This window comes from Micrococcus sp. iso_239 (genome assembly GCF_056173395.1).
In genome coordinates this window covers 1,074,200-1,188,116 of sequence record NZ_CM149672.1, presented here as the reverse complement: position 1 = coordinate 1,188,116, position 113,917 = coordinate 1,074,200, and the positions used below count along the sequence as shown (strand labels likewise).

Sequence of the window (113,917 nt, the reverse complement as noted above, 5' to 3'; positions counted from 1 at the left end):
TCGGCCTCCACCTCGGGCAACCTCGCGTCTCGGCGGCGTATTCCGTCCGTCTCCATTGTGATCGGGGGCGGAGCGCCGGGGCCAGATCCCGTCGACGGTGATCCCGCGCTCAGCCTTCGGAGGCCGCGTCCGTCCCGGGGATGCCCCGCTCGGCGGCCCGCTTGTCCGCCATGGCCAGTAGCCGGCGGATGCGCCCGGCGACGGCGTCCTTGGTCATCGGCGGGTCCGCGAGGCGGCCGAGCTCGTCGAGGGAGGCCTGCTTGTGCTCGAGGCGCAGCCGTCCCGCGTAGCGAAGGTGGTCGGGCACCTCGTCCCCGAGGATCTCGAGGGCCCGCTCCACCTTCGCCCCGGCCGTGACAGCGGCCTGGGCGGAACGGCGCAGGTTGGCGTCGTCGAAGTTCGCCAGGCGGTTGGCGGTGGCCCGGACCTCTTTGCGCTCGCGCCGCTCGCGCCAGAGGGTCGCGGTCTGCTCCGCGCCGACGGCGGCGAGCAGCGTGGCGATCGCCTCGCCGTCGCGGACCACGACGCGGTCCGACTGACGCACCTCGCGCGCCTTCGCCGCCACGCGGAGCCGACGCGCGGCCCCCACCAGCGCGAGCGCGGCCTCCGGGCCCGGCGTGGTCACCTCGAGGGCCGCCGAGCGGCCGGGCTCGGTGAGGGAGCCGTGGGCCAGCAGGGCCCCGCGCCACACGGCGGCGGTGGCCGCCGTCGTCCCGCTGACGAGGACCGGCGCGAGGCCACGCACGGGCCGTCCCCGCTGGTCGATGAGCCCGGTCTGCCGGGCGAGGTCCTCTCCCCCGCGCACGACCCGGAGCACGTACCGCTGACCACGGCGCAGGTTGCCGCCGGAGACCACCACGATCTCCGGGGCCAGGCCGTACAGCTCGGTGATGGCGGCGCGCAGGCGGCGCGCACTGGCGCCGTGGTCCAGTTCAACCTCCACGACGACGCGGCCGGCCACGAGGTGCAACCCCCCGGCGAACCGCAGCATCGCCGCGGTCTCCGCCCGCCGCTCCGGGGTCGCGGCGACCGGCACACGGGCCAGCTCCTCCTTGAGGGTCATGGTCAGCGCCATGCTCGTGCTCCTTCTCGGCGAGGTGCGCGCGTCAGTGGGTCATCGCCTCGTCGATCGCGACGGCCAGGCGCAGCGGGTCGTGGACCTGGGGATCCTGGGCACTGCTCACTCTACTGAACGCCACGCGCGCGCCCATCCGGGCCGCCTCGGCCTCCACCGCCGCCCGGTCGGTGACCGCGTCCACGTCGGCGATCACCACGTCCAGCCGGAGGTCCGGCGCATAGGAGCGCAGCACCTTGAGGTGGTCGGCGTGGGTGAGGCCGGTGGTCTCCTGGTCTCCCGTGCGCAGGTTCAGCACCATGAGGCGCCGGGCGGTGGTGGCGGCGAGGGCCGCGCGCACGTCCGGCATCAGCAGGTGCGGCAGCACCGACGTGTACAGCGAGCCGGGTCCGAGCACCACCCAGTCGGCCAGCTCGATCGCCGAGAGCGCCTCCGGGGTGGCGGGGGCGTCGGACGGGCTCAGGCGGACGTCGGTGACGCGCCCCTCGAACGCGGCGACCGCGAGGGCCACCTGGCCCTCCACGCATCGGGTGCGCAGGCGGCCGTCCGGGCCGGCGCTGAGCACGTCCCCGCCGATGGTCAGCGGCACCCGCGAGACCGGCAGGACCTCACCGTGCGCCCGCAGCAGGGCGCCGGCCCAGCGCAGCCCGTCCACCGGGTCGCCCAGCAGCTCCCAGAGGGCGACGATCAGGAGGTTCCCGAGCGCGTGGTTGTCCAGGGTGGCCTGGTCGGCGGGCACCTCGGTGGAGCGGAAGCGGTGCTGCATGACGTGGGCCCAGGTCCGACCCCAGTCGGTGTCGTCGCACAGGGCGGCCAGCGCCATGCGGAGGTCGCCGGGCGGCAGCACCGCCATCTCCCGGCGGATGGTGCCGGAGGAGCCACCGTCGTCCGCCACCGTGACGATGGCCGTGAGGTGCCCGGCCACGTGCCGCAGGGCCGCGAGGGACGCGGAGAGGCCGTGGCCGCCGCCGAGGGCGGTGACGCGGGCCGTGGGGCGGGACATGCCCGCACCCACCCCGCGCCCTTCCGAACCCATCCCGGGCGGCAGGGGCAGTTGGCCGGTGAGCGGGGACGTCATTCGCGCCCCATGTCCCGGTGCTGGACGTGCACCGTGACGTGGGGCACCTGGGCCAGGCGCCGGGCCAGCTCCTCGGCGACGGCCACGGAGCGGTGCTTGCCGCCCGTGCAGCCGATGGCGAGCGTAGCGTAGTGCTTGTTCTCCCGCCGGTAGCCCTCGAACACCGGCCCCAGCATGGCGACGTACGCGCGCAGGAAGTCCTCGACACCGGGGCGGGAGAGCACGTAGTCCGCGACCGCGGCCTCCGTGCCCGTGTGCGGACGCAGCGCCGGCACCCAGTGGGGGTTGGGGATGAAGCGCATGTCCGCCACGAAGTTCGCGTCCGCCGGGACGCCGTACTTGAACCCGAAGCTCATGATGGTCAGGCGCAGCGTGACGGGGCCGGACTCCGAGAACAGCTCGGTGATCTCCGTGGCCAGGCCGTGCACGTTCAGCTCGGTGGTGTCCACCACGACGTCGGCACGCGCCTTGAGCGGCTCGACGACGTCCCGCTCCGCGCGGATGCCGTCCAGCAGCCGGGCGTTGCCCTGCATCGGGTGGGGGCGGCGGCCGGCCTCGAAGCGTTGCAGGAGGACGTGGTCCTCCGCATCGAGGAACACGGTGCGATACTCCACTCCGCTGTTGGCCAGGTGCTGCAGGGCGGCGTACAGCTCCTCGAAGTAGGAGCGCGAGCGCACGTCCACCACGATCGCCAGGCGCGGGAACGCCTCCGGCGAGCGGGCGATGAGCTCGGCCAGCGTGCCGAACAGGGCCGGCGGCATGTTCTCCACCACGTCCCAGCCGTGGTCCTCGAGCGCGTGCGCGGCGGTGGTCCGTCCGGCGCCGGACATCCCGGCGATCACGAGCACCTCGGATGTCGGCGGCTTCTCCGGCTGGAGGGTCTCCTCGATCATGACTCCACTGTATCCGCGGGCGTGTCGGCCGTGAGCGCCGTGTGGACGGCCTCGGCCAGCCGCGGCCCGATGCCGGCGACCTCGGTCAGCCGGTCCACGCCGGCGGCCCGGATCTCGGCGACGGAGCCGAAGTGGTTCAGCAGCGCGGTGCGCTTGGCCGGGCCCAGGCCCGGGATCCCATCCAGGGCGGAGACGGTCATCGCCTTGGACCGCCGGCTGCGGTGGCCCGCGATCGCGAACCGGTGCGACTCGTCACGGATGCGCTGGAGCAGGTACAGGCCCTCCGAGGTGCGCGGCAGGACCACCGGGAACTCGTCGCCCGGCAGCCACACCTCCTCGAGCCGCTTGGCCAGCCCGACCACGGGCAGGTCGTCCAGGCCCAGCTCCTCGAGGACCGCCGCGGCCGCGGCCACCTGGGGCGGGCCGCCGTCGACCACCACGAGCGAGGGCGGGTACGCGAAGCGGCGCCCCGCCTCCTGATCGTCCCCCTCGACCTGACCGGAGAGCGGGGCGCCCTCCGCGCGCTCCTTGGCCAGGCGGGCGAAACGACGCCGCAGGACGTCGCGCAGGGACGCCGTGTCGTCCCGGGCGGCCTCCCCCGTGACGTTGAAGCGGCGGTAGTCCTTCTTCTTCGGCAGCCCGTCCTCCATGACGACCATCGAGCCGACCACGTTGGTGCCCTGGGAGTGGGAGATGTCGTAGCACTCGATGCGCAACAGGGGCTCGGTGACCTCCAGGGCCTCCTGCAGCTCCCGCAGGGCGGCGGAGCGGGTGGTGAGGTCCCCGGACCGCCGCGACTTGTGCAGCTTGAGGGCCATCTCCGCGTTCTCCCGGACGGTCTCCATGAGGTCCGCCTTCGAGCCCCGCCGGGGCACGCGCACGGCGACCCGGGACCCGCGCAGGCCCGAGAGCCACTCGGTGAGCTGCGCGGCGTCGTCGGGCTCGACCGGGACGAGGATCTCGTGCGGGATGCGCTCCGGCCCCTCGAGGTCGCCGTAGACCTGCTGGAGCAGGTGCGCGACCATCTCCGGCTCGGCGACGTCCTCCACGCGCTCCATGACCCAGCCGCGCTGGCCGCGGATGCGACCCTGCCGGACGTGGAACACCTGCACCGCGACCTCCAGCTCGTCCGCGTGCAGGGCGAAGATGTCCGCCTCCGTGTTCTCCGGCAGCACCACGGCGTTGCGCTCGAACACGCGGCGCAGCGCGGCGATGTCGTCCCGCAGCCGGGCCGCGTCCTCGTAGCGCAGCTCCTCGACGGCGCGGGCCATGGCCTTCTCCAGCTCGCGGATGAACCGGTTCGCATCCCCGGCCATGAAGTCGCAGAAGTCCTGGGCCAGCGCGCGATGGTCCGCCGGGCTGATCCGGCCCACGCAGGGCGCCGAGCACTTGCCGATGTAGCCGAGCAGGCACGGCCGGTCCTGGGCGCGGGCCCGCTTGAACACGCCGGCCGAGCACGTGCGGACCGGGAAGACGCGCAGCATCAGGTCCACGGTCTCCCGGATCGCCTTGGCCGGGTGGAACGGGCCGAAGTACTTCACGCCGGGCTTCCGGTCGCCGCGCATCACCTGGACGCGCGGGAACTGCTCGTTCATGGTCACGGCCAGGTAGGGGTACGACTTGTCGTCCCGGTACATGATGTTGAACCGGGGGCGATACTCCTTGATCCACGTGTACTCGAGCTGGAGCGCCTCCAGCTCGGAGCCGACGACGGTCCACTCGACCGCGGCCGCCGTGAACACCATGGCCCGGGTCTTGGTGGCCAGCCGGGCGGGGTCCTGGAAATAGGAGCTCAGGCGGGCGCGCAGGTTCTTCGCCTTGCCGACGTAGACGACGCGTCCGTCCGCGTCGCGGAAGCGGTAGACGCCGGGCGACGTGGAGATCTCGCCCGGAGCCGGGCGGTAGGAGGCCGGATCAGCCACGGGCACCCGGGGCGGCGTTGTAGGCGTCCACGCGCTCCTGCCCCGAGAGCGCGCCGATGGCGTCCATGATCGCCGCCGTCGCGTCGCGGCGCTGCGGCAGGGTGTGTCGACGCCCGGGGTGGCCGAAGTCCAGGGGCGCGCCCACGCGCACGGAGAACCGGTGGGGACGGAAGCCGTTCGTGTCCGGCGGCTGGAGGTGCTGCGTGCCGACGAGGCCCACGGGCACCACGGGTGCGCCGGTGGCTAGGGTCAGCCAGGCCGCACCGGTGCGGCCGCGGTAGAGGCGGCCGTCGCGGCTGCGGGTGCCCTCCGGGTAGATGCCGACGCCCTGGCCGGACTCGAGCAGGCCCACGAGGGACTCGAGCGCGGCCACGGAGGCGGCCTGCTCGCCCCGGCGGACGGGGACGGAGCCCACGGACTCGAAGAACCGCCGCCGGACGCGGCCCCGCAGGCCCGTGCCCGTGAAGTACTCCTCCTTGGCGAAGAAGTGGACCGGGCGGGGGGCGAGGGCCTGGAGGATCACCGAGTCGACGAAGGACAGGTGGTTGGAGGCCATGACGAAGGGGCCCCGCGCAGGGACGTGCTCCATGCCGACGACCTCGGGGCGGCAGGTGAGCCGCAGGAGCGCGGCGGCGCTCCTGCGCACGGGCTCCGACGTCGCCATGGCTCTCCTTCGTCCGCGTCCTGCGTGGGCGGGGTCCATGCTACGCGAGCAGTTCCGCGAGGAACCGGCCCGTGTGGCTCTCGGCGGCGCGCGCGACCTCCTCCGGCGTGCCCGTGGCCACGATCGTGCCGCCGCCGGAGCCGCCCTCGGGGCCGAGGTCGATCACGTGGTCGGCACTCTTGATCACGTCGAGGTTGTGCTCGATGGTGAGCACCGTGTTGCCCTTGTCCACGAGGGACTGGAGCACGTGCAGGAGCTTGCGGATGTCGTCGAAGTGCAGCCCCGTGGTCGGCTCGTCCAGCACGTAGATGGTGCGGCCGTTGGAGCGCTTCTGGAGCTCGGCCGCCAGCTTCACGCGCTGGGCCTCGCCGCCCGAGAGCGTGGTGGCGGGCTGGCCCAGGCGGACGTAGCCCAGACCGACGTCGACGAGCGTGTCCAGGTACCGCGAGATGCGGGTGTACGCGCTGAAGAAGTCCGCGGCCTCCTCGATCGGCATGTCGAGGACCTCGGCGATGTTCTTGCCCTTGTAGGTGACCTCGAGCGTCTCCCGGTTGTACCGGGCCCCGTGGCACACCTCGCACGGCACGTAGACGTCCGGCAGGAAGTTCATCTCGATCTTCAGCGTGCCGTCGCCCGCGCACGCCTCGCAGCGCCCGCCCTTGATGTTGAAGGAGAACCGGCCCTGCTGGTAGCCCCGGACCTTCGCCTCGGGGGTCTCCGCGAAGAGCTTGCGGATCGCGTCGAACACGCCCGTGTAGGTGGCGGGGTTGGAGCGTGGCGTGCGCCCGATGGGGCTCTGGTCCACGTGGACCACCTTGTCCAGGTGCTCGAGTCCCTCCACGGACCGGTGCCGGCCGGGCACGAGCTTGGCGCCGTTGAGCCGGTTGGCCAGGACCTTGTAGAGGATCTCGTTGATCAGCGTGGACTTGCCAGAGCCGGACACGCCCGTCACGGCCGTGAGGACCCCGAGCGGGACCTCCACCGAGACGTCCTTCAGGTTGTTCTCCTGGGCGCCGCGGACCGTCAGCACGCGCCCCTTCTCCGGGACGCGACGCCGCTCCGGCACCGCGATGGAGCGGCGGCCGGAGAGGTAGTCGCCGGTGACGGACCGCGTGTTCGCCTTGAGATCCGCCAGGGAGCCCGAGTGCACGACCTCGCCGCCGTGCTCGCCCGCGCGAGGGCCGATGTCCACGATCCAGTCCGCCTCGGCGATCGTGTCCTCGTCGTGCTCGACGACGATGAGGGTGTTGCCGAGGTCCCGCAAGCGCAGGAGGGTCTCGATGAGGCGGCGGTTGTCCCGCTGGTGCAGGCCGATGGACGGCTCGTCGAGGACGTAGAGGACGCCGACCAGCCCGGAGCCGATCTGTGTGGCCAGGCGGATGCGCTGGGCCTCGCCGCCGGAGAGGGTGCCGGCCGGCCGCTCGAGGTTGAGGTACTCGAGGCCGACGTCCAGCAGGAACGCCAGCCGGGCCAGGATCTCCTTGAGCACCTGGTCCGCGATCTGCCGCTCCCGGTCCGTCAGCCGCAGCCCCGAGAAGAACTCCATGGCCTCGCGCATGGGCAGGCGGGTGGCGTCCGCGATGGACAGGCCGCCCACGAGCACGTTCAGGACCGTGGGGTTGAGGCGGGCCCCGTGGCACGCCGGGCACGGGATCTCCCGCATGAACGACTCGTAGCGCTCGCGGGCGCCGTCCGACTCGGTCTCCCCGTGCTTGCGCATCACGTAGGGGATGACGCCCTCGAAGCCCGTGGTGTAGCGGCGCTCGCGGCCGAACCGGTTGCGGAACGTCACCTCCACCTTGAAGTCCTTGCCGTTCAGGACGGCGTCGCGCTCCGCCTCCGTCAGGTCCTTCCACGGGGTGTCCAGGGAGAAGCCCATCTCCTTGCCCAGCCCGCCGAGCACGCGCAGCCAGTAGTCCGAGGTGGACTTGCCCAGCGACCACGGCACGACGGCGCCCTCGCGCAGGGACAGCTCGTCGTTGGCGACGACGAGGTCCGGGTCCACCTGCAGGCGGGAGCCGATGCCGGTGCACTCGGGGCACGCGCCGAACGGGTTGTTGAAGGAGAACGAGCGCGGCTCGATCTCGTCCACGGTCTGCTCGTGCCCGTTGGGGCAGGAGAGCTTCTCGGAGAACGAGCGGTACCGGGGGTTGCCCTCGGCGTCCCGCCCGCCGAACTCCGCGGTGTTCTTCCTGCCCTTCTCGGCGACCGGCTCCACGTCCACGAACTCGGCGACGACGAGGCCGTCCGCCAGCTTCAGGGCGGTCTCCACCGAGTCGGTGAGGCGCTGGCGGATGCCCTCCTTCATGGCCAGGCGGTCCACGACGACGGCGATGGTGTGCTTGACCTGCTTCTTCAGCACGGGCGGGTCCGAGAGCTGGACGGTCTCCCCGTCCACGACGGCGCGGGCGAAGCCCTGCGTGGACAGGTCCTGGAACAGGTCCACGAACTCGCCCTTGCGGCCGCGGACCACGGGCGCGAGCACCTGGAAGCGGGTGCGCTCGGGCAGCTCCTCGAGCTGGTCCACGATCTGCTGCGGGGTCTGCCGGCTCACCGGCTCGCCGCACTGCGGGCAGTGCGGCACCCCGACGCGCGCCCAGAGCAGGCGCATGTAGTCGTAGATCTCGGTGATGGTCCCCACCGTGGAGCGCGGGTTGCGGTTGGTGGACTTCTGGTCGATGGACACGGCCGGGGACAGGCCCTCGATGAAGTCCACGTCCGGCTTGTCCACCCGGCCCAGGAACATGCGGGCGTAGGAGGAGAGCGACTCGACGTAGCGTCGCTGGCCCTCGGCGAAGATCGTGTCGAAGGCCAGGGAGGACTTGCCCGAGCCGGACAGGCCCGTGAACACGACCATGGCGTCCCGCGGGAAGCTGACGTCCACGTCCTTCAGGTTGTGCTCGCGGGCGCCCTGGACGACGATGCGGTCCCGCTCGCCCGAGCGCGCGCCGCCGGGGCCGGAGGCGAGGCCGCCGGGGTGGGCCTCGACGGCGGAGGAGACGGTGGTGGAGGAGTTCTTGGGCACGCGGCCAGCATAGGGGCGGGTACGGACACGACACCGGGGTCTCGCCTGTGGGCGAACCCACCGCGGGCCGGGCCCGCCCTGGCGCCTCACCGCCCCGTCCGTACACTGTTGCGCATGCCCGAGACCGCCCGGAACCGCCTCCTGCACGATCTGCCCGCCGTCACGGTGCGCACCTGCTCCGTGTCGGAGATGGACAACAACGTGTACCTGCTCACCTCCAAGACCACGGGGGCGCAGGTGCTGATCGACGCCGCCGCCGAGGCCGAGGCCATCCGCGACCTCATCGCCTCGGCCGCGGACGACACCCCGTGCGAGCCGCGCCTCGAGATGATCGTCACCACGCATCGACACTGGGACCACGTGCGCGCGTTGCCGGCGCTGGCCTCCCTGACCGGGGCCCGCACGGCGGCCGGCGAGGACGACGCCGACGCGATCGCCGAGGCCACGGGGGTCGCCCCCGACGTGCGCCTGCGCCACGGGGACACCGTGGGGGCGGACGGGCTCCGGCTCGAGGTGGTGGCCCTGCGCGGCCACACGCCCGGGTCCATCGCGCTGGTGTGCCGCCCCGAGGCGGACGAGCCGGCCGTGCTCTTCACCGGCGACTCCCTCTTCCCGGGCGGGGTGGGCAACACCGAGGGCGACGACGGCCGGTTCCGTCAGCTGTTCACGGACGTGAGCGATCGGATCTTCGACGCGTTCGACGACGACGTGGTGGTCCACCCCGGCCACGGCGCCTCCACGACCCTGGGCGCCGAGCGCCCCCACCTGCCGGAGTGGGCCGAGCGCGGCTGGTGACGGTGCGCCCGGGCGGTCCCGGGCCCAGCGTCAGGCCGGCTTCTGCCCCGCCATGAACAGGCGCCGGGCCGGGAAGATCGTGACCGGGCCGCCGTCGTCGGCCGTGACACCGGGCACCGGCGGGTACGCCTCGCTCATGGCGGCGCGGTACCGGTCCACGAACGCCTCGAGCAGCCCGGCGCCCTCGGCGGCGCCCTCCTCGGCGTCCCAGCGGGCCAGGGCCTGCAGGCTCGGTCGCAGGGCCGCGCCGGAGGTCCACCGGAACACCGGGTCCTCGCCCGTCAGCACCTGCTGGTACTCCGTCTCCCAGACGACCGGGGACCACCCCGCCTCGAGGAATAGCCGCGTGTACTCCTCGGGCGGCGCCACGGTGCGGGTCGTCGCCACCCCGTGCAGCGGCTCGGAGAAGGCCGGGTCCTCCGCCAGCGCCACGATCGCCGCGTGGGAGGGCTGCTCGTAGGGCCGCGGGATCTGCGCCGCGAACCACGCCCCCGGCGTGAGGTCCCCGAGCCAGCGCCGGATCAGGCGACGGTGCGTCGGGATCCACTGGAGCATCGCGTTGGACACCACGACGTCCGTCGCCCCCGACGGGCGCCACTGCGAGGCGTCGACCGCCTCGAAGCGCAGGTTGGCGGGGGCGCCCGTGCGGGCCGCCTGCTCCCGGGCCCGCTCCAGCATGGCGGGCGAGTCGTCCAGACCGATCACCTCGGCGTCCGGCCAGCGCTCGGCCAGCGTCCGGGTCAGGGTCCCCGGGCCGCAGCCCAGGTCCACCACGACGCGCGGGGCCTCGGCGCGCACGCGCCCCACCAGGTCGTGGAAGGGGCGGGCGCGGTGTTCGGCGAAGCCCTCGTACTGCGCGGGATCCCAGGTGAACCCCCCGCCCTGTCGGCCGGTCACGTCCCCCACGACGGCGTCGGTGTCCGGGTGCGGGCTCTCGGGCGCGATCTGACTCATGGCGGCACCGTATCGCGCGGAGCGGCCGATACCCTGGGGGCGATGACTTCTGCCGCCACGAACCCGCCCTCGCTGACCGACCGCATCGACGCGCTCCCGCCGGCCCCGGACGCCGACGACGTCTTCGGGGCCTTCGCGGCCTGGACCGAGGACCGCGGGATCTCGCTCTACCCCGCCCAGGAGGAGGCCGCCCTCGAGCTGGTCCAGGGCCGGCACGTGATCCTGGCGACGCCCACCGGCTCCGGCAAGTCCCTGGTGGCGCTGGCCGCGCACGCCGACGCGCTCGCCCACGACGCCGTCTCCTACTACACGGCGCCGATCAAGGCGCTCGTCTCGGAGAAGTTCTTCGCGCTGGTGGACGTGTTCGGCGCGGAGAACGTGGGCATGGTCACGGGTGACTCCACCGTCAACGGTGACGCGCCGATCATCTGCTGCACGGCCGAGATCCTCGCCAACCGCGCGCTGCGCGAGGGCTCGGGCATGGAGATCGGCACCGTGGTGATGGACGAGTTCCACTACTACGCGGACCCCTCCCGCGGCTGGGCCTGGCAGGTGCCCCTCCTCGAGCTGCCGCAGGCCCGGTTCCTGCTGATGTCGGCCACCCTCGGCGACACGACCCGCCTCGAGGCGGACCTGACCGAGCGCACCGGGCGCGAGGTCGCCGTCGTCGCCCACGCGCAGCGCCCCATCCCGCTGACGTTCGAGTGGTCCGAGGTGCCGCTGCAGGAGAAGGTCGAGGAGCTCGTGGGCACCCACCAGGCACCGGTGTACATCGTGCACTTCTCGCAGCTGGACGCCGTGGAGACGGCCCAGGGTCTGTCCTCGATCTCGGTGACGTCCAGGGAGGAGAAGGAGGCGATCGCCGCGCGGATCGCCGGCTTCCGCTTCTCCGCGGGCTTCGGGCACACCCTGAACCGCCTCGTCCGGGCGGGCATCGGCGTGCACCACGCGGGCATGCTGCCCAAGTACCGCCGCCTCGTGGAGAAGCTGGCCCAGGACGGGCTGCTCAAGGTCATCTGCGGCACGGACACGCTGGGCGTCGGGATCAACGTGCCGATCCGCACCGTGCTGCTCACCGCGCTCTCCAAGTTCGACGGCGAGAAGACCCGCCTGCTCCAGGCCCGCGAGTTCCACCAGATCGCCGGCCGGGCGGGCCGGGCCGGCTTCGACACCTCCGGCACCGTGGTGGTCCAGGCCCCCGAGCACGTGATCGAGAACAAGGCGGCCGAGCGCAAGGCCGCGGCGAAGTTCGCGAACGTCAAGGACGAGGCCGAGCGGGCCAAGCGCATGAAGCAGTCCGTGAAGTCCGGCAAGCGCAAGACCCCGCCGGCCGGCTTCGTCTCGTGGGGGCCGGCGACGTTCGAGCGCCTCGTCTCCGCCGAGCCGGAGCCGCTGGTCTCCCGCATGCGGATCACGCACTCCATGCTGCTGAACATCCTCGACCGGCCCGGCGACCCGGTCATCGCGGTCCGGCGCCTGCTGCGCGGCACCCACGAGACCCCGGCCCGCCAGGCGGTGCTCATGCGCCGCGCGCTCGGGATCTTCCGGGAGCTGCTGGCCACGGGCGTCGTCGAGCGTCTGCCCGAGCCGGACGCCGAGGGCCGCACCGTGGACCTCACGGTGGACCTGCAGCCGGACTTCGCGCTCAACCAGCCGCTCTCCCCCTTCGCCCTCGCCGCGCTCGACCTGCTGGACCCGGCCGATCCCGACCACGCGCTCGACGTCGTCTCCGTGATCGAGGCGACCCTCGACCCGCCGCGCCAGGTGCTCTCCGCCCAGGTCAAGCACGCCAAGGGCGAGGCCGTGGCCGCCATGAAGGCCGAGGGCATGGACTACAACGACCGCATGCGGGCCCTCGACGAGATCACCCACCCGCGGCCGCTGGCCGAGCTCCTCGAGCAGCAGTTCGAGCTCTACCGGCAGGACGCCCCGTGGCTCGCGGAGTTCGAGCTGACCCCCAAGTCCGTGGTGCGCGACATGTTCGAGCGGGCCATGGGCTTCGGCGACTACGTGCGGTTCTACGGGATCGCCCGGTCCGAGGGCGTGCTGCTGCGCTACCTCACGGACGCGGTCAAGGCACTGCGCCACACCGTCCCCGAGGCGGCCCGCACCGAGGAGCTCCAGGTGCTGCTGGACTGGCTCGACGAGATGGTGAAGCAGACCGACTCGTCCCTCCTGGAGGAGTGGGAGGACCTGGTGGCCGGGGACATCGACGAGCTGCGCCGGGACATGGAGGCGCTCGAGCCGCCGGCCCCGCCTCGCCTGACGGACAACGAGCCCGTGTTCCGGGTGATGGTCCGCAACGCGATGTTCCAGCGGGTGCGCCTGTTCGGCGACGAGCGGGACGAGGCGCTCGCGCGCCTGTCCGGCGAGCTGTCCGCCGACGACTGGGCCGACGCCCTCGACGCCTACTTCGACGACCACGAGGACATCGACGACGGCCCCGCCGCGCGCGGCCCCGAGCTGTTCCGCGTGGCCGCGGCCCCCGACGTCGCCGCCCCGCTGGAGCTGGCCGGCCCGCGCTGGTGGGCGGTGCGGCAGGTCCTGAAGGACCCGGACGGGGACCTGGACCACGGGATCAACGCCGTGGTCGACCTGGACGCCTCCGACGAGGCGGGCCATCCCGTGATCCGGGTGGTCTCCGTGGGCGCGCCCGAGTCCGGGTGGGGCCTGTGAGCGCCGGGGACGCTCGGGCGGCAGGACGGCCCGTGGCGGGCGACCCGCGCGGCTTCGCTCCCCTCGAGCCGGCCCGCCACCGCGTGGGCGAGCGCACCGAGCTCTACGACGGCACCGTCACGGTGGACCACTGGTTCTCGGTGCCGATCGACCACGCGCTGGGCCTCGCCGAGGCCGAGGCGCAGGACGCGGCGGGCACCGGCGTCGGGCCGCACGGGCGCGGCACGCTGACCGTCTTCGCCCGCGAGATCCGGGCGAAGGACGACCCCGAGGGCGAGCGCCCCTGGGCCCTGTACCTCCAGGGTGGCCCCGGCAGTGCCGGGCCCCGCCCGGCGCGCCTGAGCGGCTGGCTCGGCGCGCTGGCCGAGAGCCACCGCGTGCTGCTGCTGGACCAGCGCGGCACGGGGCGTTCGACCCCGGCCACTGTGGCGACCCTGACCGCCCCGGGCGCCTTCGCCACGGACGAGGCGCGCGCCGAGCACCTGGTGCACCTGCGGGCGCCCTCGATCGTGCGGGACGCCGAGATGCTGCGCCTCGCCCTCGGCGCCGGGCCGTGGACCACACTGGGCCAGAGCTTCGGCGGGTTCTGCACGCTGAGCTATCTCTCCTTCCACCCGGAGGGCCTGCAGCGCAGCCTGGTGACCGGCGGCCTCGCCCCGCTCACCGGCCACGCCGACCGGGTCTACCGGGCCACCTACGCCCGGATGCGCGCCCGCACCGAGGAGTTCTTCGACCGGCACCCGGCCGACCGCGACGCGTGGTCGGAGGCCGTGGGGCTGATCCGCGCCGCCGAGGCCGCGGGCGCCCCGATCCCCCTGCCCGGCGGCGGGCCGCTCACCGTGGGACGGGCCCAGGGTCTGGGCATGCTGCTGGGCGGCAACACCCGCGTGGACCGCCTGCACTGGGTCCTCGCCGAGGCCGTGGACCGCACCGGACCCGCGCCGCGCCTGTCCGAGACGTTCCTGGCCGCCGTCGCCGACCAGGACGACCGCCTCGTCAACCCGCTCTACACCGTGCTGCACGAGGCGATCTACGCGCAGCCGGCGGACCTGGCCGGCGGCCGGGCGGACACCGGCTGGTCGGCGTCCCGGATGCTCGCCGAGCACCCGGACTTCGACCCGGAGGCGACCACGGTCCCGCTGCCCACGGGCGAACACGTCATGCCCTGGTCCGTCGAGGTCGACCCCCGGCTGCGGCCCCTGGCCGGCACGGCGCGGCTGCTCGCCGAGCGCACGCAGTGGGGCCCGCTCTACGACGTGGCTGCCCTGGCGCAGAACACCGTCCCCGTGGCCGCCGCGGTCTACGCCGACGACGTGTACGTGGACCGGGACCTCTCGCTCGAGACGGCGCGGCGCGTCCGCGGCCTGCAGGTGTGGGAGACCGACGCCTTCCACCACGACGGCATCGCCGACGACGGGCCGGCGATCCTCGACCGGCTCCTGGCGATGACCGCGGCGGACGGCGCCGGGACGACGACGGCCCCCGACCCGGTCGACTGACCGGCCCGGGGGCCCGGGCGCCGGCGGAGCACTCCCCCGGTGCCGTGATCGGCTCAGACGGTGGGCCCGTCCTGTCGCACGATCTGCTCGGAGACCCCGCGCGCGTCGTCGTCACGGGGATCGGCGAGCCGGGTCTCGTGGGCCGTGCGGATGATGGCCGACCACGCGTCCTTGTGCTCGAGCAGCTGGTCGCGCCAGCGCTGGTCCAGGGCCTCGGCCCGGGCCGTCCAGCGGTCCATCAGGGCGGCGGCGCGCTCGCGCTCGGCCGGGTCGGCGTCCTCGGCCAGCTTCGAGTACCGATACGAGTACTTCTCGGCGTTCTGCAGCGCCCGCAGGGCCTGGCCCTTCGGCGAGGCCAGGGAGATCGCCACGGTGATCGCCAGGATCACGACGACGACCACGAGGGACAGCGTCGTGGGGATCTCGACGACGGGCACGTTCTCGCCGCCGTTGATGAACGGCAGGTTGTTCTCGTGCAGGGCGTGCAGGATCAGCTTCACGCCGATGAACGCCAGCAGCGCGGAGAGCCCGTAGGCCAGGTAGACGAGGCGGTCGAGCAGGCCGTCGATCAGGAAGTACAGCTGGCGCAGGCCCATGAGCGAGAACGCCGTGGCGGTGAAGACGATGTACGCCTCCTGGGTCACGCCGAAGATCGCGGGGATGGAGTCGAAGGCGAAGAGGATGTCCGTGGCGCCGATCGCGATCATCACGAGGAGCATCGGCGTCATGAGGCGCTTGCCGTCCACCGTCGTGAAGAGGCGGTCGCCGTCGAACTGCTCGGAGGCGGGCAGGAACCGCTTGACGAGGCGGACCATCACGTTGTCCGCCTCGTCCTGGGCGCCCTCGGCGTCGCCGGACATCTCGCCCTTGAGCTGGCCGCCGGCGATGATCAGCAGGAACAGGCCGAAGAGGTAGAACACGTCCGACCACGCGGCGATGACGGCGGCGCCCAGCAGGATGAACAAGGTGCGCGAGATCAGCGCGAACGTGATGCCGAACAGCAGCACCTTCTGCTGGTAGTCGCGGGGCACGCGGAAGCTGGCCATGATCACCAGGAAGACGAACAGGTTGTCGACGCTGAGCGCCTTCTCCAGCAGGTAGCCGGTGTAGTACTCGACCGCGTGCTGGGTGTCGCCGAAGGCGAAGAACACGAGGCCGAAGACGAGCGCGAGGCCGACGTAGACGCCGGACCAGATCGCGGCCTCCCGGATCGACGGCGTGTGCGCCTTGCGGACATGGGCGAAGTAGTCGAACGCGAGGAGCCCGACGATCAGCGCGATCGTCAAGCCCCAGGTCAGGCCGTTGATTTCCACGGGTCACCTCTCGGCGTCAGGGGTCAGGACGGTGCCGCAAGTCTCTCCGCCCGCCGCGACCGCGGCCCGGGCCCCTGTGTCCGGCCGGCGGCGCGCTCTCGGCGGCCGCGGCGTGCTGACGTCCACAGTGTTCGGGATACTCCCCTACGTCGCCGGTCAGTCTACCCGGTCGCACGACGACGCCCCGACCCGCGGCGGGCGGAGCGGGGCGTCGTCGGGCCCGCTGGCGCAGGCCCATGAGGGCGAAGATATTGGCGGTCAGGACGATGAACCAGTTCTGGGTGAGGCCGAAGATCGCCGGGATGGAGTCCACCGCGAACATCACGTCCGTCAGGCCGATCGTGATGAACACGACCACCATGGGGGTGAACATGCGCCGGCCGTCCACGGTGGTGCGCAGTCGGTTGCCGTCGTAGTCCGGCGCCACGTTGAGGCGGCGGGTCAGGCGGGCCACGACGCCCGGCTCGGACTCCTCGTCCCCGCCGTCGTCCTTGAGCTGCTGCCAGGCGGTCCAGAGCAGGAAGGCGCCGAAGATGTAGAACTCCCACGTCAGGTGCTCGATGGCGACGGCGCCGACCGCGATGAACACCGCGCGGGCGATCAGCGCGATGATGATGCCCACCATCAGCACCTCCTGCTGGTAGCGGCGGGGCACCTGGAACGTGGCCATGATGATGAGGAACACGAACAGGTCGTCCACGCTGAGGCTGTACTCGGTGACCCAGCCGGCGAGGAACTCGGTGCCGTGCTGCGCATCGCCCAGGGCGAAGAGCAGCCCCGCGAAGAGCAGCCCCGCGAAGACCAGCGCCAGCGCCACGTAGAACCCGATCCACAGGCCGGCCTCCTTCATGGAGGGCTCGTGGGGGCGGCGCGCGACGTACAGCAGGTCGAGCAGGAGGATGACGCCGAGGACCACAAGGGTCGTGGTCTCGAAGGCGGGACTGAGCACGTCCTTGGAGGGGTTCCTTTCGTGGGGGCCGCGCCAGTCTAGACGGGTGCGGTCCCGCGCGCGGACGCGGGGGGCCGGTCTCAGACTGCGCCGGGAGCGGTCAGGCCCAGGGCGAGCCAGACGACGACGGCACCGGCGGCGGCCAGGCCCCAACTGGCGAGGGAGCCGATGAGGAACTCCTCCGCGCGCGAGCCGGCGCCGCGGTCCGCCGAGATCTCCGGGAAGCGCACGATGCCCTTGGCCGCCATCAGGGCCGCGATCACCGGATAGGCCTGCGCGAGCCCCAGGACGACCATGAGCAGTCGCTCCATGGGCCCGATGTAGCGACCGCCGCGCAGGCCGTCGGCCGCGGGGTCCGTGGGCGCGGCGGACGGCACGGTCGTGGGCTCCGCCGCGGGGTCCTCCGCCTCCTCGTCGCCTCCGTCGGCGGGCCGGCCCGCCAGGGCGAGGACCGCGCGGGTGACCCGGTTGCCGGTCTCGGTCAGGGCCAGCGCCACCGCCAACAGCGTGAGGGCCGGGGGCGCGGAGCGCAGGCCCGCGGGCGCCAGGGTCGACTCGAGCACGGCCACCAGGCCGACCACGGCCACCACCGCGACCACCCCGAGCGGCCGGTCCGGGTGCAGCCACGTCCAGCCCATCAGCAGGCCGAGGGACACCAGGCCGCCGCCCACCGCGACGGCCACGCCGGTCGGCGCCAGCACGGCCACCAGCACCGCGGCGAGGACGGCGGCCACGGCCGCGCCGGCCCGGGCGAGCCACCGCCGCCGTGGGGCGGGCCAGGCGCCGGGCAGGACGGCGTCGAGCAGGTCGTGCAGCCCCAGGGCGAGCAGTGCGAGGGCGGTCACGGCGCGACCTCCGTCGCCGCGGCGGCGAGCTCGGCGTCCAGCTCGAGCAGCCGGCCGATCCCGGACCGCGCGACGGTCTGCGACACCGCGGACTGCGTGATCCGCTCCGCCCGTGCGGCCTCCGCCTGGGTCGCCCCGCCCAGCAGGGCTGCGGCGATCCGGCGTTCGCGGGCCTTGAGCCGGCCGAGGACGTGGTCGCGCAGCAGGGCGAGCCCGTCCACGGCGGCGGTGAGGGACGGGTCCGCGGCACGGAAGGCGGTCGCGGCGCCGGCGGCCCGCTCGTGCGCGTGCTCGACGGCCTCGCGGGCCCGATACCAGGCCGTGCCGTCCTCGATGCCGTCTCCGCCGGCGTCCAGGGCCCGCCGCTGCCCCAGGCCGATCCCGAAGCGCAGGTCGAGGCCCGGGGGCAGGGCGAGCGTGACGCGGACGGTCAGCCGGAGCGCGTCCGGCCAGGTGCGGTGCAGCGCCTGGAACTCGTCGCCGACGCTGGCCCAGGCGGGGCGCAGCGGCGGGACGTCCTGTTCCGCGGCCGCGAAGGCGGCCAGGATCTGCTCCTGCGCGCGCTCCCGGTCCGGGAGGGCGCGGGAGCCGACGATGTCCGCGATCACGGCCGCGACCGGGGGTGCTGCGCTCATGGCGTCACACTATCACTGATATGACGACATTCATCAGTGTTTTCATAACACCCTGGGTCGGCATCATGCCGGGTGGTCACTGCTCCCGCTTCATCTGCCGCAGCTCCTTCTTGAGCTCGCCGACCTCGTCGCGCAGGCGGGCGGCGAGCTCGAACTGCAGGTCCGCCGCCGCCTGGTGCATCTGCTTCGACATCTGCTCGATCAGATCGGCCAGGTCCTTGGCGGGCAGCGACGCCGGGTCCACCGCCGGAGCCTCGGTGCCCTCCCCTGTGGTCGCGTCCCGGTCCAGCGAGCTGAGGCCTCGGTGGCCCATGCCGAAGTCGAACCCGGACTTCACGCCGCCCATGCCCTTGAGGAAGTCGGCGGTGTCCGCGTCCTCCCGGGCCAGCTGGTCCGTGATGTCCGCGATGCGCTTGCGCAGCGGCTGGGGGTCGATCCCGTGCTCCTCGTTGTACGCGATCTGCACGGCCCGGCGCCGCTCGGTCTCGTCGATCGCCCGCCGCATGGAGTCCGTGACGTTGTCGGCGTACATGTGGACCTCGCCGGAGACGTTGCGGGCGGCGCGGCCGATGGTCTGGATGAGGGAGGTGGTGGAGCGCAGGAACCCCTCCTTGTCCGCGTCCAGGATCGCCACGAGCGAGACCTCGGGCAGGTCCAGGCCCTCGCGCAGCAGGTTGATGCCCACCAGCACGTCGAAGGTGCCCTTGCGCAGCTCCCGCAGCAGCTCCACGCGGCGCAGCGTGTCCACATCCGAGTGGAGGTACTCGACCTTCACCCCCGCCTCGAGCAGGTAGTCCGTGAGGTCCTCGGCCATGCGCTTGGTCAGCGTGGTCACCAGGACGCGCTCGTCCTTGGCCGTGCGCACGCGGATCTGCTCGAGCAGGTCGTCGATCTGCCCCTCGGTCGGCTTGACCACCACCTGCGGGTCCACCAGCCCGGTGGGCCGGATGATCTGCTCGACGTAGCCGTCCGCCTGGCCGAGCTCGTAGGCGCCCGGCGTCGCGGAGAGGTACACGGTCTGCCCGATCCGCTCGAGGAACTCGTCCCACTTCAGCGGGCGGTTGTCCATGGCCGAGGGCAGGCGGAAGCCGTGCTCCACGAGGGTGCGCTTGCGGGACATGTCCCCCTCGTACATCGCGCCGATCTGCGGGATGGTCACGTGGGACTCGTCCACCACGAGCAGGAAGTCGTCCGGGAAGTAGTCCAGCAGGCAGTGCGGGGCGGAGCCGGCGGGACGGCCGTCGATGTGGCGCGAGTAGTTCTCGATGCCGTTGCAGTAGCCCATCTGCTGCATCATCTCGAGGTCGTACGTGGTGCGCATGCGCAGCCGCTGCGCCTCGAGCAGCTTGTCCTGGGACTCCAGCTCCTGCAGCCGCTCCCGCAGCTCGTCCTCGATGGTGGTGATCGCCCGGCCCATGCGCTCGTCGCCGGCCACGTAGTGCGAGGCCGGGAAGATGTACATCTCCTCCTCCTCGCGCACCACCTGGCCGGTGAGCGGGTGCAGGGTCTGGATGGACTCGATCTCGTCCCCGAAGAACTCGATGCGCACCGCGAGCTCCTCGTACATGGGGATGATCTCCACGGTGTCCCCCCGCACCCGGAAGGTGCCGCGGTGGAAGTCGACGTCGTTGCGCACGTACTGCATCTGCACGAACCGCCGCAGGAGCACGTCCCGGTCCATCTCCGCACCGCGGCGCAGGGTGACCATCTGCTCGATGTACTCCTCGGGCGTGCCGAGGCCGTAGATGCAGGAGACGGTGGCCACCACGATCACGTCCCGCCGGGTCAGCAGCGCGTTCGTGGCCGAGTGGCGCAGCCGCTCGACCTCCTCGTTGATGGAGGAGTCCTTCTCGATGAAGGTGTCCGTCTGCGGGACGTACGCCTCGGGCTGGTAGTAGTCGTAGTAGGAGACGAAGTACTCGACCGCGTTGTTGGGCAGCAGCTCCCGGAACTCGTTGGCCAGCTGCGCCGCGAGCGTCTTGTTCTGCACCATCACCAGCGTGGGCCGCTGGAGGCGCTCGACGAGCCACGCCGTCGTCGCCGACTTGCCCGTGCCGGTGGCGCCCATCAGGACGACGTCCTTCTCCCCCGCCTCCACGCGCTCGGCGAGCTCGGCGATGGCCTTCGGCTGGTCACCGGAGGGCTGGTAGGGGGAGATGACCTCGAACGGGGCGACGACGCGGTTGATCTTCTGGGCCAGGCTCATGGCAGAACCCTACGTCGCGCCCCGGACACCCCGGCGGTCAGTCCGCCGAGGGCTCAGCCGCGCCGGGGGCGAGGAACCGGTCCCACACCTGGTTCGCCACGGACGCGAGCCGCTCGAGGTCGGCGTCGTTGACGATGACCACGTCCGCGACGGCGCGCCGCTGCTCGTCCGTGGCCTGGGCCGCGATCCGCGCCTCGGCGTCCGCGCGGCTCATGCCGCGGTCCTCCACCATCCGGCGCAGGCGCTCCTCGAGCGGGGCCTCCACCACGATCACGAGGTCGAACGCGTCCGCCTGCCCGGTCTCCACCAGCAGCGGCACGTCCTGGACCACGACGGCGTCCGGCCCGGCCTCGGCGACGATGCGCCGGGCCGCAGCCCGGATCCGGGGGTGCACGATGCGGTTCAGGCGCTGTCGGGCGCCCTCGTCCCCGAAGACGATGCGGGCCATCTCGACGCGGTCGAGCTCACCGTCCGCGGTGATGACGCGGTCCCCGAACTCGTCCTGGACGGCGGCCAGCCCGTCGGTGCCCTTCTCGAGGACCAGCCGGGCGAGGGCGTCCGAGTCCACCAGGAGCGCGCCACGCTCCTGCAGGACACGGGCCACCGCGGACTTGCCGGCGGCGATCCCGCCGGTCAGGCCCACATGGACGCGCGGCCGTTCGGCCACCGGGTCGGTCTCGGTCATACGCGCTCTCCTCGGGCGGCCTCGAGCTGAGGCTGGATCTTGGCCTCCCAGTATGCCCGGACGGCCTCCTGCAGGTCCTCGAGCGAGCCGTCGTTCTCGATCACGGTGTCCGCGATCTCGGCCCGCTCCTCGTCCGCCGCCTCCTCGTCGATGAAGGCCCAGGCCCGCTCGCGGGTCATGTCGTGGGACTCCATGAGCCGGGCGACGCGCACCTCGGCGGGAGCGGAGACGGCCAGCACCTGGTCGAAGTCCTGTCCGGAGCCGGTCTCGGCCAGCAGGGCCAGGTCGACCACCAGCACGGAGTCCTCGCCGATCTCGCGGGCCCGGCGGTTCGCCTCGTCGCGCACCGCCGGGGAGACGATCTCGTACATGCGCGTCCGGGCGGTCGAGCTCTCGGTGGTGAGCCGGTTGAGGGTGCGCGCGTCCAGGGTGCCGTCCGCGCGGACGATGTCCTCGCCGAAGACCGAGCGGAGCTCCTCGAGCACGGGGTTGCCGGGCACGAGGATCTCCCCCATCAGGTCGTCGAACTCCACGACGACGGCGCCCAGCCGCTCGAGCTCCGCGCCGACCTCGGTGCGGCCCGCGGCGATGCCGCCGGTCAGGCCGACGGTGACGAGGGCCTTGGCCGCGTCGATGCGCTGCTGGTGCCACGTCTTCGGGGTGTGCGTGTCGTTCTCCGGCTCGGTGCCGACCTCGAACTCGGGGCGGATCACGAAGTCCGAGACGTCCACGCCGTCCTCGGTGGCGCGGCGGCGGTACTCCTCGACCGGCAGCACCTGCTTCCACTGGCGGGTCCGCATGGGCCGCGCGGCACCCGCGTCCTCGCGCAGGGCCTGCAGCAGCAGTGCGGCCTGCGTGACGGTGATGAGCAGGATGGGCAGGCCGATCACGATGATGACCTCCTGCAGCGCCGCCAGGCCGTTCTCGCCCGCGGTGAGGATGATGGCCGCGCAGACCGCGCCGATGGACACGGCCCAGAACACGGACTGGCGGCGGGGCGCGGCATCCTCGTGGCCATTGGCCATCGCGTCCATCACGAGCGCGCCCGAGTCGATCGAGGTGATGAAGAACAGCGTGATGACCACGAGCGCCACGACCGCGGCCACCGTGTAGAGCGGCGTGCCCTGCAGGTGCTGGAACAGGGCGGCCTGGACGTTGCCGTCGGTGACGATCGTCTGCGTGAGGTCACCGCCCTGGCCCGGCGCCGGCGCGGTGGCGCGGTCCGACTGGAACGCGGAGTAGCCGTAGATGCCCATCCAGATGATGACGAACGCCGTGGGCAGGCCGAGGCCGGCCATGATGAAGGAGCGGATGGTGCGGCCGCGTGAGATGCGGGCGAAGAACATCCCCACGAAGGGCGCCCACGTCACGGTCCAGGCCCAGTAGAAAACGGTCCAGTCACCGGACCACTGGCCCGAGTTGTACGTGTCGTTGTAGGTGGAGAGCACGGGCAGCATGGAGGCGTACTCGCCGATCGCCTGCACGGTGCCGCGGATGACGTCCATGCTGGAGACGGCCCACATCAGGACGTACACGAGCAGGGCGATCGCCAGCAGGATGTTGGCGTAGGACAGCCGCTTGACGCCCTTGTCCATGCCGACCAGCACGGAGGCCGTGCCCACGGCGGTGATGACGGCCAGGATGAGCGCCTGGACCCAGCCGGCCACGGGGGTGCCCAGCACGTAGTTCATGCCCGCGTTGATCTGCAGGGCGCCCAGGCCCACGGACACGCCGAGGCCGAACACGGTGGAGACCACGGCGATGATGTCGATCGTCTTGCCGATGGGGCCGTGGATGCGATCGCCGAGGAGGGGCTGGAAGGCGGAGGACACGCGCGGGGGCAGCTTGCGCTTGTACGTGAAGTAGCCGAAGCACAGGCCCGGGACGAGCAGGATCGCCCACATGTGGATGCCGAAGTGGAAGTTCGCGATCGCCATGGCCTCCGAGGCCGCGCGGTCGGAGAACGGCTCCGTCCCCGCCATGGGCGGGTTGGCGTAGTGGTTCATCGGCTCCGCGATGCCCCAGAACATCAGCACCGCGCCGACGCCGGCGGCGAACATCATGCCGAACCAGGTCAGGCCGGAGTACTCCGGCACCGCGTCGTCGTCGCCGAGCTTGACCCGGCCGTACCGGGTCACGGCGAGGATGAACAGGAACGCCACCAGCAGGGTCAGGCTGAGGGTGTAGATCCAGCCGACGTCGTAGCGCAGCCAGCTCGAGACCACGCCGAAGGCCGCCTGGACCGGGCCAGGGAACAGGCCCATCGCGGCGGTGAAGAGCACGACCGCGGCGGCCGAGCCGAAGAAGATCGCCGGACTCGTGCGGAGCCCCAACGTGTCGTGCAGGCGAGTGAGCGGGGAAGTCATGAGTCTCCCGGGACAGGGTCGTGGGAGGCCCGCGGCGGCACGCGTGCTCGCTCACCGGTGGGCCGGTGCCGGGTGGCACGGTCTTCCACTGTACCGAAGCTCACGTCCGGGCTCGACGGCGTGCCCGTCCTCGGCCGGCCCCTAGGGTGGGGTCATGCCCGATCCCGCCCCCGCCCCGACCGCGCGCTGCACGGTCCTGCCGGCGTCCGCCCGCGACCCCGACGGCTGGCTGGAACGGGAGGTGGAGATCCGCCGCAGCCGCTTCCTCACCTACCTCGGGCGCGTCGAGGACGAGGCGCAGGCGCGCGAGATGGTCGCCGTCCTGCGGCGCCGGCACCACGACGCGCGGCACGTGTGCAGCGCGTTCGTCCTCGGCCCCGCCCGGGACCGGATGCGCTCCAGCGACGACGGCGAGCCCGCCGGCACGGCCGGCGTCCCCATGCTCGAGGCCGTCCTCCAGCGCGAGACCGCGCCGGGCCGGACCGACCTGACGGACGTGTGCGCCGTCGTCGTGCGCTGGTTCGGGGGGATCAAGCTGGGCGCCGGGGGCCTGGTGCGCGCCTACTCGGACTCGGTGTCCGGGGCACTCGACGCCGCCCCGCTGCGCACCCGCTCCCGGCTGGCCCTGCTCGCGGTGGAGGCGCCCCACACCGACGCCGGCCGGTGGGAGAACGAGCTGCGCGCGGCGGGCGTGTCGGTGCTGGAAGCGAGCTACGGCGCCGCGGCGGTCCGCCTGACGGTCGGCGTGCCGGACACCGAGGAGGCCCGCGCGGCGTTCGCGGCGCGGCTCGCGGACGTCACGGCCGGCGCGGGGCGTGCGGAACGGATCGGAGAGGACTGGGTGGACCATGAGTGAGCCGTTGCCCCGGGGGGTCACCCCCGATGTCGCCCGTGGCGGGCTGCCGGACGACCTCACCGCGGGCGTGGACTTCGCGGCGCTGGATCGGTGGCCGCTGCCGACCGAGCCCGACCGCCAGGCCCACGACACGGCGGACCTGCTCCTGCTCGACACCCTGGCCGGGTGGATCGCGAGCGGGCACGTCCCCGGCCCGGTGGCCGTCCTGGAGGACCGGCACGGCGCGCTGACCCTGCCCCTGCTCACGGCCGGCCACGACGTGCGGATCCACCAGGACGACGCCTCCGCCGAGCGCTCGCTGGACGCGAACCTCGCCGCGTGGCGCGCCGCCGGTCGCCTCGGCGGGGAGACGGGCGAGCTCGAGCGAACGGCCACGCCTGAGGAGGCGGCCCGGGGCGCCCGGACGGTCCTGCTGCCGCTGCCCCGCTCGCTCGACGAGCTCGACCGGCTGTCCCGGATCGTGTCGGCCGCCGCCGACCCCGGCGTGGTCCTGCTGGCCGGCGGCCGCGACAAGCACATGAGTCCGCGCATGAACGCGGTGCTGGGCGCGGCGTTCGAGGACGTCGTCGCCGGACGGGGACGCCGCAAGGCGCGCGTGCTCACGGCCCGGGGCCCACGTCCCGGCGTGACCGCCCGGCCGCCGGAGGAGGCCGACCGCGACGTCCCCGGCGTGGGGCGCCTGCACCTGGTGGCCCACGCCGGCACCTTCGGCGGAGCCGCCGCCGACCCGGGCTCCCGTCTGCTGCTCGCCTCGCTCGCCGACGACCCGCGCCCGCCGGGGCGCGTCGTGGACCTGGGCTGCGGCAACGGGCTGCTCTCGGTCGGGGCAGCGCGGCTGTGGCCGCACGTCACCGTGGTGGCCACCGACCAGTCCGCCGTGGCGGTGGCCTCGACGCTGGCCACGGCCCGTGCGAACCGCGTGGCGGACCGCGTCCGGGCCGTGCGCGACGACGCGCTGGCCACGTGGCCGGACGGGGAGGAGGAGTGCGTGCTCCTGAATCCCCCGTTCCACGACGGCAACGCCGTGGACCCCTCCGTGGCGCACCGGCTGGTGGCGGCCGCGGCGCGGGTGCTGGAGCCGGGCGGCCGGCTGTGGTGCGTCTGGAACTCGCACCTGCGGTACCGGTCGGTGCTGGAGGACCTCGTCGGGCCGACTCGGCAGACGGCGCGCGACCGCACGTTCACCGTGACGGTCTCCGAGCGCCGCTGAGCGCGGCCGCCGGGTCCCGTCCGCTCCCCCGCGGCCAGTCCCCCGGGACACGACGACGCCCCGCCCCTCCGGAGGGAGGGACGGGGCGTCGGGTGCTCGGCGCGGGCCGTCAGGGACGGCCACGCACGGCGGCGATCAGTTGCCGGTGAGCTTCTCGCGCAGGGCGGCGAGGGCCTCGTCGGAGGCCAGGGTGCCTCCGTCCGAGGACGGGGCCTCGGAGGAGTAGGACGAGCCGCCCAGGCCCGCACCGGCGTCGGCGCCGGCGGTGGCCTCCTCCTGGAGGGAGCGGCGCACCTGCTCCTTGTGGGCCTCCCAGCGGGCCTGAGCGTCGGCGTACTGCTGCTCCCAGGCGGCGCGCTCGGTCTCGAAGCCCTCCATCCACTCGTTGGTCTCGACGTCGAAGCCCTCGGGGTACTTGTAGTTGCCCTCCTCGTCGTACTCCGCGGCCATGCCGTAGAGCGCCGGGTCGAACTCGGTGCCCTCGGGGTCCACGCCCTCGTTGGCCTGCTTGAGGGACAGGGAGATGCGGCGACGCTCGAGGTCGATGTCGATGACCTTGACGAACAGCTCGTCGTTGACCGACACGACCTGCTCGGCGGTGTCGATGTGGCGCGAGGCCAGCTCCGAGATGTGCACGAGGCCCTCGATGCCGTCCTCCACGCGGACGAACGCACCGAACGGCACGAGCTTGGTGACCTTGCCCGGCACGACCTGGCCGAGGGCGTGGGTGCGGGCGAAGAGCTGCCACGGGTCCTCCTGGGTCGCCTTCAGCGACAGGGAGACACGCTCGCGGTCCATGTCCACCTCGAGGACCTCGACGGTGACCTCCTGGCCCACCTCGACGACCTCGGACGGGTGGTCGATGTGCTTCCAGGACAGCTCGGAGACGTGCACGAGGCCGTCCACGCCGCCCAGGTCCACGAAGGCGCCGAAGTTGACGATGGAGGACACGGTGCCGTTGCGGACCTGGCCCTTCTCCAGCTTGTGGAGGAAGTTGGAGCGGACCTCGGACTGGGTCTGCTCGAGCCAGGCGCGGCGGGACAGGACCACGTTGTTGCGGTTCTTGTCCAGCTCGATGATCTTCGCCTCGAGCTTCTGGCCGATGTAGGGGGCCAGGTCGCGCACGCGGCGCATCTCCACGAGGGAGGCCGGGAGGAAGCCGCGCAGGCCGATGTCGAGGATGAGGCCGCCCTTGACCACCTCGATGACGGTGCCCTCGACGACGCCGTCCTCCTCCTTGATCTTCTCGATGTCGCCCCAGGCGCGCTCGTACTGGGCGCGCTTCTTCGAGAGGATCAGGCGACCCTCCTTGTCCTCCTTGGTGAGGACCAGGGCCTCGACGGTGTCGCCCACGGCCACGACCTCGTCCGGGTCCACGTCGTGCTTGATGGACAGCTCGCGGGACGGGATGACGCCCTCGGTCTTGTAGCCGATGTCGAGCAGGACCTCGTCGCGGTCCACCTTGACGACGGTGCCCTCGACGAGGTCGCCATCGTTGAAGTACTTGATGGTCGCGTCGATGGCGGCGAGCAGGTCCTCGGCAGAGCCGATGTCGTTGATGGCGACCTGCGGGGCGTTGGAAGTGGTGGTCATGTAGGAGGGACTCCGTTGGGATCGGGGGTCACGTCGGGATCGATGCCGCCGGTGGGCGGCATCCGGGCACCAGAGGGGCCCCACCCGGCGTGGGTCGTGATGGACATGTATCAAACGCGCACGAATGTGCTCGTCCAGCGTATCAGAAGCCGACGAGGGTGTGCAGGGGTCGGCTGGGTCGCACAAGCCCGTCGAACGCCTCCGCCGCGCCGGCCCGCAGCTCCGCCACGACACCGGCCTCCGCCAGCACCGCGGCGCCGGCCCCGCGGGAGTGCCCGCCGAGCCAGAGCGCGGAGAACCGGGCCGCGTCGAGCCGGAGCCCCGCGCCCATGCGGACGGCGTCGGCCGCGGGGCCCAGCCGCTCGGCGGCGCCGCGCCCCTGGCGGACGGTGAGCCGCCACGTCCCGTCGATCGCGCCGAGCGCGTCCTCGACGGCGACGACGACCTCCCCGTCGCCCGCCCAGCCACGGGCCGCCATGGCGGCGGGCAGGTTCAGGACCCGCAGGTACAGGTCGTCGGAGCCGCGGTGCCGGCTCACCCGCCGCTCGTCGACGAAGAGCGCCTCGAGCCAACCGGGCTCGGGTGCGCGGCCCCACTCGATCCGCTCGACCAGGTCCAGCCGGGCCAGGTGGTGGACGAGCCCGCGCCGCGCGTCGGCGGTCGCCGCGAGGAACGCGGTGACGGTGATCGTGGGCGGCTCCTTCTCCCAGCCCTCGAACCGATACAGCGCGACGCCCTGGACCCGCCCGTCGTCGTCGCGGTGGACCGCCGCGTACAGCCCCGAGCCGCGCCCCTCGTTCCGGCTCGCCTCGCGGTCCTCCCAGCGAGGCACGCTGAACGAGGTCCGCTGGACCGAGCCGGGGGTGGCCGGCAGCACCCGTCCGTACAGCTCGTCGACGAGGCCGGGCATCTCCCGCGGCTCCTCGACCGTGACCCGCCCGCCGGCCGGGGCACCCGTGAGCGCGGGGGCGCCCGAGACGTCGATCCGCACGGCGTGCCACCGGGTGGCGGCCCCGAAGCCGAAGCGGCCGTAGATGGCGGCCTCGGTCGCGGTCAGGGCGGCCGCGCACAGGCCGGCGTCGCGGGCGTCCGCGAGGGACCTGAGCATCATGGCCCGCAGCACGCCGCGCCGGCGGGCGTCCGGCGAGACGGTCACGTCGGTGATCAGCCACGCGTCGACGGCGCGGCCGGGCCACGTGGTCAGCGGCTGCACGAAGTCCTCGAAGGTGGCGGCGGGGCGGCGGGCCGCCGGGTCCTCCCCCGGCGCGTAGACGCCGAGCCGGCGCCGTCCGTCGGCCGCGTGGGCCTCGAGCTGCTGGCGGAGCGCGGCGCCCGTGGGCACCGTCTCGTAGAAGCCCCGTTCGACCGCGGCCGCGAAGTGCGATGCGGCGGGGTCCTCGGGGCCGAGGACCCCGAGGTCGCGCAGCGCGAGGCCGTGCTCGCCGAGCCGGGCCTCGGCGGCGTCGGCCAGCCGCCGCAGCGACGGACCCTCCGGTGTGTCAGTGTGCGGCGTCATGCCAGCTCCTTCCCCGGCCGACGTGCACGTCGAGCGGCACGGAGAGCTCGGCCGCCCGGCCCATCCGCTCCTTCAGGAGCGCCGTGGCCTGCTCGAGCTCGGCGGCCGGGACCTCGAGGATGAGCTCGTCATGGACCTGCAGCAGCAGCCGCGAGGCCAGCCCGTGCTCCTCGAGGCCGGCCTGCACATCGAGCATCGCGCGCTTGATGATGTCCGCGGCCGAGCCCTGGATGGGGGCGTTGAGCGCGGCGCGCTCGGCCATGTCCCGCAGCTGACGGTTGTCCGAGCTGAGGTCCGGCAGGTAGCGGCGGCGCCCCTCGATCGTCGAGGTGTACCCGTCCTGCCGGGCCTGCGCGACGACGTCGCGCAGGTAGTCGCGCACGCCGCCGAAGCGGTCGAAGTAGCCCTTCATGAGGCCGCGCGCCTCGTCCACCGAGATCTTCAGCTGCTTGGACAGCCCGAAGGAGGACAGCCCGTAGGCCAGGCCGTAGCTCATCGCCTTCACCTTGGCACGCTGCTCGGCGGTGACGTCGTCCGGGTCCACGCCGAACACCTGCGAGCCGACGAACGAGTGCAGGTCCTCGCCCTCGCGGAAGGCCTGGATCAGCCCCTCGTCCTCGGACAGGTGCGCCATGATGCGCATCTCGATCTGGGAGTAGTCGGCCGAGAGCAGCACGGCCTGCTCGCCGGCCACCTCGTCCGCCACGAACACCTCACGGATGCGGCGGCCCGCCTCGGTGCGCACCGGGATGTTCTGGAGGTTCGGGTGCAGCGAAGACAGCCGGCCCGTGGCGGCGGCGGTCTGCGAGTAGGTGGTGTGGATGCGGCCGTCCGGGGCGACGGTCTCGAGCAGCCCCTCCACGGTCTGCCGGAGCTTCGTGGCGTCACGGTGGGCCATCAGGTTCTCGAGGAACGGGTGCCGGGTCTGCTCGAGCAGGTCCTGCAGCGAGTCCACGTCCGTGGAGTAGCCGGTCTTCGTCTTGCGCGTGCGCGGCATGTTGAGCCGCTCGAACAGCACCTCCTGCAGCTGCTTGGGCGAGCCGAGGTTGACCTGCATCCCGCCGGTCTCCTCCGCGACGGACGCCCACGCGGACTCCTTGGCGGCGTCGGCGGCGTCGGTGAAGTCCTCGCGCAGGCCGGTCAGGGCGTCGACGTCGACGGCGATGCCGGTCAGCTCCATCCGGGCGAGCAGCCGCGAGAGCGGGATCTCGAGCTCCTGCAGCAGCCGCTGGGCCCCGCGGTCGAGCACCTGGGGCGTGAACTGGGTGGAGAGACGGCGCACCACCCAGGCGGCCCTCACGGCGTCCGCGGCGCGGTCCGCGCGTTCGGCGGCGGCCTGACCCCCGTCGAGGTCGAACGTCCCCTGCGCCCGCTGCTGCGCGGGCTCGCGCGGGGCGGTGAGGGGGGTGTGCAGATGCGCCTCCGCCAGCGCCTCGAGCGAGGTGTCCCGCCGGTCCGGCTGGATCAGGTAGGCCGAAAGCAGCACGTCGTCCACCACGCCGTCCAGGGCCGCGTCCCGGCCGAGCCCGTCCCCCTCGGTGGGCGCGGCCAGCGCCTTGAGCGTGCGCTTGAGGTCGTGCACGGCCTTGGCCAGTCCGCCCTCGCCCAGGGCCTCGCGCACGGCGGCCACCAGCGCCGGGTCCGGGGCGTCGCCGTCGAGGGTGACGTGCAGGCCCGCGTGCTCGCCCACCAGCGCGACGCCGACGGGCGTGCCGAACGTGCCGGGCACGGGCACCTTGCGGCGGGGCAGCAGGGCCGGGCCCTCGACGTCCACGTGGACGCCGAGCAGGTTGCCGGCCTCGGCGGCGAGGAAGGATCGCACGTCCTCGGCCGTCGTCGCCTCGGTGAACTCCGGGGCGGCCTCGGCCTCGGGGGGCGGCGCGTCCTCGCCCACCCGCTCACCGAACACCTCGAACACGCGCTCCCGGATGCGGTTGAACTGCAACGCGTCGAACAGCTCCTCCACGGGCTCGCGCTCCGGCATCTCGAGCCGCATCGCCTCGAGCCCGATCGGCAGGTCGAGGTCGCGCACGAGGGCGTTGAGGCGGCGGTTGCGGCGCACGTCCTCGAGATGCTCGCGCAGCGCCTCCCCCTTCTTGCCCGTGATCTCGTGCGCGTGCGCGAGCACGCCGTCGAGGTCCCCGTACTGCTTCAGCCACTTCGCGGCGAACCCGGGGCCGACGCCGGGCACTCCGGGCAGGTTGTCCGCGGCCTCGCCGACGAGGGCCGCGAGCTCGGGGTACTGGGCGGGGGCGACCCCGTACTTGGCCATGACGGCGTCCGCATCCATCGGCGGGATGTCGGAGACGCCCTTCTTGGGGTAGAGCACGGTGGTGCGCTCGGAGATGAGCTGGAACGCGTCCCGGTCACCGGAGACGACGACGGCCTCCCACCCCGCCTCCTCGGCGCGCGCGGACAGTGTGGCCACGATGTCGTCGGCCTCGTAGCCCTCCAGCGTGAGCGTGGGGATGCCCAGGGCCTCCATGACCTTCACGGTCAGCTCGATCTGGCCCGCGAACTCCGCGGGCGTCTCGGAGCGGCCGGCCTTGTACTCCCCGTACTCCTCGGAGCGGAACGTGGGCCCGGAGAGGTCGAACGCCACGGCCACGTGCGTGGGCCGCTGCTGCCGGATCATGGTCAGGAGCATGGCGGTGAAGCCGTACACGGCGTTCGTGTGCTGGCCCGTGTCCGTGGCGAAGTTCTCGGCGGGCAGCGCGTAGAACGCGCGGAACGCCATCGAGTGCCCGTCCAGGACCAGCAGCCGCTGTGGGGCCTCTGGGGTCGGATCTGCCGCCATGGGTGCTCACGTCTCCTCTCGGCGCGCGGCGCGGGGCGCACCGGTCGCGTGTGCCAGCCTAGTGCTCATGAGTGAGCACACTGCGACCACCCCCGCCGCCTCCGACCGCGTGTACCGCCCCGGCGTCACCCCCGAGCTGAGCCCCGCCGAGCTGGCGGCGGCCTGCGCCGAGGCCGGTCTGACGCCCGAGCTCGTCGCCGCGCTCGGCGGCGCGGCGATCAGCCCCCTCGCCCAGAAGATGGGTCTGCGCTTCCTCGAGCTCACGGCCGAGCGAGCCGTCGCCACCCTGCCCGTGGCGGGCAACGAGCAGCCCGTCGGGCTGCTGCACGGCGGCGCCCACCTCGTGCTCGCCGAGTCCCTGGGCTCGATGGCCGCGAAGATCCACGCCGGGCCGGACCGCAACGTCGTCGGGGTCGAGATCAGCGCCACGCACCACCGGGCCGTCCGCTCGGGCCTCGTGACCGGCACCGCGACCGCCGTCCACCTGGGCGGCACCCTCGTCACCCATGAGGTGGTGATGACGGACGAGCAGGGCCGGCGGCTCTCGACCGCCCGCATCACTAACCTGGTCCTGGCGCCGCGCCCCTGAGGCGGCACGGCCCGCCCCGGGAGACGGGACGGGCCGGTCCGACGCCGCGTGCGAGCGGTCTCAGACCTCGTCCGGCGCGCGGGGAGCGGGCTCGCCGTGCTCGCGCCCCGGGGTGTCCTCGGCGAGCTCGTCGTAGTGCCCGGGGTTCATGGGCACCCCGGTGAGGTAGGCCGAGCGGCCCAGGGCCATGGTGGCCACCGAGGCCGAGCCCAGCTGCAGCACCACGATCAGGGCCACCTTCACGAACGCGGCCACCCCCGGGGCCAGTAGCAGGGCGCCCACCACGATCAGGATCATCCCGACGCCGCCGGCGGTGCCCACGGCGGAGACGCGGGTGTAGGGGTCGGGGAACCGGATCAGACCGAGTCCCGCGGTGACGAACGCAAGGGCTCCGATCACCACGAGCACGGAGCCGGCGGCGGTCAGGACGACGTCCACGGGTGCGACCTCCTCAACGCTTGCCGCGCGTGAGCGCGCGGGCCAGGGACATGCCGGACAGGAAGGCCACGACCGCGGCGATCAGGACCAAGTCGAACGTCCACGGGTTGTCCGCCCGGACGCCGAACAGCACGAGCATCCCGAGCACGCTGAACGTGAGCAGGTCGCCCGAGACCGCGCGGTCCGCGTCGAGCGGGCCCACCACGATCCGGTACGCGGACACGAGCGCCGACACGGTCAGCAGCGCGATGGCCAGGTCGATCCCCACCAGGGACCAGTCGTAGGCGAAGGGCATCATGCCACCCCCGTCTTCCGCATCGCGTGGAGCATGCGCGCCTCCATGTCGTGGATCTCCGCGCGCAGGGCGTCGGCGTCGTCAGCGTACAGGCCGTGCACGTAGAGCAGGCGCCGCGCGTCCGGGTCACCGTCCTCGTCACCGACGGCGCCGGCACGCCGGGTGCCCAGCGTCAACGTGCCGGGCGTCAGGGTGATCAGCGCCGAGAGCAGGGTGACCTCGGCGTCCGTGCGGCAGTTGCTGCGCACGCGGGCGATGCCCGAGCGCGCCTGGACGCCGGGGGTGACGAGGTCCTTGATGACCGCCTTCGAAGAGGTCACCAGGGCCCACGCGTACCAGCACCAGAACACGAGCCACCGCCAAGGCCAGGACACGGCGGAGGCCGTGCCGGGCGCCAGGTCGACGGTCCCGTCGGCGGGGGCGACGGTGTGCATGGGGGCGTCTCCTTCCGGAGGCTGCGGGAGTGCGGTGCTCATGGGTTGAGCACCGCCTCGATGTACCTGCTGGGGTCCATCAGGCCCTGAGCCGCGAGGTCGGTGACGGTCCACAGGGCCTGACCGCCGAGCCCGAGGGCGAGGGTGGCCATAGCTAGGACGACGGCGGGGGCGGCCAGCCGGCCTGGGATGCGGGAGCGCGTGACGTCCTCGTCCGGATCCACGGTCACCGGCAGCACGCCCGTGGGCGGATCGAGGGTTTCCTGCGAGGCCCACGACTCGGTGCGCTCGTGGTCGGTGCTCGAGCCGCGGCCGGAGGGCGACGGCACGGAGCCCGCCCGGCCCACGATGGGCATGGCCGCGGTGGCCAGGCGCTCGCGGTGCCCGTGTGGGGCCGTCGGAGCGCCCCAGAACCAGGCGTCCCACACCCGCAGCAGAGCCCACAGGCTCACCAGGGAGGCGCCCAGCACCAGCGCAGCGGTGACACCGCGGCCGGCGTCCAGGCCGGCGCTGACGAGCATGAGCTTGCCCACGAACCCGGAGAAGGGCGGGATGCCGACCAGGGAGAGCAGGCCCACGAAGAAGGCGACGGCGATCAGCGGCTCGCGCCGGGCCAGGCCCTGCAGGTCCGCGAGACGGCCGGTGCCGTAGCGCACCTCGATCGCGCCGGCGGCCATCAGGAGGCAGCCCATCGCCACCATGTGGTGCACGAGGTAGAACAGGCCCGCCGCGAGACCCAGGCGCGTGGAGAGCCCGAGTCCGACGAGGATGCCGCCGATGCCGCTCACCATCTGCCACGACAACACGGCGCGCACACCGTGCTCACCGACCGAGGCGAGCGCACCCACCACGAGGGTGGCGAGGGACAGGACCAGGATGAGCGGCAGCAGACGCGCATCGCCGTCGTACATGACGGAGTAGATCCGGTAGAGCCCGTACACGGCGACCTTGGTGTGCAGGGCGGCGAAGAGGGCCGTCACCGCCGGGGAGGTCGAGGAGTACGCCCAGGCCAGCCAGCCGTGCAGCGGGGCCACCGAGGCCTTGATGGACAGTGCGAACAGCACCATGCCCGCGGCGATCGCGATGCGTGGGTCCGCCGCGGCGGACCCGGCGAGCATCGCGAGGTTCACCGAGCCGGTCAGCCCGTAGACGAAGCCGACGCCGACCAGGAGGATCGTGGAGGTTAGCAGGTTGAGGGTGACGTACAGCCGCGCCCCGTCCACTCGGCGCAGGGGCTCACGGCGGTTGGCGGAGAGGACGTAGAGGCCGTAGCTGGGCACCAACATGACCTCGATGAACACGAACAGGTTGAACAGGTCCGCCGTCAGCAGGGCGCCGTTGACTCCGCCGATGAGGATCAGGAGCAGCGGGGCGAAGAACTGGGAGTTAGCGACGCGGGAGCCGTAGGCGAACGCCGCGCCCACGATCGTGAGGGCGCTCGTGAGCACGAGCATCAGGGCGGACAGCATGTCCGCTGCGAAGCCGATCCCGATGCCCCCGGGCCAGCCGCCCAGCGAGGTGGCGAGCACGGACCCGTCGAGGGCGTGGACGCCCAGGGCCAGCCCGCCGGTGGTGACGAGTCCGAGCACCGCGAACAGGACTGCCCGGTGGAGGCGGGGACGCTCCCCCGCCAGCACGAGCAGACCGGCGGACAGCAGCGGGACGGCGGCGAAGAGGGGCAGCAGCTGGCCCAGCGGGACGGCGCTCATCGACGCACCTCCGGGCCCTGGCCGGCGTAGTGCTGCGCGATCCGGCCGGCCGCGGCGTGCCGCTCCTCGCGCGGGAAGCGTGCGTCGGCGGCGGCCTGCTCCAGGGAGTCGCGGGTCTCCCCCGGCGAGGCCACCGCGTCGTCCGCGCGCCCGGTGACGGCCAGCGCGAGCAGCAGCACGGTGATCGCGAAGGCGATCACGATAGCGGTCAGGACGAAGGCCTGCGGCAGGGCATCGGCCTGCACCTCGACGTCTGAGGTCCCCGCGAAGGGCAGCCCGCGGCGGTCGGTGCCGCCCGCGGCGATGATGGCCAGGTTGGCGGCGTGGCCCAGCAGGACCATGCCGAGGATCACGCGCAGCAGCTCGCGCTTGGAGAACAGGTAGAACGCGCCGAAGGTCAGAAGTCCCACGGTAAGGGCGACGGTCATCGGGTGACCTCCTCTCGTGCAGTCGTGGTGGTCGGGGCCGAGGGATCGGAGGACGGGGCCGCCGGCGCGACGCCGGGGTCACGGCTCGAGGCGCGGAGCGGGTCCTCACCCGGCCGCTCGGGGCCGAGCAGGGAGAACGCGGCCACGATCAGGCCGATCACGGCCAGGTACACGCCCATGTCGAACGCGAGCGTGGTGGAGAGCCCGTAGTCCAGGACCTTCACTCCCGCGGCTCCGAGGAAGCCCTTGCCGGTGAGGTAACCGACGATCCCCGTCGCGGTGCCGACGGCGATGCCCGAGCCGATGAAGGCCAGGTACGGCCACCGCAACTCCGGGGCCGTGTCCGAGTCGGCGGCCAGGTAGAGCAGGGCGTAGCCGGCACCGGCGACCAGTGCGGCGATGAAGCCGCCGCCGGGCTCGTAGTGCCCGCGCAGCAGCAGGAACGCGGACAGCAGGATGATCAGCACGCCGAAGACACGGCCGAACACCCGGATGTGGACGAGGTTCTCGCGCACGTGGGCGAGTGGGGAGCGCATGTCCACGGCGGAGGGCTGTGGAGGCGTCGGCCGACGGTTGAGCAACAGGGCCGCGATGGTCAGCGCCGTCGCCCCGAGCACGGTCATCTCGCCCCACGTGTCCACGGCGCGGAAGTCCACGAGGATCACGTTCACCACGTTGGTCCCCCCAGCCTGGGCATAGCTCTGGGTCAGGTAGAAGTGGGCGATCTCCGACATGCTGGAGCGGCCGGTGAACGCGAGCACGCCCAGGGTCGCGGCGACGCCGGCGACGGAGGCGGCGAGGACCGCCTGCATCCTGCGCGGGGTCGGCTCGTCGCTGAAGCGGGCGGGCAGGCGGCGCAGCAGCAGCACCATGACGCACACCGTGAGCACCTCGACCATCAGCTGGGTCAGGGCCACGTCCACGGCGCCGAGGGTGAGGAACCACAGGGTCATGCCGAACCCTACGACGCCGACCACCACCATGGCGGCGATGCGCGTCTTGGCGCGGATGGTGGCGATCACGCCGGCACCCACCAGGACGACCAGCACCCAGTCGTGCCAGCGCGAGGGCTGGCCGACGACGGCGGGCAAATCCTCGATCGTGGCGACACCGGCCACGGCGAGGAGCCCCAGGACCAGGGCGGGGATGAGGAGGTGGGGGCGGGGAGCCAGGGTGCCGGAGGCGCGCGAGACGACCGCGCCGACGCCGATCAGCCGGTGCCGAACCTCGTCCACCGCATCCAGGGCGGAGAACGGCAGGGCGGCGTGGGAGGCCACGCGCTCCACCGGGCGGCGCAAGGCCACCAGCAGCAGACCGAGCACGATGATGGCGGCGGAGACGAGCAGGGCCGTGTTCACGCCGTGCCACAGCGCCAGGTGCGCGTGCACCTCCGCGCCGGAGGCGGCCTCGGCCGCGTAGGAGACGGGGGTGTCCAGCACACCGGGCAGCAGGCCCAGGGCCACGCCCGCGGCCGCGGCCAGCACGGGCACGCCCCAGAAGGTGGCAGGAGCCTCGTGGACCTCGTCCTCCCGGCCGGTCGGCCACGAATGGGCGGCCCCGTCCGGGCTTGGACCCCAGAGGCCCAGGGCGCCGAGCACGAGACGGCCGGAGTAGGCCACGGTGAAAACGGAGGTCAGGGCGATGCCGGCGGTGACGAGGACGGGGAGCCATGCGGGACCGGGGGTCCCGAGAGCGGCCTCGACCAGGCCCTCCTTGGAGATGAAGCCGAACAGCGGCGGGATGCCCGCCATCGACAGGGCGGCGACGGCGATCGCCGTGCCGGTGACCGGCATGCGCACGTGGCGGGCCGCGAGCTCTCGCAGGTCGCGGGTGCCGGCCTCGTGGTCGACCACGCCGATCAGCATGAACAGCGCCGACTTGAACAGCGCGTGCGCCACGGTGTGCACGATCGCCGCGGTAAGCGCGACGGGGGTGCCGATGCCGATGGCGGTCACCAGCAGGCCCAACTGGCTCATCGTGGAGTAGGCCAGCAGACCCTTGAGGTCGTGGCGACGGATCGCGGAGACGGCGCCCAGCAGGGCCGTGATGAGGCCCGAGCCGATCAACAGCGCGGACCACACCGGGTTCCCGGCCAGGACCGGGCTGAACACCAGCAGCAGGAAGATGCCGGCCTTGACCATCGCCGCGGCGTGCAGGTAGGCGGAGACCGGGGAGATGGCCACCATGGAGTCCGGCAGCCACGCCTGGAACGGGAACTGGGCGGACTTGGTGAACGCGGCCACCGCCAGCAGGACGGCGACCGTGGTGGTGAAGCCCGCCTCGGACCACACGTCCGAGGCCAACACCCCGGACAGCGAGGCAGTGCCGGTCCGCACGGCCATGAGGGCGACGGCGGCCAGCAGCGCGAGGCCGCCGCCCACGGTCACGAGCAGGGTCCGGATCGCGGGGTCGCGGGCATGGTCCCCCGAGCGCCCGATGAGGAAGAAGGAGGTGAAGGAGGTGAACTCCCACGCAACGAAGAGGACCACGATGTTGTCGGCGAGCACCAGCAGCAGCATCGACGCCGCGAACGCGGTCATCAGCAGGTAGAAGGAGCCGGGTCGGCTCTCCGTGCGGTCCCGACTGAGGTACCGGCTGGAGTAGGCGAGGATCGCGGCGCCGATGACGAGGACGATCATGGCGAACACCAGGGCCAGGCCGTTCAGCCGGAGGTCGAGGTCCACCCCGACCGCGGGGATCCACGGATGGTGCTCCGTCCGGACGTCGCCCGTCCACGCCGCGATCAGCACGCCGGCCGCGGCGAGCAGGGGTGCGGCCAGGACCCAGCCCGCATCCCTGCCCAGCACGCGGGAGGCCGGAACGGCCGCCACCACCGAGAGGAGGGTCAGCAGGAGACTGGTCAGGAGCACAGGACACCACTCAGCTCGGGTCGATCGGTCACGGACACGGCGCACACGACGGGTGGCCGCGCGCCGACGGTGCCCGAAGTGGGACTCGAACCCACACGCCTCTCGGCACCGCATTTTGAGTGCGGCGTGTCTACCGATTCCACCATTCGGGCAGTGCCGCCCGGAGGCGGGACTGGATCACCCTATCAGCGCCCCGACCCGGCGTCCCCGGCCTTCCGGCGGGCGGTCCCCGCCGCCGCGCCCGCGCCGCGCCCATGGCGCACGGTAGCCTGGTGGACCACCAGCGGCGCCACACCGACGCCGTCCCGGCCCGCACGAAGGAGCTGCCGTGTCCACGCTGACGCCTCCCGAGGAGACCGGCCTGCGGGCCGTCGTCGCCGAGGACGAGACCCTGATCCGCCTCGACCTGGTGGAGGTGCTCACCGGGGCGGGATACCGGGTGGTCGCCGAGGCCGGCGACGGCCGCGCCGCCGTCGAGGCCGTGCGCGAGCACCGCCCGGACATCGTGGTGATGGACGTGAAGATGCCCGTGATGGACGGCATCGCGGCCGCGGGCGAGATCGCCGGGGAACGGCTCGCCCCCGTGGTCATGCTGACCGCCTTCAGTCAGCGCGAGCTGGTGGAGCGCGCCCGGACCGCCGGGGCCATGGCCTACGTGGTCAAGCCCTTCACCGAGGCCGACCTGGTCCCCGCGATCGAACTGGCCGTGGCCCGCTTCGACGAGCTGCGCAGCCTCGAGGCCGAGGTGCGGGACCTGGGCGACCGCCTGGAGACCCGCAAGATCGTGGACCGGGCCAAGGCGCTGCTCCAGGAGCGGATGCGCCTGACCGAGGCCGAGTCCTTCCGCTGGATCCAGAAGACCTCCATGGACCGGCGCCTGACCATGCGGGAGGTCGCGCAGGCCGTCATCGACCAGGTCGGCTGAGCGGCGCCCGCGCGCTCGTCAGAGCGGGGAGCGGGCCGGCCAGAAGCCGACGGGCTCGCGCGTCTGCGGCGACGCCGCGGACGAGCCGCCCGCGGCGTCGCCGCCCACGCGGTGCACGCGCAGCGTGTTCGTGGAGCCCACGGCCCCGGGAGGGGACCCGGCGGCGATGACCACGAGGTCGCCGTGCTGGGCGATGCCCTCCGATGTGAGCGACTGCTCCACCTGGAGGGTCATCTTGTCGGTGGAGTCCTGGAACGGGACCATCTTCGGATAGACGCCCCACGTCAGGCACAGGATGTTGTGCGTGTGCTCGTGGTGGGTGAACGCGTAGATCGGCTGACGCGGCCGCAGGCGGCTGAGCCGACGGGCCGAGTCGCCGGACTCGGTGAACGTGGCGAGGAACGGGATCTCGAGCTGGTTCGCGACCTCGACGGCGGCCCGGGTGATCGCGCCGCCGCGCGTGCGCGGACGCGAGCCGAGCGGGTGGATGAGCTCGAGGCCGTGGGTCTCGGTGGACTCGATGATCCGGGCCATCGTCTGGACCGTCTCGACCGGATACGCGCCCACTGAGGTCTCGCCCGAGAGCATGACGGCGTCCGCGCCGTCGAGCACGGCGTTGGCGCAGTCCGAGGCCTCGGCGCGCGTCGGGCGCGGGCTGTCGATCATCGACTCGAGCACCTGCGTGGCCACGATGACCGGCTTCGCCCAGCGGCGGGCGAGGTCCACTGCGCGCTTCTGCACCACGGGCACGTCCTCGAGCGGCAGCTCCACGCCGAGGTCGCCGCGGGCCACCATGATGGCGTCGAACGCGTCCACGATGGCCTCGAGGTTCTCCACCGCCTGGGGCTTCTCGATCTTGGCGATGACCGGGACCCGGCGCTCCTCCTCGTCCATGATCTCGTGCACCCGGTCCACGTCCGCGGCGTCCCGCACGAAGGACAGCGCCACCATGTCCACGCCGGTGCGCAGCGCCCAGCGCAGGTCCCGCTCGTCCTTCTCGGACAGGGCCGGCACGTTCACCGCCACGCCGGGCAGGTTGATCCCCTTGTTGTCCGAGACCATGCCCGGCACCTCGACCTCGGCCAGCACGTCCGTGTCCGTGACCTCGACGGCGCGCAGGCGCACCTTGCCGTCGTCCACCAGGAGCACGTCACCGGGGGCGACGTCCCCGGGCAGCCCCTTGTGGGTGGTGCCGACCAGCTCGCGGGTCCCGGGCACGTCCCGGGTGGTGATGGTGATCCGATCGCCCCTCTCGAGCAGATGCGGGCCGTCGGTGAAGCGGCCGAGGCGGATCTTGGGGCCCTGGAGGTCCGCGAAGATCGCGACCGGGCGCCGCTCCTCCACGCTCAGCCGACGCACCCGCTCGTAGGACGTCTCATGCACCGCGTGGTCGCCGTGGCTCATGTTGAGGCGGACGACGTCCGCCCCCGCGCGGATGATGGCGCGGGTGGTCTCGTCGGAGTCGGTGGCGGGCCCAAAGGTGGCGATGATCTTCGCGTGTCGCATGCGACCCACGATAGGGGGCGGGCCCGCCCTCGGTGGAGGGCGGGCCCGCGTGGCGTCGGAAGATGAGACGGAGGACTCAGCCGAGGACGAGGCCGCGGTCGTCCGGGTCCACGGGGTGCGGCAGTCGGGACCAGCGCTCGAGCGACTCGTCGACCTCCTGCGCGCACGCACGCCCCTCGGCGATGGCCCAGACCACCAGGGAGGCGCCGCGCCCGGCGTCGCCGCACGCGAACACGCCCGGCTCGTCGGTCTCGTACCCGTCCTTCCGGGCCACGAGCCCGCGTGTCACGTGCACGCCGAGCTGCTGCGTGAGCAGCCCCTCCTCGATGCCGGTGAAGCCCAGCGCCAGCAGCACCAGGTCTGCCTGGACCTCGCGCTCGGTGCCCGCCTTGGGCCCGCGCGTGCCGTCCTCGCGGTACTCGGTCTCCGCCACGCGCAGGGCGCGCACGCGGCCGTGCTCGTCGCCGAGGAACTCGACCGTGGAGGCAAGGTGCGCGCGGGCGCCGCCCTCGGCGTCGGCCGTGGTCTGCTGGTGGACCTTGGGGATCGTGGGCCACGGCTGGTGGACGGGGCGCTCGACCGGCAGCTGCTGGCCGATCGCCAGCGTCGTCACGGACGCCGCCCCCTGGCGGTGCGCGGTGCCGATGCAGTCCGCGCCCGTGTCGCCGCCGCCGAGGATCACCACGTGGCGCCCCTCGGCGGAGATCTGGTCCGGGACCTCGTCGCCGGCGACCGCGCGGTTGGACTGCACGAGGTAGTCCATGGCGAGGTGGATCCCGTCGAGGCCGCGGCCGGGGACGGGCAGCTCGCGGGCCACGGGGGCGCCGGTCGCCACGATCACGGCGTCGAAGCGGGCCTTGAGCTGGTCCCAGGGCAGGTCGACGCCGATCTCCACGCCGGTGCGGAACCGGGTGCCCTCGGCCTCCATCTGCGCCAGGCGCCGGTCCAGGACGTCCTTCTCCAGCTTGAAGTCCGGGATGCCCAGCCGCAGCAGGCCGCCGAGGCGCTCGTCGCGCTCGTAGACCACCACGGTGAAGCCGGCGCGGGTGAGCTGCTGCGCCGCGGCCAGTCCCGCCGGGCCCGAGCCGACGACGGCCACGGTGTGGCCGTTCAGGCGGGCCGGCACGACCGGCTCGAGCCAGTCGTTGTCGAAGATCTGCTCCGCGATCGCCACCTCGGTCTGCTTGATGGTGACCGCGGGCTGGTTGATGCCCAGGGTGCAGGAGTCCTCGCACGGGGCGGGGCAGATCCGCCCGGTGACCTCGGGGAAGTTGTTGGTCGAGTGCAGTCGCGCGGCGGCCTCGTCCCAGCGTCTCCGCCGGACCAGGTCGTTCCACTCCGGGATGAGGTTGCCCAGCGGGCACCCGGAGTGGCAGAACGGGATGCCGCAGTCCATGCACCGGCCGGCCTGGGTGCGCACGATCGCCTCGTCCTGGCGGACGTACACGTCCTTGAAGTCCATGATGCGCACCGGCACCGGACGCGTGGGGCGCTCGACGCGCTCCCGGTTCTTCAGGAATCCGCGCGGATCAGCCACGGGTCACCTCCAGCAGTCGGTCCCAGACGGCCTCCCCGTCCGGGTCGAGTCCCTCGGCCGTCGCGGCCTGACGGGTGCGCAGCACGAGGTCGTACTGCCGGGGCAGGACGGTCGTGAAGCGGTCCCACGCGGCGTCGGCGGCGTCCCCGCCGGCCCGCAGGTCGGCGAGCAGCGCGGCGGCGACGGCGGAGCCCGTCTCCGCGCGGTGCAGCTCCAGCAGCTCGGCGATCCGCAGCCGGTCCTGCGCGGACGGCGCCTCGAGGATCAGGGCGTCCTCGCGGACGGCGAGTGGGTTCAGGTCCTCCCGGTCCAGGTCCAGCACCCAGGCCCGCCCGCCGGACATGCCGGCGGCGAGGTTGCGGCCGGTCTCGCCGAGGATCAGCGCCTCACCGCCGGTCATGTACTCCAGGCCGTGGTCGCCGATGCCCTCGGCCACCGCGGTGGCGCCGGAGTTGCGCACGAGGAACCGCTCCCCCACGCGGCCGCGCAGGAACAGCTGGCCCGAGGTGGCGCCGTAGCCGATCACGTTGCCGGCCACGGTGTTCTCCTCGGCCACGAACGGGGCCTCGGCGTCGGGGCGGACGATCACGCGTCCCCCCGACAGGCCCTTGCCGACGTAGTCGTTGGCGTCGCCCGAGAGCCGCAGGGTGACGCCGGCGGGCAGGAAGGCGCCGAGGGACTGGCCGGCCTCGCCCGTCAGGCGCACGGTGATCGTGTCGTCGTCCAGCTCGTCGGCGAGCCGCGTGCTCGTGACGTGGTAGCCCAGCAGCGTGCCCACGGACCGGTCCGTGTTCACGACGGCCTCGTCCATCACGACGGGCGTGCCCGTCGTGAGCGTGTCCCCCAGCCGGGCGATGAACCGGTGGTCGATGTGGGAGGCGAGGTCGTGGTCCTGCTCGGTGGTGCGGCGCATGGGCGCGTCCTCGTGGCCCGGACGCCGGCCGACGGAGGGGTCCGCGAGGATGCCCGAGAGGTCCAGGCCCTCGGACTTCCAGTGGTGCAGGGCCGCGTCCACGTCGAGCAGCTCGCGGTGGCCGATCGCCTCGTCGAGCGTGCGGAAGCCCAGCTGCGAGAGCAGCTCGCGGACCTCCTGCGCGATGAACTCGAAGAAGTTGACGACGAACTCGGGCTTGCCCGTGAAGCGCGCGCGCAGCTCGGGGTTCTGGGTGGCCACGCCCACGGGGCACGTGTCCAGGTGGCACACGCGCATCATGATGCAGCCGGAGACCACGAGCGGGGCGGTCGCGAAGCCGAACTCCTCGGCCCCGAGCAGTGCGGCGATCACGACGTCCCGGCCGGTCTTGAGCTGCCCGTCCACCTGGACGGTGACGCGCTCGCGCAGGCCGTTGAGCATGAGCGTCTGCTGCGCCTCGGCCAGGCCGATCTCCCACGGGGTGCCCGCGTGCTTGAGGGAGTTCAGCGGGGAGGCGCCCGTTCCGCCGTCGTGGCCGGAGATGAGCACGACGTCGGCGCGCGCCTTGGCGACGCCCGCGGCCACCGTGCCCACGCCGGACTCGGAGACGAGCTTGACGTGGACCCGCGCGGTCGGGTTGGCCCGCTTGAGGTCGTGGATCAGCTGCGCCAGGTCCTCGATCGAGTAGATGTCGTGGTGCGGCGGCGGCGACACCAGGGAGACGCCCGGGGTCGAGTGCCGCGTGCGGGCGACCCACGGGTACACCTTGGTCCCCATCAGCTGGCCGCCCTCGCCGGGTTTGGCGCCCTGGGCCATCTTGATCTGCAGGTCGGTCGCGGTGGCCAGGTACAGGCTGGTGACGCCGAACCGGCCCGAGGCGATCTGCTTGATCTTCGAGCGGCGCTCCGGGTCCAGCAGGCGCTCGGGGTCCTCGCCGCCCTCGCCCGAGTTCGAGCGGGCGCCGAGGCGGTTCATGGCGATCGCGAGGGTCTCGTGCGCCTCCTGCGAGATGGAGCCGTAGGACATCGCGCCGGTGGAGAAGCGGCGCACGATCGACTCGACGGGCTCCACCTCGGAGACGGGCACCGGCGGCCGCTCGCCCGTGCGCAGGCGCATGAGCCCGCGCAGGGTCATGAGCTCCTCCGCCTGGTCGTCCACGCGACGCGTGTAGTCCTTGAAGACGTCGTAGCGCCGCTCCCGCGTGGAGTGCTGGAGGCGGAACACGGTCTCGGGGTTGAACAGGTGCGGCGCGCCCTCGCGCCGCCACTGGTACTCGCCGCCCACCTCGAGCTCGCGGTACGGGTTGATGTCGTTGCCGTCCGGCGGATACGCGAACTCGTGGCGCGCCTGGATCTCGGCGGCGACGACGTCGATGCCCACGCCGTCGAGCGGGCTCGTGGTGCCCACGAAGTAGCGGTCCACGAAGCGCCGGGACAGGCCGAGCGCCTCGAACGTCTGGGCGCCGGTGTAGGAGGCGACCGTGGAGATGCCCATTTTGGACATGATCTTCTGGACGCCCTTGCCGAGCGCCTTGATCAGGTTCGCCACGGCCTGCTCGGCGGTGACGCCCGAGACCTCTCCCGTGCGCACGAGCTCCTCGGCGGACTCCATGGCCAGGTACGGGTTGACCGCGGAGGCCCCGTAGCCGAGCAGGACGGCCACATGGTGGACCTCGCGCACGTCGCCCGCCTCGACGATCAGCGAGCTCTTGGTGCGGTTGGCCGAGGCCAGCAGGTGGTGGTGCACGGCGGAGGTCAGCAGCAGGGACGGGATCGGCGCCCACTGGGCGGTGGCGCCGCGGTCGGACAGCACCACGTACTCCACGCCGCGGTTGACGGCGGCCGAGACCTGCTCGCAGATCGCCTTCAGCTGGGCGCGGAGCTCCTCGACGCCTCCGGCCACCCGGTACACGCCGTTCACCTTGAGGGTCAGGCGGGTGCCGTCGGCGTCGCGCAGGTGCTGGATGCGGGCCAGCTGGTCGTTGTCGATCACGGGGAACGGGACGTCGACCTGGCGGGTGCGCACCTGCTCGAGGGAGAGCACGTTGCCCTGCGGGCCGATCGCGGTGCGCATCGAGGTCACCTGCTCCTCGCGGATCGCGTCGAGCGGCGGGTTCGTCACCTGGGCGAAGGACTGCACGAAGTAGTCGAAGAGCAGCCGGGGCCGCTTGGCGAGGACGGCGATGGGCGTGTCCGTGCCCATCGCACCGAGCGGCTCGGCGCCCGTCTGGGCCATCGGCCCGACGAGGATGCGCAGCTCCTCCGAGGTGTACCCGAAGATGCGCTGACGCTGCAGGATCGACTCGGAGGTGTGGCGGACGTGCTCGCGCTCGGGGAGCGACTCCAGGTCCAGGAGGTTCTGGCGCACCCAGTCCTCCCACGGCTGGGCGGAGGCGACCTCGGCCTTGATCTCGTCGTCGCCGATGATCCGGCCCTGCTCGGTGTCCACGAGGAACATGCGCCCCGGGGCCACGCGCCCCTTGCGCACCACCGCCGAGGGCTCGATCGGCACGACGCCGACCTCGGAGGCCAGGACGACGAGGCCGTCGTCGGTGACCCACCAGCGGGCGGGGCGCAGGCCGTTGCGGTCCAGCACGGCGCCCACCTGGGTGCCGTCGGAGAAGGCGACGGCGGCCGGTCCGTCCCAGGGCTCCATGAGCATGGAGTGGTACTGGTAGAAGGCGCGGCGGGCCGGGTCCATGGTCGCGTGGTTCTCCCACGCCTCCGGGATCATCATCATGATCGCCTGGGTGAGCGGGCGCCCGGAGAGCATGAGCAGCTCCGCGACCTCGTCGAAGGAGGCCGAGTCCGAGCCGATGGGGCTGATCAGCGGGAACAGGTCCTCGGGGACCTCGCCGAGCATCGGGTGCTTGAGCTGGCCCTGACGGGCGCGCATCCAGTTGCGGTTGCCCTTGACCGTGTTGATCTCGCCGTTGTGCGCGATGGTGCGGAACGGCTGGGCCAGCGGCCACGAGGGGAAGGTGTTGGTGGAGAACCGCGAGTGGACCACGCCCAGCCGGGTGGTGAACCGCTCGTCGGAGAGGTCCGGGTAGAACGGCTCCAGCTGGGCCGTCGTCAGCATGCCCTTGTAGACGATCGTCTGGGACGAGAGCGAGGGGAAATAGACGCCGGCGCGGGACTGGGCGCGGCGGCGCACCCGCCACGCCCGCACGTCCAGCGACTGCCCCGGCTCGGTGCCGTCCTGACCGTCCGCCAGGGACAGGAACAGCTGCTCGAACGCGGGCATGGCCGCCCGGGAGCCGACGCCCAGGGCCGAGGGGTCGGTGGGCACCTCGCGCCACGCCAGGACCTGCAGCCCCTCCTCCTCGGCCAGCCGCTCGACGGCCTCCTTCGCCTCGGCGCGCTCGCCGTCGACGGGCGGCAGGAAGGCGGTGCCGGCGACGTACTCGCCCACGGGGGGCAGCTCGGCGTCGACGACGGCACGGAACAGCTCGTCGGGGATCTGGGTCAGCAGGCCGGCGCCGTCGCCGGTGCCCTCGTCGGCGCCCACCGCCCCGCGGTGCTCGAGCGCGCGCAGGGCGGTCAGCGCGTGCTGGACGATGTCGTGGCCCGGGGTGCCCCGCAGGGTGGCGATGACGGCGAGGCCGCAGTTCTCGGTCTCCCGGGACGGGTCGTAGAGGCCCTGGGCGGCGGGGACGTCCGCATAGCGGACGAAGGGATCCACCGGTCCCCCCGCGCGGGGGGCCGAGGCGGGCGAGGATGCCACGGGCATGGTGCCGTCCTTTCCGGAGAGCAGGGGCTCGGACGGGGACGGCGCTGGCCCCGACGCTCGGGGCCGACGGCCCCGAGGTGGAAGAGACGCTACCGGGCGCGACGTCCCACTGTGCGGAACCGGACGTTCTGTGACACGCCGAATGTCCACCATGTGGGACACCGGGGCCCCGGGCGCCCCTCGCGGGCGCGCCGGGGAGCGGGTCAGCGCCGGACGGCGTCGTCCTCCGCCGCGCCCACGGCGTGGGACCCGGAGCGGCCCGCGGCGACGGCGGCGCCGTCGTCGCCCTCGGGGGCGTGTCCGGCGCGCCACACGCTCTGGTGGGCGTGGGGGCCGGCGGCCGCGCCGCGATGGCGCAGCAGGATCCCGACGATGAACGCGAGGGCGATGACGAACACCAGCAGGGACGTCCACACGTTGAGCCGCTGGGTGACGCCGAAGAGCGTGACCATCTCGGCGTCGTCGATGCGCAGCATCTCGATCCACGTGCGGCCCGCGGTGTACCAGGCGACGTAGGACCACAGCATGAGGCCGTGGCGCAGGTGCAGCGCGCGGTCCACGAGGAGCAGCAGCGCGACCCCGGCCAGGTTCCACAGGCACTCGTAGAGGAACGTGGGGTGGAACAGCGTGTCCGGGGCGTAGCCGGCCGGGAAGTTCGGGCTGGCCGGGTCGACCTCGAGCCCCCAGGGCAGGGTCGTCGGGCCGCCGAAGAGCTCCTGGTTGAACCAGTTGCCCCACCGGCCGATGGCCTGGGCCAGCAGGATGCCCGGCGCGACGACGTCGCCGAAGGCCGTCAGCCGCAGCCCGTAGCGGCGGCACGCGATCCACGCGCCCACGGCGCCGAGGGCGATCGCGCCCCAGATGCCCAGTCCACCGTTCCACACGTACAGGATCTGGATCGGGTCGCCCGTGCCGTCGAAGCCGGGCCCGAAGTACCGGTCCGGTGAGGAGAACACGTGGTAGAGCCGACCGCCCACGAAGCCGAACGGGATGGCCCACAGGGCGATGTCGAGCACACGGTCCTCGGGGCCGCCGCGGGCGCGCCACCGACGCTCGGCGAGCCACAGCGCCAGGACGATGCCCAGGATGATGCACAGCGCGTACGCGTGGATCTTCACCGGGCCCAGCTGGAACCCGTCCCACCCGGGGGCGGGGAAGGCGGCGAGCGGGGCCAGGGCGGCGGTCACCCTCAGCCCTCTCGGACCGTGCCGGCGGCGAGCTCGCGGGTCAGCGTGCCCACGGCCTGCGGCCCGCCGTCCGTCAGCGCGCGCACCAGGGCCGTGCCGACGATCGCGCCGTCGGCGTAGGCGCCGATCTCGCGGACGTGCGCCGCCTGGGAGACGCCGAGGCCGACGCACACGTGCTCCGCCCCGGCATCCTGAGCCCGGCGGACCACGGTCTCGGCGACGGTGGACACCGCGTCGCGGGTGCCGGTGACGCCCATGACCGACACGGCGTACACGAAGCCGCGGGAGGAGTCGACGGTGAGGCGCACCCGCTCGTCCGTGGACGAGGGCGCGGTGAGGAACACGCGGTCCAGGCCGTGACGGTCCGAGGCCTCCATCCAGGCGCCGGCCTCCTCGGGCACGAGGTCAGGGGTGACGAGACCGGCGCCCCCGGCCTCCGCGAGGCGGCGCGCGAACTCGTCGACGCCCATGCGGTCCACGAGGTTCCAGTAGGTCATCACCAGCACCGCGGCGTCGGTGCGCTGGGTCACCCGTCGGATGATGTCGAAGACGTCGGCCACGCGGAAACCCGCCTGCAGCGCCGTCTGGGTCGCGGCCTGGATCACGGGGCCGTCCATCACGGGGTCCGTGTAGGGCAGGCCCAGCTCGATGACGTCGGCGCCGTTCTCCGCGGCGGCGACGACGGCCTCGACGCACTCGTCCACGGACGGGTAGCCGGCCGGCAGGAAGGCGACGAGGCCGGTGCGGCCGGCCGCCTTCGCGGCGTCCAGGGCCGCGGCGGTCTTGGAGTGCACGGTCATGCCGGTCACTGCTCCTCTCCGGGGGTCATCTCCTCGAGCGGGTCCTTCTCCTCCGCGGCCGTGCCGAGGCCGAACCAGGCCGCCGCCGTGGCGACGTCCTTGTCCCCGCGGCCGGAGAGGTTCACGATGATGATCCGCTCCTCCCCCTCCGGGGCGTCCGGCCCCACGAGGCCCTCGTCCGCCCAGCGGCGGGCCAGGCGCAGCGCACCGGCCAGGGCGTGGGCCGACTCGATGGCGGGCGTGATGCCCTCGGTGCGCGTGAGCCGGAGGAAGGCGTCCATGCACTCGGTGTCCGAGACCGGCTCGTAGACGGCGCGGCCCGTGTCGTGCAGGAAGGCGTGCTCCGGGCCGACGGCCGGGTAGTCCAGGCCGGCGGAGATCGAGTGGGAGTCGATCGTCTGCCCGTCCTCGTCCTGCATCAGGTACGTGCGGGCGCCGTGCAGCACGCCGGTGCGTCCGAGCGTGATGGACGCGGCGTGGCGACCGGTCTCGAGGCCCTCGCCCCCGGCCTCGAAGCCGTAGAGCTCCACCTCAGGGTCGTCGAGGAAGCCGTGGAACAGGCCCATCGCGTTGGACCCGCCGCCCACGCACGCCGCGACGGCGTCCGGCAGGCGGCCGGCCTGCGCCAGGATCTGCTCGCGGGCCTCTTCGCCGATCACGGAGTGGAAGTAGCGCACCATGGCGGGGAACGGGTGCGGGCCCGTGACCGTGCCCATCAGGTAATGCGTGTTGTCCACGGAGGCGACCCAGTCCCGCAGGGCCTCATTGATCGCGTCCTTCAGGGTGCGGGCGCCGATCGCCACGGGCACCACCTCGGCGCCGAGCATCTGCATGCGCGCCACGTTCAGGGCCTGGCGGCGGGTGTCCTCCTCCCCCATGTACACGGTGCACTCCATGCCGAACAGCGCGGCCGCCGTCGCCGTGGCCACGCCGTGCTGGCCGGCGCCGGTCTCCGCGATCAGACGCGTCTTGCCCATGCGACGGGCGAGCAGCGCCTGGCCGATCACGTTGTTGATCTTGTGCGAGCCGGTGTGGTTGAGGTCCTCGCGCTTGAGGAAGATGCGCACCCCGGGGGTGTCCGCGGCGAACCGCGGCACCTCGCTCAGCAGGGAGGGCCGGTTCACGTAGTCCCGGAACAGGGTCCGCAGCTCGGCCTCGAAGGCGGGGTCCTGCCGCGCCTGCTCGTAGGTGCGGGTGAGCTCCTGCAGCGCGGCCATGAGGGACTCGGGCATCCACTGCCCGCCGTAGTCGCCGAAGTAGGGTCCGGCCTGACCCTGATAGGGCCCCTCGAACTCGATCGCGGGCTCGGTGCTCGGACGGTCGGCGCTCATGGCGACCACGCTCCTCGGGTCTGGTTCGGTCAGCGGACGGTGAGGGACGCGGCGCGGAACGCGCGCAGCGCCTCCTCGGGGGCGCCGTGGCGCACGAGGGCCTCGCCCACGAGCACGACGTCGGCGCCCGCGGCGGCGTAGGCCTTGATCTGCTCCTCGGACTCGACGCCCGACTCGGCGACCCGGACGACGTCCTCGGGCAGCCCGTCGGCCAGCGCTGCGTAGCGGGCCGGGTCGACGTCCAGGGTCTTGAGGTTGCGCACGTTGACGCCGAGGATGCGGGCGCCGGCGGCGACGCCGCGCTCGATCTCCTCGGGCGTGTGGGCCTCCACGAGGGCGTGCATGCCCAGGGACTCGGTGAGCTGCAGGAAGCCGGCCAGCTCGGCGTCGTCGAGGGCGGCCACGATCAGCAGGACCAGGTCGGCCCCGTGGGCGCGGGCCTCGTGGATCTGGTACTCGGTGACGGTGAAGTCCTTGCGCAGGACCGGCAGATCGACGGCGGCGCGCACGGCGTCCAGGTCGGCCAGGCTGCCGCCGAAGCGGCGGGCCTCGGTGAGCACGGAGACGGCGCTGGCGCCGCCGCGCTCGTACGCGCGGGCCAGGGTGGCCGGCTCGGGGATCTCGGCGAGCGCGCCCTTGGAGGGGCTCGCCCGCTTCACCTCGGAGATCACCCGGATCCCCGCGGGGTCGGTGCGTCCGCCGTGCAGGGCCGCGTGGGCGTCACGCGGCGCGGGGGCGGCGGCCACCAGCTCGGCCAGGCGCGCCTCGGGCAGGGCACGGCGACGTGGCTCGAGGTCCTCGCGGACGCCGTCGATGATCTCCTGGAGGACGGACACGCGGATCAGTGACCGTGCTGGCCGCGACCCGCGCCGGCCTTGCCGGCGACGATGCCCACGACGACGCCCACGGCCATCAGGGCGAGCCCGATCCACACGACGACGCTCCAGTCGGCGAGCAGGCCGACGCAGCCGGCCACGAAGCCGACGAGCACGAGCGCCACCATGGCCCACGCGCCGGGCGAGTTGCCGTGGCCCGGCAGCTCGAGGTGGGTCGGGTCGTTGAGCACCAGGCCGTCCTCGGTGACGACGACGTCCTCGACGGCGCCGCGGCGGGCGGCGCGACGGGTGGTGGGCTCGGTGTGCGCGGTGTTCGCGGTGTGGCTCATGGCTGTCCCTCACTGGTGCGTGGTGTACATGACGACTGTCCCTCATTGTGCCATGCGGGCACGGGACCGGGCCCGCGTGACCCGGGACGACCCGGGCGGTGCGGGGCGGTCCGAGAGACGGGCGCTCACGTGGGGTCGTTGCCGCGGGACAGCTCGTCCCACGCGTCCATCTGGTCCACGCGCCGGCGCTGGGCCGCCTCGCGGGCGGACTGCGCGGGCTGCTCCCCGGCGGCGGCCGGGCCGGGCTCGGAGGCCGCAGGCGCCTTCTCGTAGCGCCGGGACGAACGCCAGCCACGGCCCGCCAGTGCCGCCACGACGCCGCACAGCGCCGCGAGCACGCCGCCGGCCGCCGCGACCCACGGCCACGCCGTCACGGCGTAGTCCTGCGCGAGCGCAGTGGTCCCGGTCGCGTCGGCGACCGCGGCGGCCGCCGTCGTCGCCGGATCCAGGGCGGCGGTGACCGAGGTCGAGGCGATCACGACCCCAGCCAGCGCCATGAGCACGCCGACGATCACGGCGCCGAGGCGCCGGGCGGTGGTCAGGGCGAGGGCACCGGCCATCACGACCAGGGCCATGGCGGTGGCGACGGGCGCGGCGGCGCCGCCCGACGTCGTCGCCTCGGAGGCGATCCCGCCGGACAGGCCCGTGGCGGTCACCCAGGTGCGGCCCGCCGTGAGCAGCACGAGCCCGCCGGCGGCCAGCGCGGCGAGGACCACGGTGCGGCGGCGCATCACGCCTGCCCCAGCTCGCCCGCGGTCAGCACGGACCGCAGCGGCGCCGTCGCCTTGGTGACGGTCTCGGCGGTCTCGGCGTCGGGATCGGAGTCGGCGACGATGCCGGCGCCGGCCTGCACGTGCGCCTGGCCGCGGTGCAGCGTGGCCGAGCGGATGTTGATCGCCATGTCCATGTTGCCCGCCAGGTCGAAGTAGCCGACGACGCCGCCGTAGGGCCCGCGCTCGGTCGGCTCCCACTCGTCCAGCAGCTGCAGGGCGCGGGGCTTCGGGGCGCCGGACAGCGTGCCGGCGGGGAAGGCGGCGCGGAGGACGTCGAGCGCGTCGACATCGTCGCGCATGCGGCCCTCCACGTGGGAGACCAGGTGGAGGATGTGGCTGAACGCCTCGAGCTCCATGAACTGGGTGACCTCGACGGTGCCGGGGCGGCACACGCGCGAGAGGTCGTTGCGGGAGAGGTCCACGAGCATGAGGTGTTCGGCCCGCTCCTTCTCGTCCTCCAGCAGGTCCTTGCCGAGGAGGCGGTCGTCCTCCGCGGTGGCCCCGCGCCGCCGTGAGCCGGCGATCGGATGGGTGACCACGCGGCGGTCCCGCACGGTGACGAGCGCCTCGGGCGAGGAGCCCACGATCTCGTACGGCTCCCCGTCCGGGGTCTCGAAGGAGAAGAGGTACATGTAGGGGCTCGGGTTCACCATGCGCAGGACGCGGTACACGTCCAGACCGGTGGCGTCCGTGGTGACCGAGAGGCGGCGGGAGACGACGGCCTGGAACACCTCGCCGTCGCGGATCGCCCGCTGGGCCTTCCCGACGGCCTCCCGGAAGCCTTCGGCGCCCCACCGGTCCTCGGCCTGGGCGGCGACCTCGTCCGCGTCCGCCTCGAGCCAGCGGCGCGGGACGTCGCTGACCGGGTCCGCGGCCGGGGCGGTCAGGCGCTCGACCATGGCGTCCAGACGGGCGAGCGCGTCGTCGTAGGCGCGGTCCGCGCCGGTGGCCAGGCCGTTGCCGTTCACCGCGTTGGCGATCAGCGTCACGGTGCCGTCCAGGGCGTCGTGCACGGCCAGGTCGGTGACGAGGTTCATCGCGAGGTCGGGCAGGCCGAGGTGGTCCTCGGGCGGGTGCGGCAGGCGCTCCCACGCGCGGACCGTGTTCCACCCCAGGAAGCCGGCCATGCCGGAGACGAGATGCGGCAGGACGCCTCCGACCTCGGCGCGCACGTCCGTGCTCAGCAGGCGCAGGCACGCCGCGAGCACGTCCAGGGCGCGGCCCTGCGTGGGCAGCCCCTCGGGCGGGGTGCCCTGCCAGTGCGCCTCGCCGTCCCGCGAGGTCAGGGTGACGGCGGAGCCGGCCCCGATGAAGCTGTACCGGGACCACGCCGCGCCCGGGGTGGCGGACTCCATCAGGAAGGTGCCGGGGCGGGAGCCGGCCAGGCGCCGATGGATCGCCAGCGGCGTGAGGCCGTCCGCCAGCACCGTGCGGACCACGGGGATCACGCGGGCGGTGTCCGCCAGACGCAGGAACTCCGCACGGGAGGGAGTGGTGGCGGCGGTCATCGGGCGGCCTCCTCAGGGTCGACGGCGGCCGGCGGCATGACGAGCTCGCGGCCGGTGAAGCAGGTGCGGGTGCCCGTGTGGCAGGCGGGGCCGGTCTGGTCCACGGTGAGCAGCAGGGTGTCGCCGTCGCAGTCCGCGTGGACCGCGCGCACCCGCTGCAGGTGGCCCGAGGTCTCCCCCTTGCGCCACAGCTCGCCGCGCGAGCGGGACCAGTAGGTGGCCCAGCCGGTCTCGAGCGTCGCGCGCAGGGACTCCGCGTTCATCCACGCCATCATGAGCACCTCGCCGGTGCCCTCCTGCTGGGCGATGGCGGGCACCAGGCCCCGGTCGTCGAAGGTCACGGAGGCCACGAGGTCGTCGGGCGGGGAGATGCTCATGGAGGTCCAGTCTAGGGAGCCGGAGCGGGGCGTGGCCGCCGGGGTCAGCGGACGGTGTGCCCCGCCTGCCGCAGGGCGTCCTTGACGCGGGCGAGCATGTCGTCCGGGCCGAAGTGGAACAGGGAGGCGGCGAGCACCGCGTCCGCACCGGCCGCGACGGCGGGTGGGAAGTGCTCGGGCTCGCCGGCGCCGCCGGAGGCGATCAGCGGCACGCGCGTCACGGCGCGCACGTCCCGGATCATCTCCAGGTCGAAGCCCTCGCGCGTGCCGTCCGCGTCGATCGAGTTGAGCAGGATCTCCCCCACCCCGCGCTCGGAGGCCTCCCGGCACCAGGCGACGGTGTCGATGCCGGTGCCCCGGCGGCCGCCGTGGGTGGTGACCTCATAGCCGGAAGCGCATCCCGGGTCCTCCGTGCGCCGGGCGTCGAGGGAGAGCACGAGGACCTGGGACCCGAAGCGCCGGGTGATCTCCGTGATCACCTCGGGCCGGGCCACGGCCGCGGTGTTGACGGAGACCTTGTCCGCCCCCGTGCGCAGCAGCCGGTCCACGTCCTCGACGGTGCGCACGCCGCCGCCCACGGTCAGCGGGATGAAGACCTCCTCTGCCGTGCGGGTCACGACGTCGTAGGTCGTGGCGCGGTCCGAGGTGGAGGCGGTGACGTCGAGGAACGTGATCTCGTCGGCGCCCGCGGCGTTGTAGCGGCGAGCGAGCTCGACCGGGTCGCCCGCGTCCCTCAGGTTCTCGAAGTTCACGCCCTTGACCACGCGCCCGGCGTCCACGTCCAGGCAGGGGATGACACGCACGGCGAGGCTCACGTCGGCTCCTTCGTCTCGGGGGGCTCGGGCGGGACGGCGCGGGCCGTCAGAGGCGGATCGCGTGGATCGCGGAGATCAGGATGCCGCGGGCGCCCAGGGCGTACAGCTCGTCCATGACGCGGTTGGCGTCCGGCTTGCGGACCATGGAGCGCACGGCGACCATCGTCTCGTCCCGCAGCGGGGAGACCGTCGGTGACTCCAGCCCCGGGGTGACCGCGGTGGCCGCCTCCAGCAGGTCACGACGGATGTCGTAGTCGATCATGACCCAGCGGCGGGCCACGAGCACGCCCTTGAGGCGGCGCAGCAGCACGTCGAGGCCCTCGGGGCGCTCCCCCGCGCGGCCGATCAGCACGGCCTCCGAGTCGAGGATGGGCTCGCCGAAGACCTCCATGCCGGCGGCGCGCAGGGTGCTGCCGGTCTCCACGACGTCGGCGATCGCGTCCGCCACGCCGAGCTTGACGGAGGACTCCACGGCGCCGTCGAGGTGCACCACCGTGGCGTCCAGGCCGGTGCGGGCCAGGTAGTCGGAGAGCAGGCCGTCGTAGCTCGTGGCGATGCGCTTGCCGGCGAGCTGCTCGGCGGAGGTGAAGGAGCCGACGGGGGCGGCGAGACGGAACACGGAGCGGCCGAAGCCGAGCGCCATGATCTCCTCGGCGGTGTCCCCCACCTGCGCGTCGCAGAACAGGTCGCGGCCGGTCAGGCCGACGTCGAGGGTGCCCTGGCCGACGTAGACGGCGATGTCCCGGGGACGCAGGTAGAAGAACTCGACGTTGTTCTCGGGGTCCACGAGGACGAGCTCGCGGGAGTCCCGGCGTTGCCGGTAGCCGGCCTCGGTCAGGATCTCGCGGGCGGACTCGGACAGGGCGCCCTTGTTGGGCACGGCGATGCGCAGCACGCGTCGGTCTCCTCGGGGTGCGGTGGGGCGGGCGGGGAACGGGGCCGGCGGCCTCAGAGGTGGCGGTAGACGTCCTCGAGGCTGATGCCGCGGGCGATCATCATGGTCTGCACGTGGTACAGCAGCTGCGAGATCTCCTCGGCGGCGGCCTCATCCGACTCGTACTCGGCGGCCATCCAGACCTCGGCCGCCTCCTCGACGACCTTCTTGCCGATCGCATGGACGCCGGCGTCGATCTGGGCCACGGTGCCGGAGCCCTCGGGGCGCTCCTGCACCTTGCGCGTCAGTTCCGCGTACAGCTCGTCGAAGGTCTTCACGGGACCACCCTAGCGACCCTGCCCCTCCAGCCCAGACCGGAGTCGGTCATTGTGACGTACGGGACGGCGGGGTCTTCGCCACGCGCTGCACCTACGGGCCCACGTGGGACGTGCCGGCCGCTCAGCGTCCTCCCCCTCCCATGTCTGCACGTTCCTTCACTCCCATCGGGGCACGCGCGCGAGGCGGCCGTGGACGTGGGGATGACGGGCTGAACGTGCCCGTCCGGTCCGCACGCATGGCCCGGGCGACCTCCGACAGGTGGGCACGACACGCTCGTTTCTGACCCCAGCGACGACACCGCTCCTTGCACACCTGAGACACCACCAGGTCGATCACTGCCCCGAACCCCGCCCGGGCCCACCGCACCAGATCTCTTCCGCGACGCACACATCCATCTCGTCGACTGTCCACGCGTCCGGGCCTCGGGTCCAGGCCCTGGAGGTCACCGGCGGGCGGCGCGGCCGCGCCCACGTCGCCGACGGAGAACAGGAATGATGCGGCGAGAGGATCTGGGGGTAGCCGTCGTGGCCCTCCTCCCCTTCCCGGACGAGGAGCAGAGCCCCGCGCTCGGACCCGCGAACTGGAGCATGACCCACCACGATGAAGGCGACCCATCCCGTCCCGCACACCGAGTGAGCGCCCGGTTGCAGCGAGCGCAGAAGATCCTCTCCCGCTGGCGGGTGGCCACGGGCAATGCGGTGGAAGGCATGGAATGGGAGCGGGATCCCGGTGATGCGCAGCTCGTGGAGATGGCTCGGCTGCCCAGCAGTGCCGAGCTGCCCAGCGCTGGAGCCTGGCTTCCGGGGCTGGAGATCCTCATGGGCCTTCGTCGCAGACCTGGTGCCGGGCCCCCTCAACCACCGGCTCGCCACGTGCTCGTTCTATCGGGAGAAGGCTTCGGCGCCCGTCCCCTCGGCGCGTCGCCATGCTCGCCCTGACGTGAGCCGACGTTCGTGGGTGCGGGGCGTCGGCCGACTCCCACGGGGGTGGCCTCACACGCACCCGACGGTCTGTCCCACCACGTCTCAAACCCTCCAACACTTCTGTCCAACAGCTCGGTTTGGGACCGTTTCTGACGTGATGCTCTCGTGGGCGGACGGGGCGTGTAAAGGGGTATACCCGGCTGGACATCCTGGCGGGCAGATGCCCGATGTCGGCGGCGAGGCCACACCCCACCTTGCCCTGCGACCGGTTACCGGTGGTAATGTGCCGCCATTATTCATTCGACCCCTTATGGAGCCCCTGAATACATGAGCGACGGCCCAGCCGCCTGCCCTGGTGACAGTCCGAGCGTCACCCCCACCCCACCCCGCAGCTGGCGGGGTCGCCTGCACCTCGTGGGGAGGTGACTCAGGCATGGATCCAGTCCTGACACTGATCCTCGGATCCCTCATCATCCTGGCGATCATCGCCGCCAACGGCTTCTTCGTGGCCCAGGAATTCGCGTACATGTCTGTAGACCGCGTCCGCCTGCAGACCGCCGCCAAGGCCGGCGACCGCGCCGCCGCCCGCGCACTGCAGGTCACTCGCCGCACCTCCTTCATGCTCTCCGGCGCGCAGCTGGGGATCACGGTCACAGGCCTCATGGTGGGCTACGTGGCAGAGCCGATGGTGGGTGCGGCCCTGACCGAGTTGCTCGGCGGCACCGCACTGCCTTCTGAAGTGGTCATCGCCATCTCCACGCTGGGCGTACTGGTGGTGGCCACCCTGGTGCAGATGATCATCGGCGAGCTGTACCCCAAGAATTTGGCCATCGCCAACCCCGAGCCCCTGGCCCGCGCTCTGGCCCGGCCCACACAGATCTACCTCGGCCTGTTCGGCTGGCTCATCTGGGTCTTCGACAAGGCGGCCGAGGTGCTGCTCAAGCTCCTGCGCATCGAGCCAGTGCACGACGTCGACAGCACCGCCTCCGCCGAGGACCTGGACCGCATTGCCCTGGACTCCAGAGCTTCCGGATCCTTGCCCGCGGAGGTCTCCGTCCTGATCGACCGGGTGCTGGACTTCCCAGACCAGGACGTGCAGCACGCGATGGTGCCCCGCTCGCGTGTGGACGAGGTTCAGCCCCAGACCTCCCTGGCTCAGGTGCGCGACCTGATGGCCACCGGCCACACCCGCTACCCGGTGATCTCGAACGAACACGAACCGCTCGGGGTAGTCCACCTCACCGACCTGCTCGGTGAGACCCGGATGGCCCCGGACACCCCCGTGTCCGCCCTGATGCGCCCTGCACTGGTGCTGCCCACGATGATGTCCCTGCCCGACGCAGCCCGGGAGCTCGACGGCTCAGGGCAGCAGATGGCGTGCATCGTGGACGAGTTCGGCGGCTTCGTCGGCGTGCTCACAGTGGAAGACCTCGCGGAGGAGCTCGTGGGCGAGCTCACGGACGAGCACGACCTGCACCCCCAGGAGGAGATCACCGCCACAGGCCTGCACTCCTGGGTCCTGAGCGCAGAGGCCCACCTGGACGAGCTCGAGCGCCTCGTCGGGCACCCCCTGCCCGTGACCGAGGCCGAGTCCGCCGCCGGTCTGACCATCGACGCTCTGGGCCGTCTGCCCCGGGAAGGCGAGGTCATCACGATCGACCTGCCCGAGGACCCACGAGACTTCGGGGCTGAGGAGGTCTACGACCGCCACCTGCAGGTCGAGGTCCTCTCCATCCAACGCAGGGTCCCAGCTCGACTGCGGATCCACCTCATCGAGGTGCCCCGCTCTGACACCGCCGGCAGCCATGCCGCCCACGAGGCCCAGCCCGACGCCACCACGGACGAGGAGCGATGATGCACGGTCCACTGATCGTCATGCTCGTGACCACAGCGCTGATCGTGCTCAGCGCGATCTTCGTCATCATGGAGTTCTCCCTGCTGGGCGCCCGCCGGCACCGACTGGAGGCCGAGGCAGGACGCAGCCGCGCCGCGCGGGCCGCTCTCAAGGGAGTCGACGAGCTGACCCTCATGCTCGCCGCAGCCCAGTTGGGCATCACCTTGTGCACCTTCGCCCTGGGGGCGATCACCAAGCCGGCCGTCGACGCATGGCTCGGCCCCGTCCTGGAGGACTGGGGCATCCCCGCAGCGGCAGCCGGAACCGCCTCCTTCGTCCTGTCCTTGCTGGCCGTGACCTTCCTTCACCTGGTCATCGGGGAGATGGCCCCCAAGTCCTGGGCCATTGCCCACCCCGAGACCGCAGCCAAAGCCGTGGCCGTGCCCGCACGCGCCTTCGTCTGGACCGTTCGCCCCCTGCTGCTGCTGGCCAACCGGCTGGCCAACCGCCTGGTGACCCTCAGCGGCGTCACCCCCGTGGACCAAGCCGCCGTGGGCGGCTACGACGCAGCGGCCATTCGTCAGCTGGTTGAGCACTCCGCCGCCGCCGGCACCCTGGACCGGCAGAACCATGAAGCCTTGGCCGGTGCCCTGGACCTTCAGACCCTCACTCTCGGGGACCTCCTCCCCCAGGGTCAGCACCCGGTCAAGGTCGCCCCCGACGCCGACGTCGAGGCGGTCCAGAATGCCGCTGCGTGCTCAGGGCACTTGCGTATCCTGGTCCAGCCGGACCATACCCCTGAGAGCGTTCCGGGCGTCGTCCACGTGCGGGACACCCTCACGATGGAGCCTTCTGCGCCAATCCAGCCGCTTATCCAGCAGGCTCTGACGCTGCCCTCCACCACACCGTTGCACGAAGCACTTGCCTCCATGCGCCGCAACAGCCGCCAGCTGGCCGCAGTGACCCAGGACAACCGGTTCACTGGGGTCGTCACCCTCACCGACGTCTTGCGCGGAGTGTTGCCCCGCGCGGCTTGAGTCCACACCTCGGCAACACCACCGCGGGGGCCGCTGAAACGGCCCCCGCGGTGGTGTGGACAAAGAATCAGAATCGGCACAGTGGCCTCGCCCCCCATTCCGGCCTCAATGGGCTCAGTCATGCTCCGACTCACGGGCGTGTAACGGCTAAATCGGTCGTTTGTGGCGGCTGCTCGGTGTGCCGCCCGGTGTCATGTGTGGCTTGCGCCGCTATATGGCGGGGTTCTGTCGGAGCTCAGTGGCGGCCTCCAAGCACGCGGGCAAGAGGGCGCTGCGAGTGAGGCTCACGTTCCGCAAGCCGATCCTTCACCGGGACAGCGGCCGACGGCAGGCCGGAGGAATAGGCGTCGCGATAGGGTGCACCCCGCGCAACAGAACCGTTGCGAAAGGTCTAACACCCCAACGCAACAGAGTGGGCCGCCATGCGCTGCCACGGGCCCGTGAACTTCGGTGTCACAGGTAGCGGCAGACATCCTCGGGGGAGCACATGGCCGGGTCGCCGGCGGCGGCGTCCTCGCGCAGGTCGGCGATCGTGGTGCGTAGCTGCGCGAGCTCGGCGAGTTGCCGGTCGATCACATCAAGGCGGGTGTCGAGCAGGTCGGTGACGTGCCGGCAGGGGGCCTGCCCCCGGTCGCGGATGTCCAGCACCTGACCGATCTGGGCCAGGGTCAGCCCGGCCGCTTGCCCCCGGCGGATGAAGTCCAGCCGGTCGAGCACCTCGGCGCCGTAGTCCCGGTAGCCCGCCGGGGTGCGGTCCGCGGCGGGTAGCAGCCCGACCTCCTCGTAGTACCGCAGGGTCTTGCTCGTCGTGCCCGACGCCCGAGCCACCTCACCGATCCGCATGCCACTCATTCTCCCCCTTGACCTTCCAGTGCACTGGAAGGTCGATCCTGAGGGCGATGAAGGAGGAGTTCATGACGGCAACGGCTAACAGCAGGTCGTATGACCTGGCAATGATCGGGTCCGGTGGGGCGGCGTTCGCGGCCGCGATCCGCGCCACCAACCTCGGCAGACGGGTGGTGATGATCGAGCGTGGCACCGTCGGCGGTACCTGCGTGAACACCGGGTGCGTGCCCTCCAAGGCCTTGCTCGCGACCGCCGAGGCCCGCCACGTCACACTCGACGCCTCCCGGTTCCCCGGGCTGCCGCTCCCCGAAGTCCGGCCGGTCGACATGCCCGCCTTGATCGCCGGCAAGGATCGGCTCGTCGGGTCACTGCGTGGCGAGAAGTACCTGGACCTGGCCACCGAGTACGGATGGGATCTCCACCCCGGGGACGCCACGTTCGTCGGCACACCCAGCGAGCCGGCACTGCGCGTCACCGGCCCTGACGGCACGGTGGAGACGGTCCGGGCCGCGCACTACCTCATCGCCACCGGCTCCAGGCCCTGGGCGCCGCCGGTCCCCGGCCTGCAGGAGGCCGGTTACCTGACCTCGACCACCGCGATGGAACTGGACCACGTCCCGGAGTCGCTGCTGGTCATCGGCGGCGGCTACGTCGCGATGGAGCAGGCCCAGCTCTTCGCTCGGCTCGGCGTCCGGGTCACCATGCTGGTCCGCTCACGGCTGGCGTCCCAGGAAGAACCCGAGGCGTCCACCGCCCTGGATGAGATCTTCACGGACGAAGGCATCCAGATCATCCGCGGCGCGGTGCCCAGCGCGGTCCGCCGCGACCCGGCCACCGGCGAGGTCACGGTCACTGCCACCACCACTGACGGCTCACAGGAACTCCGGGCGGCCGAGGTACTCGTCGCCACCGGGCGCCGCCCGGTCACCGCCACGCTCGGTCTCGACACCGTCGACGTGCGCACCGGCGACCACGGCGAGGTGGTCGTCGACAGCCATCTGCGCAGCACCAACCCGCGCGTCTGGGCTGCCGGTGACGTCACCGCCCACCGTCAGTTCGTGTACGTCGCCGCGGCCCACGGCGCCCTCGTCGCCGACAACGCCCTCACCGGCGCCGGCCTCGAGGTCGACTACCGCCACCTGCTCCGGGTCGTGTTCACCAGCCCCGCCCTGGCCGCCGTCGGGATGACCGAACGGCAGGCCTCCGCTGCCGGGATCCGCTACGACAGCCGTGTCCTGTCACTCGCGCACGTCCCACGCGCGATCGTCAACCGCGACACCTGCGGGTTCATCAAGATGGTCACCGACGCCGACACCGGCCGCATCATCGGCATTACCGCCCTGGCCCAGGACGCCGGCGACCTCGCCGCCGCCGGGGTCTACATGCTCGAGGCCGGCATGACCACCAGCCAGGTCGCCAACCTCTGGAGCCCCTACCTGACCATGGCCGAAGGCCTCAAGCTCACCGCGCAGGCCTTCACCACCGACATCGCCAAGCTCTCCTGCTGCGCGGCGTGAACCTGCCCCGCACACAGGGACACCGATAGGGGACCGCCTCGCCCCGGGGCGCGAGACAAGAAAATGGGCGCCGATCAGCCCTACTTACTGGCACCCCTGCGTATCGGACCTGCAACCACCGGGGAGTTCAGTCGATGCAAGAACTCCCGTCCCAGGCCTATATCTGGACGTCTTCACGACCTCTACGTGCTCGACCCGACGAGGACAGCACTGGACGACGCGATGACCGCCTTGCGGCGCCGCCATGAGGCCGCGGTCCGTTTGGGCCGCGTCACCGCACCACCATGACCACGATCGTCACCACGTAAGCCGCGGCGACCAGACCGATCCCCAGCAGGGTGAGCACCACCCCGCGCCGGGCCGGCCGCTGGCCCTCGTCCGGCCCGGGGCCCTTGCCGTGCTTCGCGGCCATCGCGCGCTCCTAAGACGTTGCTCAAGCATGTGCGGCTCTCGCGAGCGGGCTTCCGTGCCGAGTGCTACCAGCTCAGGTCGTGACAGCCGTCGCTGCCGGCGCCCTCCACCTGCAAGGTGGCATGGGCGATACCGTAACGGTCGTGCAGCACCCGGCGCGCGCCGGCAAGCACGGCGCCGTGGTCCGCGCCCTGGTCAGCGACCAGGTGGGCCGTGGCCACGTTCATCCCCGACGTCAGGGTCCACAGGTGCAGGTCGTGGACCTCCTCCACCCCCTCGACCGCGTCCAGGTCACCGGCGACGTCCTCCGGGTCCACCCCTTCCGGGGCGTGCTGGCCCAGCACCGCGATCACCTGCCTGCCCAGAACCACCGCCCGGATGATGACGAAGACCGCGATGAGCGCCGCGACCACGACGTCCCAGATCGGCTGGCCGGTGAGAATGATCAGCACGCCGGCGACCATGACACCCACCGACCCGGCGGCGTCGGCGATCACCTCGTAGTAGGCGCCCTTGACGTTCAGGCTGTCCTTGGCCCCGCTGCGCAGCAGCAGCATGGAGATGATGTTGATCACCAGGCCGGCGAAGCCGACCGCGAGCATGGCGCCGGAGGCCACCTCCGGCGCGTCGCCCAGCCGGCTGATGGCCTCGACCACCACGTACACCCCGACCGCGAGCATCGCCAGCACCGCCAACGCCGAGGCGAACACCTCGGCCCGGTAGGAGCCATAGGTGCGTCGCCCCGTGGAGTCCGGCCGGCTCGCGATGCGCGTCGCCAGCAGCGCCGCACCCAGCACCACCACATCGGCAGCCATGTGCCCGGCATCCGACAGCAGCGCCAACGACCCCGACACCAGCCCCGCGACCAGCTCGATCAGGAAGAAGCCCGCCGTCAGGGCGAACGCCCCCGCCAGCCGCCGACGGTAGCGGCCACCGGCATGCCCGGTCGCCGGGGCATGGCTGTGTCCCGCCCCCATCAGCCCTGCCCCTCGTGGCGGGCGTGCTCACGGGAGACGTCCAGCAGCATCCGCACATGCCCGTCAGCGAGGCGGTAGTACACCATCCGCCCCTCCCGGCGGTTCTCGACCACCCCAGCGGAACGCAGCACCCGCAGCACCTGGGACACCGACGCCTCCGCGACATCGACCGACGCCGCCAGGTCACACACGCACAGCTCGCCGGCCTCCAGCAACGCATACAGCACCCGGGCACGGCGCGGGTCCCCCAGGAGCTTGAACAGCCCGGCCAACCTGCCGGCCTCGCGCTCGTCGGGGATCCTCTCCCGGGTCAGCGCCACCTTCTCCGGATGGACGGCGGTGACCTGACACGAATCCAACGGCGTCACACTCATGCCACGACCATACACCTATGCAGATGTGCAGATATCAGCAGCGGGAGCCACACACGAGAGGTCAGCAGGTTCTGTATGCTCAGCGCATGCTGACTATTGCTTCGCGGCTGGACGTGATGAACCGGCTGGGCCGGGCGATGGCCGACCCGACCCGCTCCCGCATCCTCATGACACTCCTCGAGGGCCCGAGCTACCCGGCGGTACTCGCCCGCGACCTAGGGCATGTCTGACAATCGTTTTGACCATGCGAGCACAGCATTCAGGACCACAGCGGCCCTGTAGATGATCGCGTACTTGTCATACCGGGTCGCCAGACCCCGCCACTGCTTCAGGTGCGCGTACTGACGCTCGATGACATTGCGGCCCTTGTAGGCGGCCGCGTCGAGGCCAATGGGGCGCCCGCCGCGGGCACCGCGCCGTCTGCGGTGGCCCTGCTGGTCGGCTGGTTCGGGGATGACCGCTTTGATCCCACGGGCGCGTAGGTGGGTGCGGATCGCCCGGGAGGAGTACGCCTTGTCGCCCAGCACCGCCGCAGGGCGGGTCCGGGGCCGCCCTACTGGCCGGGTCACGCGCAGCTGCTCCAAAAGAGGAAGCAGCATCGGGGAGTCCCCTGCCTGGCCGGGGGTGATCAGGCTGACCAGCGGCAGCCCGGTCCCGTCCACGAGCTGATGGATCTTCGTGCTCAGCCCGCCACGGGAGCGCCCGATGCCGTGATCGGCCGGTTCCTCATGCGGATTCTTGTAGTTCGATCCATCCCCCTGTGTGGCGGGTGATGTTCGTCGCGTGCTGGTGGGCGCGGGCGATCGTGGAGTCCACCGAGACCGACCAATCGATCAGGCCTTCGGCGTCAGCGGCGGCGGTCAGCGTGGCCAGCACCGTGTCCCATGTGCCTTCTTCGGCCAAGCGCCGATGCCAGGTCCACACGGTCTGCCAGGGCCCGTAGACCTCGGGCAGATCCCTCCAAGCGATTCCGCACCGGTACCGGTAGATGATCGCCTCCACCATGGTGCGGGCGTCGGCGAACGGCCTGCCGGCGCGGCCGGTCCGGGTCGGGAGCATCGGGGCGATCAACTCCCATTGGGTGTCAGAGAGCATCTGGAACCGGGACATGTCCCCAGGGTCTCAGCTGACTCGTGCATCTATTCTCAGACACGCCCTAGGGCTTCGATGACCGCGGCCTGGCTGGGCGTTGCCGGGTTCGTGGCGGCCTCTCGACGCACCGCGTCGCGGATCGCTTCGGGCACTCGCACGTTCAGGGCCACGGTCGGCGCCCCACGCCGCGCCAGGGGCGCATACCCACCGGCCGGGTCCGAGGTCGTTGCCGGTTCTGCGGGGATCACCGCTCCGGGAGCCGGGGTCTGGGGGGCCGGGGTGGGCTTGCGTCGCTGTGCTCGCAGACTCAGGTCGGGCTCAAGCTGCTTCTCGTTCATGCGGTGATCCTTTCGAAGATGAGGCCGGCCAGGTCGGCGTAGGCGGAGGCGACGGGTTCGCGCTTCTCATAGTGGCCCAGCCAGTCGCAGGCCAGACGTGCACCGGGGACGATGGAGCGGGCCGGCACCAGGGGGGTGAGCAGCAGCCCGGTCTCGCGCAGCTCCCAGCAGGGCCATGGACTGTTTGAACGCGGCCACGCTGCGGCAGGCTCCGTGCACCCCGACGCAGTCGTCCGAGGCGGGGCGGGCCGCATAGATCACCCGTCTGCGGCGGTGAACGCGTTGGGGGTCAACGGCCCGCCCTGACGGTCGGGGCAGTGGACGACGAGCTGTGGATGCCGCGAGCGAGACGAAGGGCGGGGGCTTCGCGTCTCCGCCTCTATCGTCGGGTCCCCGCGCCCTCCGGCCGACCCCATCCATGACGGCGCGGGGCTGCCGGCGTTCCGGACGGGCCCGGTTGACCGGCCTGCGATCACCCCACCGGCCCCGGGGACAGGGTCCACGTCGAGAGCAGCCGACCCAGCAGGCAGCCCCGCCCGGCCACCCTCAGTCCCGTGGCGTGACCGAGCGCAGCGCGAGCTCGGTGAGGACGGCCGCCTCGAGGGCCTCGCGTCCCTTGTCCTCTCGGGATCCGGGCAGGCCCGCCCGGTCGCGGGCCTGCTGGTCGGTGTCCACGGTGAGCACGCCGAAGCCCACGGGAACGCCGGTGCGCACCGAGACCTCCGTCACGCCCTGGGTCACGGACTGGCACACGTAGTCGAAGTGCGGGGTGTCCCCGCGCACCACGACGCCCAGGACCACGACGACGTCGAATCGCTCCGCCAGCCGCGCCGCGGCGACGGTGAGCTCGACGGTGCCGGGCACGCGCACGAGCACGGGCTCCAGGCCCAGGTCGGCCGCGGCGGCCTGCGCCCCGGCGATCAGCCCGTCCATGATCTCCGTGTGCCACTGGGCGGCGACGATCGCCACGTTCAGGCCGCTCGCAGCGGCGGGGTCGGGGGTGAAGGTCGGGGCTCCGGCGCCGCTCATGGGGTGTCCTCCTGGTGGGTGGGGTGGGTCGGGTCGGTGGTCGGGTCATCGGCCGGCGTGGCGGGGCCGCCGGTGGCCGTCGGCGGTTCGAGCACGCGGTCCGCCAGGGCGTGGGCCATGCGGTCCCGCTTGGTGCGCAGGTAGACCACGTTGTGCTCGGTGACAGGCGTGGGGGCCGGGACACGCTCGACGACGTCGATGCCGGCCGCCCGCAGCCCCGCGACCTTCGCGGGGTTGTTGGTGACGAGGCGGATGCGCCGATGGCCGGCGGCCGTGAGGACGGCGGCGGCCCCGGCCCAGTCGCGCGCCTCGGCGGGCAGACCGAGGGCGAGGTTGGCCTCGACGGTGTCCATCCCCTCCTCCTGGAGCCGGTAGGCGCGGATCTTGTTGGCCAGGCCGATGCCGCGTCCTTCGTGGCCCCGGAGGTAGAGGACGGCGCCGCCCTCGGCCGCCGCGCGGGCGAGGGCGTCCTCGAGCTGGGGGCCGCAGTCGCAGCGCAGGGAGCCGAGGACGTCGCCGGTGAGGCACTCCGAGTGCACGCGGACGGTGAGGGGACGCTCCGAGTCGGTCTCCCCCGCCACGAGCAGCAGGTGCTCGGCCCCGGTCTCGGCGTCCACGTGCACGCTCACGCGGAACAGGCCGTGCCGGGTCGGCAGGGTGGCCTCGGCGGGGACGGCGGTCAGGGCCGGCGTCGTCTCCTCCAGGTGGGCCACGAGGTCCTCGATGGAGATCAGCACGAGGCCGTGCTCGTCCGAGAACTCCCGCAGGGCGGGCAGGCGCATCATGGTGCCGTCGTCGTGGACGAGCTCGGCGATGGCGGCCACGGGCGCGACGCCGGCCAGGCGGCACAGCTCGACGCCGGCCTCGGTGTGGCCGCGGCGGGCCCGGACGCCGCCGGGGACGGCGCGCAGGGGGAACACATGACCGGGCCGGGTCAGGTCGCCGGGGGCGGCACCGGGGTCGGCGAGCAGGCGGAGGGTGCGGGTGCGGTCGGCGGCGGAGATGCCGGTGGTGACGCCGGCGGCGGCGTCCACGCTCACGGTGTAGGCGGTGCCCTTGGGGTCCTCGTTGACGGTGGTCATGGGCGGCAGGGCCAGGCGGTCGGCCAGGCCGGCCGGCAGGGGCGCGCAGATGACGCCCGAGGTGTGGCGGACGGTGAAGGCGGTGACCTCGTCGGTGGCCAGGGCGGCGGCGTAGATCAGGTCGCCCTCGTTCTCGCGGTCGGCGTCGTCCACGACGACGACGGGCCGGCCGGCGGCGATCGCGGCGATCGCCGCGGGGACGGGGTCCAGACGGATGTGCTCGCTCACGGGCGGGCCTCCTCGGTGGGTGCGGCGGGGGCGGAGGGGATGAGCGCGAGGCGCTCGGCGTACCGGGCGAGCACGTCGGTCTCGAGGTTGACGCGGTCGCCCGGCCGCAGGGCGCCCAGGGTGGTGGCCTCGAGTGTGGCCGGGATGATGCCGATCTCGAACCAGTGCGCGGCCGCGCCCGGGTCGGAGACGGCGGTGACGGTGAGGGAGACGCCCTGCAGGGCGATGGCCCCCTGCGCGGGGACGTAGCGGGCCAGGCGGGCGGGCAGGCCGATGCGCAGGGTGGTCCAGGCCCCGTGCGGGGTGACCGCGAGGACCTCGCCGGTCCCGTCCACGTGGCCCTGGACCACGTGCCCGTCCAGGTGGTCGGTGGGGCGCAGGCAGCGCTCGAGGTTGACCCGGTCCCCCGGGGCGCGGTCGCCGAGGCTGGTCATCCGCAGCGTCTGGCCCATGAGGTCTGCACGGAACACGCCGGGGCGCTCCGTGGGTCCGTCGAGGGCCGTGAGGCACACGCCGTCGACGGCGAGCGAGCCGCCGGCGGGCAGCCCGTCGAGGGCGCGGCCGGCGTCGAGGGTCAGCAGGGCGGTGTCGGCGGCCGCGTCGTGCTCGAGGGCGACGACGGTGCCGAGATGGGTGACGATGCCGGTGAACACTCAGTCCTCCTGGAAACGGGTCGGGGCGGGGGCGGTGGGCAGGCGCGGGGCCGGCACCGGGCTCAGGTGGGTCCAGACGTCGTCGCCGAGGGCACGGGCGGGGCCGCCCTCCGCGGGGTCGGGATGCCAGCGCGGTCCCTCGGACAGCGTGGCGACGTCCAGGCCGGCGACGGCGGCGCGGCCCGGGCCGAGCAGCAGGGGCGCGGTGTAGACCATGAGCTCGTCCACGAGGCCGGCGCGCAGCCACGCGCCGAGCACGCGGGGCCCGCCCTCGATGAGCACGTGCTCGGCACGGCGGCCGTGGGGCCAGGGCCCGGGATGGGCGGCGAGCGCGGCGAGGACGGCGTGCGGGTCGTGGTCCGGCACGTGCAGCAGGACCGGGTGGGCGCGCAGGGCGGCGCCGTCGGGCACGGGCCGGTGACCCTGGACGACGGGCACGGGCTGGTGCGCGAGTTCGGCGCCGGCGGCGTCACGGGCGGTGAGGCGGGGGTCGTCGGCCAGGACGGTCCCCGTGCCGACGACGATGGCGTCGACGCGGGAGCGCACCTCGTGGGCGTGGACGCGGGAGTCCGGGCCGGTGATCCACTGGCTCGTGCCGTCGGCGGCCGCGGCGTGGCCGTCGAGGGACTGGGCGAGGTGTCCGGTCACCCACGGGCGGCCCGCGTCGCGGACCTCGCGCCAGCGGGCGGTGAGCGCGAGGGCGGCCGCCTCGCCGGTGGGGCCGGTGACGTGCACCCCGTGCGCGGCGAGGCGGGCCGCGCCGCCGCCGTCGTGACCGGTGGGGTCCGCGACGGCGTAGCGCAGTGCGCCGATCCCCGCGTCCAGGACGGCCTGCGAGCAGGGGCCGGTGCTGCCGGTGTGGTCACAGGGCTCGAGGGTGACGTGCAGCGTCAGGCCGGCGGGGTCGAGGGTGGCCAGGGCCGGATCCGCGGCGCGGGCGGCCCGCCAGCGGGTCAGGGCGTCGACCTCGGCGTGGGCGGTCCCCCGTCCGCGGTGGTGCCCGACGGCCAGGATGCGGCCGGCCGCGTCGGTCAGGACGGCCCCGACGAGGGGGTTGGCGCCGCGCACGCCGCGCAGCGCGGCGCCGACGGCGAGGTCCATGGGGTCGGCGGACGGGGTCTCGGCGGCGTTCATCGGGCGACGTCCCCCTCGGGGCCGTCCGGCAGCAGCGTCTCCACGGCGGGCTTGTCCCGGTCTGTGGCGCGCAGCCACACGAAGAAGCCGATCAGGGTGAAGGCGCCGTAGAAGGCGTACATGACGGCCGAGGCGTAGTAGCCGGTGCTCCACAGCAGGGGCACGCCGACGACGTCCACGGCCACCCAGATCAGCCAGAACTCCACCCAGCCGCGCGCCATGCCGTAGGTCGCCAGCAGCGATCCCACGAACGTCCAGGCGTCCGCCCACACCGGCTCCCACGAACCCAGCGCGCGGAACACGGGGGTGAGGGCGACGGTGCCGACCGCCATGGCCGTCACGAGGAACACGCGCCCGCGCCAGCCGGCCCACTCCGGGGTGATGGCGGGAGCGTCCTCGGCGTGGCCCCGACGGGCCTGACGCCAGCGCACCCAGCCGTAGACGGAGACGGCGATGAACATGACCTGTCGGCCGGCCTGACCGAGCAGGGTGGCGTGATCGGCCCCCGTGAACAGGGAGGCGAGGAAGACCGTCAGCAGGATGAGGTTGCCGAGGATGCCCACGGGCCAGGCCCAGACCCTGCGCGCCATGCCGCCCAGGGCGGAGGCGAGGCCGAAGACGTTGCCCAGCACCTCGCGCATGAGCAGGCCGCCGCCGGCGACCGGGACGGTCCAGTTGAACGCGTCCACCAGCCAGTCCATGACCGTGACGCCACCTCCTCGGATCGGGACTCCGAGGGGTGCGCTCCGCAGCCCTCCCGCGCAGGGCGCGGAACGGCTCCGCCGCGTGCCTCTCCCATCCCGACTGTACGGTCGGCACCGGAATTCCACCGGTCAGGCCGCTCTGCACCGCCTCGGATGAGGACGGGCCGCGCGGTTAGCGGGCTGTCACCGCCGGTGCGGACTTCCACCGCATCTCGGAGCACGTTGCTGTCCAGCAGTATCGCACGCCCGGCCGGCCGCGCATGCCGGACGTCGCCGGACGACGCCGGGCGACGTCCGGCGCGGCGGGCGGGCGACGGCGTCGCCGGGCTCAGTGGCAGGCGCGGGCGGCGGCGGTGCGCAGGCCGGCGAGCGCGGCGTCGGGGTCCTCGGCGCCGAACACCGCGGAGCCGGCCACGAACACGTCGGCCCCGGCCTCGGCCGCGCGTTCGATGGTCTCGCGGTTCACGCCGCCGTCGACCTGGAGGGCCAGCGGGGCGGGCCCGCCGTCGAGGGCGCGGCGGGCCCGGCGAATCTTCGGCAGCACGACGTCGAGGAACGCCTGCCCCCCGAAGCCGGGCTCCACGGTCATCAGCAGGAGCATGTCCAGCTCCGGGAGCATGTCCAGGTAGGGCTCGACCGCGGTCGCCGGCCGCAGCGCCATGCCGGCCTTCGCTCCGGCCGCGCGCAGCTCCCGGGCCAGCCGGACGGGCGCCGCCGACGCCTCGGCGTGGAAGGTCACGGACTCGGCCCCCGCCTCCGCGTAGCCGGGCGCCCAGCGGTCGGCGTCCTCGATCATCAGGTGGAGGTCCAGCGGCAGGTCCGTGGCGCGTCGGATCGCCTCGACCACGGGCAGGCCGAGGGTGAGGTTCGGGACGAAGTGGTTGTCCATGACGTCCACGTGCACCGCGTCCGCACTGGGGATGCGGGCCAGCTCGTCGGCGAGGCGGGCGAAGTCCGCGGACAGGATCGAGGGGTGCAGGCGCGGGGCGCGGGCGGTCATGGTCGGGTCCTCTCGGTCAGGCGCCGGGGGCGCGCAGCAGGGCCAGGAACATGGCGTCGGTGCCGTGCCGGTGCGGCCAGAGCTGGGCCGTGCGGGCGACCACGTCTCCCGGCTTCGGCGCGCCGGCGGGTTCTGCCTCGTCCAGGCGCAGGTCGTCGAGCGCGACGGTGTCGAGGGCGGTGCGGGCGTCGAGCAGCTCCAGCTCGGGGTGGCGGCGCACGAGGTCCTGGACCTGGACGACGGTCTCCGCGACGTGCGGGGAGCAGGTCACGTAGGCGAGCACCCCGCCGGGGGCCAGGACGGCGACCGCCGCGTCGAGCAGCTCGGCCTGCAGGCCGGTGAGCTCGGCGAGGTCGGCCGGGGTGCGGCGCCAGCGCGACTCGGGTCGGCGGCGCAGCGCACCGAGGCCGGTGCAGGGGGCGTCCACGAGGACGCGGTCGAACGCCGGGGCCGCCTCGGGGGCGTCGGCGATCGTGCGGCCGTCCCCGGTCCGGACGGTCCAGGCGCCGGCGGGCACGGCGGCGAGTGCCTGCCGGACGAGGTCGGCGCGGTGCGGGGCGACCTCGTTGGCCACGAGCGTCGCCCCCCGCTCGGCGGCGAGGGCGGCCAGCAGGGCCGCCTTGCCGCCAGGGCCGGCGCACAGGTCGAGCCAGCGCTCGGCCCGCCCCTCGGCCGCGGGGACGGGTGCCTGGGCCAGGGCACGGGCGGTGAGCTGGGAGCCGGCGTCCTGGACGCGGAGCACGCCCTCGCGCACCCCGGGCAGACGGCCGGCATCGCCGCCGGAGTGCAGGGCGGAGTCCGGGGCCAGCGGCCCGGGTTCGGCGCCGTCGTCGAGGGCCGCGGCGAGCGCCTCGGCCCCACCGGCCACGGGCAGGGCGACGAGGTTGACCACGGGCGGGGCGTTGTCCGCCTCGAGCAGGGCGGCCAGCTCGGCGTCGCGGTCGGCGATGTGGCGGGTGCCGCGGTGGGCGGCCAGGGCCTGGCGCAGCGCGCGGACGATCCACACCGGGTGCGAGGCACGGACGGCCAGGGCGGCGTCGCCGCCGTCGGCAGGGGCGACGTCGGCCAGCCACTCCTCGAGGGGGCGTTCGGCAACCCGACGCAGCACCGCGTTCACGAACCCGGAGGCGCCGGCCCCGATCTCGGCGCGCACGAGGGAGACGGTGGCGTCGAGGGCGGCGTGGGCGGGCACGCGCATGCCCAGCAGCTGGTGGGCGCCGAGCCGCAGGGCGTCGAGCACGGGTGGGTCGATCTTCTCGAGCGGGCGGTCCACGCAGCGGGTCAGGATCGCGTCGTACAGGCCGAGCCCGCGCAGGGTGCCGTAGGCGAGTTCGGTGGCGAAGCCGGCGTCGCGCCGGTCGAGGCGGGCCTGGCGGATGCGCGCCGGGAGGACCAGGTTCGCGTACGCGTCCTCGGCATGGACGGAGCGGACCACCCCGAACGCGACGCGGCGCGCCGGGTCAGCGGTGCGGGAGCGCTGCGACGGCGCCTGCGCCGAGTACTTCCGCCCGGCGCCGGAGCGACCCCGGTTGCGGGTGCGCCCCTGCGCGTCGCGGCGGTCCTGGGCGTCCGGCCGGGGTGCGCGGCCGCGTTCTCCGCGGGCCCCTCGCTCGCCCCGGCCCTGTCCTGCCTGTCCTTCGCGGCTCATGCGCGTGCCTCCTCGTCCTGTGCCGCGGCGTTCCGCGCGGCCTCGCGTGCCGCCGCCCGGGCGGCGGCCTCCTGGCGGGCCTGTTCTTCGTGGTGGGCGAGCGCCTCCCCGGCCAGCAGCGCGGCCCCGGCGGCGGCGCCGCGCGCCCAGTCGGCGGCCGGCATCAGCTTCCTGCCCGCCGGCTGGACGCGGGAGAGCCGGACGGCCCCGCCGGCCGTGCGCAGCCAGGCGGCCTTCGCGGCCACCAGGATCTGCCCGGGAACCGCGGCGTCGAGGGCGGAGGGCCAGCCGTCGTCGCCGGCGCGGACCGGGGCGACGCCGTCGAGCTTGAAACGGGCCGGGGCGGCGCCGTCGTCCGCGGTCAGCCAGCCCCAGGCGCCGGGCTCGGGGGTGACGCCGTTGATCCGGGCGGCCACCTCGGCGGCCGGGCGGGCGGGGTCCACCAGGCCGTCTGCGGCCGTGAGCTTCGGCGCGTGGGTGGGTTCGCCGCGCTGGGGCGTGGCCGTCGCGGTGCCGTCTGCCAGGCGGTCGAGCACGTCGATCACGAGTGGGCCGCCGCGCTCGGCGAGGTCGGTGAGCACGGCCCCGGCGGTCTCGTCGGCCGCGACGGGGCGGGTGAGCCGGGCGAAGACGGGCCCGGTGTCCAGGCCCTCTTCGAGCTGGAACACGTCGGCGGCGATCTCGGTCTCCCCGGCCATCACGGCGCGCTGGACGGGGGCGGCGCCGCGGTAGGCCGGCAGCGCGGAGAAGTGCAGGTTGAGCCAGCCGTGACGGGGGATCTGCAAGGCCTCGACGGGCACGAGCGCCCCGTAGGCGACGACGACGGCCACGTCCGCCTCGAGCACCCGGATCGCCTGGAGGGCATCGGCGCCCTCGGGTCCGCGGAGTCGGTCGGCCTTGAGCACGGGCAGGCCGGCCTCCTCTGCCGTGACCGCGACCGGCGACGGGGTCAGCACCCGCCGGCGCCCGACCGGGGCGTCCGGCCGGGTGAGCACGCCGACGACCTCGTGGGGCGAGTCGAGCAGGGCGCGCAGCACGGGCACGGCGGTCTCGGGCGTGCCGGCGTAGAGCACGCGCAGGGGCGTCGGGGCGGTCATCGGGCGGCTCCTGTTCCGGCGGCGGGGACGGCGGGGGCGCCGAAGACCGAGCTGACGGCGGCCGCGCGCGCGGCCCCGATGCGACGAGCGGCGCGGTCCACCTCGCCGGCGCGCATGCGGCGGCGGGCCTCACGGCGTTCCTCGCCGTCGAGGCGGTCGACGTAGAGGATCCCGTCGAGGTGGTCGGTCTCGTGCTGCAGGCAGCGGGCGAGCAGGCCGGTCCCCCGGTGCTCCACCGGGTTCCCGTCCACGTCGGTGCCGCGGACGACGGCCTCGGCGGCGCGCGCCGGGTGGTAGCGCAGCCCGGGCACGGACAGACACCCCTCGCCCGGCTCCCGCAGCGCCTGGCCGGCGGTCTCGAGTACGGGATTGACCACGTGCCCGGCGACGCCGGCGACGTCGAACACGAAGACGCGCAGGCCCACGCCCACCTGGGGCGCGGCCAGGCCCACGCCCCCGACGGCGTGCATCGTCTCGATCATGTCCGCCACGAGGGCGCGCACATCCGCGCCCGGGGGCACGGGCGACGCGGCGGTGCGCAGGACGGGGTCGGGGATGGTGCGGACGGGCAGGACGGTCACGCCGTCACCCTATCGCCGCCCTCGGCAGACGCCGGGCGCGACGACGACCCGTCGGGCGCCACGTCCGGGGCGGCGTGGGAGCCGCCGCCGAACGCCGCGGCGCGCACGGCCTGCAGGCCGGTGGCCGCCGACACCGGGACCGACGGCGGAGGGGGGCCGATGACACGGAGCGCGGGGCCGGCGTCGTCCACGGCCTGCGCGTGCTTCCAGACCTGGCGCAGGGCCCAGAACTTGTGCCAGTGGCGGGGCAGCACGCCCGGGTTGGCCTGGTGCACGGCGACCTCGGTCTCCCCCAGGGCGACGCCGAGCAGCATCTCGGCCTGGCCGTGCCGCCACTCCTCCCAGGTGCCGGCCTCGGGGTCCACCAGGGACTCCTCCGCCTTCAGGCCGGCGGTCAGCTGCATGACCACCTTGGGATCGAGCGCCTTGACCCGTCCGTCCCGCCCCGTGCCCTTCGTCTTGTAGTCGATCAGGCACAGCCGGCCGCCGATCCGGGCGACGAGGTCCAGCGTGCCCGCGTAGCCCACCGTGTGGTTCCAGACGGTGATCTCGGCCGCGATCGGCCGGACGTCGTAGAGGTCCCACCACTCGTCGAAGCGGTCCGCGTAGGCGCCCTCGCCGTGCTCGATCAGCCGGGCCCGGGCCTCCGCCATGGTGTGGGGGCGGCCGAGGGCGCGCTGGGCCACCTGCTCGGCGTAGTCGTGCACGCGGTCCCCGCGCTCGGCCGCGGCGTCCCGGTAGCGGGCGGCGGCGTCGGCGGACTGCCGGGCCACCTGCTTCAGGCGCGCCGCGGAGCCCACCGATTCCGCCAGGCGCGGATCCTGGGTCACGGACTGGGCCGCCATCCACCCAACCCAGCCGTCCAGGTCCGTCTTCTCCATGCCGATCACGGTGGTGATGGACGGGACCTCGGGCAGGCCCGAGAGGGAGCGCGCGTACATGCGTCCGTGGGGGGTCTGATGCGCGAGGCGTGGCTGGGTCATGGTCAGCCATTCTGGCAGGGTCCCCGGACCCCCGACGGGGTGGCCCGACACGCCTCCGGACGCCGATTTTGCATCCGGGCGGAGATGGCCTAGAGTTCTTTCTCGTTGGAAAACGCAGGTGAGCGGCTCGGACGAGCGGATCCCGGCGGCACCGACGCGCGGATGTAGCTCAGTTGGCTAGAGCGCCACCTTGCCAAGGTGGAGGTCGCGAGTTCGAATCTCGTCATCCGCTCGCTCAACCTTCACCCCTGGTCGGGTGGCCGAGAGGCGAGGCAGCGGCCTGCAAAGCCGTATACGCGGGTTCGAATCCCGTCCCGACCTCGCAGGCTTCTCCGACCGGGAGTGGCGGCATGTTCACCACCTCCTCGGAGGTGGACGAGCGCGATTGGCGCAGCGGTAGCGCGCTTCCCTGACACGGAAGAGGTCACTGGTTCGAACCCAGTATCGCGCACGGAGACGATCCGTGAGGATCGACTCAGGCGGATGTAGCTCAGTTGGCTAGAGCGCCACCTTGCCAAGGTGGAGGTCGCGAGTTCGAATCTCGTCATCCGCTCCACACACGAAGGGCCCCTCCTGGCGGAGGGGCCCTTCGTCGTTCCGGGGCGTGCGGTCGGCCTCGTGCTCGGAGCACGGACGCCGACCGTCGGACGGGATCAGAGCCGCGGGCCCTCCACCCGCCAGTAGCCGCTGAACATGATCGCGCGCTTCGGTGCGATGCCGCGGCGGACGATCACCCGCCGCGCCGCCGTCGCGAGCGACTGCTCGCCGCACGCCCACACGTGGTCGCGGGGCGCGGCGGGGAGGTCCTCGAGGTGCGGCGTGAGCAGGGCGCCCGGCACGGCGTCTCCGCGGTGCAGGACCGTGAGCGTGGCGCCCTCCGGGACCTCGAGGGCGGGGACGTGGTCACGGCCGGGCACCTCCAGGACGACGTCCATCCGGCCCCCGCGCGGCGTGCGACGCTGCGCGGCGAGGGCGGCGGCGATGCTCGGGACTGCGGTCTCGTCCCCCACCACGAGGTGCGACTCCCCCGCCGCCGGCAGACGATAGGCGCCCGTCCCGGTGCGGAAGCCGGCGACGTCGCCCGGACGTGCGGTGCGCGCCCACGTGCCGGCGGGGCCCGCATGGTCGTGCACGACGACGTCGACGTCGATCTCACCGACGGAGGGCCGGTGCTCGGCGACCGTGTACCACCGCAGATCCGGCCGCACGTCCTCGGGGATCCGCCCGACCGCTCGCCGCGCATTGAGCGCCGCGGGATCGGGCATCACGAGCGCCCGCCCCGGGGGCGGGGTGAGCAGCCCGAAGTACTCGTCGCAGCCCTGCGGGGTGAACGTGCGGAACTCCTCCGCGGCGAACGTGAGACGACGCAGCCGGGGGGCGAGCAGCCACGTGGCGCGGACCGTCATGGTCCACTGCGGATACTCGTCGCGGTCAACGGGCATCGCCTGGCCGAGGGCCGCGAGCCCGCGGTAGGCCTTCATCTGCAGGGCCTCGACACGCGAGGGACGGGCGGCAGGCGGGGGGAGGACGGAGGAGCTCGTCATCCGGTCAGCATAGGTGAGCCCCACCTTTGCTGGAGTCCTCCCTTTGAATACGTCACGTCATTGTTGCGTATTTGCTTTCTTAGGTAAGGCTTCCCTACTGTGCGGGACGTCCGTGGCGCACGCCGCCCGGAGCCGACGACCCCCTCACGGAAGGCCCTCCCATGCTCCCTCGCCTGTTCGGACTCGGCGATCCCGCCGCCTACCTCGACGCCACCGGCAGGGCGGCCCGGGTGGCCGTCGACACCGCCTACGACCGCGCGGGGGTCCACCCGGACACCCCGTCGACGCACCTGGCCGACGCCGTCGGCGCCGTCGACTTCTCGCAGCCGACGGGCAGCCTCGACGACGCCCTCGCCGAGGTCGCGGAGCTCTACGCCCACCAGACCACCGCCTACCACCACCCGCGCTATGCCGCTCACCTCAACTGCCCGGTCCTGCTCTCCAGCACCGCAGCGGACACCGTGCTCGGGGCGCTCAACACGGCGGTCGAGTCCTGGGACCAGGCCCGCTCCGCGGCGCTCATGGAGCAGCGGCTCCTGGCCGAGGTCGGACGCTGGTGCGGGTTCGCCGCGGGCGACGGCGTCTTCACCTCCGGAGGGTCGGCCTCCAACCTGCAGGCCATGACGCTGGCCCGCGGCCGCGCCGTGCAGCGTCTCACCGGCCACGCCGGGCTCGCCGACCTGCCCGCCGAGGTGCTCGGCTCGCTGCGCGTCTTCGTCAGCGCGGCCACGCACTACAGCATCGCCAAGGCAGCCGGCCTGCTCGGGCTGGGCCGCCACGCCGTGGTCGTCGTCCCCACCGACGCCGCCGGGCGCCTGGACCCCGGGGCCCTGGCCGCGGCGGTCGAGCGTGAGGTGGCCGCCGGTGCCGTGCCGATGGCCGTCGTCGCGACGCTGGGGACCACCGACCGCGGCGCCATCGACCGGCTGCCGGCCATCGCCGACGTCGCCGAACGCCACGGGATGTGGGTCCATGCGGACGCGGCCGTGGGCGGGATCCTCGCCGCGAGCGCGGCGACGCGCCACGAGCTGCCGGCACTGCACCGTGCGGACTCGGTGACGATGGACTTCCACAAGACGTTCTACGTGGGGCTGGCCTGCAGCGCGCTGGTGGTGCGGGATGCCGAGAGCCTGCGCCATGTGACGGTGCACGCGGATTACCTGAACCCGGAGGACAGCGTCCATCCGAACTTGGCGGATCGGTCGCTGCAGACGAGCCGCCGGTTCGATTCGCTCAAGCTGTGGCTGACGCTGCGTGAGCATGGGGCCGAGGCGGTGGCGTCCCTGTTCGCGGGGGCGCGCGAGCGCACGCGGCAGGCGTGCGGGATCCTGCGGGCCCGGCCGATGTTCGCGGTGCTGGAGGATCCGACGCTGGTGACGGTGCTGTTCCGGGTGCGGGCCGAGGGACTGTCGGAGGAGGAGTGCACGGCGGTGCAGGCGGCGATGCACCGGGAGCTGGTGGCCGGCGGGCGCGCGCTGATCGCGACGACGGTGGTGGACGGGGTGCCCCATCTGAAGTTCACGATCCTGAACCCCGCGGTCACCTCGGGCGAGCTGGAGGCGCTGGTCGACGTCGTGGAGGAGGCGGCGCTGCGGCACGCCGACGCGGTGCGGGCCGGCCGTCACCGGAGGCGCGGGGCGGGGCGGAACCGTCCGCATGCCCCGTCGGCCTCCGTGTCCTGCACGCTTCCCTCGTCGGCGGGACCCCGTCCGTCCGCGGCGCGCGTGGTTGAGCACGGAGAGCAGGTGTGCGCATGAGCCCGGCGTCCACGTCCCCCCGCCGCGTGCTCGCGATCGGGCTGGGCCCGTTCGACCTGAGCCTGGCCGCGCTGGCCCACCCGCTGCCCGACGTCGAGGTGGAGGTGGTGGAGAGCCGCGACGCGTTCGTGTGGCACCCGGGCATGATGCTGCCGGGCGCGCAGATCCAGGTGCCGTTCCTCGCTGACCTGGTGACGTTCGCGGACCCGACCTCCCCGTACTCGTTCCTGGCGTATCTCAAGGCGATGGGCCGGCTTCACCGCTTCTACATCCGGGGTTCCTGGTACCCGCTGCGGCGGGAGTTCTCGGACTACTGCGCGTGGGTGGCAGCCCAGCTGCCCGGCATCGCCTACGGGACCACGGTGACGGCGGTGCGGTGGGACGAGCAGGCGGACGAGTTCGTGGTGGAGGCGGCCTCCGCGGCCGGGACCAGCACGCACCGGGCCGACCACGTGGTGGTGGGCACGGGCACGGTGCCATCCCTGCCCGCGCCGCTCGCGCGCGTCGCGGAGGAGGCGGTCCGGGTCGGCGCGTCCCCCGTGGTGCACACGGGCGAGTACATGGGCCGTCGCGAGGACATCGTTGAGGCCGGGTCGGTCCTGGTGGTGGGCAGCGGTCAGTCGGCGGCGGAGTGCGCCCTGGACCTGCTGAACGCGGGCCACCCGGACCTCACGTGGGTCACGCGCTCACCCCGGTTCTTCGGCATGGAGGTCGGCCAGCTGACGCTCGAGCTGACCTCGCTGGACTATGAGCGGCACTTCGCCACTCTGCCCCGGGCGCGGCGGGATGAGATCAACGCGTCCCACCGGTCCCTGTACAAGGGGATCAGCGAGCACACGATCGAGGACGTCTACCACGCGCTGTACGAACGCCAGGTGGGTCCGCTGGACCCGGCCCGGCTGTGGCCGGGCACGTCGGTGGCGGACGCCCGCCTGGTCGCGGGCCAGGGCGCGCCCCGGGTGGAGGTCACCCTGCGCGATGAGGAGACCGGGGTGACCGCGCGGCACGTGGTGGACCGCGTCGTCGCGGGCACGGGCTACCGCCACCCGGACCATCCGTTCCTGGAGCCGGTGCGGCACCTGCTGCGCGTGGAGGACGGTCGGACGACGGCGAACGCGGACCACGCGATCGACGTGAGCGGCCGCCGGATCTTCGTGCACAACACCGCCGAACAGCCCCTGGGGCTCACCGGCCCGGACCTGGGCATGGCGGCGGAGCACAGCGGCCGCATCCTCAGCACGATCGCCGGCCGCGAGGTCTACGCGCAGGCCGAGTCGATCGCGTTCCAGGACTTCGGTGCCGTCGCGGCGGGCGTCCGGTGAGCGCCGTGACGCCGCCGCAGACCACCGTGGACGGTGCGGCCGCGAGCGCGGCCCGTCGTGTGGAGCTCCGTCCCGTGGGCGCGCAGGACCATCCGCTGCTGCACCGGTGGGTGACGTCCCCGCACGCCGTGTACTGGGAGATGACGGAGGCGGGCCTGGCCGACGTCGTGGCCGAGTACGAGGCGATCACCGCGCACCCGCACCACCACGCGCACGTGGGGCTCGTGGACGGGACCGCGACCTTCCTGGTGGAGGTCTACGACCCGGCCCACTCGGAGCTGGCCGGACGGTATGCGGGCGCGCCCGGCGACATCGGCCTGCACGTGCTCGTCGCCCCGACGGACACCCCGGTGCCCGGGACCACGGACCTGGTGATGGCCGCGGTGGTGCGCTGGTGCCTGGCCCAGCCGGGGGCGCGGCGCGTCGTCGTCGAGCCGGACGAGCGCAACGCCGCCATCCGGGCGAAGAACCTGGCCGCCGGGTTCACGGAGCTCGGTCCCGTGGCGCTGGGATCCAAGACGGCGATGCTCTCGATCGCCACGCCCGAGTCCTTCACTGCCAGCCGGATCGGCGTCCTCGCCGCCGGGCTGGACCTCACCCTCCCCGAGCCCCCGCTCCTCCTCACCCCCGACAGGCAGGTGTCCGCATGACCCCCGTCCCCCCGTCCCGCCTGGACGCGCTGACGGCGCCGACCGCCCGGCACGCCCACCGGCTGCTCGTCGCCAAGGCGATCCGCGAGTTCACCCATGAGCGGCTCCTGACGCCGGTGCGCGGCGAGCGGGTCGACGACGCCGGCCGCCACGCCTACACGCTCACCCTGGGCGGGGTGCGGTGGACGTTCACCGCGCGTGCCCTCCCGCTCGAGCACCTCGGCGTGGATCCGGACTCGGTGTGCCGTGCCGGGGATCCGGACGCGGTGGCCGTCGACCGCTTCGTCCTCGACGCGGCCGAGGTGCTCGGGCTGGCCGGCGAGGCGCTGGACGTCTATCTCGAGGAGCTCGCCTCCACCTTCGCCGCCCGGTGCCACACCCTGGCCGGCGAGCGCCCGTCCGCCGCCGACCTGGTGGACGCGGACTACACGGCGGTGGAGGCCGCCATGAGCGAGGGACACCCGGGCTTCGTGGCCACCAACGGCCGCATCGGCTGGGGGGCCACGGAGTACGCGATGTTCGCCCCCGAGGGCGGGCGGGCGCTGCACCCGGTGTGGCTCGCGTTCCCCTCCGAGCTCGGGGGACGGTGGACCTGGCCCAAGACCGCGAGCGCGGGCGCCGCCGTGCCGGCGCCGCCCCCGCCGATCACCGAGGCGGTGGCGGGCCTGTGGGCGGAGCGGGCGGCGGCGCTCGACGTCGATCCGGAGGCGTACACGCTGATCCCGGTGCACCCGTGGCAGTGGGAGCACCGGATCCAGGTGGCGTTCGCCCCCGACCTCGCCGCGGGGCGGCTGGTGCACGTGGGCGAAGACCCGGACGCGTTCACGGCCATGCAGGCGGTGCGCACCCTGTTCAACGCGAGCGACCCGCACGCCCCGCAGCTGAAGACGGCGTTGTCCGTGCAGAACATGGGGTTCGTGCGCGGCCTCTCCCCCGCGTACATGTCCGTCACCCCGGCGATCAACGCGGTGGTGGCCGACCTCGTGGACTCCGACCCCCTGCTCGCGAGGTGGGGCTTCGGGGTGCTGCGGGAGTACGCCTCGGCCGGGTACACCGGGGACGCCTTCCATGCCGTGGGCTCGAAGGGTCCTCACACGAAGATGCTCGCCGCCCTGTGGCGGGAGAGTCCGCTGCCGCGCCTGGCGGAGGGCGAGCGGGTCATGACCATGGCGGCGCTGCTGCACCGGGACGGCGGGGGCCGCTCCGTGGCGGGGGCGCTCGTGGAGCGCTCGGGGCTGACGGCGGCGCAGTGGCTGCACGGGGTGGTGACGGCCTACGTGACCCCGCTGGTGCATCTGGCCGCCGCCTACTCGACCGTGTTCATGCCCCACGGGGAGAACATCGTGCTCCGCCTGCGGGAGGGACGGGTCACCGGCGCCTTCCTCAAGGACATCGGGGAGGAGGTGGTGGTCGGCGCGGACGGCGTCCCGCTCACGGAGCAGACCCGGCGCATCCGCATCGACCTCACCGACGAGGACCTCTCCCTCTCCTTCTTCACGGACATGCTGGACGGCGTGCTGCGCCATCTGGCCGACGTGATGGACGCGGACGCCCTGCTGCCGGCGGAGGAGTTCTACGCCGTGGTGGGGCGGGTCCTCGCCGAGTACACGGCCCTGGGGCTCGCGGATGTGGAGCGCCTCGGCCTGGACGCGGAGGACTTCGCGCACTCGTGCCTGAACCGGTTGCAGCTGCGGAACGCCACGCAGATGGTGGACCTGACGGACCCGTCGGGCTCGCTGCTCTACGCCGGTCGCCTGGCCAACCCGGTGGCCGCGCCGCTGCGCCGCGCGCTGGCGGAGCTCCGGCAGGACGCCGCGGCATGAGCGCGGACGCGTGGACCGGGACGGCGACGGGTGACGTGGCGGGCCGTTGCCACCGGGACGCGCACGGCGTGCCGACGCTCGTGGCCGCGTCCCTGCCCGAGCTGGCCTACCTCCAGGGGTGGCACGTGGCGACGGAGCGGGCCTGGCAGGTCGACTGCGAGCACCGCCGGGTCACCGGCATGGGCGCCGAGGTGTTCGGCCCGCCGGCGGTGGCGAACGACGTCGCCGCCCGGCAGATGGACCTGGACGGCGCGGCCCGCCGGGCGTTCGACGCCCTCGACGACGCGGAGGACCGGGCCTGGTTCACCCGGTTCGCCGACGGCGTGAACGCGGGGCTGGACGCCGGGGCCCGGCGCGCGCCCGAGTTCGCCGCCCACGGGGTGAAGCCGCTGCCGTTCGACCCGCACACGGCGCTCGCCCTGCACCTGGGCTACAACGTCTGGCTGACCAACGCGCCGGCCGCCCTGTTCCGCACCCTGCTGGCCGAGCGCTTCCCCGCGCTCGCCGCGGCGCTGATCTCGCCGCGCCCCGACGCGGACGGCTCGAACGCCTGGGCGGTGCGCGTCGGCGCCGAGGGCGCTCCGCTCGTGGCCGCCGACCCGCACCGGCTGCTCGAGCTGCCCGGCGTCTACCAGCAGGTGCGCCTCGTGGTGGAGGCCGAGCGTCCCCGGGACCGCGTCGACGTCGTCGGCCTGGCCTTCCCCGGTGTGCCGGGCGTCCCGCATGTGGGGCAGTCCGAGCACGTCGCGTGGGTGACGACCTCGGCGATGGTGTCCTCGCTCGAGATGGTCCTCGAGGACGCCCCCGAGGGGCCGGAGGTCCTCGACGCCCGGACCGAGCGGGTGCACGTGCGCGGCGGCGACCCCGTGGACGTGCGGGTGGCCCACACCCCGCGCGGGCGGCTCGTGGACGTGCCCGGCGCCGGCCCGGTGAGCATGCGGTTCCCCGCCTGGGACCGCGCCGACACCGGCCTGCCGAGCGCGCGCCGGCTGCTCACGGCCGCGAGCGCCGCGGAGGCCTGCGCGGTGCTGGACGGGCACGTCGAGCCGGTCAATCGCGTGATCGTCGCGGACCGGCGGACGGTGCTCACCCGGCACGCCGGGGCCGTGCGGCGCCGGGATCGACGCTCGGCCTGGGGTGCGGCGCGGGCCTCCGCGCTGGGCCGGGGCTCCGCCGACGGGTCCCTCGATCAGCGCTGGGTGCGCTGGCCCGCGCCGGCCGCGGCGGACGACGTCGTGGTGGCGGCCAACGAGCCCCACCCGGACACCGCCTGCCTCACCGTGGACGCGTGCGCGCCGTGGCGGTCCCGCCGCATCCGGGAAGCCCTCGAGGCGCTGGCACCGCAGGAGCGGACCGTGGACGCGATGGCCGCCCTGCAGACGGACACCCGGACCCCGGGCGCGCCGCGGGCCTGGCTCGCCGACGCCGTCGACGCGCTCGTCGCGGACGGCGTGCTGGCCGCGGAGTCCGTCCCGGCGTGGGCCGGCGACGCCGCCGCCGGATCGGCCGCAGCCCGCTGGTGGCTCCTCGTGGAGCACGAGGTGGCCGCCGCCCTGATCGCGCACCTGCCGCCCGCCTCGCGGGCCCTGCTCGGCGGCCCGTGGGCACCGTGGGGCGACGCCGCCGCATGGGTCGGCGCGGCGCTCGCCGAGCGCGGGCCGGAGCCGCTGCGCGCGGCCCTGGGGATCACAGCGTCGACGAGGGACCTCGTGCGGGCCGCCGTCGCCGCCGTCGGCGACGCCGCCGAGCCGCCGGGCCCCGACGGCGCGGCCCGGACCTGGGGCGAGGCGCATGCCCTGACCCCGTTCCTGTTCACGCACGAGCATCCCGGCGGGCCGGACGAGCCGGGGCTCGCCGACGTGCTCGACACGATCGGGTCCGTCCGGGTGGGCGGCACCGCGGACGCGGTCTGCGCCACCTCGCACGCCCCCGGCCTGGCCGTCGGCACCCACCGCGGGCCGGTGGCCCGGGTCGTGTTCGACCTCGGCGACCGCACCCGCAGCCGGTGGGTCGTCCCGTTCGGCGCCTCCGGTCTCGGAGGCGGGCACGTGACGGATCAGCTGGACGCGTGGGCCGCCGGCCGCCTGCTGCCCGTGCCGTCCGGTCCCGTCCCCCCGTCCGCCGGCAGCGGCGTCGCACCCGCCCGCTCCGTCCCCGGCGGGGCCCCTCCGGGACGCATCGTGGCCGAGGTCGGCGTCGGGGCGTTGGGCCTGACCATGACGCGCGTCCGCCCGGCCCTGGACGCCCCGCTGATCCACGCACTCGTCACGGAGCCGCGGGCGGAGTTCTACGGGATGCGCGGGCACAGCGTGCAGGACGTCGAGGAGGTCTACGACTTCCTCGAGTTCCAGCCCACCCACGCGAACCACCTCGTGTGGCACGGCGGGACCCTCATGGCCCTCGTGCAGACCTACGACCCTCGCGCGGAGGAGGTCGGCGGCGCCTACGAGGTGCGGGACGGGGACCTCGGATTCCATTTCATCACCGCCCCCGGCGGCCTGCAGGGGCGCGCCCGCGCCACGGCCTACCGGAGCATTGTGGACTGGTTGGGCGCACGCCCCGGCACGCGTCGGCTCGTGATCGAGCCGGACGTCCGCAACACGCGGGCCGTGAAGACCGCCCGGGCTCTGGGCTTCACGGTGGACCGGGAGGTCGAGCTGCCGGGCAAGCGGGCGGCGCTGTGCTTCCGCGACGTGCGCTGACCCGGCCCCGCACACGGCGACGGCGCGCACCCGCCTCGGTGCGCGCCGTGATCGTGCCGGTCAGGGGCGGTGGCTCACTTGTGCTCGGCCACGCCCGTCTGGCCCTCCCGGACCAGGGCGGTCATGCGGGAGACCGTGCGGAAGTACTTCTTCATGTAGCCGCCGTGCATCATCTCCTGCGTGAACAGGGCGTCGAAGGGCACGCCGGAGGCGAGGACGGGCACGTCCTTGTCGTACAGGCGGTCCGCGAACACCACGAAGCGCAGGGCCGTGGCCTGCTCCGTGATGGTGTGCACGTCGTGGAGGGCGAGCACGTCCACGTCCTTGACGAGCTCGCGGTAGCGGGAGGGATGCACGCGGGAGAGCATCGCGGTGAGGTCCGCGAAGTCGTCCACGGCGAGCACGCCCGCGTCGGGGAAGTTCTCCTGGGCGGTGGTCTCGACGGCGGCGTCGTCCAGGGGCGACGGGGCGGCGGAGAGGCCGCGGTGGCGGTAGTCCTCGCCGTCCACGCGGATGACCTCGAACTGGTCGGCCAGGACCTGGATCTCGCGCTTGAAGTCCTGCGCCGCGAAGCGCCCCTCGCCGAGCGAGCCCGGCAGGGTGTTGGAGGTCGCCACCAGGCGCACGCCGGCGTCGGCCAGCTCGCGCATGAGGCGGGACATCAGCACGGTGTCCCCCGGGTCGTCGAGCTCGAACTCGTCGATGCACACGAGGGTGTACTCCTTGAGCTCGTCCACCGCCTTGCGGAAGGACAGGGCGCCCACGAGGTTGGTGTACTCCACGAACGTGCCGAACGCCTTGGGTCCGGGGGCCGCGTGCCACGTCGAGGCCAGCAGGTGGGTCTTGCCGACGCCGAAACCGCCGTCGAGGTAGATGCCGGCCGGCCCTGCCGCCCGCTTCTTCCCGCCGAACAGGCCGCCGAGGAACCCGCCGCCCGAACCGCCCCGGCCGAGGTCTGCCGCGAACCGGCGCAGCCGCTCCACGGCCTGTGCCTGCGAGGGGTGCGCGGGGTCCGGGATGTAGGTGTCGAAGGACACCGTGCCGAAGCGGTACGACGGGTGGAAGCCGGACAACAGCTGGTCCGGGGTGACCTGCGGCGAACGGTCGGCGAGGTGGACGATCTGAGCCACGGGACACTCCCAGGGTCGACGACGGGGATTCCGGGCCATGCTATCGGGCCGCGGACCCGACCCATGTGACCTCGCGTGTCCCGGACTGAGGGGCCCCTACCCTCTTACGTGACACCGACGTGCCGTAATCTGGCGCGCAGGGCACGGACACGGAACCCGCCGTCGTCGTGCCGCCCGCCCCGGGCCCGTGCGGGCCCGCCCCGACGCGAAGGAAGGCAGTGCCATGACCGATACCGCCGCGAAGTTCTCCGAGTACGCCCACCCCGAGAAGCTGGTGTCCACGCAGTGGGTCGCCGACCATGTCGGCGACGAGGACGTCGTGGTCCTCGAGTCCAACGAGGACGCTCTCCTCTACTCCACCGGCCACATCCCCGGCGCCCAACGCGTCGACTGGCACACCGAGCTCAACGACCCCGTCACCCGCGACTTCGTCGGCCCCGAGGCCTTCGCCGAGTTCGCCGCCTCCAAGGGGATCTCCCGGGACACCACCGTGGTGTTCTACGGCGACAAGTCCAACTGGTGGGCCGCCTACGCCCTGTGGGTGTTCACCCTCTACGGCCATGAGGACCTGCGCCTGATGGACGGCGGCCGTGACAAGTGGATCGCGGAGGGACGCGAGACCACCCGCGAGGTCCCGACCGTGGCCCGCGCCGAGTACCCGGTGATCGAGCGCGACGACCACACAGATCGTGCCGCCCGCGAGGACGTCCTGCAGGCCATCGGGACCACCCCGCTGATCGACGTCCGCTCCCGTCCCGAGTACACGGGCGAGACCACGCACATGGCCGGCTACCCGCAGGAGGGCACCCTGCGCGGCGGCCACATCCCCACGGCGGCGTCCGTGCCGTGGGCGTCCGCGGCCAACGAGGACGGCACCTTCAAGTCCCGCGCCGAGCTGGAGCAGGTCTATCGCGCCGGCGCCGGGCTGCAGGAGGGTGACGACGTGATCGCCTACTGCCGCATCGGCGAGCGGTCCTCCCACACCTGGTTCGTGCTCAAGTACCTGCTCGGCCACGAGGACGTCCGCAACTACGACGGCTCCTGGACCGAGTGGGGCAACGCCGTGCGCCTGCCGATCGCCGTCGGCGAAGAGCCGGGCGAGGCCCCCGCGCGCTGAGCCCCCGGCACGGCGTGGATCACTAGACTGGGACACCATGACCGAGAACCACGCCGTGCCCGCCGCCCTGGCCGAGATCATCGACGACTTCGCCGGGGTGCCCGATCCCGAGAAGCTCGAGCTGCTGCTGGAATTCTCGGACGAGCTGCCGGCGCTGCCGGAGCGCTACGACGGCCACGAGGCCGAGATGGAGCAGGTCGTGGAGTGTCAGACCCCGCTGTTCCTGGCCGTGGAGCTCGAGGGTGAGCCCGGTCCGCAGGCCCCGGTCCGCCTCTTCATCACCGCTCCCCCGGAGGCGCCCACCACGCGCGGTTTCGCCTCCGTGCTCACCCAGGGCCTGGACGGGCTGAGCGCCCTCGAGGTCCTGGACGTGCCCGAGGACATCCCCACCCGCCTCGGTCTGGCCAAGGCCCTCACCCCCCTGCGCCTGCGCGGAATGTCCGCCATGCTCGGCCGCATCAAGCGCAACGTGCGCGAGCAGGCCGGGATCGCCTGAGTCCGCCGTGGGCCAGCGCAAGAAGGATCGCAGCGCCCGGCACGGGGCGGCCACACCGGCCGTCGCCGCCCTCGAGGCCGCCGGGGTCCCGTACCGGCTGCACACCTTCGACGTGGCCCTCGACGCCGGCGGCGAGCGGTTCGGCGTCCAGGTCGCCCGGGCGCTCAGCGTGCCCGCCGACCGACTGTTCAAGACGCTGATGGTGGCGGACCCCGACGGCGCGCTCGCCGCGTGCGTGGTGCCCGTGTCCGGTCAGCTGGACCTGCGGGCCGCCGCCGCGGTGCTGGGCGTCAAGCGACTCGCCCTGGCCGATCTGGCCGTCGTCGAACGCCGGACCGGCTACGTGCGGGGCGGCGTCTCTCCCCTGGGCCAGCGCCGGCCCCACCCCGTCGTCCTGGACTCCTCCGCCCTCGACGCGGAGCTCATGTACGTCTCCGGCGGGCAACGCGGCCTGGATGTGGAGATCGCGCCCGCCGACCTCGTGCAGGTGACGGGCGCCGTCGTCGCGGAGATCGCGGCGGACTGACGGGCGGGTCCTGCGGCCGGGCCGGTCAGACGTCGTCGCGCGCCTGGCGACGCACCGCGACCATGCGCTGGCCGACGGTGACCAGGGACGCGGCGGCGAGCAGCCCCAAGGTGACGGCCAGGACGACCGGGGGCAGGCCGAGGCCCGTGAGGCCGGCGACCACGAGGGTGGCCACGAGCCGTTCGGCGCGCTCGGCGATGCCGACGTGCGCGCTCCAGCCGAGGGCCTCCGCCTTGGCGCGCACGTAGGAGACGAGCATGCCCAGGGCCAGGCAGGCCCCGGAGAGCGCGCCGACCGCGGGTGCGGCGCCGACGCCGAAGCCCCACAGGCACAGCCCGAGGAACACGGCCGCGTCCTGCACGCGGTCCAGGGTGGAGTCGAGGAACGCGCCCCAGCGGCCGGTGGACCCGGCCTCGCGCGCCATGATCCCGTCCACCAGGTCCGAGAACACGAACGCGGTGATGAAGAGCGTGCCCCAGAACAGGTGCCCCAGGGGGAAGAGCACGAGCGCGCCCAGGCTCACGCCGAGTGTGCCGACGACCGTCACGGTGTCCGGACTGACCCCGGCCCGCAGGAGCGTACGGGCCACCGGGGTGAACAGGCGGGTGGTGACGCCGCGCGCGTGACGGTCCAGCATCAGGCGGAGTCTCCGGCCCCCGGGCGAGGATGCTCGGCCGCGGCACGGGCGTTGGCCGCCTGGCGCGCGGCGTGGTCCCGGGCGGCCCGGTCCCAGACGTCCGCGAGGATCTGCCGGGTCTCCCCCAGGGTCTGCGACATGTTCTTGGTCCGGGCGATGATCGGCAGGAAGTTGCCGTCGCCGGTCCACCGGGGCACCACGTGCTGGTGCAGATGGGCCGCGATCCCGGCGCCGGCCACCGCCCCCTGGTTCATGCCGAGGTTGTAGCCGGACGCGCCGGCGGCCTGGCCGAGGGCGAGCATCGCCGTCTGGGTCAGCTCCGCCATCTCGGCGGCCTCCTCCGTGGTGGTGTCCGTGTACAGGGGCACGTGGCGGTAGGGGCAGACGAGCAGGTGACCGGGGTTGTACGGGTACAGGTTCAGCACCACGTAGGCGGTGCGGCCGCGGTGGACGATGAGGGAGTGCTCGTCGTCGCGCTGCGGGGCCGCGCAGAACGGGCAGGTGTGCTCGTCCTTGACCTGGCCCGTCCCCTTGGACACGTACGCCATGCGGTGGGCGTTCCAGAACCGCTCGAAGGCGTCCGGGGCGCCGGGCAGCTCGAAGCCGTCCGTGGCGGCGGCGTCCGCCGACGCGCGGGCCTGCGCCCGCGCGTCGGATCCGCCGGTGCCGGGGCTGGTCATGGGGTGACCTCGCGCTCGCGCACCGCCTTCACGATGCGTTCGATCGCCTCCTCCACCGGCACGCCGTTGTCCTGGGTGCCGTCGCGGAAGCGGAAGGACACGGCGTTCGCCTCCCTGTCCTCGCCGCCGGCGATCAGCACGAACGGCGCCTTCTCCTTGGCCGCGGTGCGGATCTTCTTCGGGAAGCGGTCCGAGGAGTCGTCCAGGCGCGCCCGGATCCCCTCGGCACGCAGCTTCGCGACGACGTCGTCCAGGTAGTCGTTGAATGCCTCGGCCACCGGGATGGCCACGACCTGCTCCGGGGCAAGCCAGGCCGGGAACGCGCCGGCGTAGTGCTCGGTGAGGACGCCCAGGAAGCGCTCGATGGAGCCGAAGAGGGCGCGGTGGATCATCACGGGGCGCTGACGGGTGCCGTCGGCGGCCTGGTACTCGAGGTCGAAGCGCTCGGGCAGGTTGAAGTCCAGCTGGATGGTGGACATCTGCCACGTACGGCCGATGGCGTCCCGGGCCTGGACCGAGATCTTCGGGCCGTAGAACGCGGCGCCGCCCGGATCCGGGACGAGCTGCAGACCGGAGGCCTCCGCGACCTCGGCGAGGGTGCGGGTGGCCTCCTCCCAGATCTCGTCGGAGCCGACGAACTTCTCCGGGTCCTTCGTGGAGAGCTCGAGGTAGAAGTCGTTGAGGCCGTAGTCCTTGAGCAGGTCGAGGACGAAGTTGAGCGTGGTGGTCAGCTCCTCCTTCATCTGCTCGCGGGTGCAGTAGATGTGGGCGTCGTCCTGGGTCATGCCGCGCACGCGCGTGAGCCCGTGGACCACGCCGGACTTCTCGTACCGGTACACGGAGCCGAACTCGAACAGCCGCAGCGGCAGCTCACGGTAGGACCGGCCGCGGGAGCGGTAGATCAGGTTGTGCATGGGGCAGTTCATCGGCTTGAGGTAGTAGTTCTGCCCCTGGCGCGTGATCTCGCCGGTCTCGGGATCACGGACCTCGTCGATGTGCATGGGCGGGAACATGCCGTCCGCGTACCAGTCGAGGTGGCCGGACACCTCGTAGAGGTGCTGCTTGGTGATGTGCGGGGTGTAGACGAACTCGTAGCCGGCCTCGGTGTGGCGCCGACGGGAGTAGTCCTCCATCTCCTTGCGGATGATGCCGCCGCGCGGGTGGAACACGGGCAGGCCGGAGCCGAGCTCGTCCGGGAAGGAGAAGAGATCCAGCTCGGCGCCGAGCTTGCGGTGGTCGCGGCGCTCGGCCTCGGCGAGGCGCTCCTGGTAGGCCTTGAGGTCGTCCTTGCTGGCCCAGGCGGTGCCGTAGATGCGCTGCAGCTGCTTGTTCTTCTCATTGCCGAGCCAGTAGGCGGCGGCGGAGCGGGTGAGCGCGAAGCCGTTGCCGATGAGCTTGGTGGAGGGCAGGTGCGGGCCGCGGCAGAGGTCGCACCACACGGCGTCGCCGGTCTTGCGGTCCACGTTGTCGTAGATGGTGATCTCCCCGGCCCCGACCTCCACGGAGGCGCCCTCGCCGGCGGTGTCCGCGGCATCCTTCTTGCCGAGCAGCTCGAGCTTGTAGGGCTCGTCCGCCATCTCGGCGCGGGCGGTCTCCTCGTCCACGACGCGGCGGCGGAAGGTCTGGCCGGACTTCACGATCTTCTGCATGAGCGAGGAGATCTGCTTGAGGTCCTCGGGGGTGAAGGGCTCGTCGACGTCGAAGTCGAAGTAGAAGCCGTCCGTGATGTACGGGCCGATGCCGAGCTTGGCGCCCGGACGCAGCTGCTGCACGGCCTGGGCCATCACGTGGGCGGTGGAGTGCCGCAGCACCTCGAGGCCCTCGGGCTCCGTGATGTCCACCGACTCGACGGACGCGCCGGCGGGGATCTCGCGGGCCAGGTCCCAGAGCAGGCCGTCCACCCGCATCACGGCGGTGGTCGGCTTCTCGCGGAAGAGGTCGAGGCCGGTGGTGCCGTGCGTCACCTCCCGCAGCTCTCCGTCCACGGTCAGCAGGATGTTCTTCGGCTCCGACACGGTGCTCCTTCGAGGTCTGGCTTCGGGATCGGTGGCGTACGGGGGCCACCGTCGGCCGCGTCCCATTCTAGGGGCGCGGCCGGACGGCGGGGCACGGAGGCGAGCGGTCTCATCTGTCCGGGGTGGGCAGCAGCTCCCACGTCTCCGGGTGGGGCACCGGGATCGGGGTGTGCTCCGGAGCGGGCCGATCGGGTGCCGTGCGGCCGGGGCGGGCCCCGCCGGCCGGCCCGACGTCGGTACGCACCTTCACGGGCCAGCCGCCCGTGCCGTGGTGCGGGATGTCCGGCAGGGGCTGCGCCCCGGTGCCCGCCCGGCCGCTGCGGCGCGCGGCGGCGGCTCGGCGGTCCGCCGCGAGCCAGTCCCGCCACTGCTGCCGGGTGGCGTCCAGGTAGTCGGGGTCCGGGAGCGTCTCGGGCCGGTGCAGGTCCCAGGCGCGCACGGCCTGGACGGACACGGCCCGGTCGCCGGTGCGCCGGACGGTGCCCTCGATCAGCAGGAGGCGGGCGGAGAAGAGCATCTCCCCGGAGGCGTGCTGGGCCTCGGTGAAGAAGGAAGCGTCCACGCAGCCGGTGCCGTCGTCCACGGAGAGGAACACCACCCGCTTGCCGCTGCGCATGGGCGGGGTCTGGGTGGCCACGCGCACCCCGGCCACGAGCACCCGGGACTGCGTGCGCAGCCCGAGCAGGTCCTTCGCCCGGGTGACGCCGAGCGCGTCCAGGTACGGGGCGTGGGAGTCCATGAGGTGGGCGGTGACGTCCAGGGCGGTGAGCTCCAGCTCGGTGCGGACCCGGGCGGCCGGGCCCGGGTCCGGGAAGAGCGGGGCGAGGGCGGTGAGCTCGGTGTCCGGCAGGTCCAGGGCCAGCTGGCCCTCCACCTGCCGTGGACGGGCGGACCGCGAGCGCGGGGCGGTGCGGCCGGGGGCGGTGCCGCGGGTGGTGGAGTGCTGGAGTTCGAGGTGGTGGACGAGGTCGGTGCGGGAGGCGCCGCCGGGTGGGAGGAGGCAGTCGAGGGCGCCGAGCTGGGCGAGGCGTTCGAGGTTGCGGGCGGTGGGGCGGGCGCGGTCGCGGACGTCGGCGAGGGAGCGGTAGGGACGGCCGGCGTCGAGGCGGTCGGTCTCGGCTTCGCTGAGTCCGGAGAGGCTGGTGAGGGGCAGGCGGATGCCCCAGCGGCCGGGGGCGCCGTCGTCGATCTCGGGGTGGGCGGGGACCCATTCGACGTGGACGTGGCGGGAGGAGGCGTTGACGTCCACGGGGAGGACGGGGATGCCCATGCGGCGGGCCTCGGCGACCATGAGGCGGGCGGGGTACATGCCGGGGTCGTGTTCGAGGATGGCGGCCATGAAGGCGGCGGGGTGGTGGGTCTTGAGCCAGGCGGAGTGGTAGGTGGGGACGGCGAAGGCGGCGCCGTGGGCCTTGCAGAAGCCGAAGGAGCCGAAGGCGGAGAGGGTGGCCCAGACCTCGTCGATGACTTCGAGGGAGTAGCCGCGGGCGAGGGCGCCGGTGCGGAAGGCCTCTTCGACGAGGTGTTCCTGCGGGCCGCCGAGGAGGCGGCGGTGCTCGTCGGCGCGGGCCAGTCCGCAGCCGGTCATGACGTCCATGGTGCGCAGGACCTGTTCGTGGAAGACGGTGACCCCGTGGGTCTCGGCGAGGACGGGCCGCAGGTCGGGGTGCGGGTAGTGGGCGGGTGCCCAGCCGTGCCGCTGTTCAAGGAAGGGTCGGACCATGTCGGACTGCATGGGGCCGGGGCGGAAGAGGGAGATGTCCACGGTGAGGTCGTTGAACTCGCGGGGGGCGAGTTTGCCGACGAGTTCGCGCTGGCCCGGGGACTCGATCTGGAAGCAGCCGAGGGTGTGGGTGGTGCGGATCATCGCGTAGGTGGCGGGGTCGTCGAGGGGCACCTGTTCGAGGTCGATGCGCTCGCCCGTGGTGCGTTCGACCTCGGCGATCGTGTAGGCGATGGCGGACTGCATGCGCACGCCGAGGATGTCGAGCTTGAGGAAGCCCATGGGGTCCATGTCGTGCTTGTCGAACTGGCTCATGGGCAGGCCCATGCCGGAGGGCTGGACGGGGGTGCGGTGCAGCAGGGTGGCGTCGCCGAGGATGACGCCGCAGGGGTGCATGGAGATGTGGCGGGGCAGGCGGTCGAGGCGTTCGGTGAGGTCGACGAGCAGGTCCAGCTGGCGGTCGCCCTCGGCGCGGCCGGACTCGATGCGGCGGGAGAGGCCGCCGAGTTCGGGCATGCGCTGGAGTGCCTCGCGGAAGTTCGAGGCGGAGAAGCGCCAGAGCTGCTTGGCGATGGCGTCCACCTCGGGTTCGGGCATGCCGAGGGCGAGGCCGGCGTCGCGGACGGCGCCGCGGGCCCGGTAGGCGTTCTGCATGCTCATGAGGGTGGTGCGCTCGGCGCCGAAGCGATCGACGACGGCGCGGTAGATCTCGTGGCGGCGGGCGGACTCCACGTCGATGTCGATGTCCGGGAGGGTGGAGCGGTCGGTGGAGAGGAAGCGCTCCATGATCAGGCCGTTGGCCATGGGGTCGACATGGGAGATGCGCAGGGCGTGGTTGACGAGGGAGGAGGCGCCGGAGCCGCGGGCGGCCACGCGGATGCCCATGCCCTCGATGAGGTCGACGACGGCGGCCACGGTGAGGAAGTAGGAGGAGAAGCCGAGTCGGGTGATGATGCCGAGCTCGTGCTCGGCGCGGTCCTGCAGGTCTCGGGCCGCCTGGCTGGTGCCGGGGAGGCCTCCCCCGGTGTGGAGGTGGGGGTAGCGGGCGAGGAGGCCGGTGCGGGTGCGCTCGCGCAGCACGTGCTCCGGGGGGCCGTCGATGCCGATGACGGCGGCCTCGGGGACGCGGGGCACGCCCCAGCCGAGGTCGGTCTCGGGGTCGAGTGCGCAGGCCTCGGCGAGGCGGCGGGTGGCCTCGAGCAGGGGGGCGGGGCGGTCGTCGGCGGCGAAGGCGACCTCGTGGGCGATGCGGTGCATGGCGGCGGTGGACTTGAGCCAGCCCTGTCCGTTGGGCTGCAGGTCGTGGAGGGCGTCGAGGGAGCTGAGGGCACGGACGGCGTCGAGGACGTCCGCGGTGGCGGCACCGTCCGGGGCCGCGTAGCGCACGGCGTTGGTCAGGACGGCGGGGATGCGGGCCTGGCGGGCGGCGCGGAGGGTCTTCACGGCGTGCCCGGTGTCGAGGCGGCGGCCGGGGGCGGAGAGGTGGGTGACGACGTCGGCGTGGGGGCTGCCTGCGGGCAGGGCCGCCTTCCAGCGGCGCAGGGCGGCGAGGCCGGCCGCGTACCGGCGGCGGGCCAGGTGGCGGCCGACGTCCGAGTCCGGGCCGAGGAGGACGAACAGCTCGGGGGTGGGCGGGTTGTCTCGGTTGGCGGCGGTGGGGACCCGGCCGGCCGCCGCGGCGGCGAGCTCGGCGACGCTGGCCCACGGGCTGCCGCCTGCCGCTCCCCCGGTGGTGCGGGCGTGGGCGGCGGAGACGAGCTCGCACAGGGAGCGGTAGCCGGAGCCATGACAGCCTCCTCGGGCGAGCACGACCACGCGGCCGGCGTTCTCGTCCTCGCTCCACCGGACGGCCAGGTCCACGCCCACGATCGGGGTGATGCCGTGGCGCAGGCAGGCGCCCACGTGCTTGGCCATGCCGTAGAGCCCGTCCCGGTCGGTGCAGGCCAGCAGGTCCATGTCCGCGGCCGCGGCGGCGGCCACGAGGTCCTCGGGCCAGCTGACCCCATAGTGGGCGCTGAACGCGGAGGCGACGTGCAGGTGGGCGAAGGGTGCGGCGGTGCGTCCGGCCGCGGCGGCCTGGCTCATGCCGACCGCCTCAGGTCCTGAGCGTGCTCGTGGACGCGCACGAGCCGCCACCGGCCGGAGTCCAGGTGGTGGGCGACGTCGAGGGTCTGCAGGGGCGCGGCGCCGGCCCGGGCCAGGCGGACCTGCAGCCGCCACATCTCGTGGTCGACGAGACCGGCGCCGCGGCCCTTCTCCGCGCGGACCTCCTCCGCCCACCAGCGGCGCCGCTCGAACCAGCGCACGGGGCGCTCTGCGAGGACGTAGTCCCGCCCGTTCCAGCGCAGCCCCTGCGGGGTACCGTCTGCCCCGCACTCCACCGCCACCGACTGTGTGAGGACTCCCATTCTGCTTCTCTCCCTGTGCACTGCTGACCGGACCGACGACGGGGTGCCGTCGGGCGATGGGAGCGCGGCCCGTCCGGCGGACCGGACGCGGGGAAGAAGTGGGAAGGTGGGGCCGCACCCCCGATCGTACTCGAACACGTGTTCGAATGCGATGTGTGCGAAGGTAGGGCGCCCGCCGGACACGTTAAGGACGCATCGCCCCCGGGATGGGAGGGACCGAGTCCTGGCCGCGGACCTCGACCCGACCCTGGGGCGCACATGCACGAGAAAATCGTCTCTTGGGCCGGAAGAAGTGCGCCGGCACGGTCCTGTGGACAATGCGAGCAGGACCACAATCCGCCTGCGTATACTCCGAACCAACCGGGCCTCGCCTGCCACGGGCACCGCACTGCGGGATCAGCGCGGGAGGCGCGGACACACGACGGACATCCAGTTGGAGGGGAAATGTCTCTCACCGCACCCGGGCGCGCCCTGCGCCGCCACCGATTCGCCCAGGCCGGCACGCTCAGCGTGGCCTTGGCGCTCACGCTGACCGCCTGCGGCGGGCAGTCCGAGCCCGCCGAGTCGTCGACGACGTCACCCTCGTCCGCCAAGCCCGCCGTCGAGGCGTCCGCGCCAGCGAGCACGAGCGAGACCGCGGGCGTCAGCTCATCCCCCACGGCCACAACGAGCGAGTCCGGCGAATACGTGCCCGCGTCTGCTGACGGCCCCGCGCGGAACGTGCCCAAGCCAGAGATGCCCGCCGCCATGAAGGAAGAGACCAAGGAGGGCGCCGAGGCGGCGATTCGCTATTTCTGGGACGCGCACTACTACGCCGAGCAGACCGGAGACACGGAACTCCTCGACTCTCTCTACAGCGAGTATTGCGAGTTCTGTTCGGTCCGTAGCGACAGCATTGATGGAATTTATAAGGATGGTGGCTGGTACACCGGCACGGAACCTCGAATTGACTCGATGCTCACTGCACAGTCGGAGAACGGGTACATCTCGACGTTGCTCATCACAACTGAAGACGGGACCGGGTATTCCAGTGATGGCTCCATTCCAGAGGACGCCCGAGTCGCACATGCGTCGAAGCAGCCCTGGCTAGTAGAGGTCTCCTACGACACCAACAACGGCCGCTGGGTGATTGATGAAATGACCTACGAGGGTGGAGACCCGTCTCAATGAAGCACCAGACACTGATTGCTATGGCAGCGGCTATCACGCTAGCTAGTGTCGGAGCGACAGGCGCCTGGGCTGTCACTTCGCCTTCCTCCGCCACCTGCAAATCAACGAATATCAATTATTCCGCTCGATCAGACTCTTTTAATGGAACGTCTCACTGTCGTAATGAAAAAAGGCCTGATCGCAAAAGTGCTGTGACCGCGGGGAGCAGGAGTCGAGACTCTGGCAGAGACTCCCACCTAGAGCACAAGACGGTCAGTGCATGCTTCTCAGGGCAGCTGGGCAATCCGGATTTCGAGAGCTGCCGAGAGCAGGAGGACAACTTCTGCCCCGAGGGTTCATGGATCCGGGCGCAGACCATAGACACCCGTCAACCTGATGCGAATCCCGTCTATGGCGCCCCCAAATGTTGGACGGCCAAGGCCTCCAGCAACGGCGCCCCGCCCGTCTCCATCGACGAGGTCCGCACGCTCCTCGTGCTGGAGCCTGAGATCCGGTCGGACAATGGCGGACGCGGGATCCGCAATGCGGAGACGAACTTCTACGCAGACGCCGAGACGCGCACGCTCGTCACCACCCTCAACGGGGTCGAGGTCGAACTCCGCGCCACGCCGGTGAGCTTCCACTGGGATTACGGGGATGGGTCCCCCACCAAGACCACCTCGGTCGCAGGCCAGAGCCAGCCGGAGTTCAACGTCCCCACCCCCACGAGCCACGTGTACGAGGACACCGGGCAGTACACGGTCCGCCTCACCACCGTGTACATCGGCGAATACCGGGAGGCCGGGGGCGAGTGGGTGCTCATCCCGGGCACCATCAGCCTCGACTCGGCCCCTGTCACCGCGAATATCTGGCGCACCATCACCCGCAATGTCGCCGATGACTGCAGCGTCGACTCCTCAGCCTGGGGCTGCACCGGCCCCATCGAATCCGCTCCGGCCGGCTGAGCACAGACCGCGGGGCGGCCGACGGTCTCCCGTCCACCGCCCCGCGGCCCCCTCGTCGGCCGGGTGTGTCAGACCCGGCGCACCCGCCCCCGGGCCATGAGCACGAGTCCCGCGCCGAGGCCCGCGAGCGCTCCGAGCGCGCCCGCCGAACCTCACGCCCGGTCTCGACCGTGTCCGGGGTCGTGTGGGTCTCCTCCCCGCCCGTTCCCTCCCCCGGTTCCTCCCCGGCCACGGGAGCCGGAGTGTCGACGGGCTCCTGCTCGGCGGGCGGCACCGGGTCCGCCTCGCCGGGAGACGGGGCGTCCTCCCCCGCCGGCACGTTCAGGGCCCAAGGCTTCTGCCCGTCCGCGAGCAACTCGACGAGCGCGAAGACGTCGGACCGCGCCGCGTCCTGGGTGATGATGACGTCCTCACTCTTGGTCATCCCGTCCAGCGACCAGTCGAGGACGAGGCGGTCGTCGGTCGGGTATGTCGCGTCGGCGAGGTAGTGAAACCCGGTGAAGGAGTCCACCGTGGTGTCGCGCCAGAGGGCACCCCAGCGCGGACCCCACGAGAGTTCCGCGACCGCCGCGTCGTCGCCCAGGCCTTCGGACCGGAACGGCAGCAGCACGCCCGACTCGGCGTGCTCCAGCGTGAAGAACCACTCGGGGTTGTCCCCGAACACGGGGTCGGCCAGGCTGTGCTCCCCCCACGCGTAGACGAGCCCGGCAGAGGGGCCTCTGTTGCCCTCCGGAGTGCCGGCGGCCTCATCGTAGAGGGCGGCGGCCACCGGGGTGCCGTCCACGGACAGGGCGAACAGGAGATGGCCGTCTCCGGCCTCGCCGTGGCACCCCTCCGAAAGATGCGGCGCTCATACCGGCCCGGTGACACCCACGCTACGCAGAGCCCATTCTCAGGGGGAGTTCAGAACGGTCTCGGATCCGTCTCGATCCGATCACGATGCCGCGGCACCGCGCTCCCGCGTCTCACGGGCCGATCACCGTCGTCGCCCCGTCCCTCAGAGCAGCGTGCCCTGCTGCTCTCTCATCTCCTGGATCAACTCCGGCCCGTTGTTCCGGACGTTCCCCACGGCGCCCTCCACGGGCCGCAGCGACCAGCCCGCCGCGACGTCGTACGCGCGGGCGCACACCTGGCCCACGAGGGCGTCGGCTTCTTCGGCGGACCCGAGCGTGTCCGGGGTGAGCCACCGGTCCATCGTCTCGGCGTCCATGGGCACGGGCAGCCGGTCGTGCAGCTGGCCGAGTGCGGCGAGCACCGGATCGTCGTCGTCCGCGTCGGGCGCGGCCATGGTGAGGATCGTCGTCGAGAGGACCCAGGCGTCCTCCCCCGCGGCCTTCGCCTCGGGGTCCTGCCACCACTCGTACAGGCCGGCGAACCAGATGACCGGCCCCTCGCCGTCCCCGGCCCCGGCCGGGTGCACGTAGTAGGGCTGCTTCTTCGCGGCCCGCCCGTCGGGACCCTCGGCGCCAGGCTCCGGCGTCTTCCACTCGTAGTAGCCCTCCGCCGGTACGGCGCAGCGGCGGGCGCGGACGGCGGCCCGGAACGTCGGCTTGGAGGCCACGGTCTCCGAGCGCGCGTTGAACGCACGGGACCCCACGGACAGCCCCTTCGCCCACGGCGGCACCAGGCCCCAGCGGGCCACGTGGATCCGCCGGGTCACCCCGGCACCGCCGTCGTCCGCGTGCGCCACGAGGATCGGCACCTCGGCTGTCGGCGCCACGTTCCAGCTCTGGCGCAGCACCAGCTCCTCATTCGTCTCGGCATCGCCCAGGGCCACCAGGTCGCTCGTGGCGCGGGCCATCACGTAGCGGCCGCACACGTCAGCGGTCCCTCCCGTCCCGGCCACGCTCGACATACATCCACGCGATGCCGAGGGCGAAGCCCATCATCGCGCAGCCGAGCACAGTGCCCCAGGGCCTCTCGGTGCCCAGTCCGAACACCACCCCCAGGCCGACGCCGATCAGCAGCCCCACCAGTGGGATGCGCCACTGAGCGAGCGCCCCGGTGCCGTTCCGGGCACCGGCCGGAGCCCCGGCTGGAGCCTCGTGGGCCTCGTCTTCGTCTCTGCCATGTCGTGCCACGGTTCGCCCCTCCGTTCACATCGATGTTGCGGCTCAAGTTGCAGTCTCCCCCGGCCGCCGCGGCGACACCACACACCAGGCCCCCCGGCTGCTCACCGATGCGTCGCACAGACACCTGTGATGGGATGGGCAGAACGAGCCCGCACGTCGCGCCGCCCCACGCATGCGCGGCATCGGGCAGATCCCCACCACCAGGAGGAACAACGTGTCCCAGAAGGTCCGCGGCGTCGTCGCCATGGCGAAGGACGCCCCCGTCACCATCGAGACCATCGTCATCCCCGATCCGGGACCCGGCGAGGCCGTCGTCGACATCAAGACCTGCGGCGTCTGCCACACGGATCTGCACTACCAGCAGGGCGGGATCGGCGACGAGTACCCGTACCTGCTCGGCCACGAGGCCACGGGTGTGGTCTCCGCGATCGGCGAGGGCGTCGACCACGTCAAGGTCGGCGACACCGTGATCCTCAACTGGCGCGCCGTGTGCGGCGAGTGCCGCGCGTGCCGCAAGGGCGAACCGAAGTACTGCTTCAACACCCACAACGCGACCCAGAAGATGACCCTCGAGGACGGCACGGAGCTGTCCCCGGCCCTGGGCATCGGGGCGTTCGCGGACAAGACGCTCGTCCACGCCAAGCAGTGCACCCAGGTCGACGGCGTCGACACTCCCGAGGAACAGGCCGCGGTCGGCCTGCTCGGCTGCGGGATCATGGCCGGCATCGGCGCGGCCATCAACACCGGCGAGGTCAAGCGCGGCGAGTCCGTGGCCGTGATCGGCTGCGGCGGCGTCGGCGTGGCCGCGATCGCCGGGGCGAAGCTCGCCGGCGCCACCACGATCATCGCGGTGGACATCGACGCCAAGAAGCTCGCCAAGGCCAAGGAGCTCGGCGCCACCCACACCGTGAACTCGAAGGACGAGGACCCCGTGGAGGCCATCCGCGCGGCGACCGGCGGCTTCGGCGCCGACGTGGTCATCGAGGCGGTCGGCCGCCCGGAGACCTACGAGCAGGCGTTCTACGCCCGGGACCTGGCCGGCCGCGTCGTCCTGGTGGGCGTGCCCACCCCCGGCATGGAGCTGAAGCTGCCCCTGCCGGAGGTGTTCGGCCGCGGCGGCGCGCTGAAGTCCTCGTGGTACGGCGACTGCCTGCCGGAGCGCGACTTCCCCATGCTCGTGGACCAGTACCGCCTGGGCCGCCTGCCGCTGGACGAGTTCGTCACGGAAACCATCGCCCTGGACGAGGTGAACGAGGCCTTCGAGACGATGAAGTCCGGCGACGTCCTGCGCTCGGTGGTGGTGCTCTGATGGCGCGCATCGATCACCTGGTCACCTCCGGCACGTTCTCCCTGGACGGGGAGACGTTCGACGTGGACAACAACGTGTGGATCGTCGGCGGCGCGGAGCAGTGCGTCGTCATCGACCCGGCCCATGACGCCTCGGCCGTCTGGAAGAAGGTGAACGGCCGCCAGGTGCTGGCCATCGTCCTCACCCACGGCCACGACGACCACATCCGCCAGGTCCAGGAGTTCCGCCAGATGGTGGACGCCCCCGTGCTGCTCCACCCCGCAGACCGCATGCTCTGGGACGACGTCTTCCCCGACGAGGAGCCCGACGGCGCGCTCGCCGAGGGCGACGTCCTGCGCGTGGCCGGCGTCGAGCTGCGGGTGCTGCACACCCCCGGGCACTCCCCCGGCTCGGTCTGCCTGTACGCCCCCGCCCTGGGCGAGGCCGGCGACGACGGCGCCCCGACCGGCGTCGTGTTCTCCGGCGACACCCTGTTCCAGGGCGGGCCCGGCGCCACCGGCCGCTCGTACTCGGACTTCGACACGATCATCGAGTCCATCCGCGAGCGCCTGTTCCCGCTGCCGGAGGCCACCGTGGTCCACACCGGCCACGGCGACTCCACCACGATCGGCACGGAGAAGCCGCACCTGCAGGAGTGGATCGACCGCGGCCACTGAGGACGCGCCGAGGTGGGGAAGAATGGTCCCCCGTGACCATCCTCCCCGCCTCGCCCCCTCCCTCCGTGATCCTGCTCGGCGGCGCGTCGGGCTCCGGCAAGTCCTACCTGGCCCGGCGGCACGGCCGGCCCCACCTCTCGCTCGATGCGTTCTACCGTCCGCAGTCCGACGACGGCGCCGCGGGCGGGCCCGGCCCCGTGTTCCCGCGCACCCCCTACGGTGAGATCGACTGGGACCACCCCGGAACGTGGGATGAGCAGGCGGCCGTGGACGCCGTCGTCGAACTGCTCGAGGAGGGCGCCACGCGCGTGCCCGACTACGACATCTCCACGTCCTCCGTCCGCGGGCACAGCACCGTCGCGCTCGAGCCGGGCGGGGTGATCGTGGCGGAGGGCATCTTCGCTGAGCGCATGCCCGCCGCCCTGGACCGGGCCAGGGTCCGCTACGCGGCCTGGTACATCGACCAGGCGCGGACCACGACGGCGGCCCGCCGGTTCGTGCGCGACGTCGCCGAACGCCGCAAGCCGGTGCCGTTCCTCGTGCAGCGGGGCTGGTCCCTGTACCGGACGGACGCGGCGCGCCGGGCGGCGGCCGTGGCGGCCGGCTTCACCCCGCGACGCAAGCGGGAGATCATCGCGGATCTCACGGCCTGACGGGCCGCCCGCAGCCGGGCCGCCCGTGCCCTCAGCCGGCGGTGCCCGCGGTGAGGACGGCGAGCTGCTCGTCCACGACCTCGAGCCCGGCGGCGGCGGCCCACGCCGTGTACTCCTCCCGCAGGGCCACGGCGAACGCGGGGACGCTCACCCCGGGGCGCACGTCCTCGGCCGCGCCCGCCGTGCGGGGGTCCATGTCCAGGCCGAGCTCCCGGTAGACGTCGACGAGCACGGCCCGCAGCGGGGCGGGGTCGGACACCACCACGTGGGTGGAGAACAGGAACGCCCCCTTCACCACGCGCTGCGCGGAGCCGGCCAGCTTCACCGGGTAGGTCGGCGCAGGACCCTGCACGGAGAACTCACCCGGGCAGTACTCCCCCGGGATCTCGCCCACGGAGGCGGGCACGTCCATGCGCGCGAACGCCCGCACGAACAGGTCGGCGAACTCGGCGAACCGGGCCTGCTGGGTGAGTGCCGCGTCCTCCTGCTGGCTCAGGTGGTCCACCACCAGGCAGCCGTGATGGTAGGCCGCCGCCCGCCCGCCGGCCCGGCGCACCGCCGGCGCGAAGCCGTGGGCCCGGGCCGCCGCAGCCGCGGCCGCGAAACCGGGCAGCCGCGCGTCGCGCTGGCCGAACGCGACCGTCGGTTCGGGCACGTAGACGCGGATCAGATCGTCGAGGGCCCTTCCCTCGGCCGCGGCGGCGCGGAAGACGGCCAGCTCGCCCATGGCCCAGTCGAGGTCTTCAGCGGCCCCGAGGGTCCGCTCCTGCACGGCCCAGCGCAGCCGGGGAGCTGGGCTCACAGGCCGCCCTCGACCGGCCAGGAGCGCAGGGTGAGGGTCTGCTCGACGTGGGCGAAGGGGCCGTCGTCGTCGTGGAGGACGGTGCTGGTCAGGCCCACGCCGTCCGGGCCCACCGTGACCTGCCCCGCGAGGCCGAGCCAGTGGCCGGTGGGCTCGCGGTACAGGTGGATCTGCAGGTCCACGTTGGGGAAGAACCACCCGCCCGGCTTCGCCGGCAGGGCGGGGGCGATCCCGTTGGCCGCATCGGTGAGGCTGATCAGGCGCACCAGGTCGCTCGTGCTCTCCCCCGCCACCATCTCGCGGTCCGTGGTGAGCCACACCCGGCCGTGGCCCGGCCCGTGGCCGGGCAGGACGACGCCGTCGAGGGAGGCGATGTACCCGCCTCCCCATCCGTGGAGCGCGTTGTGCGACTGCGCCTGCGAGCGCGGCGGGAGGGGCTCGTCCGGCAGCTGGGCGACGGCGGAGGTGTCCGAGGTGGACAGCAGCCAGGCGCGCAGGGTCAGCACGGTGCGGCCCCGGGCGTGGAGCACGGACTCGACGAGCTCGATGGTGCGGCCCGGACGCAGGGTGCGCGTGACCACCTCGAGCTCGCCCGACCAGAGCGTGCCCAGGATGTCGTAGGAGAGCCGTCCCACCCGCAGCCCGGGGGTGGTCTCGTGCGCGGCGACCTCGTGCAGCAGCAGACCCGAGACGGCGGCCATGTGCATCTCCTCTTCCCGCCATGCGCCCTGGGCGTGCACGGTGGAGCGCACGCGGGAGGTCCGGACGCCGTCGGCGTCCACGGTGGGCTCGTCGAGGCGGACGTAGAAGGCCAGGGGATCGTCGGCGACGGAGGTCGCGGGGGTGGAGGTGATGTCGGTCATGGGCCGAAGTCTGCCAGAACGACGACGACGGCCGGTGACCTCCCCGCGGGGATGTCACCGGCCATCTTGGCGTGGGCCCAGCCGGGGTTCAGCGGCGCATGACCTTGCGGGCGATGCCGTTGCCGATCAGCTGCAGCGCCTGGACGAACACGATCACCACGATCACGGCCAGCCAGGTGACCTCCGGGCGGAACCGGTTGTAGCCCTCCACGATGGCGAAGTTGCCGACGCCGCCGCCGCCGATGATGCCCGCCATCGCGGACATGTCCACGAGGGAGATGATCACGAACGTGAAGCCGAGGATCAGCGGGCCGAGGGCCTCGGGCAGCACCACGGTGCGCACGATCCGCATGCGGGAGGCGCCCATCGCGCGGGCGGCCTCGATCACGCCGGGGTCGAGGGAGACGAGGTTCTGCTCCACGATGCGGGCGATCCCGAACGTGGACGCCCAGATCATGCAGAACACCACGGCGGTGTTGCCGATGCCGCTGCCGAGCACCGCGATGGTCAGCGGCTGCAGGGCGGCGATGAGGATGACGAACGGGATGGGCCGGATCAGGTTCACGACGAAGTTCGTGACCAGGTAGACGGCACGGTTGGCGAAGATGCCGCCCGGGCGCGTGGTGTAGAGGACGAGCCCGATCAGCAGGCCGAGGATGCCGCCGAGGATGAAGGCCCAGCCGACCATGTAGAGGGTGTCCCCCACGGCGGTCAGCAGCTCGGGGCCGTAGTACCCCCAGTCGAGGTTCTGGAATCGTTCGATCACTGGTGCACCTCCTGCACGTCCCCGGCGCCGGCCAGCTCCGCGACGAACGCGTCCACCGCGGCGGCCTCGCCCGTGAGCGCCACGGTGAGCAGGCCGTACGCGGAGTCTTTGGTGGCGGACATGCCGCCGTGGACGATCTCGAAGCCCACGCCGCGCGTCGATGCGGTGCCGAGCACGGCCGAGACCGCGGCGGAGTCCTTGAGCGAGACCATGATCAGCCGACCCTCGGTGCGTGCCCGGATGCGGGCCACCTCGTCGGCGTTCGGCCGGTCCTTGAGCGCCGTGGCCACGAAGGACGCGGCGTCGGCGGAGTGGGCGGGCCGGGAGAAGAGGTCGTAGACCTTGCCGGTCTCCACCACGCGGCCGGTGTCCATCACGGCGACGCGGTCGGCGATCGAGCGGATGACCTCCATCTCGTGGGTGATGGCCACGATCGTGACCCCAAGCTCCTCGTTGACGCGGCGCAGCACGGAGAGCACCTCGTGCGTCGTCGAGGGATCCAGGGCGCTGGTGGCCTCGTCCGCGAGCAGGATCTCCGGCTCGGCGGCCAGGGCGCGGGCGATGCCGACGCGCTGCTTCTGGCCGCCCGAGAGCTGCTCCGGGTAGTGCTTGGCCTTGTCCGCCAGGCCGACGAACTCGAGCAGCTCCGCCACGCGAGCGCGGCGCGTGGACCGCGGCCAGCCGGCCGTGTCCAGGGCGAACTCGATGTTCCCGGCCACCGTGCGGGAGGTCAGCAGGTTGAACTGCTGGAACACCATGCCGATGCGGGTGCGCAGCGGACGCAGCTTCGCTTCGGAGAGGTGGGAGACCTGCTGGCCCAGCACCGTGACGGTGCCCGACGTCGGCTTCTCCAGCCCGTTGATCATGCGGATCAGGGTGGACTTGCCAGCGCCGGAGAAGCCGATGACGCCGAAGACCTCGCCGCGGTTCACGGTGAGCGAGACGTCGTCCACGGCCTTCACCCCGGCACCCTTCTTGCCCCCGAAGACGCGGCTGACGTGGTCGAAGACGATGACCGGCTCCCCCGGGGCGCCCGCAGAGGGGCGCCCCGGGGTGACCGCGTCACGGTTGGATGTACGGGAACCTGCCATGGATCAGGCGCCCTGCTTCGCGATCGCGTCCTGGTACTGCTTCAGGGTCTCGTCGATCTGGGCGGCGTCGAGCTGCACCGGCACGCTGGTGCCGGAGGAGAGCTTCGCGGACTCATCCAGCACGGCCTGCTCGTGGTACAGGGCCGCGATCTTCTTGTAGGTCTCGTTGTCGCGGTCCTCGCGACGCACGGCGAAGCCGTTGACGAACGGCTTGGCGGAGTCGGCCTTGGGGTCGTCCTTGAACAGGGCGGTGTTCGTGTCGATGCCGGCGTCGGCCGAGAACGTGTTGTTGATGACCGAGCCCTGGACGGACTCGAGCGCGTTCACGGTCTGCTGGGCGGCCACGGTCTGGACCTTCACGGTGGAGGCGGCCTCGTCGATGTCCTTCGGCTCCGGGCGGATGGTCTCGTTGGACAGCTTCAACAGGCCGGCGGCGACGAGCACGTTGATGGCGCGGGCCTGGTTCACGGTGTCGTTCGGGATGGCGACGGTGTCGCCCTTCTTGAACTCGGAGACGTCTTTGTACTTCTTGGAGTACAGGGGCAGCGGGATGATCTCGGTGGTCCCGATCAGCGTCAGGTCCTTGCCGGAGGCCTGGTTGTAGTCGGCCAGGTAGGCGATGTGCTGGAACCAGTTCATGTCGATGTCGCCGTTGTCCAGCGCCGGGTTCGGCTGCGTGTACTCGGTGAAGTTGCGGATCTCGACGTCGATGCCGTGCTTCTCCTTGGCGAGCTTCACCAGGGCGCGGTGCGTCTCGTTCTCGGACACGACGCCGATGCGCACGGTCTGGGCGCCGTCGTCGCCCTTCTTCTCGGCCTGCGAGTTGCAGGCGGTCAGGGCGAACGCGCCGACGGCGGCCAAGGACAGGCCGGCGAAGGAGCGGCGGGAGATGTTCGAGGGGGTCGTCATGGGGTTCTCCTTGGAGGACGGTGCGACGTCGCCGGCGCGGGTGGGCACGGCGGGTGCGGAACGGTGCGGGGTGGGCCGTGCGGTGGGTGATTCCCCGCGGGGCACAGCACGGCGGGCGGGGGGCGAGAGACGCCCCGAGCCGGAGGCCGGGATCCTTTCGAACGCTGCTCTTGCCCGTCCCCCAGTCACCGCGGGCTCCCCTCGAGGGGTCTGCACGCAGCGGAGGCGGGCCGCTTCTCGGTCCGTTGCCACCCGTGAACATGGGGTTGGCGAGCGGCTCGTCGTGGGACCACGTGGACCCGCCGAGGCGGGGTCCACAGCCGCTTCTCCTGAAGCTGGGCCCAAGCCTATCGCAGCGTGTGCGCTCCATCGGGCAGGGCGGTGACGCGCAGCGTCATACTGCGGGGCCCGGGGCCGACGTGTGATGCCTCTCGCGGGACGACGACGGCCGGGCGCCTCCGCGGGGAGGCGACCGGCCGTCGTCGGGACGGGGCTCAGGCGGACGGGATCAGAAGTCCCAGTCCTCGTCCTCGGTGTTCTCGGCCTTGCCGATCACGTAGGAGGAGCCGGATCCGGAGAAGAAGTCGTGGTTCTCGTCCGAGTTCGGGGAGAGTGCGGAGAGGATGGCGGGGTTCACGTTCGTGGTCTCGGCCGGGAACATGGGCTCGTAGCCCAGGTTCATCAGCGCCTTGTTCGCGTTGTAGTGCAGGAACTTCTTCACGTCCTCGGCCAGGCCGACGGCGTCGTAGAGGTCATGGGTGTACTCGACTTCGTTCTCGTACAGCTCGAACAGCAGCTCGAAGGTGAACGCCTTGAGCTCCTCCCGCTTCTCCTCCGGCAGAGTCTCGATGCTCCGCTGGTACTTGTAGCCGATGTAGTACCCGTGCACGGCCTCGTCGCGGATGATCAGGCGGATCAGGTCGGCGGTGTTGGTGAGACGGGCGTGCGCGGAGAGGTACATGGGCCAGTAGAAGCCCGAGTAGAAGAGGAAGGACTCGAGCAGGGTGGAGGCGATCTTCTTCTTGTACGGGTCCTGGCCGTCATAGCGCTCCACGATCAGGCCGGCCTTGGCCTGCAGGTTCCGGTTCTCACGGGACCAGCGGAACGCCTCGTCGATCTCCGGGGTGGAGGCCAGCGTGGAGAAGATCGAGGAGTACGACTTCGCGTGCACCGACTCCATGAACGCGATGTTCGTGAGGACGGCCTCCTCGTGCGGGGTCATGGCGTCCGGGATGAGGGAGACGGCGCCCACGGTGCCCTGGATCGTGTCCAGCAGCGTCAGGCCCGTGAACACGCGCATGGAGAGCAGCCGCTCCTCATCCGTGAGGTGGGACCAGGACTGGACGTCGTTGGACAGCGGCACCTTCTCCGGCAGCCAGAAGTTGTTGACGAGGCGGTTCCACACCTCCACGTCCTTCTCGTCCTGAATGCGGTTCCAGTTGATCGCCTCGACGAGGTGGGACTGCTGGGTCTCGGTCACGGCAGGGCACATCCTTCAGAAGAATTCGTTGAGAATCCGCGGATTCCGGGGGCTCACGGGAGCACGGTCATCGGGGCGCGGGTCCCGGACAGTCTAGGCGCTGGGTGCCGCTGGGGCCATGGAGGCGAGGGTGTGGTCGGCCACCCTGGCGCGAAGTCGCTTCCACCCCGCTGGACCGATGCCGGTCCGACACGTCCCCAGGTTCTAACCCTCGCCGCGCTCCGCCATGCTGGCGACGGTGAGTGCTCGTTCGAGCTGGGCATGCGCCATCGGCGCGTCGATCATGCGCCGGATGGATTCAGGATCCGAAGCCTTTCCAGGGGCCCGGAGCGCGTCAGCCACGATCCGTGTCACGTCGTCCGATTGGAGTCGGGCCACTGCCTTTTCCCACTCGTCGCGACGCACCACTGAGGCATCGGTCTTGTCGGCACCGGCAGCATCCGCTGTCGCCATCCGATCGCGCAGGGCGAGGCCGAGCATGAAAACGCTGACAAGATTCGCACGGGCCGCCTGCCCACTCGGGTCATCCCGGATGGCTTGGAGTGTGTGTTCCACAGACCGGCGGAAGGCCTGAGGTGACATGGCTGCAACAACCTGCACCTGCCGGACCTGCTGCAGTCGTTCGGTCCGCGTCAAACGGGCCCAGAGTGCTCGAGCCTTGGGAACGGCGACTGCGCCTGCCCAACGCCCAACGGCGGGTAGGGCATAACGGATGCCGACACGCACGAGCGCACCAGCTGCCAGCACAAGGAGCGCCTCCCACTCCTGGGCGGCCTGGCCGCCAATGCGGTGGCTGGAGGCCCCGCCCGTCGGCCCGTCCTCGACCCACCGCCATGCCGCATGACCGCGGAGTTTCCCTTGATCGTCGAAAAGGTGACCGGTCTTGGCCCCGCCGCCATTCCTGGCATTTCCTAAACGCAACCCATCCGGAATCTCCGGCTCCCAGCGTCCCATCACTCCACCTCCAGCGTCGGCAGTGCATCGACGATCTTCATGGTCTCCACGCTTACCGTCACGATGCGGCCGAGGAGATCGCGGATGTAGCGAGGGTCGCCGTGCTCGAGACCCCAGTCATTCGGGTCATTGACGATACCCGAAGCCTTGTCCGTCTTCACCTGGTAGCGCTCGAGGATCCAGTCCACGGCAGACCGGGAGCCGAGCGTGTACCGCTGGGCCTCTTCCGGCAGCCCGGTCAGGGTGAGGTAGCCGTTGTACTTCACGGTGGTCTTGTCCCACGCGCCAGCCTTGCCGCCGTACTTCATCTGGGTGACGCGGTAGCGCTCGACCTCGTTGAGCGCCTCCGGATCGATGGCCCAGTGCTCCTGCAGCGAGTAGGGCTCCACGGACTCGTAGCCGATATGCAACTCGGAGAGTGCCCGGCCTACATCGGAGAACGCCCGGAAGTCCGACGACGGCACCTGCGGGATGCGGGGCAGCATCTTCCTCAGGTCCGCTGCGAACCTCTCCCGGTAATCGGGCGAGTGCAGCACGCCGTAGACGTAGTAGAAGATGTCGTCCTTGGCCACCGCCTCGCCGTATTTGGCACGGTAGGACGCCAGGGTGGCGTCCGTGATGTTGTCCACTCGCGTGTAGGCCGCACTGCCCGAGGTTGTCATCGCGGCTTCGGCAAACAAGTCACCCTCAGACTCGACGTGGGTGTAGCGAGGAAAGAACTGACCCTGTCCAGATCCCCAATAGGCGAGATCCGGCAGAGCGTCCGTCGCCAAAACACTGAACCCCTTATCGCTACCAGGACCCACCATATAAAAACCTACGTTTTTCGAATTCTCATCCGGAAAAAATCGTCGCATAGCGGCCGGGCGGTGGATCAAATCGAGATTTGCTATGACGTAACGCTTGTTGAATGGGCGATACGACGCCGGGTGGAACCGAATCGGTTTGACGCAGATCTTCTGGCCCGCCTCGTGACGCGCAACGAGTGACGAGCTCCAGCTAACGTGGCTGGGGTCCATATCGCGTTGACCAGTTTCTATGCCAGCATTGAAGTAATCGGAAATACGTTTCACTTTCTCATGAAGCGATTCTGTTGAGTCGGAGTAAACCCAGGCATCGCGTCCGGTTTCGAGGCCTCGGCCGTTCGACACGAAGATCGCATCCCGCCCGTCCTTCATGGACAGCGGATGGAAGGTCTGGAAACGGTCGTCGCGCTGGTTGATCCAATCGCCCTCGGTGTTCGGGGTGATCTTCTGCCAGTCCAATGACCCCAGCGTCGCCTGATCCACCAGATCCAGCTTGGTCTTCCGGTCCAGGTAGTCGCCGATGTCCTTGTAGTGCAGGCGGGCATGGTCGACGGCACCCGGCCGCCTCACCAGCAGGAGCACGGCCACGGTTGCCCTACTGCCCGGGCCAAAGATCTGTCCACCTTCGCGACGAGCTCTCTCCCCAGACGTCCGTGTGTTCCCCCGCAGGTTGTACACGTAGATCTCGTGGAACTCTGCGTAGAGGGTCTTCCGCAGGCCGTCCGCGGTGTTCCCGTCGATATACCCGCCGTTGGACACGTAGCAGAGCACGCCGCCCTGGTCGGACGTCAGCAGGCGGTTCGAGCCCCAGCGGATCGCACGGATGTAGGAGTCGTAGAGGGAGTTCTTGTTCTGGGCCGTCGAGAGCTTCGCGTAGCTGTCCCGGATGGAGGCATCGAGCGTCGGGTAGCTCAGGTTGGCGTTGTCATCGTTGCCGGAGGTCTGCCCCACCGAGTACGGCGGGTTGCCGATGATCACCCGGATGTCCAGGTCATTCTGCACCTGGACGCGGGCGTTGTTGGAGCGGAACACCACCTCGTCGAGCTTGTCGCCGTCCTCCGTCATCTGGAAGGTGTCCGTCAGCACGATGCCGTCGAACGGCTCGTAGCCCACCGCCGCGGCGTCTTCGCCCGCGGCCCAGGCCTGGTCGGCCATGAGGCCGTGGAACGTGGCCTCGATGTTGATCGCGGCGATGTAGTAGGCCATGAGCAGCAACTCGTTGGCGTGCAGCTCCTGGGTGTACTTGCGCAGCAGGTCCTCCGGGCGGATCAGCCCCGACTGCAGCAGGCGCACGATGAACGTGCCGGTGCCGGTGAAGGGGTCCAGCACGTGCACGCCCTCGTCGGAGATCGACGCCCCGAAGTTCTCCTGCAGGGCCTCGTCCACCGCACGGAGGATGAAGTCCACCACCTGCACCGGCGTGTACACGATGCCCAGGGACTCCGCCGTCCGCGGGAACGCCAGCTTGAAGAAACGCTCATAGAGCTCGGTGATGATCTTCTGCTTGCCCTCGGCCGTCTCGATGCCCTCGGCCCGCATCCGCACACCCCGGTAGAAGTCCTCCAAGGAGTCCACCTCGGTCTCCAGGTTGTACGAGTCCAGCACCTGCGCCATGGCGTCCATCACCTGGGAGACGGGGTTGTGCGCGGCGAAGGAGTAGTCCTCGAACAGCGCCTCGAACACCGGCTTGGTGATCAGGTGCTGGGAGAGCATCTCGATCGCGTCCTGCTCCGTGATCGCGTCGTTGAGGTTGCCGCGCAGGCCCTCGAGGAACAAGGCGAACTTCCGGCGAGGTTCACGGTCAGGGCCGTTCAGGATGCCGCGGATGCGGATGATGTGCCGGTCCGCGATGTCCTTGACGTCCTTGGCCCAGTCCTCCCAGTAGCGCCGATCCCCCACCTTGCGCACCAGACGCGCGTAGATGGCGTCCTTCCACTGCTGAGCGTCCTGCATGGCGAACAGCGCCTGACGCGTGCCCCGAACGGACGTGTCCTCGCCCGAGCCGGGAGCGCCGTCGTCCTCCGCGGCGTCCCCCGAGCCGATGCCGATCACCTGCACCCGGTCCTCCACGGACCGGCCCAGCGCGATCTGGTTGACCATCGCCTCGAAGCGGTCATCGTGGGCGCGCAGCGCCTGCAGCACATCCCACACCACCTTGTACGCCTTCGAATCGTTCAGCGCGGACTCCGGGTCTGCCGATGCGTCCACCGCGATGGGCAGGATGATGTAGCCGGTCCTCTTCCCGTCTGCTTTCCGCATGACCCGCCCCACGGACTGCACCACGTCCACCTGCGAGTTCCGCGGGCTCAGGAACAGCACCGCGTCCAGGGTGGGGACATCCACGCCCTCCGAGAGGCACTTGGCGTTGGAGAGGACCCGCACCGTGTTCTCCCCCGCCGATTGCTTCAGCCAGTTCAGCTCCCGCACCCGCTGCGCCATGGGGAACGTGCCGTCTACGTGGGAGGCCTCCACCCTCAGGTCCGGGGTCATGGGGTCCGTGGAGGTGGCCAGCTGACGGCTCACCTGCTCGAACTGGAGGGCCAGCTGCTTCGACTCCTTGATGTTCCGTGCGAACGCCACCGCGCGGCGCATCGGCGCGGCATCCACCTCATCCAGCCGGCCGCCGTCCACCCCTCGCTTGGCCAGCCCATTCCAACAGCCCACGATCCGCGCGGCGTCGTCCAGGTCCAGGCCTTCGGTGTCCGCGAGCATCTGCTGGAACGAGGCGCCGATCGCGTTGGTGTCCACCGCGAGGATCAGCACCTTGTAGTCCGTCAGGTGGCCCTGCTCCACCGCCTTGCCGAAACCCAGCCGGTGGAACTCCGGGCCGTAGATGGACTCATCGTCCATCGAGTAGACGGTGACCTGGTCCTGCGCGGCCTTCGCCTTGGCCTCCTGCACGTAGATGCGCGGGGTAGCCGTCATGTACAGGCGCTTGGCCGCCCGGATCTTCGCGGCGTCATGGACCATAGTGAACGCCGAGCCGTCCTGGCCCTGCTCGGTCACACCCGTGGTGCGGTGGGCTTCATCGCAGACGACCAGGTCGAATTCAGCGAGGCCGAGGTCCTGGGCCTGCCGGACCACGTCGATGGACTGGTACGTGGAGAAGACCACCGTCACAGCCTCGTCCCCGGTGGAGACGGCCGCGCGGGCCGCGAGCTTCGCCGGGTCCGTGCTGGCCGGGAAACCCAGGTCCGAGGCAGCGATGTCCTCACTGGCCCGGCGCCGCCCCACAGAAGCGTCCGAACACACGGCGAACGGGCGCAGCGGTACGTCCGCATTGGCCGTCCACTCATTCAGCGTCTGCTGCAGCAGCGCGATCGACGG

Annotated in this window: 95 protein-coding genes, 5 tRNA genes, 1 pseudogene and 1 riboswitch (1 of these 102 only partly in view); of the genes and pseudogenes, 28 read left to right on the top strand and 73 right to left on the bottom strand. The window is 72.5% G+C overall.

The genetic code is table 11. The features are described 5' to 3' along the window. Positions 1 to 109: 109 nt before the first annotated feature. Genes whiA through uvrA form a run of 6 tightly spaced genes read right to left on the bottom strand, consistent with a single transcriptional unit; the run spans position 110 to position 8,657 of the window. A complete protein-coding gene (gene whiA, locus AC0VX2_RS05540) occupies positions 110 to 1,075 on the bottom strand; it encodes a DNA-binding protein WhiA (protein WP_036315298.1) in 966 nt (321 codons plus the stop codon). 31 nt (positions 1,076 to 1,106) lie between these two features. Then, positions 1,107 to 2,153, bottom strand: a complete 1,047-nt coding sequence (locus tag AC0VX2_RS05535) for a gluconeogenesis factor YvcK family protein (protein WP_036315301.1) — start codon at positions 2,151 to 2,153, stop codon at positions 1,107 to 1,109. Then, positions 2,150 to 3,046 carry an RNase adapter RapZ gene (gene rapZ, locus AC0VX2_RS05530; RefSeq protein WP_070709578.1) on the bottom strand — a complete coding sequence of 299 codons (897 nt, stop codon included), beginning with the start codon at positions 3,044 to 3,046 and terminating at the stop codon, positions 2,150 to 2,152. Before rapZ ends, AC0VX2_RS05535 begins: the two co-directional genes overlap by 4 nt. Continuing rightward, on the bottom strand, positions 3,043 to 4,968 hold the full coding sequence (uvrC, locus tag AC0VX2_RS05525) for an excinuclease ABC subunit UvrC (protein ID WP_186303262.1): 1,926 nt from the start codon (positions 4,966 to 4,968) through the stop codon (positions 3,043 to 3,045). Before uvrC ends, rapZ begins: the two co-directional genes overlap by 4 nt. Next, the gene (locus AC0VX2_RS05520; RefSeq protein WP_144820063.1) at positions 4,961 to 5,632 is read right to left on the bottom strand and encodes a lysophospholipid acyltransferase family protein; all 672 of its coding nucleotides are present in this window, start codon (positions 5,630 to 5,632) and stop codon (positions 4,961 to 4,963) included. The genes uvrC and AC0VX2_RS05520 overlap by 8 nt, the downstream gene beginning before the upstream one ends. Before the next feature lie 40 nt (positions 5,633 to 5,672). Continuing rightward, positions 5,673 to 8,657, bottom strand: a complete 2,985-nt coding sequence (gene uvrA, locus AC0VX2_RS05515) for an excinuclease ABC subunit UvrA (RefSeq protein ID WP_144820062.1) — start codon at positions 8,655 to 8,657, stop codon at positions 5,673 to 5,675. Positions 8,658 to 8,771: 114 nt separating this feature from the next. On the opposite strand from uvrA, the gene AC0VX2_RS05510 reads away from it, so the two are divergent. Further along, the gene (locus AC0VX2_RS05510; protein ID WP_036315309.1) at positions 8,772 to 9,452 is read left to right on the top strand and encodes an MBL fold metallo-hydrolase; all 681 of its coding nucleotides are present in this window, start codon (positions 8,772 to 8,774) and stop codon (positions 9,450 to 9,452) included. A gap of 30 nt (positions 9,453 to 9,482) precedes the next feature. Here AC0VX2_RS05510 and AC0VX2_RS05505 read toward each other — a convergent pair whose 3' ends face one another. Further along, on the bottom strand, positions 9,483 to 10,406 hold the full coding sequence (locus tag AC0VX2_RS05505) for a methyltransferase domain-containing protein (RefSeq protein WP_036315311.1): 924 nt from the start codon (positions 10,404 to 10,406) through the stop codon (positions 9,483 to 9,485). 42 nt (positions 10,407 to 10,448) lie between these two features. Here AC0VX2_RS05505 and AC0VX2_RS05500 point away from each other — a divergent pair, with 42 nt between their 5' ends. Together AC0VX2_RS05500 and AC0VX2_RS05495 are read left to right on the top strand one after the other, a co-directional pair. Continuing rightward, a complete protein-coding gene (locus AC0VX2_RS05500) occupies positions 10,449 to 13,082 on the top strand; it encodes a DEAD/DEAH box helicase (RefSeq protein ID WP_036315313.1) in 2,634 nt (877 codons plus the stop codon). 32 nt (positions 13,083 to 13,114) lie between these two features. Continuing rightward, complete coding sequence (locus tag AC0VX2_RS05495) at positions 13,115 to 14,581, top strand: alpha/beta fold hydrolase (RefSeq protein ID WP_036315316.1); 1,467 nt, start codon at positions 13,115 to 13,117, stop codon at positions 14,579 to 14,581. 53 nt (positions 14,582 to 14,634) lie between these two features. Here AC0VX2_RS05495 and AC0VX2_RS05490 read toward each other — a convergent pair whose 3' ends face one another. The 7 genes from AC0VX2_RS05490 to coaE (AC0VX2_RS05460) all read right to left on the bottom strand — a co-directional run bounded on the left by AC0VX2_RS05490 (position 14,635) and on the right by coaE (AC0VX2_RS05460) (position 23,580). Then, the gene (locus tag AC0VX2_RS05490; protein WP_069941287.1) at positions 14,635 to 15,894 is read right to left on the bottom strand and encodes a TerC family protein; all 1,260 of its coding nucleotides are present in this window, start codon (positions 15,892 to 15,894) and stop codon (positions 14,635 to 14,637) included. A gap of 16 nt (positions 15,895 to 15,910) precedes the next feature. Continuing rightward, a complete protein-coding gene (locus AC0VX2_RS05485) occupies positions 15,911 to 16,843 on the bottom strand; it encodes a TerC/Alx family metal homeostasis membrane protein (protein ID WP_100058671.1) in 933 nt (310 codons plus the stop codon). An 80-nt stretch (positions 16,844 to 16,923) separates the two neighbouring features. Next, a complete protein-coding gene (locus AC0VX2_RS05480; protein WP_129866770.1) occupies positions 16,924 to 17,688 on the bottom strand; it encodes a hypothetical protein in 765 nt (254 codons plus the stop codon). Beyond that, the gene (locus tag AC0VX2_RS05475) at positions 17,685 to 18,323 is read right to left on the bottom strand and encodes a SatD family protein (RefSeq protein WP_044658956.1); all 639 of its coding nucleotides are present in this window, start codon (positions 18,321 to 18,323) and stop codon (positions 17,685 to 17,687) included. Before AC0VX2_RS05475 ends, AC0VX2_RS05480 begins: the two co-directional genes overlap by 4 nt. Positions 18,324 to 18,399: 76 nt before the next feature. Next, positions 18,400 to 20,529 (bottom strand): excinuclease ABC subunit UvrB, encoded by a 2,130-nt coding sequence (gene uvrB, locus AC0VX2_RS05470; RefSeq protein WP_100058001.1) that lies wholly within the window; start codon positions 20,527 to 20,529, stop codon positions 18,400 to 18,402. Between the two features lie 37 nt (positions 20,530 to 20,566). After that, positions 20,567 to 21,214: a dephospho-CoA kinase gene (gene coaE, locus AC0VX2_RS05465; protein WP_036315330.1), complete on the bottom strand. Its 648-nt coding sequence runs from the start codon at positions 21,212 to 21,214 to the stop codon at positions 20,567 to 20,569. Beyond that, entirely contained in the window at positions 21,211 to 23,580 is a 2,370-nt protein-coding gene (gene coaE, locus AC0VX2_RS05460) for a dephospho-CoA kinase (protein WP_101965465.1), read from the bottom strand. Before coaE (AC0VX2_RS05460) ends, coaE (AC0VX2_RS05465) begins: the two co-directional genes overlap by 4 nt. A 154-nt stretch (positions 23,581 to 23,734) precedes the next feature. On the opposite strand from coaE (AC0VX2_RS05460), the gene AC0VX2_RS05455 reads away from it, so the two are divergent. Together AC0VX2_RS05455 and AC0VX2_RS05450 are read left to right on the top strand one after the other, a co-directional pair. After that, positions 23,735 to 24,436, top strand: coding sequence for an IMPACT family protein (locus AC0VX2_RS05455; RefSeq protein WP_041102704.1), 702 nt, complete (start codon positions 23,735 to 23,737; stop codon positions 24,434 to 24,436). Beyond that, positions 24,429 to 25,646, top strand: coding sequence for a class I SAM-dependent methyltransferase (locus AC0VX2_RS05450; protein ID WP_223247536.1), 1,218 nt, complete (start codon positions 24,429 to 24,431; stop codon positions 25,644 to 25,646). The genes AC0VX2_RS05455 and AC0VX2_RS05450 overlap by 8 nt, the downstream gene beginning before the upstream one ends. 135 nt (positions 25,647 to 25,781) lie before the next feature. On the opposite strand, the gene rpsA is transcribed toward AC0VX2_RS05450, so the two are convergent. The 3 genes from rpsA to polA form a co-directional block, all read right to left on the bottom strand. Beyond that, positions 25,782 to 27,239 (bottom strand): 30S ribosomal protein S1, encoded by a 1,458-nt coding sequence (rpsA, locus tag AC0VX2_RS05445; RefSeq protein WP_036315338.1) that lies wholly within the window; start codon positions 27,237 to 27,239, stop codon positions 25,782 to 25,784. Between the two features lie 142 nt (positions 27,240 to 27,381). Continuing rightward, positions 27,382 to 28,755, bottom strand: a complete 1,374-nt coding sequence (locus tag AC0VX2_RS05440) for a GNAT family N-acetyltransferase (protein WP_101965466.1) — start codon at positions 28,753 to 28,755, stop codon at positions 27,382 to 27,384. Then, on the bottom strand, positions 28,739 to 31,552 hold the full coding sequence (gene polA, locus AC0VX2_RS05435; RefSeq protein WP_070708812.1) for a DNA polymerase I: 2,814 nt from the start codon (positions 31,550 to 31,552) through the stop codon (positions 28,739 to 28,741). Before polA ends, AC0VX2_RS05440 begins: the two co-directional genes overlap by 17 nt. Positions 31,553 to 31,619: 67 nt before the next feature. Between polA and AC0VX2_RS05430 the strand changes: the two genes are divergently transcribed. Next, positions 31,620 to 32,141 carry a PaaI family thioesterase gene (locus AC0VX2_RS05430; RefSeq protein WP_070708811.1) on the top strand — a complete coding sequence of 174 codons (522 nt, stop codon included), beginning with the start codon at positions 31,620 to 31,622 and terminating at the stop codon, positions 32,139 to 32,141. A 60-nt stretch (positions 32,142 to 32,201) separates the two neighbouring features. Here AC0VX2_RS05430 and AC0VX2_RS05425 read toward each other — a convergent pair whose 3' ends face one another. From AC0VX2_RS05425 to AC0VX2_RS05395, 7 genes are all read right to left on the bottom strand, one after another. Further along, positions 32,202 to 32,579, bottom strand: a complete 378-nt coding sequence (locus AC0VX2_RS05425) for a cation:proton antiporter (protein WP_036315347.1) — start codon at positions 32,577 to 32,579, stop codon at positions 32,202 to 32,204. 13 nt (positions 32,580 to 32,592) lie between these two features. Beyond that, positions 32,593 to 32,877: an MrpF/PhaF family protein gene (locus AC0VX2_RS05420; protein ID WP_010078747.1), complete on the bottom strand. Its 285-nt coding sequence runs from the start codon at positions 32,875 to 32,877 to the stop codon at positions 32,593 to 32,595. Then, complete coding sequence (locus AC0VX2_RS05415; RefSeq protein WP_010078748.1) at positions 32,874 to 33,308, bottom strand: Na+/H+ antiporter subunit E; 435 nt, start codon at positions 33,306 to 33,308, stop codon at positions 32,874 to 32,876. The genes AC0VX2_RS05420 and AC0VX2_RS05415 overlap by 4 nt, the downstream gene beginning before the upstream one ends. A 38-nt stretch (positions 33,309 to 33,346) precedes the next feature. Continuing rightward, a complete protein-coding gene (locus tag AC0VX2_RS05410) occupies positions 33,347 to 35,017 on the bottom strand; it encodes a monovalent cation/H+ antiporter subunit D family protein (RefSeq protein ID WP_010078749.1) in 1,671 nt (556 codons plus the stop codon). Continuing rightward, positions 35,014 to 35,445 carry a cation:proton antiporter subunit C gene (locus tag AC0VX2_RS05405; RefSeq protein ID WP_010078750.1) on the bottom strand — a complete coding sequence of 144 codons (432 nt, stop codon included), beginning with the start codon at positions 35,443 to 35,445 and terminating at the stop codon, positions 35,014 to 35,016. The genes AC0VX2_RS05410 and AC0VX2_RS05405 overlap by 4 nt, the downstream gene beginning before the upstream one ends. Beyond that, positions 35,442 to 38,315, bottom strand: coding sequence for a DUF4040 family protein (locus AC0VX2_RS05400; protein WP_041102699.1), 2,874 nt, complete (start codon positions 38,313 to 38,315; stop codon positions 35,442 to 35,444). Before AC0VX2_RS05400 ends, AC0VX2_RS05405 begins: the two co-directional genes overlap by 4 nt. Before the next feature lie 70 nt (positions 38,316 to 38,385). Beyond that, a tRNA-Leu gene (locus AC0VX2_RS05395) sits at positions 38,386 to 38,467 on the bottom strand. Between the two features lie 176 nt (positions 38,468 to 38,643). Here AC0VX2_RS05395 and AC0VX2_RS05390 point away from each other — a divergent pair. After that, positions 38,644 to 39,240, top strand: a complete 597-nt coding sequence (locus AC0VX2_RS05390; protein ID WP_010078752.1) for an ANTAR domain-containing response regulator — start codon at positions 38,644 to 38,646, stop codon at positions 39,238 to 39,240. A gap of 18 nt (positions 39,241 to 39,258) precedes the next feature. On the opposite strand, the gene pyk is transcribed toward AC0VX2_RS05390, so the two are convergent. The 14 genes from pyk to AC0VX2_RS05320 all read right to left on the bottom strand — a co-directional run bounded on the left by pyk (position 39,259) and on the right by AC0VX2_RS05320 (position 56,096). Then, on the bottom strand, positions 39,259 to 40,746 hold the full coding sequence (gene pyk / locus AC0VX2_RS05385; protein ID WP_122054301.1) for a pyruvate kinase: 1,488 nt from the start codon (positions 40,744 to 40,746) through the stop codon (positions 39,259 to 39,261). Positions 40,747 to 40,822: 76 nt separating this feature from the next. Beyond that, the gene (locus AC0VX2_RS05380; RefSeq protein ID WP_020624213.1) at positions 40,823 to 42,283 is read right to left on the bottom strand and encodes a glutamate synthase subunit beta; all 1,461 of its coding nucleotides are present in this window, start codon (positions 42,281 to 42,283) and stop codon (positions 40,823 to 40,825) included. Next, positions 42,276 to 46,928, bottom strand: a complete 4,653-nt coding sequence (gene gltB, locus AC0VX2_RS05375; protein WP_049147614.1) for a glutamate synthase large subunit — start codon at positions 46,926 to 46,928, stop codon at positions 42,276 to 42,278. Before gltB ends, AC0VX2_RS05380 begins: the two co-directional genes overlap by 8 nt. 203 nt (positions 46,929 to 47,131) lie before the next feature. Further along, positions 47,132 to 48,115, bottom strand: coding sequence for a prolipoprotein diacylglyceryl transferase (gene lgt, locus AC0VX2_RS05370; protein ID WP_010078757.1), 984 nt, complete (start codon positions 48,113 to 48,115; stop codon positions 47,132 to 47,134). A gap of 2 nt (positions 48,116 to 48,117) precedes the next feature. Further along, on the bottom strand, positions 48,118 to 48,924 hold the full coding sequence (gene trpA, locus AC0VX2_RS05365) for a tryptophan synthase subunit alpha (protein ID WP_073116851.1): 807 nt from the start codon (positions 48,922 to 48,924) through the stop codon (positions 48,118 to 48,120). Next, a complete protein-coding gene (gene trpB / locus AC0VX2_RS05360; protein WP_122054299.1) occupies positions 48,921 to 50,246 on the bottom strand; it encodes a tryptophan synthase subunit beta in 1,326 nt (441 codons plus the stop codon). The genes trpA and trpB overlap by 4 nt, the downstream gene beginning before the upstream one ends. A 29-nt stretch (positions 50,247 to 50,275) precedes the next feature. Next, positions 50,276 to 51,082, bottom strand: a complete 807-nt coding sequence (trpC, locus tag AC0VX2_RS05355) for an indole-3-glycerol phosphate synthase TrpC (RefSeq protein ID WP_049146874.1) — start codon at positions 51,080 to 51,082, stop codon at positions 50,276 to 50,278. Positions 51,083 to 51,087: 5 nt separating this feature from the next. Further along, entirely contained in the window at positions 51,088 to 51,411 is a 324-nt protein-coding gene (locus AC0VX2_RS05350; protein ID WP_010078761.1) for an HGxxPAAW family protein, read from the bottom strand. Positions 51,412 to 51,536: 125 nt separating this feature from the next. Next, positions 51,537 to 52,142, bottom strand: a complete 606-nt coding sequence (locus AC0VX2_RS05345; protein WP_044658968.1) for a Trp biosynthesis-associated membrane protein — start codon at positions 52,140 to 52,142, stop codon at positions 51,537 to 51,539. Further along, positions 52,142 to 53,692, bottom strand: coding sequence for a chorismate-binding protein (locus AC0VX2_RS05340; RefSeq protein ID WP_049146872.1), 1,551 nt, complete (start codon positions 53,690 to 53,692; stop codon positions 52,142 to 52,144). The genes AC0VX2_RS05345 and AC0VX2_RS05340 overlap by 1 nt, the downstream gene beginning before the upstream one ends. Next, positions 53,689 to 54,069, bottom strand: a complete 381-nt coding sequence (gene hisI, locus AC0VX2_RS05335) for a phosphoribosyl-AMP cyclohydrolase (RefSeq protein WP_010078764.1) — start codon at positions 54,067 to 54,069, stop codon at positions 53,689 to 53,691. The genes AC0VX2_RS05340 and hisI overlap by 4 nt, the downstream gene beginning before the upstream one ends. 44 nt (positions 54,070 to 54,113) lie before the next feature. Further along, positions 54,114 to 54,884: an imidazole glycerol phosphate synthase subunit HisF gene (gene hisF, locus AC0VX2_RS05330; protein WP_049146869.1), complete on the bottom strand. Its 771-nt coding sequence runs from the start codon at positions 54,882 to 54,884 to the stop codon at positions 54,114 to 54,116. A gap of 46 nt (positions 54,885 to 54,930) precedes the next feature. Further along, the gene (gene hisG, locus AC0VX2_RS05325) at positions 54,931 to 55,779 is read right to left on the bottom strand and encodes an ATP phosphoribosyltransferase (protein ID WP_036315380.1); all 849 of its coding nucleotides are present in this window, start codon (positions 55,777 to 55,779) and stop codon (positions 54,931 to 54,933) included. 53 nt (positions 55,780 to 55,832) lie between these two features. Further along, positions 55,833 to 56,096, bottom strand: coding sequence for a phosphoribosyl-ATP diphosphatase (locus AC0VX2_RS05320; RefSeq protein WP_010078767.1), 264 nt, complete (start codon positions 56,094 to 56,096; stop codon positions 55,833 to 55,835). A gap of 1,357 nt (positions 56,097 to 57,453) precedes the next feature. On the opposite strand from AC0VX2_RS05320, the gene AC0VX2_RS05315 reads away from it, so the two are divergent. Together AC0VX2_RS05315 and AC0VX2_RS05310 are read left to right on the top strand one after the other, a co-directional pair. Further along, a complete protein-coding gene (locus tag AC0VX2_RS05315) occupies positions 57,454 to 58,875 on the top strand; it encodes a hemolysin family protein (protein ID WP_036337238.1) in 1,422 nt (473 codons plus the stop codon). Beyond that, complete coding sequence (locus tag AC0VX2_RS05310) at positions 58,875 to 59,891, top strand: CNNM domain-containing protein (protein ID WP_036337237.1); 1,017 nt, start codon at positions 58,875 to 58,877, stop codon at positions 59,889 to 59,891. Before AC0VX2_RS05315 ends, AC0VX2_RS05310 begins: the two co-directional genes overlap by 1 nt. A 453-nt stretch (positions 59,892 to 60,344) precedes the next feature. Here AC0VX2_RS05310 and AC0VX2_RS05305 read toward each other — a convergent pair whose 3' ends face one another. After that, complete coding sequence (locus AC0VX2_RS05305; protein ID WP_101966230.1) at positions 60,345 to 60,734, bottom strand: heavy metal-responsive transcriptional regulator; 390 nt, start codon at positions 60,732 to 60,734, stop codon at positions 60,345 to 60,347. A gap of 71 nt (positions 60,735 to 60,805) precedes the next feature. On the opposite strand from AC0VX2_RS05305, the gene merA reads away from it, so the two are divergent. After that, the gene (gene merA, locus AC0VX2_RS05300) at positions 60,806 to 62,254 is read left to right on the top strand and encodes a mercury(II) reductase (RefSeq protein ID WP_371441091.1); all 1,449 of its coding nucleotides are present in this window, start codon (positions 60,806 to 60,808) and stop codon (positions 62,252 to 62,254) included. 271 nt (positions 62,255 to 62,525) lie between these two features. Here the strand turns inward: merA and AC0VX2_RS05295 are convergent, their stop codons facing one another. The 3 genes from AC0VX2_RS05295 to AC0VX2_RS05285 all read right to left on the bottom strand — a co-directional run bounded on the left by AC0VX2_RS05295 (position 62,526) and on the right by AC0VX2_RS05285 (position 64,016). Next, positions 62,526 to 62,666, bottom strand: a complete 141-nt coding sequence (locus AC0VX2_RS05295; RefSeq protein WP_165381393.1) for a hypothetical protein — start codon at positions 62,664 to 62,666, stop codon at positions 62,526 to 62,528. 64 nt (positions 62,667 to 62,730) lie between these two features. After that, entirely contained in the window at positions 62,731 to 63,642 is a 912-nt protein-coding gene (locus AC0VX2_RS05290; protein ID WP_044659924.1) for a cation diffusion facilitator family transporter, read from the bottom strand. Next, positions 63,642 to 64,016: an ArsR/SmtB family transcription factor gene (locus AC0VX2_RS05285; protein WP_041103922.1), complete on the bottom strand. Its 375-nt coding sequence runs from the start codon at positions 64,014 to 64,016 to the stop codon at positions 63,642 to 63,644. The genes AC0VX2_RS05290 and AC0VX2_RS05285 overlap by 1 nt, the downstream gene beginning before the upstream one ends. 86 nt (positions 64,017 to 64,102) lie before the next feature. On the opposite strand from AC0VX2_RS05285, the pseudogene AC0VX2_RS05280 reads away from it, so the two are divergent. After that, a pseudogene (locus AC0VX2_RS05280) lies at positions 64,103 to 64,234 on the top strand (ArsR family transcriptional regulator); the annotation flags it as partial. On the opposite strand, the gene AC0VX2_RS05275 reads toward AC0VX2_RS05280, so the two are convergent. The 13 genes from AC0VX2_RS05275 to AC0VX2_RS05215 form a co-directional block, all read right to left on the bottom strand. Next, a protein-coding gene (locus tag AC0VX2_RS05275; protein ID WP_475432459.1) for an IS5 family transposase occupies positions 64,232 to 65,126 on the bottom strand; the annotation gives its coding sequence in 2 pieces (ribosomal slippage) (positions 64,232 to 64,768 and positions 64,770 to 65,126; 894 coding nt in all). The pseudogene AC0VX2_RS05280 and the gene AC0VX2_RS05275 sit on opposite strands and share 3 nt — an antisense overlap. 35 nt (positions 65,127 to 65,161) lie before the next feature. Further along, a complete protein-coding gene (locus AC0VX2_RS05270; protein ID WP_122054294.1) occupies positions 65,162 to 65,446 on the bottom strand; it encodes a hypothetical protein in 285 nt (94 codons plus the stop codon). Continuing rightward, on the bottom strand, positions 65,443 to 65,574 hold the full coding sequence (locus AC0VX2_RS05265) for a hypothetical protein (RefSeq protein ID WP_020624531.1): 132 nt from the start codon (positions 65,572 to 65,574) through the stop codon (positions 65,443 to 65,445). The genes AC0VX2_RS05270 and AC0VX2_RS05265 overlap by 4 nt, the downstream gene beginning before the upstream one ends. Positions 65,575 to 65,992: 418 nt before the next feature. Then, positions 65,993 to 66,475, bottom strand: coding sequence for a 6,7-dimethyl-8-ribityllumazine synthase (ribH, locus tag AC0VX2_RS05260; protein WP_036383758.1), 483 nt, complete (start codon positions 66,473 to 66,475; stop codon positions 65,993 to 65,995). Then, a complete protein-coding gene (ribB, locus tag AC0VX2_RS05255; protein WP_136939758.1) occupies positions 66,472 to 67,785 on the bottom strand; it encodes a 3,4-dihydroxy-2-butanone-4-phosphate synthase in 1,314 nt (437 codons plus the stop codon). Before ribB ends, ribH begins: the two co-directional genes overlap by 4 nt. Then, positions 67,782 to 68,438 carry a riboflavin synthase gene (locus AC0VX2_RS05250; protein ID WP_063189646.1) on the bottom strand — a complete coding sequence of 219 codons (657 nt, stop codon included), beginning with the start codon at positions 68,436 to 68,438 and terminating at the stop codon, positions 67,782 to 67,784. The genes ribB and AC0VX2_RS05250 overlap by 4 nt, the downstream gene beginning before the upstream one ends. Next, complete coding sequence (gene ribD, locus AC0VX2_RS05245) at positions 68,439 to 69,572, bottom strand: bifunctional diaminohydroxyphosphoribosylaminopyrimidine deaminase/5-amino-6-(5-phosphoribosylamino)uracil reductase RibD (RefSeq protein ID WP_144820089.1); 1,134 nt, start codon at positions 69,570 to 69,572, stop codon at positions 68,439 to 68,441. It lies immediately after the preceding gene. Beyond that, a complete protein-coding gene (pnuC, locus tag AC0VX2_RS05240; protein ID WP_069941988.1) occupies positions 69,569 to 70,273 on the bottom strand; it encodes a nicotinamide riboside transporter PnuC in 705 nt (234 codons plus the stop codon). Before pnuC ends, ribD begins: the two co-directional genes overlap by 4 nt. Before the next feature lie 82 nt (positions 70,274 to 70,355). Further along, positions 70,356 to 70,500, bottom strand: a riboswitch (FMN riboswitch). Positions 70,501 to 70,604: 104 nt separating this feature from the next. Then, positions 70,605 to 71,276, bottom strand: coding sequence for a ribulose-phosphate 3-epimerase (gene rpe, locus AC0VX2_RS05235; protein WP_141842770.1), 672 nt, complete (start codon positions 71,274 to 71,276; stop codon positions 70,605 to 70,607). Positions 71,277 to 71,292: 16 nt separating this feature from the next. Next, the gene (locus tag AC0VX2_RS05230; RefSeq protein WP_144820088.1) at positions 71,293 to 72,924 is read right to left on the bottom strand and encodes an RsmB/NOP family class I SAM-dependent RNA methyltransferase; all 1,632 of its coding nucleotides are present in this window, start codon (positions 72,922 to 72,924) and stop codon (positions 71,293 to 71,295) included. Then, positions 72,921 to 74,021, bottom strand: coding sequence for a methionyl-tRNA formyltransferase (locus AC0VX2_RS05225; RefSeq protein ID WP_144820087.1), 1,101 nt, complete (start codon positions 74,019 to 74,021; stop codon positions 72,921 to 72,923). Before AC0VX2_RS05225 ends, AC0VX2_RS05230 begins: the two co-directional genes overlap by 4 nt. Further along, the gene (gene def, locus AC0VX2_RS05220) at positions 74,018 to 74,602 is read right to left on the bottom strand and encodes a peptide deformylase (RefSeq protein WP_144879175.1); all 585 of its coding nucleotides are present in this window, start codon (positions 74,600 to 74,602) and stop codon (positions 74,018 to 74,020) included. Before def ends, AC0VX2_RS05225 begins: the two co-directional genes overlap by 4 nt. Continuing rightward, positions 74,599 to 75,585: a PD-(D/E)XK nuclease family protein gene (locus tag AC0VX2_RS05215; protein WP_036340783.1), complete on the bottom strand. Its 987-nt coding sequence runs from the start codon at positions 75,583 to 75,585 to the stop codon at positions 74,599 to 74,601. The genes def and AC0VX2_RS05215 overlap by 4 nt, the downstream gene beginning before the upstream one ends. Positions 75,586 to 75,743: 158 nt before the next feature. Here AC0VX2_RS05215 and AC0VX2_RS05210 point away from each other — a divergent pair. The 4 genes from AC0VX2_RS05210 to AC0VX2_RS05195 all read left to right on the top strand — a co-directional run bounded on the left by AC0VX2_RS05210 (position 75,744) and on the right by AC0VX2_RS05195 (position 76,141). Then, a tRNA-Gly gene (locus AC0VX2_RS05210) sits at positions 75,744 to 75,817 on the top strand. Between the two features lie 18 nt (positions 75,818 to 75,835). Further along, positions 75,836 to 75,906 (top strand) — tRNA-Cys (locus tag AC0VX2_RS05205). Between the two features lie 58 nt (positions 75,907 to 75,964). Further along, positions 75,965 to 76,036: transfer RNA gene (locus AC0VX2_RS05200), tRNA-Val, on the top strand. Between the two features lie 28 nt (positions 76,037 to 76,064). After that, a tRNA-Gly gene (locus tag AC0VX2_RS05195) sits at positions 76,065 to 76,141 on the top strand. A gap of 97 nt (positions 76,142 to 76,238) precedes the next feature. On the opposite strand, the gene AC0VX2_RS05190 is transcribed toward AC0VX2_RS05195, so the two are convergent. After that, positions 76,239 to 77,129, bottom strand: a complete 891-nt coding sequence (locus AC0VX2_RS05190) for a siderophore-interacting protein (protein WP_221844820.1) — start codon at positions 77,127 to 77,129, stop codon at positions 76,239 to 76,241. 161 nt (positions 77,130 to 77,290) lie between these two features. Between AC0VX2_RS05190 and AC0VX2_RS05185 the strand changes: the two genes are divergently transcribed. From AC0VX2_RS05185 to AC0VX2_RS05165, 5 genes are read left to right on the top strand one after another with little or no spacing between them, the layout of a single operon-like run. Beyond that, positions 77,291 to 78,886 carry a pyridoxal phosphate-dependent decarboxylase family protein gene (locus AC0VX2_RS05185; protein ID WP_051995184.1) on the top strand — a complete coding sequence of 532 codons (1,596 nt, stop codon included), beginning with the start codon at positions 77,291 to 77,293 and terminating at the stop codon, positions 78,884 to 78,886. Next, a complete protein-coding gene (locus tag AC0VX2_RS05180; protein ID WP_036313286.1) occupies positions 78,883 to 80,208 on the top strand; it encodes a lysine N(6)-hydroxylase/L-ornithine N(5)-oxygenase family protein in 1,326 nt (441 codons plus the stop codon). The genes AC0VX2_RS05185 and AC0VX2_RS05180 overlap by 4 nt, the downstream gene beginning before the upstream one ends. Before the next feature lie 5 nt (positions 80,209 to 80,213). Continuing rightward, the gene (locus AC0VX2_RS05175) at positions 80,214 to 80,858 is read left to right on the top strand and encodes a GNAT family N-acetyltransferase (RefSeq protein ID WP_251393387.1); all 645 of its coding nucleotides are present in this window, start codon (positions 80,214 to 80,216) and stop codon (positions 80,856 to 80,858) included. Further along, the gene (locus AC0VX2_RS05170; protein WP_145015932.1) at positions 80,855 to 82,681 is read left to right on the top strand and encodes an IucA/IucC family protein; all 1,827 of its coding nucleotides are present in this window, start codon (positions 80,855 to 80,857) and stop codon (positions 82,679 to 82,681) included. Before AC0VX2_RS05175 ends, AC0VX2_RS05170 begins: the two co-directional genes overlap by 4 nt. Next, a complete protein-coding gene (locus AC0VX2_RS05165; protein ID WP_144820084.1) occupies positions 82,678 to 85,383 on the top strand; it encodes a GNAT family N-acetyltransferase in 2,706 nt (901 codons plus the stop codon). Before AC0VX2_RS05170 ends, AC0VX2_RS05165 begins: the two co-directional genes overlap by 4 nt. Positions 85,384 to 85,457: 74 nt before the next feature. Here AC0VX2_RS05165 and zapE read toward each other — a convergent pair whose 3' ends face one another. Beyond that, positions 85,458 to 86,513, bottom strand: a complete 1,056-nt coding sequence (gene zapE, locus AC0VX2_RS05160; RefSeq protein WP_144820083.1) for a cell division protein ZapE — start codon at positions 86,511 to 86,513, stop codon at positions 85,458 to 85,460. A 223-nt stretch (positions 86,514 to 86,736) separates the two neighbouring features. On the opposite strand from zapE, the gene AC0VX2_RS05155 reads away from it, so the two are divergent. Genes AC0VX2_RS05155 through AC0VX2_RS05145 form a run of 3 tightly spaced genes read left to right on the top strand, consistent with a single transcriptional unit; the run spans position 86,737 to position 88,652 of the window. Next, positions 86,737 to 87,630 carry a sulfurtransferase gene (locus AC0VX2_RS05155; protein WP_044659665.1) on the top strand — a complete coding sequence of 298 codons (894 nt, stop codon included), beginning with the start codon at positions 86,737 to 86,739 and terminating at the stop codon, positions 87,628 to 87,630. 37 nt (positions 87,631 to 87,667) lie between these two features. Next, positions 87,668 to 88,126 (top strand): SufE family protein, encoded by a 459-nt coding sequence (locus AC0VX2_RS05150; RefSeq protein ID WP_004167585.1) that lies wholly within the window; start codon positions 87,668 to 87,670, stop codon positions 88,124 to 88,126. Positions 88,127 to 88,133: 7 nt separating this feature from the next. Then, entirely contained in the window at positions 88,134 to 88,652 is a 519-nt protein-coding gene (locus tag AC0VX2_RS05145; RefSeq protein WP_044659664.1) for an aminoacyl-tRNA deacylase, read from the top strand. A 25-nt stretch (positions 88,653 to 88,677) separates the two neighbouring features. Here AC0VX2_RS05145 and pgsA read toward each other — a convergent pair whose 3' ends face one another. The 5 genes from pgsA to AC0VX2_RS05120 form a co-directional block, all read right to left on the bottom strand. Further along, positions 88,678 to 89,289 (bottom strand): phosphatidylinositol phosphate synthase, encoded by a 612-nt coding sequence (pgsA, locus tag AC0VX2_RS05140; protein ID WP_251393385.1) that lies wholly within the window; start codon positions 89,287 to 89,289, stop codon positions 88,678 to 88,680. Then, positions 89,289 to 89,969, bottom strand: a complete 681-nt coding sequence (locus AC0VX2_RS05135) for an HIT family protein (RefSeq protein WP_095346702.1) — start codon at positions 89,967 to 89,969, stop codon at positions 89,289 to 89,291. Before AC0VX2_RS05135 ends, pgsA begins: the two co-directional genes overlap by 1 nt. Continuing rightward, positions 89,966 to 91,984, bottom strand: coding sequence for a threonine--tRNA ligase (gene thrS, locus AC0VX2_RS05130; protein WP_036313211.1), 2,019 nt, complete (start codon positions 91,982 to 91,984; stop codon positions 89,966 to 89,968). The genes AC0VX2_RS05135 and thrS overlap by 4 nt, the downstream gene beginning before the upstream one ends. A 109-nt stretch (positions 91,985 to 92,093) precedes the next feature. Beyond that, the gene (locus AC0VX2_RS05125) at positions 92,094 to 95,792 is read right to left on the bottom strand and encodes a DNA polymerase III subunit alpha (protein WP_136939768.1); all 3,699 of its coding nucleotides are present in this window, start codon (positions 95,790 to 95,792) and stop codon (positions 92,094 to 92,096) included. Next, positions 95,789 to 96,115 (bottom strand): DUF6504 family protein, encoded by a 327-nt coding sequence (locus tag AC0VX2_RS05120; protein ID WP_036338972.1) that lies wholly within the window; start codon positions 96,113 to 96,115, stop codon positions 95,789 to 95,791. The genes AC0VX2_RS05125 and AC0VX2_RS05120 overlap by 4 nt, the downstream gene beginning before the upstream one ends. A 444-nt stretch (positions 96,116 to 96,559) precedes the next feature. Here AC0VX2_RS05120 and AC0VX2_RS05115 point away from each other — a divergent pair, with 444 nt between their 5' ends. Then, positions 96,560 to 97,285, top strand: coding sequence for a DUF6318 family protein (locus AC0VX2_RS05115; RefSeq protein ID WP_101965486.1), 726 nt, complete (start codon positions 96,560 to 96,562; stop codon positions 97,283 to 97,285). Positions 97,286 to 97,758: 473 nt separating this feature from the next. After that, positions 97,759 to 98,229: a PKD domain-containing protein gene (locus AC0VX2_RS05110; protein WP_004167595.1), complete on the top strand. Its 471-nt coding sequence runs from the start codon at positions 97,759 to 97,761 to the stop codon at positions 98,227 to 98,229. Here the strand turns inward: AC0VX2_RS05110 and AC0VX2_RS05105 are convergent. The 3 genes from AC0VX2_RS05105 to AC0VX2_RS05095 all read right to left on the bottom strand — a co-directional run bounded on the left by AC0VX2_RS05105 (position 98,144) and on the right by AC0VX2_RS05095 (position 100,202). Continuing rightward, positions 98,144 to 99,013, bottom strand: coding sequence for a hypothetical protein (locus tag AC0VX2_RS05105; protein ID WP_396728922.1), 870 nt, complete (start codon positions 99,011 to 99,013; stop codon positions 98,144 to 98,146). The genes AC0VX2_RS05110 and AC0VX2_RS05105 overlap by 86 nt on opposite strands. A 213-nt stretch (positions 99,014 to 99,226) precedes the next feature. Next, a complete protein-coding gene (locus AC0VX2_RS05100; protein WP_101965487.1) occupies positions 99,227 to 100,048 on the bottom strand; it encodes an SOS response-associated peptidase in 822 nt (273 codons plus the stop codon). A 1-nt stretch (position 100,049) separates the two neighbouring features. Further along, a complete protein-coding gene (locus tag AC0VX2_RS05095; RefSeq protein ID WP_225348462.1) occupies positions 100,050 to 100,202 on the bottom strand; it encodes a hypothetical protein in 153 nt (50 codons plus the stop codon). Positions 100,203 to 100,515: 313 nt separating this feature from the next. Here AC0VX2_RS05095 and AC0VX2_RS05090 point away from each other — a divergent pair, with 313 nt between their 5' ends. The 3 genes from AC0VX2_RS05090 to AC0VX2_RS05080 are packed head-to-tail and all read left to right on the top strand — an operon-like array spanning position 100,516 to position 102,919. Next, positions 100,516 to 101,610, top strand: coding sequence for an S-(hydroxymethyl)mycothiol dehydrogenase (locus AC0VX2_RS05090; protein WP_101965606.1), 1,095 nt, complete (start codon positions 100,516 to 100,518; stop codon positions 101,608 to 101,610). After that, positions 101,610 to 102,266 (top strand): MBL fold metallo-hydrolase, encoded by a 657-nt coding sequence (locus tag AC0VX2_RS05085; RefSeq protein ID WP_004167600.1) that lies wholly within the window; start codon positions 101,610 to 101,612, stop codon positions 102,264 to 102,266. Before AC0VX2_RS05090 ends, AC0VX2_RS05085 begins: the two co-directional genes overlap by 1 nt. A gap of 32 nt (positions 102,267 to 102,298) precedes the next feature. Continuing rightward, positions 102,299 to 102,919, top strand: a complete 621-nt coding sequence (locus AC0VX2_RS05080; protein WP_020628074.1) for a uridine kinase family protein — start codon at positions 102,299 to 102,301, stop codon at positions 102,917 to 102,919. Positions 102,920 to 102,950: 31 nt separating this feature from the next. On the opposite strand, the gene AC0VX2_RS05075 is transcribed toward AC0VX2_RS05080, so the two are convergent. The 8 genes from AC0VX2_RS05075 to AC0VX2_RS05040 form a co-directional block, all read right to left on the bottom strand. Then, complete coding sequence (locus AC0VX2_RS05075) at positions 102,951 to 103,721, bottom strand: lipoate--protein ligase family protein (protein WP_043282499.1); 771 nt, start codon at positions 103,719 to 103,721, stop codon at positions 102,951 to 102,953. Further along, on the bottom strand, positions 103,718 to 104,584 hold the full coding sequence (locus tag AC0VX2_RS05070; protein WP_020628076.1) for a thioesterase family protein: 867 nt from the start codon (positions 104,582 to 104,584) through the stop codon (positions 103,718 to 103,720). The genes AC0VX2_RS05075 and AC0VX2_RS05070 overlap by 4 nt, the downstream gene beginning before the upstream one ends. Before the next feature lie 88 nt (positions 104,585 to 104,672). After that, the gene (locus tag AC0VX2_RS05065) at positions 104,673 to 105,350 is read right to left on the bottom strand and encodes a methionine ABC transporter permease (RefSeq protein WP_020628077.1); all 678 of its coding nucleotides are present in this window, start codon (positions 105,348 to 105,350) and stop codon (positions 104,673 to 104,675) included. Next, complete coding sequence (locus tag AC0VX2_RS05060; protein ID WP_101967795.1) at positions 105,347 to 106,441, bottom strand: methionine ABC transporter ATP-binding protein; 1,095 nt, start codon at positions 106,439 to 106,441, stop codon at positions 105,347 to 105,349. The genes AC0VX2_RS05065 and AC0VX2_RS05060 overlap by 4 nt, the downstream gene beginning before the upstream one ends. Before the next feature lie 3 nt (positions 106,442 to 106,444). Further along, positions 106,445 to 107,350 (bottom strand): MetQ/NlpA family ABC transporter substrate-binding protein, encoded by a 906-nt coding sequence (locus AC0VX2_RS05055; RefSeq protein ID WP_126859781.1) that lies wholly within the window; start codon positions 107,348 to 107,350, stop codon positions 106,445 to 106,447. A 508-nt stretch (positions 107,351 to 107,858) separates the two neighbouring features. Then, positions 107,859 to 108,842 carry a class 1b ribonucleoside-diphosphate reductase subunit beta gene (nrdF, locus tag AC0VX2_RS05050; RefSeq protein ID WP_205810588.1) on the bottom strand — a complete coding sequence of 328 codons (984 nt, stop codon included), beginning with the start codon at positions 108,840 to 108,842 and terminating at the stop codon, positions 107,859 to 107,861. Positions 108,843 to 109,034: 192 nt separating this feature from the next. Next, complete coding sequence (locus tag AC0VX2_RS05045) at positions 109,035 to 109,784, bottom strand: hypothetical protein (RefSeq protein WP_136939769.1); 750 nt, start codon at positions 109,782 to 109,784, stop codon at positions 109,035 to 109,037. Further along, positions 109,784 to 113,917: the 3' portion of a DEAD/DEAH box helicase gene (locus AC0VX2_RS05040; protein WP_240756357.1), read on the bottom strand. It continues 738 nt past the right edge of the window; only the last 4,134 of its 4,872 coding nucleotides appear in the window; its start codon lies off the right edge, out of view — the gene reads right to left on this strand; it ends in the stop codon at positions 109,784 to 109,786. The genes AC0VX2_RS05045 and AC0VX2_RS05040 overlap by 1 nt, the downstream gene beginning before the upstream one ends.

What these genes read in the sequence shown, in the direction of transcription:
- coaE (WP_101965465.1), bottom strand. Translation starts at nt 23,580, where the DNA reads ATGACTTCCCCGCTCACTCGCCTGCACGACACGTTGGGGCTCCGCACG.
- AC0VX2_RS05475 (WP_044658956.1), bottom strand. Translation starts at nt 18,323, where the DNA reads ATGAGCGCAGCACCCCCGGTCGCGGCCGTGATCGCGGACATCGTCGGC.
- AC0VX2_RS05135 (WP_095346702.1), bottom strand. Translation starts at nt 89,969, where the DNA reads ATGACCAGCCCCGGCACCGGCGGATCCGACGCGCGGGCGCAGGCCCGC.
- AC0VX2_RS05190 (WP_221844820.1), bottom strand. Translation starts at nt 77,129, where the DNA reads ATGACGAGCTCCTCCGTCCTCCCCCCGCCTGCCGCCCGTCCCTCGCGT.
- AC0VX2_RS05315 (WP_036337238.1), top strand. Translation starts at nt 57,454, where the DNA reads ATGGATCCAGTCCTGACACTGATCCTCGGATCCCTCATCATCCTGGCG.
- AC0VX2_RS05270 (WP_122054294.1), bottom strand. Translation starts at nt 65,446, where the DNA reads ATGAACGAGAAGCAGCTTGAGCCCGACCTGAGTCTGCGAGCACAGCGA.
- AC0VX2_RS05115 (WP_101965486.1), top strand. Translation starts at nt 96,560, where the DNA reads ATGTCTCTCACCGCACCCGGGCGCGCCCTGCGCCGCCACCGATTCGCC.
- AC0VX2_RS05185 (WP_051995184.1), top strand. Translation starts at nt 77,291, where the DNA reads ATGCTCCCTCGCCTGTTCGGACTCGGCGATCCCGCCGCCTACCTCGAC.
- AC0VX2_RS05430 (WP_070708811.1), top strand. Translation starts at nt 31,620, where the DNA reads ATGAGTGAGCACACTGCGACCACCCCCGCCGCCTCCGACCGCGTGTAC.
- AC0VX2_RS05340 (WP_049146872.1), bottom strand. Translation starts at nt 53,692, where the DNA reads ATGACCGCCGCCACCACTCCCTCCCGTGCGGAGTTCCTGCGTCTGGCG.
- ribD (WP_144820089.1), bottom strand. Translation starts at nt 69,572, where the DNA reads ATGAACGCCGCCGAGACCCCGTCCGCCGACCCCATGGACCTCGCCGTC.
- nrdF (WP_205810588.1), bottom strand. Translation starts at nt 108,842, where the DNA reads ATGTGCCCTGCCGTGACCGAGACCCAGCAGTCCCACCTCGTCGAGGCG.
- AC0VX2_RS05440 (WP_101965466.1), bottom strand. Translation starts at nt 28,755, where the DNA reads ATGACGCCGCACACTGACACACCGGAGGGTCCGTCGCTGCGGCGGCTG.
- ribH (WP_036383758.1), bottom strand. Translation starts at nt 66,475, where the DNA reads ATGAGCGGCGCCGGAGCCCCGACCTTCACCCCCGACCCCGCCGCTGCG.
- rpe (WP_141842770.1), bottom strand. Translation starts at nt 71,276, where the DNA reads ATGACCGCCCGCGCCCCGCGCCTGCACCCCTCGATCCTGTCCGCGGAC.
- AC0VX2_RS05120 (WP_036338972.1), bottom strand. Translation starts at nt 96,115, where the DNA reads ATGGGAGTCCTCACACAGTCGGTGGCGGTGGAGTGCGGGGCAGACGGT.
- AC0VX2_RS05295 (WP_165381393.1), bottom strand. Translation starts at nt 62,666, where the DNA reads ATGGCCGCGAAGCACGGCAAGGGCCCCGGGCCGGACGAGGGCCAGCGG.
- AC0VX2_RS05420 (WP_010078747.1), bottom strand. Translation starts at nt 32,877, where the DNA reads ATGATGCCCTTCGCCTACGACTGGTCCCTGGTGGGGATCGACCTGGCC.
- pnuC (WP_069941988.1), bottom strand. Translation starts at nt 70,273, where the DNA reads ATGGACTGGCTGGTGGACGCGTTCAACTGGACCGTCCCGGTCGCCGGC.
- AC0VX2_RS05165 (WP_144820084.1), top strand. Translation starts at nt 82,678, where the DNA reads ATGAGCGCGGACGCGTGGACCGGGACGGCGACGGGTGACGTGGCGGGC.
- uvrB (WP_100058001.1), bottom strand. Translation starts at nt 20,529, where the DNA reads ATGAGCCTGGCCCAGAAGATCAACCGCGTCGTCGCCCCGTTCGAGGTC.
- AC0VX2_RS05155 (WP_044659665.1), top strand. Translation starts at nt 86,737, where the DNA reads ATGACCGATACCGCCGCGAAGTTCTCCGAGTACGCCCACCCCGAGAAG.
- AC0VX2_RS05060 (WP_101967795.1), bottom strand. Translation starts at nt 106,441, where the DNA reads ATGGCAGGTTCCCGTACATCCAACCGTGACGCGGTCACCCCGGGGCGC.
- polA (WP_070708812.1), bottom strand. Translation starts at nt 31,552, where the DNA reads ATGGCGGCAGATCCGACCCCAGAGGCCCCACAGCGGCTGCTGGTCCTG.
- AC0VX2_RS05455 (WP_041102704.1), top strand. Translation starts at nt 23,735, where the DNA reads ATGCCCGATCCCGCCCCCGCCCCGACCGCGCGCTGCACGGTCCTGCCG.
- gltB (WP_049147614.1), bottom strand. Translation starts at nt 46,928, where the DNA reads ATGCCCGTGGCATCCTCGCCCGCCTCGGCCCCCCGCGCGGGGGGACCG.
- hisI (WP_010078764.1), bottom strand. Translation starts at nt 54,069, where the DNA reads ATGAGCATCTCCCCGCCCGACGACCTCGTGGCCTCCGTGACCTTCGAC.
- AC0VX2_RS05285 (WP_041103922.1), bottom strand. Translation starts at nt 64,016, where the DNA reads ATGAGTGTGACGCCGTTGGATTCGTGTCAGGTCACCGCCGTCCATCCG.
- AC0VX2_RS05520 (WP_144820063.1), bottom strand. Translation starts at nt 5,632, where the DNA reads ATGGCGACGTCGGAGCCCGTGCGCAGGAGCGCCGCCGCGCTCCTGCGG.
- rpsA (WP_036315338.1), bottom strand. Translation starts at nt 27,239, where the DNA reads ATGACCACCACTTCCAACGCCCCGCAGGTCGCCATCAACGACATCGGC.
- AC0VX2_RS05535 (WP_036315301.1), bottom strand. Translation starts at nt 2,153, where the DNA reads ATGACGTCCCCGCTCACCGGCCAACTGCCCCTGCCGCCCGGGATGGGT.
- AC0VX2_RS05085 (WP_004167600.1), top strand. Translation starts at nt 101,610, where the DNA reads ATGGCGCGCATCGATCACCTGGTCACCTCCGGCACGTTCTCCCTGGAC.
- AC0VX2_RS05405 (WP_010078750.1), bottom strand. Translation starts at nt 35,445, where the DNA reads ATGACCGTCGCCCTTACCGTGGGACTTCTGACCTTCGGCGCGTTCTAC.
- whiA (WP_036315298.1), bottom strand. Translation starts at nt 1,075, where the DNA reads ATGGCGCTGACCATGACCCTCAAGGAGGAGCTGGCCCGTGTGCCGGTC.
- pgsA (WP_251393385.1), bottom strand. Translation starts at nt 89,289, where the DNA reads ATGCTGGACCGTCACGCGCGCGGCGTCACCACCCGCCTGTTCACCCCG.
- AC0VX2_RS05055 (WP_126859781.1), bottom strand. Translation starts at nt 107,350, where the DNA reads ATGACGACCCCCTCGAACATCTCCCGCCGCTCCTTCGCCGGCCTGTCC.
- AC0VX2_RS05510 (WP_036315309.1), top strand. Translation starts at nt 8,772, where the DNA reads ATGCCCGAGACCGCCCGGAACCGCCTCCTGCACGATCTGCCCGCCGTC.
- AC0VX2_RS05045 (WP_136939769.1), bottom strand. Translation starts at nt 109,784, where the DNA reads ATGGGACGCTGGGAGCCGGAGATTCCGGATGGGTTGCGTTTAGGAAAT.
- pyk (WP_122054301.1), bottom strand. Translation starts at nt 40,746, where the DNA reads ATGCGACACGCGAAGATCATCGCCACCTTTGGGCCCGCCACCGACTCC.
- AC0VX2_RS05180 (WP_036313286.1), top strand. Translation starts at nt 78,883, where the DNA reads ATGAGCCCGGCGTCCACGTCCCCCCGCCGCGTGCTCGCGATCGGGCTG.
- AC0VX2_RS05230 (WP_144820088.1), bottom strand. Translation starts at nt 72,924, where the DNA reads ATGAGCCGCGAAGGACAGGCAGGACAGGGCCGGGGCGAGCGAGGGGCC.
- AC0VX2_RS05310 (WP_036337237.1), top strand. Translation starts at nt 58,875, where the DNA reads ATGCACGGTCCACTGATCGTCATGCTCGTGACCACAGCGCTGATCGTG.
- AC0VX2_RS05500 (WP_036315313.1), top strand. Translation starts at nt 10,449, where the DNA reads ATGACTTCTGCCGCCACGAACCCGCCCTCGCTGACCGACCGCATCGAC.
- AC0VX2_RS05305 (WP_101966230.1), bottom strand. Translation starts at nt 60,734, where the DNA reads ATGCGGATCGGTGAGGTGGCTCGGGCGTCGGGCACGACGAGCAAGACC.
- AC0VX2_RS05345 (WP_044658968.1), bottom strand. Translation starts at nt 52,142, where the DNA reads ATGCGCCGCCGCACCGTGGTCCTCGCCGCGCTGGCCGCCGGCGGGCTC.
- AC0VX2_RS05350 (WP_010078761.1), bottom strand. Translation starts at nt 51,411, where the DNA reads ATGAGCCACACCGCGAACACCGCGCACACCGAGCCCACCACCCGTCGC.
- rapZ (WP_070709578.1), bottom strand. Translation starts at nt 3,046, where the DNA reads ATGATCGAGGAGACCCTCCAGCCGGAGAAGCCGCCGACATCCGAGGTG.
- AC0VX2_RS05150 (WP_004167585.1), top strand. Translation starts at nt 87,668, where the DNA reads ATGACCGAGAACCACGCCGTGCCCGCCGCCCTGGCCGAGATCATCGAC.
- AC0VX2_RS05225 (WP_144820087.1), bottom strand. Translation starts at nt 74,021, where the DNA reads ATGACCGCCCCGACGCCCCTGCGCGTGCTCTACGCCGGCACGCCCGAG.
- AC0VX2_RS05070 (WP_020628076.1), bottom strand. Translation starts at nt 104,584, where the DNA reads ATGACCGACATCACCTCCACCCCCGCGACCTCCGTCGCCGACGATCCC.
- AC0VX2_RS05125 (WP_136939768.1), bottom strand. Translation starts at nt 95,792, where the DNA reads ATGAGCCAGGCCGCCGCGGCCGGACGCACCGCCGCACCCTTCGCCCAC.
- AC0VX2_RS05290 (WP_044659924.1), bottom strand. Translation starts at nt 63,642, where the DNA reads ATGGGGGCGGGACACAGCCATGCCCCGGCGACCGGGCATGCCGGTGGC.
- AC0VX2_RS05450 (WP_223247536.1), top strand. Translation starts at nt 24,429, where the DNA reads ATGAGTGAGCCGTTGCCCCGGGGGGTCACCCCCGATGTCGCCCGTGGC.
- AC0VX2_RS05415 (WP_010078748.1), bottom strand. Translation starts at nt 33,308, where the DNA reads ATGCACACCGTCGCCCCCGCCGACGGGACCGTCGACCTGGCGCCCGGC.
- AC0VX2_RS05505 (WP_036315311.1), bottom strand. Translation starts at nt 10,406, where the DNA reads ATGAGTCAGATCGCGCCCGAGAGCCCGCACCCGGACACCGACGCCGTC.
- coaE (WP_036315330.1), bottom strand. Translation starts at nt 21,214, where the DNA reads ATGACCGAGACCGACCCGGTGGCCGAACGGCCGCGCGTCCATGTGGGC.
- AC0VX2_RS05215 (WP_036340783.1), bottom strand. Translation starts at nt 75,585, where the DNA reads ATGACCCAGCCACGCCTCGCGCATCAGACCCCCCACGGACGCATGTAC.
- AC0VX2_RS05170 (WP_145015932.1), top strand. Translation starts at nt 80,855, where the DNA reads ATGACCCCCGTCCCCCCGTCCCGCCTGGACGCGCTGACGGCGCCGACC.
- trpB (WP_122054299.1), bottom strand. Translation starts at nt 50,246, where the DNA reads ATGAGCGCCGACCGTCCGAGCACCGAGCCCGCGATCGAGTTCGAGGGG.
- AC0VX2_RS05410 (WP_010078749.1), bottom strand. Translation starts at nt 35,017, where the DNA reads ATGAGCGCCGTCCCGCTGGGCCAGCTGCTGCCCCTCTTCGCCGCCGTC.
- merA (WP_371441091.1), top strand. Translation starts at nt 60,806, where the DNA reads ATGACGGCAACGGCTAACAGCAGGTCGTATGACCTGGCAATGATCGGG.